Below are 111,208 nucleotides of genomic sequence, written 5' to 3'. Positions count from 1 at the left end.
GGGGTCTGTTCAGCAAAGCCTTGGTGAGTTCATCATGATGATCGACAATGCGCAGGTCTCCCCATGAGACCTTGGGCTGCGGCCGTGATCGCGGCGGGCCTCGGCTCTGCTGCACAGGCGCAGGGGGTGTGTTCGGGCGAGGTGGTGTTTCAATGCGCCACCAACGCGCCCGAGGCGGAGCGGGAGCAGATTACTGTTTGTCAGTCTGATGCGCGGTTTGAAATGGTGCGGCACCACTTGGCCTCCGGTGAGCTGCGCTATGACGTTCCTCTGACCGCCGATGGGGCGCTGACCCACTACACTTTTGGCTGGCTCGACGAGGAAACGCTCAAGGTCGAACTGGGCTTTTGGGACGAACCCTACGCCATGCCGCGCATTCTTCATATGGCGGTGCCGTGGAACGAAGAGGAAGACGAACAGCGGCTTGATCTTCCTGCCGAAGCCTGGTTGCAAACCGCTGATTGGCAGATGCCGATTGAACAGGAACTGTGCCTGCCGCAAACCGTCTACGCCGACCTCGCCACGATGGAGCTCGGGTTTGTGGATCGCGGGCATGTGGGCTTGTTTTTCTCGGGTGATGAAATCGTGCCGACCCCAGAGACAGTCGGTCGCGCACGCGTGCAGACCGATACAACGGTACCTGTCTACCAGTGGAGCAGCCCCAATGCCGCAACACCCGTGTGGTGGCAGCTATATAACGGTGACGAAGTTGAGGTGCTGGCCGTGCATGGCGCTTTTCGCGCGGTGGCGATCCCGATCGGCGTTAGCGAATGCGTAATCCGTCCTGAAGACATGGGGCATGCCTACAACGGCCCCTGTGCCACGGCCTGGGTGGATCAGCAGTATCTACAGATGATCCAGTAACGGATCGCCGAAGCTTTAATCTACGACACAGACATAACACATGGCAGTTTCAATTTTGAGCGCAGTGGGGGAAAGATGCGGAAAACTATGACAATTGCAGCTGTGCGGGCTGCGAGCCAAGCCGCTGCGTTTTGCGACGAAGGCATTCTGGAAACCGATGTGCTTTGTGTGACCGAAGAGGCAGAAGAAATTAAACTCTGCCGCACGGTCCACCCGATGACCGAGATGGAGATGTTGACCCTTAACGTAGATCCGGCGATCTCTAAGGGACCACACAGCGAGGTGGCACGGGATATTCCCTTTGCGATGACACTCGGGACAGGTGGCTACCCTTGGGACAGTTATAGTCTGACTTTCTTGGACGAGAGCGGACACGCCGTGCTCAACCTGCGCCGTGCCATTGATGCCGTGGATAACAGTCACGTTGAAATCTCGCTCGACCTATTCGGACGGGGGGCCGAACCGCAGCGCACTTTAACCTGTATGGTGCCCGCCCTGCGCGCTGAAATTGACGCTCTGCTGACGACACGCGGCATTGCGCCAAATGGCGCGCGCACCGGCCCTTCCGCAGACAGCCGCCCCTTCTACATCCCGCGGCAAAGACTGCCTGGAGATACGCCTTATGGCGGCTATGCTTGCCGCGAAGTCGGTCTGGTCGAAAGTAAGGAAGGCTCTGACGCGGGTCAAATTGCGCTTTACACCGCCGCCTTTGAGGACGCCGCGATCATGGGGTATCTCGGCCCCTACGACGCCATGGGAGCCTTCGAGTGCTGGAATGAAAACGGTTTCAGCGGCATCGTCTGGCCCGATAGGGACAAGCGCGGCGATGACCTTCCGTGGTCCATGCTCGATTTCGACGCACGTCTTGTCGCCTGCGGCCTGAACGAGGCTAACTGGCCACCGAATGTTGCCTATGACGGCAAGTGCTCCAGCGCATGGGTGACGTCCGGTTCGGTTGCAGGTTTTGGCGGCTGACGCAGCTTCAACTTTATGGTTCCACCTGCCGATCATGCACTTTGGCACCGCATTACGCACCTGCAGTGAATGTCGGCAAACCGCCCTTCCTACATGAGGGAGCGCCGACGCGAACGGCCCTAAACCGACCTCCCAAGATAGCCCGGATGCCGCCTTAGCAACTGCAAGCGGACATTGATCCGTGCCAATACTCTTCCAGAGGATGTGACGGGCTGACGTGCAGGTTAGCCAGCGAACGAGGGTGTCAAACTTGCATAATCTGACATCCATGTCGCGAACAGCTATCAAGTACCGATGCTGAAAAACGTGCCCCTGTCACGATCACATCAAAGTCCCAAGCGTGACCCATCTGGAAAGGCAGGTCCAAGCCGTTCTTCGTGCTGTCCACCACCAGAATGCTCTTCTTCCCACAGCCGGCAATGGCCTTGCGGGCGGACATTTCGTCGGCGTTGTAATCCAGTACCTCGCCCTCTTCGGAAAGGCCGCCGCAGCTGAACACCGCGTAATCAACCCGATACCGTGAGAAGAAATTGAGCGCTGACGTGCCGATCATATCCAAATCGCGCATTCTTACGGTTCCGCCTGCCAGTTCAACAGCAACGCCAGGGGCTTGTTGCAGGGCGCAGACAGCGTGAATGCTGTTGGACGCGACGAAAAGGTCTTTATGCGAAGCCAAGAACCGCGCGCAGGCTTCTACCGTTGTGCCGGTGCCCAAGGCCACCCGTGCGCCATCGGGAATAAGACCCTTTACCGCTAATGCGATGCGCTGCTTTTCCTGTCGCGCGATGCCTTCGCGGGGCAGATAGCCGATGTTCTCACTCTGCTGGCGCAGCCGGGCATAGCCGTTGCGGCGCTGGACAAGTCCCGCTTCGTCAAGATCGCGCAGGTCGGCTCGTATGGTTTGTACCGAAACCGAAAGCTCGGACGAAAGCTCGGCTGCCGACAGCGTTTCGCGCTTGGAGAGTAGGGCAATAATCTCGTCTCTTCTCTGGGTAATATCCCGTCGCACGGTCATTTCCTTCGAAAAATAATCATATTTTTCAAATAGGTTAGGAAATGAACTCAGGCCCCGCAATATAAATAAAAGTTTCAAATAACCGTTACAAAACTGTCAGAAAACTCAGGGATAAGGCTCTCGCGAACTGCTTTCGTTCGAAAGTAAAAACCCCAGGAGAGTTCCATGAAATCCTTCGTTACATCCACCGCTTTCGCGCTTTTGGCCAGCACGGCCATGGCCGATACGATCACCCTCTACACATCGCAGCCGAATGCGGATGCGCAGCGGACGGTGGACGCATTTATGGCTGCCAACCCTGGCACCGAAGTTGATTGGGTCCGCGACGGCACAACCAAACTGATGGCCCGCCTGCGCGCCGAGATCGAAGCGGGAAACCCGCAGCCCGATGTCCTACTTATCGCCGATACTGTGACGCTGGAGGGCATGGCGCAGGAGGGTCTGTTGACCGCCTATCAATCGCCCGAAGCCGGTGACTATGACGCGGCGCTGCATTCTGCCGAAGGCTATTACCACTCGACCAAATTGATCACCACCGGGATCGTTTACAACACAGGTGTCGAGACCGCGCCGACCTCGTGGACCGACCTCTCGGACGAAGCCATCAAAGGGCAAATCGCGATGCCCTCTCCGCTTTATTCCGGTGCCGCGCTGATCCACCTTGCCACGCTGACCGGCGATGAGACTTTGGGCTGGGAGTATTACGAAAACCTCGCCGCAAATGAGGCCCGCGCGCAGGGTGGCAACGGCGGCACGTTCAAAGCCGTGGCTTCGGGTGAGAAGCCTTATGGCATGGTCGTCGACTTCCTTGCGATCCGCAACAAGGCTGAAGGCTCCCCGGTTGATTTCGTCTTTCCCGAAGAGGGCGTCTCCTATGTGACCGAGCCGGTGGCGATCATGTCTTCTGCCAAGAACGTCGAAGGTGCCGAGAAATTCGTCGACTTCCTGCTCAGCACTGAAGGCCAAGAACTGGTTCTGGACATGGGTTATATCCCTGCCCGTAACGGCATGGGCGTACCCGAAGGGTTCCCCGCCCGCGAAGACATCAAACTGATGGCCTTCGATCCTGCCGAGGCCCTCGCAAATGCCGACACCAACAAGGCCAAATTCGCAGAGCTTTTCGGCGCTGAATGATGAGTGCCGCACAACAAACTGGAGGCAGCCGGACCGAGGCCCGGCTGCTCTCTGCCATTCTGATTGTCGCCATCTGTCTGACGCTTGCGCCGGTCCTGCGCCTTTTTGTCGAGGGTGTCACGGATCAAGGCAGCCCCAGTCTGACCCTTATGCGCGATGTACTGGCGCAACCCTCGACCCTAAGTGCGCTTAAGCATTCGCTGGTCACGGCGGGTTTTGGCACTTTGGTGTCGCTGGTGCTTGGCGCGGCCTTTGCCTTTCTGGTGGCGCTGACAGACCTGCGGGCCAAGGCGGCTTTGGTCTTTTGCCTGATGATCCCGATGATGATCCCGCCGCAGATCACTGCACTGTCATGGACCCAGATCATGGGGCCATCTTCGGTCTTGCTAAAGACATTGGGCATTGCCCCCCCGCTTGGCGCGCCCCAGCCACTTTACTCGCCCGAGGGCATCATCCTGTTGCTGGGCATCCAGCATATGTCGATCATCTTCCTGACCCTTCGCGCGGGCCTGCGATCCATCCCGCAAGATGTGGTAGAGGCCGCCCGGATCAGCGGTGCCAGAGGGCTGCGCACATGGTGGCAGGTCGTCATGCCCCTGACCTTGCCCAGTCTCGCGGCGGGCACGGCAATCACCTTTGTCACCGCGCTTGGCAATTTTGGCATTCCCGCGATGTTGGGCATTCCTGCAGGCTATGCGACGCTGCCGACGCTGGTCTATCAAAAGCTGGCTGGCATGGGCACGACCGTTCTGGCCGAGGTTTCAGTTCTGGCCATGCTGATCGGGGTGGTCGCCGTTGCGGGCATCTTGCTGCAGCGCCTATGCCAGTCTCGTCAGAGATTGCATCTTGTGGGCAGCACCTCCCGCCCGCTGGCCCTGCCCTTGGGCGCGGCCCGCCTACCGGTTGAGATACTTCTATGGGCCGTGGTCTTTGCCATCCTCGTCCTGCCGATGTTCGGCCTTTTGGCGACGTCACTCGTGCCTGCCTATGGCGTGACCCTGCGCTTTGATACTGTGACGCTTGCATCTTGGTACGAAGTCCTGTTCCGCCAACCTGTCACTTCGCGTGCCTTTGCCAACTCCTTTGGGCTGGCCGCAGGCGCCTCTGCGGTTTTGGCGGCAATCTGCCTGCCTCTTGCGTGGCTGATGGAGCGACGCAAAACGCGGCTCGCGCGGCTGTTCGACAGCCTGCTCGATCTGCCCTACGCCCTGCCGGGTGTTGTCCTATCGATCGCGATGATCCTGCTGCTGATCAAGCTGCCTTTCACCGAAGCCACGCTTTATGGCACCATTTGGATCATCTTTCTGGCCTATCTCGCGCGGTTCTTCGCGGTGATGTTCCGCCCGGTTCAGGCAAGCCTGAAACAGTTCGATCCTGCTATGGATGAGGCCGCGCAATCGGTCGGTGCCTCGCTCTACAGGCGGCTACGCGATGTGATCTTTCCGCTTTCGGCCCCAGCGGCAGCGGCGGGGGCGATTCTTGTGTTTCTCACCGCGTTTAACGAACTCACGGTTTCCGCGCTCTTGTGGTCCTCGGGCACCGAGACATTGGGCGTGGTGATTTTCAACCTCGATGACAGTGGCGAAACCGGCATGGCCAGCGCCTTGGCAATGACCATCGTCTTTGTGGTCATCGTCCTTATGGCGCTAATCCAGCTGTTTTCCCGCCGCTTCCCAAAAGGAGTTGTCCCATGGCAGACATAAACCTGTCTTCGGTCAGCAAGACATTCGCAGGCACCCCTGCCCTACAAGACATCACAACCCGGTTCGACGACGGCGAATTTATCGCACTTTTGGGGCCGTCGGGCTGTGGCAAGACCACCCTTCTGCGCATCTTGGCGGGGTTCGAGACGCCCAGCAGCGGTCAACTCCGCATTGGCAGCCGCGAAATGGCCAATGCTCAAACAGGGGTGAACCTGCCGCCCGAAGAGCGCAACATCGGGTTTGTGTTTCAATCCTACGCGCTTTGGCCGCATATGTCGGTGCGGCGGAATGTGTCCTACCCGCTTGAAATCCGCAGGTTCTCCAAGTCCGAGGTAGCAAAACACACCGATGCGGCCCTCGCCTCGACGGGGCTTGAGAATTACGCTGATCGCATGCCCTCTGACCTTTCGGGCGGACAACGGCAACGGGTGGCTTTGGCACGCTGCCTTGTCTCTGATCCCTGTGCCGTGCTGCTGGATGAGCCTTTGGCCAACCTTGATGTGGCGTTGCGGGCCACGATGCAGGGCGTCTTTACCGATTTTCACAAGCGCACCGGGGCCACAATGGTCTATGTCACTCATGACCAGGCCGAAGCCATGGCGATGGCCGATCGGATCGCCGTGATGGATCAGGGCCGCATTCAGCAGTTCGACACGCCGCAAACCCTCTATGAACGGCCTAGAAACCGCTTTGTTGCTGAATTCGTCGGGCGCGGCACCGTGGTGCCGGTGCAAGAGGTCACGCAGGCCGGAGAGGCCCGTCAGGCGCGGATACTGGGCGCCGAAGTTGCGGTTCAGTCCGCAAGGGCTGAGACGCGGGTCAGCCATGTCTGCTTGCGCCCCGAAAACCTGACCATCTCGGAGAGTGGCGATCTGCGGAGCAAGGTCGCGCGGGTCACCTATATGGGCGGAAAATACTTGCTGGAAACGGTGACCGACTGCGGTGCGCGCCTGTTTGCAGAAACCCGCGCCCGCTTTGACGTCGGCGCACAACTGGGCCTGACAATCACCACCCCTTGGGCCTTTTCAGAGGATTAAATGCAAAGCATACGACTACTTTCCGGCATCGGGGACAAAGGCCCCGCGTGCATGCAATTGACCGTGAATAACCGGATATGGCTGCTTGATTGCGGTTTCGGCCCCGAAGCCAACGCGCATTTCGATCCCGCGTGGCTTGAAGGGGCTGAGGCGGTGTTCATCACCCATGATCACATTGATCACATCGGTGGCGCGTCGCATGCGGTTGAAGCAGGTCTGCCCATCTATGCCACAGCGCAAACGGCCAAAGCCCTGCCGCCCGCGGCCAATGTGCATCTGCTGCCCGAACAGGGTCAGACGGCGATCAACGACGTGACCCTCACCACCGGGCGCAATGGCCATGCGATGGGCGGCGTCTGGTTCCACTTCGATCTGGGCGAAGGGCTGTTCTATTCTGGCGACTGGTCGGAGGAATCCGATTGGTTCACCTTTGATGTGCCACCCCCTGCGGCGACCGCGATTTTGGACTGCTCTTATCACCTTGATGATGTGCCACAGTCGGATCGGTTCGACGCGCTGAATGCCTTGCTCGACAGAGTTAACGGTCAGGTCCTTTTGCCCGTCCCCCCCTCTGGCCGCGCGGGCGAGATGGCGCTGCATCTTGTGCGGCGCTACGGCTGCGAAAGCGTGATGTTGGACCCTGAATGCCAAGATACGCTGCGCGCTGCACTCAGCAGCGGTGGTGTGAGTGCCGAGGCCCGCCTCATCGCCCCGCTGTTGGACCGCGGCCCGATGGAGCAGGCGCGGTTCTTGATCTGTGACACACCCAACGCCGACGGCGGTGCTGCTTGGGGCTATGTGCGGGCTTGGCATGAAAGCGGGCGTCTGGGGCGCGACGCGCATGTCGTGTTCACAGGCCATATGACGGCACATGCACGGGGCATCTGCAGCGTCCCGGGCGGATATTTTCAGCGTTGGAATGTCCACCCACCGCTGCGCGATCAGCGCAAGATGCTGGAACGCCTCGGTGCAAGACGCTTTGCGCCCGCGTTTTGCACCCAGCCCGAAGATTACCTCGTCGAAGGGCTCGACGCCGAGGTATTCTTTCACGATCGGGTGCGCCTATGACCGCCGCAGCTATGCCATCGCGCAGCTTTTGCCTGATCCGCCACGGCGAGACGACCGCCAATGCAGACGAGATCATCGCCGGGGTAACCGATGTGCTGCTGACCGAGCTGGGCCGCCATCAAGCCTGCTTGCTATCACAAAGAATATGGCCAGAACCGATTGCGATCTACGCCAGTCCGATGTCTCGGGCGCAGGATACGGCGCGGCTCGCCTTTCCGGGTCAGCGAATTGAGTTGCACGACGGGTTGCGTGAGCGAGACTGGGGCGTCTTCGAAGGGCGACCGCTGAGCGATCAGCCCCTCAGGGAAGCCACTCCGGACCGAGGCGAAAGCTGGCCCGATATGCTCAAGCGGGTACAGATCGCGATAAGGGAGATCTGCGCAGCATCTCCGACGGCCTTGCCGGTCCTTGTATGTCACTCCGGTGTCATCCGCGCCGCACGCGTGCTCTGGACAACGGGTGATGTTGGCCAACGTCCGCCCAATGCGACCCCCCTCCTATTCGAAATCGCCGAGAATAAACTACTGGAGCAAACCCTATGACCCAAACCGCAGCGACCCCATGTGTGGTTTTTGATGTCGATGGCACCCTTGCTGAGTTCGACGCAGAGCGTCTAGGCCATCTTGTGCATGGCGTGGAAAAACACTGGGGTAACTTCCACCTCGCAATGGCAGATGCCGCACTGATTGGCCCGGTCGCAAAGTTGATGCGACGGTTAAAAGAAAGCGGTGAAACCATTCTAATTTGCTCCGGACGGCCAAAGGGCTGGGCTGAACATACGATTGCATGGCTGCGCAAACACGATCTGCCTTTCGACGGGATATACCTGCGCGCCGAAGATCAGGATGAAGCCACCGACCCCGAAGTGAAACGACGCGCATTGAAAGAAATGCAGGCGGATGGCTTCAAGCCTTGGCTGGTGATCGATGATCGTAGCTCTGTGGTCGAGGCATGGCGCGCTGAAGGGTTGATATGTCTGCAATGCGCTCCGGGGAACTTTTAGAGTTAGGTCAAAAGATGCTACTCAATTGGCCTTTAACGGACTTCGAGTCGGTTCTTGCAATTTGGTCGACGCAGGAGCGAGACCGGCTGAATGACCTGTCGCTATGCTAATGCTCTTGCTTGACGCAACGAACGATTGCTGTCTGACCATCAGGTGCATTGGCGCTTTAAGGCCCAAACCGGCCCTTGCCGATGTAGTCAAGCGATGTGTTGCAGCTTCACCAGACCGGCCATTCGTCTATGGTGCAGCACTTTCTGATGGTCGGGGGCGGGCGTGATCGAACGAGCCCATCGGACATCCGCATAGCGTCGAGCTTGGCCGATCCCGACCCGCGCCGTAGACTGCCGCGCATGGGATATGTGACGTCGCTCTTTGCTCGCAAGATTGTCGCCGCGGCAGGCGATGGCATCAATGCCAGCGAGATGCTGTCCTCGGTCGGGATCGACCCGGAGAGCGCCTGGGACAGCGGGCAGATGATCCCGGCCGAACGCAACTACGACATGCTTGAGCGCATGACGAATACGGCGCGCTGGGGCTCGCCTTCAAGGCGGCGACAACGCTCGGCGCATCCTACGCGCGGATCGAGCGCTATGCCCGGCTCTGGACCAGCGTAGTCGAGTATGAACTGCGCGAGGCGAAGGGCGGTACGCTCTTCATCCTGAACCGGGCGGGCGACAGACGCCTCGGGATGCGGCTGTCGAACGAAGCAACGCTTGCGAGCGCCGTGTCGATCGCCCGGCAGGTCAGCCCGGAGCCGGTCTTGCCCGAGATAGTGCTGGTGCGACATGCCGCCCGCAATCCGTCGCCGCGCACGAGAATTGGTTCGGCTGCCCGGTCCGGTTCGGCGCGGATCTCGACGCGATCCTCTACGCAAACGAAACGCTGGATCGGTCGAACGTCCTCGGTGACGAGGGGATCTCTCGCTATCTCATTTCGCATCTCGATGTGAAGCTATCCCGGATTTCGAACGCGCCCGATCTGGTGAGCCGCTCGAAAGATGCCATCGCCCAGGCGCTGAGCGAGGGCACACCGAAAATGGCCGAGATCGCGCGCGGACTTGGCTTTTCCGCGCGCTCCTTCCAGCGCCGCCTCTCCGAGCACGGGATGAGCTACCACGCCATGACCGACGAGACGCGCCGCGATCTGGCCGAAGGGCTCCTACGGGACGAGCGCCATTCGCTGGCAGAAATCGCCTTTCTGACGGGCTTTTCCGAGCAGAGCGCCTTCACCCGCGCCTTCAAGCGCTGGATGGGGACAACGCCGGCGAGCTACCGCAAGGATCGCCTTTTACCCTGAGCTGCTCTTGGCGCTGCTGCTCTTCGGGCCGACGGCGCTGCCCCAGGCCCAGCCCGTATGACGAGAAGTGGAAGACAATATGGCCGATCAACCGACCCTGCGCCTGCTCTGCGGCCGGATCGCCTCAGGCAAGTCCACGCTGGCGACTGAGCTTGGTCACGGTCCCAGGACGGTGGTGATCCGCGAGGACGACTGGCTCCAAGCGCTCTACGGTGCGGACTTGACGTCGATGCGCAACTACATGCGCAGGGCCGGCCGGTTTCGTGGGGACGTTGGGCCGCATGTCGCGGACCTGCTGACAGCGGGTGTCTCAGTGGTCCTCGACTTCTAGGCGAACACCGTCGAGGCGCGAGGCTGGCTGCGCGGCCTCCTCATGGGGACGAATGCCGCGCATGTGCTTCACGTGCTCGATGTGCCGGAAGAGGTCTGCCTCGAGCGGCTCAGGGCGCGAAACAAGGAGGGCCTGCATCCCTTCGCTGTGACCGAGGATCAGTTCCGGCAGGTCTCGCGCCATTTCGTGCCACCAGCGCCGGAAGAGGGTTTCGTGATCAAGATCCATCCGGCCCCGGCCCGGTAAGCGTCCGGGGCCAGTGCCCCAAGGGTCAGGCGGCGACCCGCTTGCCGAGCGTTTCCTGGCGGACCCGCAGGAGCGCTACACTGACGGCCACGAACCAGGCGATGGCGCCAAGACCGAAGACGGCACCAATAATATCGCCAAGCGGCGGCAGAATGGTCAAGAGCCCTGCAGCACCGCTGAGGACGCCGATCCCGGCGGTGACGCGGCCGAGGGTGCCACCCTTCAGCGCCGCGAGACTGACCGCCAGAATCCAAGCGCCGCCGGCGATCTCGTTGCCGCCGCCAAGGCCCAATTCGACGGCGTGCAGGGTCTGCCACAGGGAGGCTGCAGCTCCGAGGTCGTCGGTCAGAGCACAGGTCTGTACGACGGCGACATTGGCGATCATCCCGGCGCCGAGGACGAGCGTGGCCCAGATCACGCCGAGTGTTCCGGTCAGGACAGCGGCGTCGGACCGCGCGACGGCGATCTGCTGGCGGAGTGCGACGACGAGCACCGCGAGCGCAAGCGCGTTCACGATGTAGATCACGGTATTCCAGGCGATCATCACGCCCGGGCGTTCCGCGATGAAGGCGACGACGGCGGCGGTGTCGACGTCGCCCGAGCCGAAGCCCAGAGGGGCGAGCACGGTGACAATCATGACGAAGCCGACAAGGTAGGTCGCGGCGCAGATTAGGGCGGCAAGACCGCCGGCTTTTCGGAGGGTCATGGACGGTGTCCTTTCGGGTGGTCTGCCGCATCGGCGAGGCGGGCGAAATGGTCGGAGAGGCGCCGCGTCCCGAAGCGGGGCGCGACCATGTCCATGCCGAGCGCGGTCAGGAAGAAGCGCGCGGGGCCGCTCATGCGGCGCGGCAGGATCGGCAGAACGGCACGCGCGGCGCGGCGCAGGATGTCCGGAAGATGGGTGATGCGCGGCTCGGTCCCCAGCGCGGCAAAGGCCGCAAGCGCAAGTCCGTTCTGCGTCATCACGTCGGGGCCGCCGATCTCGGCCCACCCCCGGCCGGCATCGGTTGCGTCTGCGATGGCTTCGGCCAAATCGGCGCCGTCGATGGGGTTGAGGCGCTGCGATCCATCGCCGAACAACCAGACACGGCCCTGCCCCGCCATCGCGAAGATCCCGCCCATGTCCGAGAAATACCCAACGCGGTCAGGCCGGCGTAGGCGAAGGCGAGGGTCTGGGTCATCGGCCCGCCCTCACCGCCACCGAAAGATGCGCGCCAGGCGGGAGCACCGCTCTTCAGGCGTCTGATCCATCGGCAGGCCGATATCGCCCCAGAGGTGCCGCGGCGGATAGGTGGACCGCCATGACGGCTGGCGCGGCCCGCCCGTCAGAAAGTGGTGCAGGCCGGTCATGCGCGTGTGAATGTCGTGCATCGCCCCCTCCCTCAATTGACAACCGCGTGGCCACGGCCGCGCAGACAGTTCAATACGATTGTTTCGCGCGCCTCACTCGCCTCGGACGCACCCATCGCGGCGCCGGCCAGTGCGCCGGCAACAGCCCCGCCGAGCGCATCGCCATCGTTGTCCGCTTCGCCCAGGGCTCCGCCGATCCCGGCGCCAATGGCGGCTGAGGCCATCGTCTCGTGATCGAGCTGCTTCTGGTTGCGTGCGAGACTCCGGCAGTCGGACAGGTCGCTCTGGAACTGCGCGTTCGGCGCGCCGTCGAGGAGCGGATCCACATTCGTGCCCATGTCGGCACAGGCGCCCAAAAGTCCTGTCAGGCAAAGCGGGGCAATCATCATCGGTTTCATATCTTGTTTCCTTCGACCGTGTGTTGTGTCGAGGGAGGGTCTACGCGTTCGTGACGGTCGGCGGCATGACCGCAGCGATCAACCGATTGACCGCTGGTATCAATCGGCAAGCCAGGCGGTCGGGCTTGTCCCGGTCCAGCGCTGAAAAGCTCGCACGAAGGCCGATGCCTCCGAGAAGCCCAGCAGGTAGGCCGCCTCGCCCACCGAGACTTTCCGCGCGCTGAGGTAATCCATCGCCATCCGGCGGCGCAGGTCGTCGTGGACCTGCGCGAAGGTGATCCCCTCGTCCTTCAGACGGCGGTAAAGGGTTTGTCGACTCATGCCCAGATCGCGCGCGATGTGGTCCATCGACAGCGTGCCTTCGTGCAAGTCGGCCAGCATCCGCGTCTCGACGGCCGCGCGCACGGTGTCCTGCGTCGCAAGCTCCTCCAGCAGCCCGTCGGCATGACGCGTGAAGACGCCAAAGACATACTCCTTGCCCCCGTCGAAGGCCTCGTTGAGCCAGACCGGATTGATACGCAGCGCATTGCGCGCGGCGCGGAAGGTCACCGGCACTCGGAACAGATCGGGGTAGCGGTTGGCATGGGGCGGCGGCGCGTATGTCACCTCCAGTGCCTGCTCGAAGGGGTGTTCGGGGGCCGAGCGGCGGAATTCGGAGATGAACCGCGCAAAGCTCGCCTCCGTCGCCATCCAGCTTCCATCGCAGGGGCGGTGATCGATCAGCCAGACCGCGCCGCCTTCGCGCGCGATTCCGAAGCGGTCCTGCCTACCGGGGATCGGAACATCCGCCATGAGCCGCGCGTAACGATTGAGCTGACCGAGGCTGTGCGGAAAGGAAGATGAGGCATGCACGATCTGCCCGACGATGGACATGGTCTCCAGCCGGGTTTCCAGCACGTGGCGCAGAAGCAGCGACGTATCACCCACAGCATCGATCCCCGCGGCAATGAGGGCCTGATAGGCGGAAACGGGAATGCGCGTGTCCTGATCGCCGAGCGCGTCTTCGGAGAGTTCTGCCGCCGCAAGCAGGCCCGCGCGCGGCGCACCCTCGGCCACGGCATAGTCGAGAAAGGCCGAGGCGAACCCGGCGGCCATGGTCTGATCCGACATGTGTCTGTCCTCCGGGGTCAAGATCCTGATGCGCCCGGTCATGCCGTTGCCGAACCGGCGGCTGCAGAATGTCCGAAGACATTATCTAAGGACAACCCTTATTCTGCGCCCCATGATTTCTCTGATCGTCATCGTCATTGGTCTCTTTGCCATCGGCTTCACATCGCTGATGTGGATCACGCGGGTGCCGCCGCAGGTTCCCGCCACGGTTTTAGACGACCCTGCGCTGCCCCCGGCTTCATGGTGAGGGCGTCCTGCTGCATGGCCGCTTCGCCGAAGCGGAAGGCGCACCGCTCGCCGTTGTGCTACATGACGGTCCGGGCGGCGACCATCGGTCTCTGCTGGCGCTGGAGGCGCTAAGCGACACCTACCGCGTCCTTTTCTACGACCAGCGCGGCGCGGGCCTGTCGGAGCGGGTGACAGAAGCGCGGCAGGGCATGGCGGATCACCTTGCCGATCTTGATGCGCTGATCACCGCGCAGGGCGACGGCCCCGTTCTGCTGATCGGCCATTCTTGGGGCGCGATGCTGGCCACGGCTTACCTCGGCCATCGCCCCGAGGTGGTCTCCCGCGCCGTCCTGATCGAGCCCGGTTTTCTTGACGCGGAGGGCCTGACCTCTTTCGAGGCCCGGCGCGCCGCGCTCTCGCGCAGCCCGCGTGTGGTCTGGGCCGGTCTTCTGGCAGGGTTCCGCGCGCGCGGCGTGACCGGGGATGCAGAAGCGGCGCGGGACAGCATCGTCGGAACAGTCGTTCATGCCTTCGCCAACCATCCGGCGAACCCCTACCACTGCCCGGGGCAGACCTACGACACCCCCGCATGGCGTTTCGGCAGCTGCGCCAGCGACGCCTTCTAGAGCGACCCGGCCGCAGCGCTCGGCGCCATCGCGCCTGGCCTCGCCTTCTCCGGTCCGATCCTGATCCTTGCCGGCGGTTGCAACGACTGGACCGGCGCGCCGCTTCAGGCCCGGCACATCGGACTTTTTCCGGACGCACGACTGGAGGTGATCGAAGGCGCGGGACATGACACGGTCTGGGACCAGCCCGAGGAGACAATCGTTGCGATCAGGTCTTTTCCCGCCCCTTCTCTTAGGGCGCTGGACCAGTGAGAGGAGGCTGCGCCATGTCACCTCAGACCTTTGCATTTCATGGTGTAGGTGACGACTGGTAAATTCCGGATCTGGACGACCGCTGCGAGGCTTTATTAGGCGCTACCAAGACCAAGCGTCTCGCTTTTGGAGCATGGTTGCGCGCGACACGACCGCCCCACTCCGGCTGTCCAAAGAGACCTTCGATGCGGCACCGCGCGTCACCGAAGAAGCCATCTATCTTCGCCGCAGCGCTTTCAAGTGAACGATCCCTTCGGCAATCGATTAAGCATCGTAGCTTCCCTGAAGCGGTCGTTCGGGACAGGATATTGGTTTGAAACAAATCAATCTGTCTTCGGCGCTGCCGCCGATCCGGCGAGCAGGCCGCCGTCGATATTGAGTTCGGCCCCGGTCATATAGGCCGCCTCATCCGAGGCCAGCATGACGGCGAGGGCGGCGACCTCTTCGGGATCGCCGAACCGGCGCAGCGGTGTGTCGGCCACAAAGGCTGCCATGCGCGCTTCTCGGTCCGGGCCGGTGCCCAGCATCGGCTCCCACATCGGTGTCAGGACGCCCCCGGGGTGGATCGAGTTGCAGCGGATGTTCAACCGTTGCTCGGCGCAATAGAGGGCAACCGACTTCGTGTGGTTGCGCACGGCGGCCTTGGACGACGCATAGGCCGCCGCGGCTGGGATTCCTACGAGTCCCGAGCGGGAGGAAATATTGATGATTGACCCCGCGCCCCGGGGGCGCATCGCCCGGATCGCGTAGCGGCATCCCAGGAAGGTCCCGTCGAGATTGACCGCATGCACCGCCCGCCAGTCTTCCAGGCTGGCAGTCTCGGGGTCGTGTGGGCTCAGGACCTCCTCGAAACCGGTTATGCCAGCGTTGTTTACCACCACGTCGCTCTGGGACCAGCTCTCGGCCAGCGCCTCCCAGTCCTGCTCGGATGCCACGTCGAGGCGCATCGCCTCTCCACCGATCTCGCGGGCGACATCCGCGGCGCTGCCTTCGTCCTTGTCGGTCACGACGACGGTCGCGCCCTCCCGGGCGAAGGCGCGCGCGATCGCGGCCCCGATGCCGCGCCCCGCGCCGGTGATGATGCAGGTCTTGTTGTTCAGGCGGGCCATGGTGTTCCTTTCAGTTCAGGTCGTAGTCAGCCTGCGGGACCGTCAACTGGCATAGTCCGCAGGCAGCTTATTGAGAGCAAACAAGCGAAGGATGAGTCTGGACCACTCCAACGGGAAATGCTCAGTCGGACAGGCACAGCTTGTTGCCGTCGAGGTCTCTCACATAGGCCGAGAACTTCGGGCCACGCTGGTTGGGCGCGCCTTCGCAGGTGCCGCCAAGCTCCAGCGCCCGGCTGTGCATCCTTTCGACATCTTCCTTGCCACCGACGCAGAAGCCCACCATCGTGCCATTCCCGTTGGTCGCCGGCTTTTCGTCAAAGGGTCTTGCAACGGCGAAGGCAAAATCCTCGCCAAGCCAATATGTCCTGCGGTCCGAGGGTGACATGCTCTGTAGGCTCATGCCTTCGAAAAGAGCGTCGTAGAAGGCCTTGGATGCGTGCATGTCGTTTGTTCCGACGACAAAGTAGTTCATTTTCACAATAGTCTCTCCGATAAAATTTGTGGTTCCGACGCTCGCTTTCCTGCGAGACTATCACACCACTACGACATTGCCGCGTTTACGACCGGTCTCGACATAGGCGTGCGCCTCGATCAGGTCGGCCAGCGGGTAGACCCGGTCCATGACCGGGGCGAGGCGCTCCTGGTCAATCTGGGCCAGGATCTCGGACAGCATGATCCGCAGGCGCTGAGGCTTCTCAAGGCCCGCGGCCGCGAACAACGCTCGTTTCCGCCCCACGAGGCGCGAAAGCAGGATTGCGGGTAAGCGCCCCAGCGTCAGCACCGGGCAGAGGTAATGCCCCGCCTCGGCAAGCGCAGGTTTGGCGGCCGAAAAGGACGCAACGCCTACCGTGTCGAAGATCAAGTTGTATCCGGCGCCGCGCTGCAAAGCCTCCTCGCCGTTGTAGTCTATCACGCAGGTGGCCCCGAGGGACGCGACACGGTCGGCGTTGCGAGCGCTACTAGTGGCCGTCACCTCTGCGCCCATGTTGGCCGCGATCTGCACCGCGGCGCTGCCCAAACTGCCGGCCCCACCGAGGATCAAGACGCGGTCGCCGCTTCGGACCTGACCGAGGTTGCACAGGTAGTGCCATGAGGTCAGCACACCGTCGCACGGAACCGCCGCATCCTCATGCGGCAGGCTGTCGGGCTTGGGCATCAGAACCCCGCCCTCGTCGAGGCAGATGTGGCTGGCATTTGCTCCGAAGCGCATCCCGGCCTCGCCGAAAACCATATCACCCGGTGCAAAGCGGCTGACCTTGTCACCGATCGCGATTACCTCGCCCGAGAGGCCAGTGCCGGACAGACCGTTCCGCGGACGCCGCAGACCAAGGAAAGGACGGGCAAACAGAGGCTCGCCCTTGCGCATCATGCCGTCGGCGCGGGTGACGGCAGAAGCGTGGATGCGGATCATCACCTCTGACGGGCCAGGTTCGGCCAGTGGAAGCGTGACGGGGGTGAGGACGTCGGGGCGGCCATAGCGCGAAATCTGCCAGGCAGAGCGGGTCGCGGTCATGGGGTCTCCTTGGTCCTGAGGTTTCCATCGGAATAAAGGTTTCAATTCGTTCCGTGCAGGGCCTATTATGACCCAACGTGGTTCAAAAACGTTCCGGATGACCCATGGACTGGAAATCCCTCCCCGCCTTCCTTGCCGTCGCGCGACACGGTTCGCTCAGGTCCGCGGCCGAGCAACTGGGCGGCACCCATGCAACCCTGCGCCGCCAAGTCGAGGCGCTTGAGGCACAGCTCGGCACGCAGCTCTTCCGGCGCGGCGCGGAAGGCCTGTCTCTGACGGCAGCCGGACGGCGGCTGCTGCCGCAGGCGCTCGAAGCCGAAGCGGCATTGCTCAAGGGGTTCAACGCGGTGCAGGGGCTCGACCGCGAGGCTGCGGGGCGCATCCGGCTGTCGGCCGATCCGATGACAGCGCATTACCTGCTGGCGCCGGTGCTGGCCGAATTTGCCGCGCTCTATCCTGAGATCGAAATCGAGCTGCGGCTTGCCTATACGCTCGACTCGATCGCTCGGAATGAGACTGACGTCTCGATCCGCCACGCCGCGGCGATCGAGGACGACGCGGTGGGGCGCAAGCTCTTTCCACTGTCGATCGGCGTGGTGGCGTCGCGGGACTACATCGACCGGGTGCTACCTGCGGCAGGCAGCAAAGGGCGCGGTCTAAGCTGGATCGGTTACGGGGACGTGCCCGAGCTTTCTACCATGATCGCAGAATCCGCCTTCCCGGAGGCGCGCGTCCGCCACTCTGTGCCCGACCCAGAAATGCATCTGCACTTGGTCCGCGCCAGCGCGGGGATGACCTTCCTTGCGACCTGGGTCACGGCGGTCTTCCCCGAGCTACAACGCGTTCCCGGCACCGAACTCGACCAGCGGCGTTCGACCTGGGTTCTCCTGCACAGCGATCTGCGCCGGGTGCGCCGGGTCCGGCTCTTCGTCGACTACCTTTGCAGCGCGCTCCAGGAACGACGCGCGGCATTTCTGGGATCTTGAACTGATCGACTTCCCGTTAAGACCGGGACACATGGTCAGACCGCTATCGAGACGAAACAGACCTTGATCCAGATCGTTCAACGCGGCTTACCTACAGTTGGAATAAACCTAAGGCATTCACCACCTCGCGTTTTGTCGCCTCGGTTCGCTCACGGGCCCGTTCCGTGCCCTCTTTGATTACCTCAAGAACGTATCCCCGGTCCTCGGAGAGTTGTGCCCTGCGCTCACGAATTGGGGCAATGAGGTCTTGGAGAATAGCTTCCAGACGCGCCTTGATCGTGCCATCGCCAAGTCCTCCACGCTGATACTGTGTCTTGAGTTCGGCAAGCTCGTGCTGGTCCTGATCGAAGGCATCGAGATAGGCAAAGACGACATTGCCTTCGATGCAGCCCGGGTCTTCGACACGCAGGTGGCTCGGATCGGTGAACATTGCCCGAACAGCGCTTCGGATCTGCTCTGGCGATGCGGACAGCGCAATGGCGTTTCCGCTGGATTTCGACATTTTCGCCTTACCGTCGATACCGGGCAACCGACCCGCTTTGGGGATGATTGCCCGAGCCTCGGGCAGCACGAGGCAACCTGCGACTGCATTAATGCGCCGCACAATTTCGTTCGTTTGCTCGATGAGCGGGGCCTGGTCTTTGCCGACCGGAACGACAGTTGCCTTGAAAGCCGTGATATCCGCAGCCTGTGCCGCTGGATAACAGAGAAACCCGGCGGGAATATCGCGCCCGAACCCACGCGCGCGGATTTCATCCTTGATCGTCGGGTTGCGTTCGAGCCGCGCGACCGTGACAAAGTTCAGGTAGAGCATCGACAGTTCGGCCAGCGCTGGAATTTGCGATTGCAGGCAGATGGCCGTGCGCCCGGGGTCAATGCCAACGGCCAGATAGTCAAGCGCGACCTCGATCACGTGACGACGCACTTTCTCTGGATCATGCGCGTTGTCTGTCAGGGCCTGGGAATCCGCCAGCAGAAGGAATTGTTCATGACAGTCCTGATAGCGCAGCCGGTTTGAAAGTGAGCCTGCATAGTGCCCGATGTGAAGCGGTCCCGTCGTCCGATCGCCTGTCAGGATGGTTGGTCTGTTCATTTTGCGTGTTCTCATGAATGGAGAGGCAGCGCGTCGGGAAGCTTGGAAAACAAAAGGCCGCCCGTGCGGCGGCCTCGGAATACGTTTGGTCATCCGGCCACCCTGTCAGGAGGCCAGCCACCAAGTCATTGCGATGGTCGTAGTGTTTTCCATATGACGGCAGATATCGTCGACACGATCATGCGTCAATCGAATGGTAGAAAGAGTTTGATCAAACGTTTCGCTGCAGAAGTAATGAAAGTCCGCTCAGTCCTGTCAGCCGGCGTTAACGCAGCGCGCAGAGAATGACGGATTTCTGCCCTCTATCCCCAAGTTCTCACATCCGCAGAGAAAACTGAGCGCCTGCAGCGAACGGCAGAAAGGTTCCACTCAACTATTCCAACCAGAGTATCGCCGATGCGTAGGTGAGCAAAACCGCACAGGCCGCGCCGGCGCAGAAAAATGTTGCGCGCATCGCGATTTCCCGGTCGAGTTCTTGCTCAAAGCCTCAAACGAGAAGCCACCCAGCCATTGTCCTCGACGGCATTGAGCCCCATCCGGTGCGGCGATCAATTTTGGAAACTAAGCTCAAACCTTTGAGCGCCCAACTGTGCTACTAGAGCGCTACAAACCTCGGAGATGGTCTGTAAGACACTGAAGCAAAACGATAAAAAGAACACCCTACCGATCCATCATGGGTGCCACGCTTAGGCGCGCGGCGCGGTAAACCTCGGCATGGGTGAGCTTTTGCTCGTGCATGCGGCGGGCTCCGTCTTTGGGTCACGGCCTTCTGCACGGCTTTGCAGGGGTGGCGCAAGCTGTTCTTATGCCGCAGCCGCCCCCGCGCGGGATGTCGCGAAGCGCGGCTGGCCGCGTCATACCGCCGTCGCCGTTTCCGCCAGAATGCCCAAACGCGTGAAAACCCGTTCAAGGTCGCGGTCACCGAAGGGTTTCTGCACCACGGCACAACGGCCCAGCGCTTCGGCGGCGGGCACTTCCGCTTGGCCGGTGGCAAAGATGATGGGCATATCGGGATGCGATGCCCGGACCCGGGTCGCCACCTCTTCGCCTGAGATATCTGGCAGGCCCACGTCGATCAGCAACACGTCGTACGCGCCAGCTTGCAGCCTGTCCAAGGTTTCCTGCCCCGAGGCGGTTTCCGTGACTTCGGTGCCAAGCCCGCTGAGGATATCCGCCAGATCGAGCCGGATCAGCGCGTCGTCTTCGCAAAGCAGCACATGACGGGGCCGGTCGGGCTGCTCTTGCACTGGCTTCTTGGTCGAGGCGACCGAGGCCGAAGACAGCGCATCGCGCACCTTGATCGCCAAAGCGTCTTTGGTGAAGGGTTTGGCAAGGAACTGCACCCCGGCGTCGACCCGGCCATCGCGTACGATCGCATCGCGCGAATAGCCCGAGATGAACAGGATCGGCAGATCGGGCCGCTCGGCCTGAAGGGTTTCAGCCATCTCGCGGCTGCTGAACTCGCCGGGCATGACCACATCCGATATCACAAGGTCGAAGTCCGGTGCTTGCCGCGCTGATTTGAGCGCCGCCGTGGGGTCTTCTGCGGTGCGCACGCTATAGCCCAAGTCTGTCAGCAAGGCGGCGGTGGCGTCGCGCACCTCGGCGTCGTCTTCGACCAGCAGCACGGTCTCACTCCCGCCCGCGATCTCGGAGGGGTCATGCCACTGCAAAGGCTCCGCCGCCGTCTCGGCCCGCGGCAGCAGCAACGCCACCGTCGTGCCCGCGCCGGGGCGGCTGGCGATGGTCACCCGCCCGCCCGATTGCCGCGCGAAGCCATAGACGGTGGACAGGCCCAGCCCGGTGCCCTTCCCCACGGGTTTGGTGGTAAAGAAAGGGTCAAAGACCTTGGCCAGCGTCTCGGCCGGGATGCCCGGCCCGTGGTCGATGATTTTGACCTCAACATAGTCGCCCGCCACCATGTCAGGCTCACCAAAAAGCTCGTCGGGGCCGACGTGCCGGTTTTCGACAGCGATCTTTAGCTTGCCGCGCCCCTCCATCGCGTCGCGCGAATTGATCACGAGGTTCAGCACCGCGTTCTGGGTGCTGGCGGCATCGGCATAGGCGGGCCAGAGGGCCTCGGGCGTGTCGATCTCGACCTCCATCCCCTCGCCCAAGGCGCTGCGCATAATGTCGTCGATATCCCGCAGCAGATCGCGCAGGTCGATCGAGCGGGGTTGCAACGGCTGGCGGCGGCTGAAGGCGAGCAATTGCGAAGAGAGCGAGGCACCGCGCTCCACCGCGCGCATCGCCGCATCGATCCGCACCCGCGCAGGCGAATCTGCGGCGATCTCGCGCGCGGCCATGGTCAGGCTGCCGGTCATCACCTGCAACAGATTGTTGAAGTCATGCGCGATGCCCCCGGCAAGATTGCCCACCGCCTCGACCCGTTGGCTCTGCGCCAATCGGTCATGCAGCTCTTCCAGCTCGCGGTTGCGTTTCTCGACACGCTCTTCCAACGTCGTGTTCAGATCGGCCAGTTGGCGGGAGAGTTCTTTCTGCTCGTGGATGTCGGAGTTCGTGCCGACCCATCGGATCAGCGCGCCATGCTCATCCTTAATCGGTGCGCCCCGAACCAGATGCCAGCAATAGGCCCCATCGGCCCGCCGCAGCCGGAATTCCGTTTGATAGACCGATCCAGTTTCCACCGCATGGGCCCAAGTCGTCAAGGCCTTCGCACGGTCGTCGGGGTGAATGATCGTCGGCCAAGCATCCCCCACCAGACTGCCCGGCTCGGCCCCGGAAAAGGAATAGACCTGATCGCTGATCCAGTCCAAATGTCCATCGGCGGTGGCGGTCCAGACATGAACCGGCATGGTATGCGCCATGGTGCGGAACCGTTTCTCGGCCTCGCGCAGCCGGATTTCCGCAAGCTTATGGGCGGTCACGTCATTGCCTTGGATCATGATGCCGATGGTCTCGCCCCGCACATTGTCGAGCGGTTGGAAAACGAAATCGACGACGACACGCTCCTCCGGGCCATCAGCGCTGCGTTGCAGCCACGCCTCGGCCCCATGCTGGCTTAAAGCCTTGCCGGTCCGATAGACTTCGTCCAGCATTTCGAAAAAGCCCTGTCCCGCGATTTCTGGCAAGGCTTCGCGGATTGGTTTGCCAATTAGCTCGCGTTGGCCGACCAATTGCATATAGGCGGCGTTGACCGTCCGGAAGACGTGGTTCGGCCCCATGAGGGTGACCATGAAGTTCGGCGCCTGTTCAAAGATCATCTTGAAAAGGCTGATGCCGGTATCAAGCTCTAGGTTCTGCTGCGTCACTTCATGTGCACGGCGCATCACGGCGGCATGGGCAGAGCCCGTTCGCTCTTCGCCGGGGGTCTCTGCGATATAGGCTTCGGTCACATCTTGGGTGTGTTGCAGAAGAAATTCCACCTCCCCTTCCGGGCCCAGGATCGGCGTATGGGTCGCACTCCAATAGCGGTCTTCGGTTTTGCCGTCGGCCGTGTCGATCGGATAGGGAATGACAGGCAGGTGATCCGTGGTGCCATCGCGGAACACCCGCTCGAAAGACGCCCGCAACATCCGCCCCGACTCGCTTTCGGGGTCGGAGGGGAACTCTTCGAACAGCACTTTCCCGATAAGCCGTTCCAATTGGCGGTCCGTGACCTGCAGATAGGCGTCATTGGCCCAGACCACCCGAAGCGCACTGTCCAACAACACGAAAGGCGACGGCGCAGCTTGGAGGATTCTTTCAAAGTCGTGGTTCATTTGGGGGGTCTTCTATCCAATGGAATGTGCTGGTCGACAGGCCGAAGGGCGCCGGAACACCCGCAGTTGACAAGGGGTGCCCGCCACGCTGGCGTGGATTTCGAAAGCTGGTCTACATGGTATCCTATCTCGGAACTGTCGGGTTTGGGCAATGGCGCCGCTGCGTTTTAAACGCGTTTCGTGCATAATTAGCGCGCACTCTGCCGAGTGCCAGAAATTCGCGCATATTTTGCATGCCCTTGCACTCCGCGCTGAGTTTGCGATGAATGGGGAGGCAGCGATGGGCCGCCCCGGCTGGCCGCGCAGCCGATCGACCATTGCCCTCTGCCTATTGAACCCCCGCCCTTTGCCAAAGCCATTCAGGACCCCCGCATGACATTCCGTTTCATCCACGCGTCCGACCTGCACATCGGACGCAAATTCGCGAATATTCCGCAAGCGCCCGATGGTAATATCCGGGGGCGTCTGATGGAAGCGCGGCATGGCGCCATTGCCAAACTGGCCCAGGCCGCGCGGGATCACGGGGCGGCGCATGTGCTCTTGGCGGGCGATACATTCGACACCGCGACGCCCTCGGCCAGCGTGCTGCGGCAGGCGCTCACCGCCATGGGCGAGGCGGCGGAGGTGACATGGTGGCTCCTGCCCGGCAACCACGACAACCTGCGCGATGCCGAACCCCTGTGGGAGGTCATCGCCCGCGATGCGCCGCCCAATCTGCGCGCCCTCACCGAAGCCGCCCCGATCGAAATGGCCGAGGGTGTCAGCCTCCTGCCCTGCCCCGTCGCCTTTCGCGCGGGCGCCAGTGACCCAAGCGCCCCGCTGGACCGCATGCACAGCCCCGAGGGCCATCTGCGCATCGGCCTTGCCCATGGCGGGGTCACCGATTTCACCGACAGCGGAGAGGCCATCGCGCCGGACCGGGACCAGCGCGCGCGGCTTGACTACCTCGCCCTTGGCGATTGGCACGGGCGGATGGCCATCTCTGACCGGGTGCACTACTGCGGCACGCCCGAGCAGGATCGGTTCAAACACGGGCGCCGTGGCGTCTGCCTTGCGGTCGAAATCGCAGGCCCCGGCGCGCGGCCCAAGGTCGAAGAGGTCGAGACCGGCAGTTTCCTGTGGTCTGAGGCCGAGGTCACGCTGCACCCCCGGCAAGATGTCGCGGCGGCCTTGCAGGCGCTCTTGCCCGAGGCAGGGCGCAGGGACCACCTCCTGCGCGTCAAGGCGGGGGGCTGGGCAAGCCTTCCCGACCGCGCGGCTCTTGCCCACGCGGCCCAAGCCTGCGCGCCCGATTTCGCCCATTTCGAATTGCTGACCGAGGGGCTGGGCACCCAGTATGAGGCCGCGGACCTTGATGAGATCGACCGCTGCGGCGCGCTGCGTATGGCGGCGGAAACCTTGGTGAGCGAGGCGCAGTCCGAGACCCTTCCTCAATCCGACCGAGACGTGGCCGCCGATGCGCTGGCCCGGCTTCACGCCTATGTGCAGGGGGCCAAAACATGAAAATCCGCGCCATCACCCTCAACAACGTCCGCCGTTTCACCGACCCCGCGCAGGTCACCGGGATCGGCGATGGGATCAATGTCCTGAGCGAGCCAAACGAGCACGGCAAATCCACCCTCTTCGACGCGATACAGGCGCTGTTTTTCAAACCCTTCGGTTCGCGCGACAAAGAGGTCTCGGCCCTGCGCCCCCATGCGGGCGGCGCGCCCGAGGTCACTATCGAGGTCGAGACCGAGGCGGGCCGTTTCGCCCTGCACAAACGCTGGTTTCAAAAGCCCCTCGCCACCGTGCACCGCGAAGGCAAGCTGATCGCGCAGGCGGATGAGGCCGAAGCATGGATCGCGCAGCTTTTGGGCGGCGATGCGGGTGGCCCCTCGGGGTTGATCTGGGTGCGGCAGGGGATGACCGCGCTGACCGGCGGCTCGACCAAGGAAGAGAAACTGGCGCTGGAGGCGCGGCGCGATCTGATGACCTCGGTCGGGGCCGAGGTAGAGGCGATGACCGGGGGGCGGCGCATGGACAAGGCGCTGGCGCAATGCCGCGAGGAGTTGGCCCAATATGCCACCAGCACCGGACGGCCACGCACCGGTGGGCCGTGGAAAGAGGCGCAGGATCAGGTGGAGACGCTGACGGCCACGCGCGATCAATTGGCCGCGACCGCACGCGCGTTGCAAGACGCTTTGGCCGAACGCCAGCGCGCGCGGCGCGCCTTGGCCGAGCTTGAAGCGCCCGAGGTGGTCGCCGAACGGCGCGAAAAACTGGAGGCCGCCCGCGCCGCCCATGCCGCCGCGACCCGCCATGCGGAAGAGATGGAAGCGTTGAGCCGGGCCGTGGAACTGGCCCGTCTCAACGCCGATAATGCCACATCGCGTCTCAACAACTACCGCGCCGGAGAGGCCGAGCAAAAGGCCGCCCGCCGCGCTGAGGCCGCAGCACGCGAAGCGGCGGAGGCGGCCCGCGCCGCCCTGTCAGACCGTCGCGCCACGTTGGAGGCCGCAGAGGCCGCCGCCGCCGAGGCCCGAACGGCGCTCAAAACCGCCGAGGATGACCACCGCCACGCCCTCCGCGCCCGTGCGGCCCGCGACGGCGCTGACCGACGCCAAGCGCTCGAAGCGCGTATCAAAGAGGCCGAAGACGCCCGCCGCCGGATGGAGAGCGCCAGAGCCGCCGCCAAATCCGGCCCGGACGCCGCGGCGCTGCAGCGGTTGGAAAGACTATCCGCCGAACTCTCTGCCAGCCGCGCCGCCCGCGACGCGGCAGCCCCGCAGGTGACAGTCCGCTACGCCCCCGGCCAATCAGGCGCCATCCACGGCGATGACGGCCCCTTGGCCGATGGCGCCCCCCTGCCCCTGCCGCGCCGCACCACCCTGCGGATCGACGGGATCGGCGATTTGGAGATCGAGCCGGGCGCGGACGGCGGCGAGGACGGCTCCGTCGACGCCGCCGCGGCCCGGTTGCAAACCGCCCTCGACGAGATCGGCGCGGCTGATCTGGCGCAGGCCCGCGCCGCCGGTGCTGCGCGTGTCGAGGCCGCCGCGCGGGAGGGAGAGGCGAAAGCTGTGCTGGCCAGCCTCGCCCCCGATGGGATCGACGCGCTGCACCAAGCCCTCGCCGCCATTCCTGCGCCGGAAGAGGTCTCGGGCGCGCCGGATCTCGCGCAGGCCGAAGACGCGCTGCAAACCGCGCAGACCGTACATGAGCGCTGCCGCATCGCGCGTGAGACTGCCGCCGAGGCGCTGGCCGATGCCAAGGCCGATGCGGCGGGCAAAGAGGCGCAGCTTGCCTCGCTAAGCGACCGGCTGCAGCGCGCCGAGGCGCAGCAGGCCAAGCTGGGCGATGTCACAGAAGAAGACCTCGCCGCCCAAACCGTCACCACCGCTGCCGCGCTGGAGGCCGCCCGCCTCGCCCATGCCGAAAAGGCCAAGCACGCGCCGGATGCGGCCAGCCTTCAAGCCGCGCTCACCCGCGCGGAATCGGTCGAGGCGCAGGCCCGAGAAGAGATCGCCCGCCTGCACCCCCTGCTCGCCCGGCTGAGCGAACGCATCACCCGCGCCTCGGGCGACGCGGTGGAGGAACGGCTGGCCGAGACCGAAGACCAATTGCAAGCCGCCGAAGCGGCCCTTGCCCGGATCGCCCATGAGGTCGCGGTGCTGACCCGGCTGCAAGAGGCCTTGCAGGAGGCAAGGAACGAGGCGCGAGAGCGCTATTTCACCCCCATCGTCAAGGAACTGAAACCGCTGCTGCAACTGCTTTGGCCCGATGCGGAACTGACATGGGGCGAGGAATCGCTCCTGCCCCATGCGTTGATCCGTGAGGGCCGGGAAGAGCCGATCGAGGTGCTTTCGGGCGGCACGCAGGAACAGGTGGCCCTGCTGGTGCGGCTAGCCTTCGCGCGGATGCTGGCCCGGGCGGGGCGTATCGCGCCGGTGATCTTGGACGACGCGCTGGTCTTTACCGATGACGACCGGATCGAGCGGATGTTCGACGCGCTGCACCGGCAGGCGGGGGATATGCAAATCATCGTCCTGACCTGCCGCCAACGCGCCTTTCGCGCCCTTGGCGGGCAGGCTTTGCGGCTGCAAGCGGTGGCCCCCTAGCCGCGAATGAACTTTTCCCCCCGTTCCGCGTTAGCCTTCTGACGTATGCGCAGGGCATCTGGGGGGAAGACATTGAACGATATCGCCGCGATCAGACGGCTGTTGGAGGTGCTCGTTCTGATCGCCCTCTTCGTGACTGCCTATTTCGCCAAGGATTTGCTGCTGCCCATCTTATTGGGCTTCCTTCTTGCGCTGACGCTTAGCCCGCTGATCCGCTCTTTTGAAAAGTTCGGCATTTCCCCTCCTTTAGGCGCCGTGCTGCTGATCGGCTGTGTCGGGCTGATCATCTTTGTGCTGGCCGGTCTGTCTGCGGGCACCGTGGCGACTTGGTCTGACGAAATTCCCACCATGGGCAACGAGATACGGCGCAAGCTGCAGGGCTGGGCACAGACGGTCGAGGATGTCCGCTCGGCCACCGAACAGGTTGAACAGATCGGCACCGAGAATGGCAGCGGGAGGCCCGAAGAGGTGGTGGTCAAACAGCCCGGCCTGCTGGACAACGCCATGAACACCGGCGCGCGGATCGGGGGCACCGTGGCTGTGGCCTTGGTCTTGGCGCTGTTCCTGCTGGCCTCGGGCGATCTGTTCTACCTCAAGCTCGTGCAGTCCTTTCAGACCTTCACCGGCAAGAAACGCGCCTTGAAAGCGGTCTATGACGTTGAGCGCCGCGTGTCGCGCTACCTGCTGACCATCACCATCATCAACGCAGGCCTGGGCATTTCGGTGGGGCTCTACCTTTTCGCGCTTGGGCTGCCCGTGCCCTACGTCTGGGGCTTGGCGGCGTTCTTGCTGAACTTCCTGCCCTATATCGGCGGGGTGATCGGCGCGGTGCTGGTGGGGGCCTATGCCATCGCGACCTTCGACAGTGTCGGCTATGCCATCCTCGCCCCGCTTGGCTACCAGATCCTCACCGGGATCGAGGGGCAATTCATCACCCCCTACCTCGTGGGGCGGCGGTTGGAATTGAACACCGTCGCGGTGTTCCTCACCGTGGTCTTCTGGGGCTGGCTTTGGGGGATTGCGGGCGCGCTGGTGGCGGTGCCCTTCCTCGTGGTTTTCAAGGTGATCTGCGAGAACGTGACCGCGCTCAACATGATCGGGCATTTTCTGGATAAATCCGCCCCCGATGTGGCGGCAACCGCGGCGGATGAACCCGCCGCGGAAAAGCCCGGTGGCTAGGGCCGCTTATCCCGCGAGGGACGGCAGCCAAAGCACGATCTGCGGGAAGGCGACCAAGAGGCCGATGGTGACCGCGTCGGCGATGAAGAAGGGCATCACGCCGCGGAACACGTCCTGCACGCTGAGGTCGGGGCGCACGCCCGCGACGACAAAGCAGTTCAGGCCGATGGGCGGGGTGATCAGACAGAACTCCGCCATCTTCACCACCAGAATGCCGAACCAGATCGCGCACATCGGACCCGACATGCCAAAGGCACTGTCGGCGGCCGAGACCATCTCGCCCCCATTGAGCGCCATGACCGCCGGATAGACAACGGGCAGCGTCAGCAGCAGCATCCCGATGGCGTCCATGAACATCCCCAGCACGGCATAGGCCAAGAGGATGCAGATCAGGATCAGCATCGGCGAGGTTTCGAGCGAGGAAATCCAATCGGCGAAAGCGCCCGGCAGATCGGCGAAGCCAAGGAAGCGCACATAGATCAGCACGCCCCAGATGATGGTAAAGATCATCACCGTCAGCTTCGCGGTCTCCAGCAGCGCGTCCTTCAACTCGGCCAGCCGGATGCCGCGGAAGACGGCCATGCAGAAGACGATAAAGGCGCCCACGGCCCCGCCCTCGGTCGGGGTGCCCCAAGCGTCGCCGAAGGGGTTGTAGACGAAGAAGATGATGATCACGACCACGGCGACAATCGGCATCGCAGCGGGGAGCGAGGCGAAACGCTCGCCCCATGTAAAGCCGCGCACCGGCGGGCCGACGCTTTTCCAGATCATCGCGATGCCGATGATCAACACCGCATAGACCACCGCCGAGAAGGCACCCGGGATAAAGCCCGCGAGCAGCAACTTGCCCACGTCCTGCTCAACGATGATCGCGTAGATCACGAGGATCGCCGAGGGCGGGATCAATGAGGCCAGCGTGCCCCCTGCCGCCACGACACCGGCTGCGAATTGCTTGTTATAGCCGATCTTGAGCATTTCGGGGATGGCGATACGGGCAAAGACCGCCGCGGTCGCGACCGACGCGCCTGACACTGCCGCGAAGCCCGCCGTGGCGAAAACGGTCGAGACCGCCAAACCGCCCGGCACCCAGGCGAACCAACGTTTCGCCGCCTCAAAGATCGCCTTGGTCAGGCCCGCGTAATAGGCCAAAAAGCCGATCAGAATGAAGGTCGGGATAAGCGAGAGTGTCTGGCTCGAAACCTTCGAGTGCGGCACTTGGCCTGCGGTCTTGATCGCCACGGTAAGCGCCCAGCCAAGCTGGTCCCACTCCATGCCCTTCTTGGCCCAGAAAATCCAGATCAGGCCGACAAGCCCCGCCATGGCCGCGGCAAAGGCCACCCGCATGCCAAGCACCACCATGACGAGCATACCGCCCGAGACCCAAAGGCCGATTTCAATAGGATCCATCAGTCACGTCCATCCAGTTGTTCGGCCTCGGCCATTGCTTGTTCCGCCGCCGATTGTACCAGCGGCACGGCCACGGGGCGTTCCAGCCCCAGCACCAAGGCCCGGCCATAGCCCCAAATTTGCAGGCAAAGCCGCAGAGAGATCACGACGAAAGCCACCGGCACCACGAGCTTGCTGGGCCAGATCGGCAGGCCGATGTCGATCGAACTGTCGCGGCTCCACATCGGGGCGTTCATGTCAAAGCTGCGGTCGAAATGCGCCCAAGCGCCCCATGTCAGCGCCAGCATCAGCAAAAGGATCAGCACGACCGACAGCAGTTCCGCCGCCCAAAGCGCGCGGCCCTTCAGCTGGCCGATCAGGATGTCCATGCGCACATGGCCGCCCATCCGTTGGGTATAGGCGATGCCCATGATGGCGATGAAAGGCATCGCCGCTTCGATCCAGTCGACATAGCCCGCCAGCGGCGTGGAAAAGAACTTGCGCCCCCCCACGGACCAGACGGCCAGTATCATCAGTGAGAAAACGGCAAGCCCCGAGATCAGGGCAAAGAAGGTTTCCAGCTTCAGCAGGCCCCGGTCGAGGCGGCTGAGGAGGCTGCTGTCCTCCAGCACGGCGGATGATCCGGCCATCGGCTCTCCTTTTCAGAAAGTCTGTTTGTTGCGTTTTGGAAGTCGAAAGGGCCGCGCGGTCAATCCGCACGGCCCTCACAGTCATGCCCGGCTGGGCTTAGTTCGAGGCACGCTCTTTTTCCAGCGTCTCCATCACGAGGTCATAGAGTTCCTGACCCGGGATGCCCTGCGCTTCCATGTTCTCGATCCATGCTTCGCGCGCGGGATCGGCCGCTTTCTCTTTGAACTCGGCGATGACTTCGGGAGAATACTCAACCTTCTCCACGCCTTTTTCTTCGAGAACGGAATCCCATTTCTCCAGGAGTTCCGCATAGTTGGCGAGGTAGTGATCCAGCGCCTCATCGACCGAGCTGTCGAGCGCTTCACGCTCTGCGTCGCTCAGCATCTCATAGGCGTCGATGTTCACCACGACAGGGCAGTTCACGGTGCCGGGGTTGAGGTTCGCGGTCCACCAGTCGGCTTTGTTGATGGTGCCAAAGGACAGATGCGCGTGCTGGGCGAAGGCCACGGTGTCAACGACACCCGATTCCATCGCGTTATAGGCTTCGGTCGCAGTCACGGATGTGGGCACGGCGCCGACAGCTTCAAAGGCTTTGCCCAGACCGCCGGTGGCGCGAACACGCATGCCGTCGAAATCTCCGAGCGTGGTGCGCGGATCGCCGGTGCCGACAAGGTTGTACTGCGGCATGGGCGAGGTCATCAGCATTTTCGCGTTCCACTGCGCCATCTCCTTGGCGACGGCGGGGTGGTCATAGACCGCTTTGGAAACCGCGACTTCCTCTTCAAGGTTGCTCACCCCCAGAAACGGCAGTTCCAGCACGGTGATCGCGCGGTTCTTGTCGGCGTGGTAGCCGGCGCAGAACTGGGCCATCTCGAAAGCACCGATGGAGATACCATCGAGGTTTTCGCGGTTCTTGGACAGGCCGCCGTAGCTGACATTGATGGTGAATTCACCGTCGGTCTTCTCAGAGACCAGTTCGGCAATCTTTTCCACATGTTCGGTGAAGGCGCGGCGCTTGCCCCAGACCGAGGCGTTCCATTCGGTCGCGGCAGCTTCGCTTACAAAAGCGACAGTCAGCGCACAGGCGGCGGCACCGCTCAGCAGATTTTTCATGATGGCTCTCTCCCATAGTTGCCGCCCTTGGGTGGGCGGATTGGCGCACAGGCTACCCCGCGGGGGCTGGCCTGCCAACCCCGTCATGCCGCGCAAATACGACAGCTGCAAGACAGTTGCGCCAAGTTTGACTGGCAAGGCTTTGAAAAACCGCGCCAATCACCGGGCAAGAGCGGAAAATTTACAGAAATCACCCCGATCGGGAAAAACCTTTACAGGCAAGCCCTTGTAATCCAGTTGCTTATTCCCTTCTTTTCACGGGCCGCTATGATCCGGCTGAGGAGGACGCCACGGCCACCGGGTTTGACCCGCGCCCCGTGGTGATGCGAACATCAAGGGAGGAACCACCATGTCCGACGCCACCGCCAAGACCTATCCGCCATCCGCCGACATGGCCGCCCGGGCCCATGTGGACGCGCAGACCTATGACAAGATGTACCAAGCCTCGGTCACCGACACCGACGGGTTCTGGCGCGAACAGGCGCAGCGGATCGACTGGATCAAACCCTTCACCCAAGTGCGCGACGTGAACTTCGACCTCGGGTCGGTCAGCATCAATTGGTTCGCGGATGGCGAATTGAACGTCAGCGCCAATTGCATCGACCGCCATCTTGAGACGCGCGGCGATCAGACCGCGATCATCTGGGAGCCGGACAGCCCCGAAGATGACGCCAAACACATCAGCTACCGTGAGCTGCACAGCGCCACCTGCCGCATGGCCAATGTGCTGCGCGATTTGGGCGTGGGCAAAGGCGACCGCGTGATCATCTATATGCCGATGATCCCCGAAGCGGCCTATGCCATGCTGGCCTGCGCGCGGATCGGGGCGATTCACTCGATCGTTTTCGCAGGCTTCTCGCCCGATGCTTTGGCCGCGCGTGTGAACGGCTGCGAGGCGAAGGTGGTGATCACCGCGGACGAGGCCCCGCGCGGCGGCAAGGCCACACCCCTCAAGGCCAATGCCGACAAGGCGTTGGCGCAATGCGATGCGTCCGTGCAATGCCTTGTGGTGCGCCGCACGGGCGGTGACGTGGCATGGGACGATGCGCGCGACCGTGATTACAACGCACTGATCAAGGATGCCGCCGAGACCTGCGACGCGGAGGCGATGGGCGCCGAAGACCCGCTCTTCATCCTCTACACCTCAGGCTCCACCGGTCAGCCCAAGGGCGTTGTCCATACCACCGGCGGCTATATCACCTATGCGGCGCTGACCCATGAGGTGACGTTCGATTACCACGACGGCGACATCTACTGGTGCACGGCGGATGTGGGCTGGGTCACCGGGCATAGCTATATCGTCTATGGCCCGCTGGCCAATGGCGCCACCACGCTGATGTTCGAAGGCGTGCCCACCTACCCCGATGCCAGCCGTTTCTGGCAGGTCTGCGAAAAGCACAAAGTTACGCAGTTCTACACCGCCCCCACCGCAATCCGCGCGCTGATGGGGCAAGGCAATGACTATGTGACCAAAAGCGATCTGTCGTCGCTGCGCATCCTTGGCACCGTGGGCGAGCCGATCAACCCCGAGGCGTGGAACTGGTATCACGAGGTCGTCGGCCAGAACCGCTGCCCCATTGTCGACACGTGGTGGCAGACCGAGACCGGCGGCCATCTGATGACCCCCCTGCCCGGCGCGCATGACATGAAACCGGGGGCCGCGATGAAACCCTTCTTCGGCGTCAAACCGGTGGTGCTGGACCCAACATCGGGTCAAGAGATCGACGGCAACCCCGCTGAGGGCGTGCTCTGCATCGCCGACAGCTGGCCGGGGCAGATGCGCACCGTCTGGGGCGATCACGAAAGGTTCGAAAAGACCTATTTCGCCGATTACCCGGGCTATTACTTCACCGGCGACGGCTGCAAACGCGATGCCGATGGCGATTATTGGATCACGGGCCGCGTCGACGACGTGATCAACGTCTCGGGCCACCGCATGGGCACGGCCGAGGTGGAAAGCGCCCTTGTCGCGCATGACAAAGTGGCCGAAGCCGCCGTGGTCGGCTACCCGCATGACGTCAAAGGCCAAGGCATCTATTGCTATGTCACCTTGATGAGCGGTGAGGAACCTTCCGAAGAGTTGCGGGCCGAGTTGCGCAATTGGGTCCGGCAAGAGATCGGCCCCATCGCCTCGCCCGATCTGATCCAATGGGCGCCGGGCCTGCCGAAAACACGTTCGGGCAAGATCATGCGCCGCATCCTGCGCAAGATCGCCGAGGATGATTACGGCGCGTTGGGCGACACCTCGACGCTGGCGGACCCCGGCGTGGTGGACGATCTGATCGGCAACCGCATGAACCGCTGACACGCTGCGCGGCGCGGGCGGCTACCTGCCCCCACGCCGCGTTGCATGAGAAAGAGAGACATGGACCAAACCGCCCCCCAAGTGCCGCCCCCCGCCTCCGCTGCGGAATGCGACGCCGCCCTGCCGGATATCCTCGCCGCGCCCAAGGATGGCGCCGTGATCGAAGAACTTTGCTTTCGCCCCGATTACGGGGAGCGGGATTTCCGTGATGAACTGGATCTGACCGTGGCCCAAGGCATCCTTGGCGAACGTTGGACCGAGAAACCTTGGCTAACCCTGCCTGACGGCAGCCCCGATCCGCGGATACAGGTCTCCATCCTGCCCAAACGCGTGATGGACCTCTGCTGGCGCGACCGGGCAAACACGCCGCACCCCGGCGATACGATGATCGTGGACATGGACCTTGGCCATGAGAACCTGCCCGTCGGCACGCGCCTTCAAGCCGGGTCTGCGGTGCTGGAGGTGAGCGATAAGTTCAACACCGGCTGCATCAAATGGCGCGATCGCTATGGCCAAGACAGCCTGCGGTGGATCAACCGAAAGGAAAACCGCCCGCATCGGCTGCGCGGCGTTCTGTGCAAAATCGTGAAGGACGGCACCGTTCGCCGTGGGGACCGGCTGACCAAGCTCTGACGCCTCTCACATAGAAATGGGCCGCCCCCAAGGGACGGCCCGGATCGTCAGTTCAAGCGTTTTCGCGCGGGTTTAGCCTTCGACGCGCTGCAGGTTGATCTCACCCACGCCCACGGCAAAGTTTACGCCGGTCTGGGTGTTCACGCTCAGCGGCTGAAGCGCCAATGTGTTCTCGGAACCACCCGTCATCAGGTTGGCCCCCGCGCCGACACCGACAGTCGCCTCAGCGGAAACGCCTTTGTAGCTGCCGTTCAGCCCGCCTTCGGAATATTCCTGCTCGGTCGGGGCCAGCACTAGCCATGACATCTGGCCGTTCTCGGTCTTGCCGATGTCGACGCCCCAGCGGTTGATCTCGCCCACATAGGTCTCATCTTCGAGACCTTCTTGAATGGGGTTGAAGGTGCAGGTCAGCTCACGGGTGGAGCCGAAAACGAAGCCGGTGCCCTCGCCCACATCGCAAGACAGGGAGCCGATCTCGACGTGGTCGACGGTCTCATTGTCATCGGCCATCGCGGTGGAGCCGAAGGCGGTGGCGCTCAGAAGGGCCGCACCGAGGGTGAGTTTGCTTGCATACATCATCTTTGTCACTTTCCGGCGCGACGAGACGCGCCTTTTCTGCTGTGAACGGCATTCGGGTGCCTTGGACAGACGGCGCAGACCTCCTGCGCCGCCCCTTTCAGACAGCCAGCATCGACACCAATTGGGGCCGATGATGCCTCTCATCGCTGGCCCAACGCCGGGCCTTGGCAGCGGTTCCTCGGCCCAACTGCGGGGGCAAAAATCCGCGCAAGAGGGACGATGTGCAACGCACCGGCACCGCTGGACAAATCAGCAGCTACATGGCACCGCTTGTCGCTATGAGTGATGATCTGATCCCCTTCTCGCCCGACAGCGGCGATGCCCCGGCGCTGCGCCGCGCCTTCGGGCGTTTCGGCACCGGTGTGACCGTGGTGACCGTGAAAACCGCACAAGGGCCCTTGGGGATGACCGCGAATTCTTTCGCTTCGGTCTCGCTCGATCCGCCCTTGGTGCTGTGGTCGCCTGCGATCTCGTCCAAGCGGCACGACAGTTTCACCTCGGCGGCGTCCTTTTGCATTCACGTTTTGGGCGCGGATCAAGAGGATTTGGCCCAGCGTTTCGCAAGCCAAGGCCATGATTTCTCTGGTTTCGATTGGACGGAGGACGCCGCCGGTGTGCCCACTTTCGCAGGCTGCCTCGCCCGGTTTCACTGCGCGACCTATGCCGTGCATCCGGCGGGCGACCATTCGCTGATCTTGGGCCATGTGCAACAGGTCGCTTTGCGCGAGGATGGGGCGGCGGGCTTGATGTTCGACCAAGGCCGTTACGGCCACTTCACCCCCCGCGACGACAGCTAAGAAAAAGGGCGCCCCGCGAGGCGCCCCTTTCAATTAATAGTCCCGCTCGAAGAAGATGCCGATACTGCTATCGCCGTCCGAGCCAAGTGTGCCCTTGGCCGTCAGGCTTTCGGTGATATCGAGGTTGAGCGACACCTCCCCCGTGCCATCCGAGGCCGCCGTCACATCGGTATAGATGTTGTCGGTCAGGTATTTCCCCAGCCTCAGCGCGGTCTCACCATCCTCCGTAGTGGTCACATCCAGATCGTCGAGACCAAAGCCCTCACGCAGGTTGCCGATCACCCCGTCGCCGCCGCGCCCTGCGAGGGTCGCCACTGCACTGGCCAATTGCAGCGCCTGAAAGGCCGAGATTTCCGAGATGTTGCGCCCAAAGAGGAGTTGCGACAGCACCTCGTCCTGCGGCGCGGCGGGGGTGGATTCGAAAGTGACCTCCGGCTCATTCGCCGGGCCGCTCACGATGACACGCACCTCCCCCGCTTCGGTATCGGTCGAAGTGACGAACCGGATATAGGGGATGAAATCGCCCTGAAACTGGATCGACCCTTCGTCGAGCAAGAAGCGTTTGCCCAAGATATCGAGCCGCCCGCGGATCAACTCGAACCGCCCGGCCGAGATGATGCGATTGGTGGTGCCGCTGAGGTTCAGCGCGCCGCCCAGTTCCGCATCCAGCCCGCGGCCCCGGACGTAAATCCGGTTTGGCGCGTTGAGTTGCAGGTCCAGCCCGAACCCGGGGCCGGAGGCATCCTCGGTAGGGTCATCCCCGGCATCCGCCCCCTCCAACCCGGCCTTGCGGCGGGTCGCCAGCACATCGGCGGGCGCGTTGACTTGGGTGATCTGTGGAATGTCGCCAATCGAGGTCAGACCCGTCGCGGGCACCTGAATATTCGTCTCGCCCGCGTTGATCACGCCGGTGATCTGCGCCCCCCCGCTCAACGGCCCGGCAAGCCGCAAATCACCGTTCAACGTGGTGCTATAAAGGCTCGGGTCTGCATAGACGAGGTTGCGCAGGGTGACGCTGATATCTGCAGGCAGCGCCGGTGTCAGGGTGATCGCCCCCGCCACGCGCAGCTCTCCGCCATCGACGGCCTGTCCGGTCACATTGAGCTGCGCCCGGTTGTTGCCAAGTTGGACATCCGCGTCGATCCCCCGCAACGCCACCCGCAGGTTCGGCGCGGTGAAGGTCGCGCCGCTGGTGGTGATGCGCCCGCTGACCGACGACAGCGCCGCCGGTCCGTTGATTTGCAAATCGAACCGCGCTTGCCCCTGCAAATTACGCGGGGCGAGGAAGGGACGCGACAGCCCAAGCGGCGCATTGCCCGCGATATCTAGGTTCAGCGTCCCGTCGGTATTCACCAGCCCTGCCACAGTCGCCTGCGTGCCTGCGGGGCCATTGGCACTGGTGTCGATGCGCCAGGCCTCCCCCTCGCGCCGGGCCGAGCCTGCGACGCTGAGCGGGCCGTTTACCTGTTCCACCAAGGCGCCGATGTCAGGCATGTTCAACTGGAAATCGACCGCCGCATTGGGGCCGGTGACCAAGCCTTCGACCGTCGCCTGCGCGCCGTAGGGGCCGCTGGCGCTGGCATCAAGGATCACGCCGTCATCGGTCTGCCGCGCCACGCCATTGGCGGCGAAAGAGCCGGAGACGCTGGGCACCAACGGGTTCACATTGGGCACCGAGACGTCGAAGCGCATCGAGACCTCACCGGTGACCAGCCCTTCAACCATAGCACTGCTGCCATAGGGACCGTCAGCGCTCACATCCACGGCGATCCCGTCTTCTGTTTGGCGGATGTCCCCCTTGGCCGAGAGTGGGCCGTTCACACCGGGGGCCAACGGGCTGACATCCGGCAAACTCAGGTCAAAACGCAGCGCCATGTCTGGCCCCGTCGCCAAACCTTCGACCGCGACGCGGCTGTCGTAGGGGCCGTTTGCAATGGTATCGACGACAAACCCCTGCTCGGTCTGCTCCAACGTACCGCTGGCCGCGACCCCGCCGTTGATCTGCGGCAGGAGGGGTTGGATATCGGGCAACGAAAGATCAAAGGCCACATCAACGCGCGGCGAGACCAGCCCTTTGACCGAGGCCTGTGCATTCAGTGGGCCGCTGGCATCGGTGTTAATCTCCCAGCCCTGCGGTGTCTGGCGCAGATCGCCCTTGGCCGTGACCGGGCCGGAGATATCCGCATCGGGTACGAAATCCTCGATCCGGGGGATATCGGCGGTGAAGTCGATTTGCGCGTCCTCGCCCGTGGCCAAGCCCGAGACGGTCAACGCTGCGTCATAGGGGCCGTCGGTGACCGCATCGACAACCCAGCCGCGCGGCTCTTGCACCGCTGTCGCCTTGACCGCGATGGGGCCTTCGTATTGCGGCAGCACCAGCCCGACATCAGCGAGTGTGAAGTCCAAGGCCGCGCGGCTGTCTTCGCTGCGCAGCTCAACATCGCCGGTCAGGTCCAGCGCATCGTTCTTTAACTCAAGATCGCGCAGGAAAGTCCCCGTTTCATTGCGTTTCGCCACCATGCTGAGGCTGGTCCGCCCCGCAAGAACCGCATCGGCTTGTTCGATCCCGATCTCAAGGTCATCGGTGCCCCCAGCAATCGCCAGATCGAACATGCCGCCCAAAGGCGTGACCGTGCCGTTCAGCGCCAGCGCCGTGGCACCCGCGATATCGCGACCCACCAGCGCGGAAAAGCGACTGATATCTTGGGCTTCCAGCGTCATCTTCAACTGGGTGAGCAGCCCCGTGTCGACCCCGTCGATCGCGGCTTCGCCGGTCAGGCCATAGTCTTCGCCCGATAGGGTCAGCCCGTTGATTTCAATCGGTTCACCTTCGACAAAGCGGATCTCGGCGCTGCCGGTGATCGCATCGCCGACGGCCTCGGCACTTGCCGGATCGGTCAGCGTCAGCCCCTCGGTGGTAAAGGTCACGTCGCCAAGGAATTGCCCCAGACTGCCAAGGTTCCCTTCGAGAATACCGTCGAGCGCCAGTTGGGTATGCGCGATTTGCAGCGCGCCCGTGTCCAGCCCGGTGATGTCGAAGGCACTGTCGAAACGGTCGCCATCGGCAGCATCGTAATTTACGCGCAGGGTCACAGCCTCGACCCGCGTGCCCTCACCCGAGATCGGCAGAAGGGTCGAGGTGCCATCGGGGTTTTCGATCCGGCCTGAGATGTCGATCAGCGTCGGCCATTTCTCTTGGTTCAACGTGACCTGCCCCTGCAGATCGACGGAGTTCGCGGCAAGGGCAAAGCTGCTGACCTCAACCGCACCGTTGCTTTCCAGCAGCGCATCCAGCGCCAGCCGCACGTCCTCGCCGAAGAAGTCGCGGTAGCGCGGGGCGAGCAGCGCAGTGATGTCGCCGCCGATATCGGCTTGAATGCGGCGGTCCGGTGTATCGCTGGCGCGACGCGGGGCCTGCGTGCCAAGGGTCACCTGCCCGGCCAAACGCTCTTGCCCATCGGTGGCGATGGTCACGTCGGTCGCAAAATCATCCAGCGGCCCTGCGCCTTCGACGGTCATCTGCACCGAAGGCTGCCCCGGCAGGTTCAGCAGTTTCGAGGCGATGCCTTCGGGGTCTTCGGTCAGGTTCAACAACAGGTCCAGCACGTTTTCGGTGCGGTCAAAATCGGCCTGAATGTCGAACTCGCCCCGTTTGCCATCGGTGCGGCGGGCCTGAAAATCGACGATGCCGACCGTATCGGTCAGCCGCGCATTGGCGCTTACCGAAAGCTGCGCCGCCTCGCCCAAGATCGGCTCGCCCAAGTTGATCTCGTCCACCGAGAAATCCGCAATTTCGATGGAGACAGGCAGATCGGGCAAGGAAAAGGGTTTGGCCTCGGCATCGGGCAGATCGACTTCATTGCTGACCGGCAGACGCTCGACATCGAGCCGTCCGGCGGTGAGTTGCTCGACCTCCAGCCGTCCGCGCAGCAGGGCCGAACGGTTCCAATCCAGCACCACGTCATCAAGCGTCAGCCAGATGCCATCGTCATCCGCTATCGTCATCCGATCAAAGGAGGCCTCCGAACTCAGCGCACCTGCGAATCCGTCGATGCTGACGGTGCGGCCCGCGCCGCTCAGCGCGTCTTGAATGGTCCGGGTGAGAAAGCCCTTGTCGTCATCCTGTGCCATCGCCGGTGTGAGGCAGGCCAGATAGAAAAGACTGGCGGTGAGGAACTGCAAAAACTGTCGCATTAAAATGCCTGTCCAATCCCGATATAGACTTGGAAATCTTCATCCACTTCCGGCCCCGATGTGGGCACGGCCACGTCCAGCCGGATCGGCCCGATGCCCGTGGCATAGCGCAGCCCCAGACCTGCGCCCGAGTGCCAAGTGCCTGATCCGTCGTAGAATTCTTCCGACCCGATATAGCCCGCATCGGCAAAGCCCACGACGCCGATCTTCTCGGTCAGGGCCACGCGCGCCTCTGCTGATAGCCCGACAAAGCTGCGCCCGCCCACGGTGTCGCCGCTCGGCAGCTCGACGCCGAGCGTTTGATAGGGCTGCCCGCGCACGCTGCCGCCCCCGCCGGAGTAAAAGAGGTAATCCGCCGGTGCCTCGGACAGGTCCGGCCCGGCGACCGAGCCAAGCTGCCCCCGGAAGGCCAGTGTCACGGGGCGTTCGGACCCGAAGCTGCGGTAGTAGCGCGCATCAAGATAGCTGCGTAGCCCGCTTTCAGACCCCGACAGGGCGACAAAGGGCGTGAAGCTGGCGTCGATGTAATAGCCATCGGTCGCGTCCAACTCATTGTCGCGGTAGTCGAACTCGGCCCCCAGCGGCAGGGTCAGAAGGGTGTATTGGTTGGTGCCGAAGGCATCCTCGGTCTCAGCCACACGCAGGCCGAGACCCGCGGAATAGGTGCGATTCTGGTTGGCAATCCGCTCGATCCCCGCCTCCAGATCCAACTGGCGGGAAAAGTAATTCACCTCGTCCAACTGTTCCAACGTGGCCAGCGCGTAGAAATCGGTGTCTTCGTTAAAGGTCGCCGGGCGTTCGAACCGGGCGGAGAGCGTATAGTCTTCGCCCCCCGAATTGCCGCCGATGCCTTCGATCTCAGCCGAGAGGCGCAGACGTTCGGCCCCGCCCAGCAGATTGCGGTGCAGCCAGAAAGTGCTCAGCGTCAGCCCTTCAAGCGAGGACAGTTCCGCACCAAAGCCAAAGCGCCGCTTGGGCGCTTCGGTCACCTGCGCGGTGATGGGCAGCGTGTCGTTAGGGCCAATGCGATCCGCTTCGATGAGCGCCACAGCGTCGAACGCGCCGGTGCGGCGCAGCCGTTCAGTGGCCAGCTCCAACTCTTCGGGCGAGAAGACCTCCCCCTGTGGCAGCCCTGCGATTTCGATCAGCCGCGCGGTGCGCACGTCTTCGTTGCCGGTCACACTCAGCGCGCCAAAGCGCAGCTTTGGCCCCGGGGCCAGCCGCAGGGCAGCGTCGATCTGGCGTTCGCGGTGTTTGGCCACAAGATCTTGATCTGCCAATGCCGCTTTCGCGTGGCCCACGTCACGCCAACCGCTGACCCCGGCCGAGACGGTTTCCTTCAGCACGCCAAGGCTCGCGGTCTCCCCCGCGGCAAATCCGTCCGGCAACTCGGTGCCCGGGGCTATGGGCGCGATGCGGGTCGCGCCAAAGCGGAACTTCGGCCCCGGGTCTACCGTGATCACGGCCCGGTCGATGCGGCGCGGCGGTTGCACAGGAGGAATCGCGGCGGCATCGACGCCATCCAAGGTGATCTTGAGCGTCGGCCCGAAATACCCGTTGTCGTAAAGCAGCGCCAAAAGCCGCCCGTAATCGGCCTGCGCCGCGGCGACCAATTCCTGCGGCGTGGCAGGCTCGGCATCCTCATCGGTCTGCTCGGCCAACAAGGACCCATCGCGCAGGGTGGCATAGAGGTCCGAATCCGCTGCGATGCCAGTGATGGCCAGTTCCGCAGCCTGTGCCGCAGCCCCCCCGCCAAGAAGTAGTCCAAGAGCGAGACAAAGCGCCGCCCCTTGAGTCTGCCCTTGTTGCGCCACGCGCTACCCTCCTTGCGTTCGTCAGCCCGGTTTTCGCGCCGGTTCTCCTTTGCCCGCCCAAACGGGCCTTATTCTTAGCAACCGTTAAACGGCATTGCCGCCTTGGCTGCAAACACTCTGCCGGGGGAATCGCGCGATGAGAACGGCCTACCCCGCCCCGCGCAGGTGCCACGCGCGGAATCGGCAAGATACCGCGCAGCAAGACTGTAGGCTGACCACGGCCCGAGACGAGGGTAAAAAGGATTTTTCTTTCAGGGGGTCCGACCATCGCTTTGCATTGCAAAGCATGGTGGTGCGGTCGGAGAGACTCGAACTCTCACGGGTGTTACCCCACAGCGACCTCAACGCTGCGCGTCTACCATTCCGCCACGACCGCACGCCATGGTTGGTGGGCGGGGTTTAGCCAAAGACCAAGGGCTTGTGAAGAGGCAATCTGCAAATTTTTTCAATGCGTTTCAGAAAGCGGGTTCAGCCCCCGATTTTCCGCAGCCGCACCCCCGATCACAATCCCCTTACCGCCCTACAATCTGACGGCTCAACCGTTGAAAGCGCGCGTTCGGCGGGCCATCTGTGACGCAAGCAAGAAGGAACACGCCATGCCCGCAGACACCGCCACCCCCACAGATACCCCCACCGTGCAGATCGACATCGTATCGGATGTGATGTGCCCTTGGTGTATCGTGGGCTACAAGCAACTTGAGCAAGCGCTCGGCGCGGTTGGCGTCGGCGCTTTCGTGCGTTGGCACCCCTTTGAGTTGAACCCGCAGATGCCAGCCGAAGGCCAGAACATGGCCGAACATCTGGCCGAGAAATACGGCTCCACCCCTGCCCAATCGGTCGAAAATCGCAAACGGCTAACGCAGATGGGCCAAGACTTGGGCTTTACCTTCAACTTTTCCGACGACACGCGGATGCAAAACACCTTTGCCGCGCATCAACTGCTGACATGGGCGCAGGCCCAAGGGCTGCAACACCCGCTGAAGATGGCCCTCTTCGACGCGCATTTCACCCAAGGGCGCAATGTGAACGACACTGATGTGCTCGCCGATGTTGCCGCTTCCGTCGGGTTGGACCGGGATGAGGCGCTTGAGGTGCTCCGCAGCGGCAGCTTTGCCGAACAGACCCGCGAAGCGCAGCAATTCTGGACTTCGCGCGGCATCTCCGGCGTGCCGTCGATGATCTTCGAGGGCAAATACCTGATCACCGGGGCGCAGGGGGCTGAAAACTACGCCCAAATCCTGCGCAAGGTCTTGGAGGAACGCGACGCCGCCGCCTGACACTGTGCCTCTGGCGGTGCGGCGCGGGTCTTGCTAAGGCATCCCCATGGTTGAATGGATCATCACTGACGGCTTGACCGACTACCGCAGCGCCGAGGCGTGGATGGAGGCGCGTGCCACCGCCATCGCCGCCGGTGAGGCCGAGGAATGCATCTGGCTGGTCGAGCACCCCCCGCTCTATACCGCCGGAACCTCGGCGCGGGCCGAAGACCTGACAGAGCCCGACCGCTTTCCCGTCTACCCCACCCGGCGCGGCGGGCAATATACCTACCACGGGCCAGGCCAGCGCGTGGCCTATGTGATGCTCAACGTCGCCGCCCGCGGGCGCGACGTGCGCTGTTTCGTGCGCCAGCTCGAAAACTGGGTCATCGCCACGTTGGATCAGTTCAACCTGCGCGGTGAAATCCGCCCCGGTCGCGTCGGCGTTTGGGTGCAACGGCCCGAGAAACCCGCCCAACCCGATGGCAGCCCCGCCGAAGACAAGATCGCCGCCATTGGAATCAGGCTGCGCAAATGGGTCAGCTTCCACGGCATCAGCATCAATGTGGAACCGGACCTGAGCCATTTTGGCGGCATCGTCCCCTGCGGCATCACGAACCACGGCGTGACCTCACTGGTCGATCTAGGCCTGCCCGTCACGATGGACGACGTCGATCTGGCCCTGCGCGCCACCTTTGATGAGGTCTTTGCCAGCGACCCCACAGGCAGCTGCGACATCACCCCCTAACAGCGGCAAAGCACGCCCCAAGCGGGCCAAAGGCCGCAATTTACGGCGATCGCCACAGCGCAAAAAATACCCACCCTGCGACCATCGCGCCCATTGCCCCCGCGAGACGGTCGCTCTAAAACGGGCGCGACACCGCATGTGCCGCCTATGGCGCCATGTGTCCAATTCATTTGCAGGAGGCACCGCATGGCAGACGCAGCCATTCACGGCCAAGATCATCACGACGACCGGGGGTTCTTTACCCGGTGGTTCATGTCCACCAACCACAAAGATATCGGTATTCTGTACCTTATCGTCTCGGCCTTGGTCGGTCTTATTTCGGTGGCATTCACCGTCTACATGCGCCTCGAGCTCATGGATCCGGGCGTTCAATACATGTGTATGGAAGGCGCGCGTTTCATCGCGGATAGCTCTGCCGCCTGTACGCCAAACGGCCACCTGTGGAACGTGCTGATCACCGGCCACGGCATACTGATGATGTTCTTCGTCGTGATTCCCGCGCTCTTCGGCGGTTTCGGCAACTACTTCATGCCGCTGCAAATCGGCGCGCCGGACATGGCCTTCCCGCGGATGAACAACCTCAGCTTCTGGCTCTATGTCGCGGGCACCACCCTTGCGGTCTGCTCGCTGCTGACACCCGGTGGCAACGGCCAGCTCGGCTCCGGGGTGGGCTGGGTGCTCTACCCGCCGCTTTCGGTGCGCGAAGCGGGCATGTCGATGGACTTCGCGATCTTCGCGGTGCACGTCTCCGGTGCCTCCTCGATCCTCGGCGCGATCAACATGATCACCACCTTCCTGAACATGCGTGCCCCCGGCATGACCCTGTTCAAAGTGCCGCTCTTCGCGTGGTCGATCTTCGTCACAAGCTGGCTGATCCTCCTGTCCCTGCCGGTTCTGGCGGGCGCGATCACCATGCTCTTGATGGACCGCAACTTCGGCTTCGCCTTCTTCGACCCCGCAGGCGGTGGTGACCCGATCCTCTACCAGCACATTCTGTGGTTCTTCGGCCACCCCGAAGTCTACATCATCATCCTGCCGGGCTTCGGCATCATCTCCCACGTCATCGCGACCTTCTCGCGCAAACCGGTCTTCGGCTACCTGCCGATGGTCTGGGCGATCATCGCGATCGGTGCTCTGGGCTTCGTCGTCTGGGCGCACCACATGTACACCGTGGGCATGACCCTGAACCAGCAGGCCTACTTCATGCTGGCCACCATGGTCATCGCGGTGCCAACGGGGGTGAAGGTCTTCAGCTGGATCGCCACCATGTGGGGTGGCTCGATCGAGTTCAAAACACCGATGCTCTGGGCCTTCGGCTTCCTGTTCCTCTTCACCGTCGGTGGCGTCACCGGCATCGTGCTGAGCCAGGCCGCCGTGGACCGCGCCTATCACGACACCTACTACGTCGTGGCGCACTTCCACTACGTGATGTCGCTCGGCGCCGTCTTCGCCATCTTCGCGGGCATCTACTTCTACCTGCCCAAGATGACGGGCCGCATGTACCCCGAATGGGCCGGCAAGCTGCACTTCTGGGCGATGTTCATCGGTGCAAACCTGACCTTCTTCCCGCAGCACTTCCTGGGCCGTCAGGGCATGCCGCGCCGCTACATCGACTACCCTGAGGCATTCGCCTACTGGAACCAGTGGTCCTCGATCGGCGCTTTCCTCAGCTTCGCCTCCTTCCTCTTCTTCTTCGGGGTGATGGCCTACACGCTGACCCGCGGCGCGCGCTCCACAGCAAACAACCCGTGGAACGAATTCGCAGATACGCTGGAATGGACCCTGCCCAGCCCCCCGCCCGAACACACGTTCGAGCAGCTTCCGAAACAGGAAGACTGGGACAAGCAGCACAGCCACTAAGCTGACCCAAACCACAAAGGCCCCGCTCTCCCGCGGGGCCTTTTCTTTTGCCCCCCACTCCTCTCACAGCCGCCCCTCCCCCCTCCAATTTCATCCTTTCTCAAATACCCTCGGGGGTCCGGGGGCAGAGCCCCCGCCTTACGCAAATTTTTCCACCAAAAACCACATTTCCCTCTTGAAGCCCCCCGCCCCAATAGGTATCTCGCCCTCACCAGACGGTAAGCGGGCGTAGCTCAGGGGTAGAGCATAACCTTGCCAAGGTTAGGGTCGGGCGTTCGAATCGCCTCGCCCGCTCCATCTGGACTTCACAGGGTCGCATCTTTGGATGCGGCCCTTTGTGTTTTTCGCCCCCAAAACCACCGCGAAAAAAATTGCCGCGCGACGCTTAGATCGTTTCATTTCCCCCTTGCAGCCCCCTGCGGGAATGGGTATTCCCCCCTCACCAACCGGATGCGGGCGTAGCTCAGGGGTAGAGCATAACCTTGCCAAGGTTAGGGTCGGGCGTTCGAATCGCCTCGCCCGCTCCAGGTTGATCCTACCACCCCGTAGGAAACGCAAAGCCGCCCTTCGGGGCGGCTTTTGTGTATCTAGCCCTACATAAAAAAACGCCCCATGACGAACACGGGGCGTAAGGTACGGAACGAGGGACAGTAGGTGGCCGGCAGGCGTTCCGGGCCTGCGGTCACCCATAAATTTAGGAAGCCTTAGCCGTTTTCAAAGGGGCCGGGCCCGGCCGCCCTGCCCCCTGCCCGGTTTTGAGCCTGTTCTTGCCGATTCTCAGCCGCCAAGCCGGCTGGCATAGAGCGCGATGGCCGCCGCGTTAGAGACGTTGAGCGAGCCGAATCCGCCCGCCGCATCGATCCGCACCAGCGCGTCTACGGTCTCGCGGGTCTTCTCTCGCAGCCCCGGCCCCTCGGCCCCCAGAACAAGCGCCACGGGGCGGTCACGGCGGCCCTCGACGGCCTCCTCGATGGTCTGCGTGGCCTCGCCATCAAGCCCCAACACCAGATAGCCCATTTCCTGCAGGGCGCGGATGGCATCGGCAAGGTTGCGGACCCTCAGATAGGGCTGGCGCTCCAGCGCACCGCTGGCGGTTTTGGCCAGCGCCCCGGTCTCGGGCGCGGAATGGTGTTTGGTGCCGATGACCGCCGAGGCGCCAAGCACTTCGGCAGAGCGTAGAATCGCGCCGACGTTATGCGGATCGGTCACTCGGTCGAGCAGCAAAAGCCGCGGCGCGGAATCACCGATGGCCACATCTTCCAATCGGCCCCAGTTCAGCGGCTTCACCTCCAAAACGGCACCTTGGTGGACCGAGTTTGGATCGAGCGGCGGGCGGAACTTGCGCGGGTCCACGACCTGCGGCGTGATTCCCGCCTCGGCGATGGCCTCTTCCAGCTTCGCCTGCGCGTTCGGCGTGACCATCAACTGCAATTTTTCACGCCGCGGGTTCATCAGCGCATCGCGCACCGCATGCAGGCCGAACAGCCAGACCGTCTGCGCCGCTTCGGCCTTCTTGTCCTGCTCTTTTTGCACGACCCATTTGGGTTTCTTCATCTCTTTATCCTTTCGTGCGATTTCCCCAAGATTTCTCAGGAATTCGCCTTGACGCTTCTTTGGCTCGCTTGTAATCACGCCCCCACGTCAGGTGCAATGCACCGGGACAAAGTGGGCGACAGGCCGCAAGGTGTGGCAGGGGACTGTAACTCCCTCGCGGAGACGCACGCCTGGTTCGATTCCAGGGTCGCCCACCACTTTCTCCCCCCTCGCGATAGTTCGTATGCGCAGTCAAGGCGCGCTCGTGGCGACCGATCAACGCCGCGCCCGATGGCTATCAAGGAAGCAACACATCGCCCCGCACAAAACCCTCAATCGCCATTCCCAAATCGTCGTAAACCACCTGAACCCGAACCCTCTCAACCGACCCGAGATCGAACGTCAGGTAAGGCTGCGGGTCCCCCTCCAGAATCGCATTCGGCGTGGGCGATGAATCGTGACAGGGCGGCATCGGCAGATTCTGCATCGGCGCGTCGTTCACCGCGATTGCCATGGCGGCCAGCCCGCAGCGCCAGCTCCACAGGTGGGTCACATAGAGAAAGTCTCGCCCATCATACTCCCGCACGGCGATCCAATTGCCGCGGGTGGCGTTCAGGATCGGACGCACCTCTGCGGCGGTGGTGAAACGGCCCGTGGGCGTCTGGTCTTCGGAGACCAAGCCGGGGGGCACGGCATCCATGTAGAATGCAGGCGGCGGGGCCGCGGGCGCCGGGGGCGCCGCCGGGCTGGCGGGGGCCGCAGGGCGTGCCGGAGCCTGCACCGTCATCGGCGCATCCGGTCGGCCTACCCCGTCCGAAGGCGCAGAGGGGCCGCCCAAGCTGATCGCGATCACGGCAAAGACAAAATCGAACATTCGAACCCCTTTCGCAGGCCGCTCAAATTGCTGGCTTTTGCCGACAGAGCCCTGCCCCTATACTGGCCGAAAACCAAAGGCCGCAGTTAAGTATGACACGCAATTCGCGTATCCCGCAAATTTTCAACGTCGTCATCGTGGGCCAAGAGGGGCGACTGGCCTATGAGGCGCTGCTTTTCGCCGCCTCCCTGCGCCATTCCTGCCTAGAGTTCCAAGGTCGTTTGCTGATCGCCGAGCCGCAGCCCGGCCCGCTTTGGGACAGTGACCCACGCATCACCGACAGCGCGCTGCGCGAGGCGCTGAGCGAGCTTGGGGCAGAGTTCGTCCCCTTTGACAATCAGTATTTCGGCAGCACCTACCCCAATGGCAATAAGATCGAGATGCTCAGCGCCCTGCCCGCGGGCGAACCCTTTGTTTTCTTTGACACCGATACGCTGATCACCGGCGATCTGGCGGCGGTGCCGTTTGATTTTGACCGCCCCTCAGCCTCTCTCAAACGCGAGGGCACATGGCCCAAGCCGCAGCTTTACGGGCCGGGCTATAGCGCATTGTGGAAGTCGCTTTACGACAAGTTCGGCCTCGACTTCGCCAGCAGCCTCGACCTGAGCCAACCGGATGAATATTGGCGGCGTTATCTTTATTTTAACGCAGGGTTCTTCTACTACCGCTGTCCGCAGGAATTCGGTGATCTCTTCCTGCGCTACGCGCTGGCGGTACGCGACGACCCTCCGGTCGAGCTTTGCGCGCAGAGCTTTGATCCTTGGCTCGACCAAATCGTGCTGCCGCTGGTGATCCACGCCCTTGGCGGCGGGAGGGAAACCCTGCCCGCTGGTCTGTTGGATGGCACGGTCTCCTGCCATTATCGCTTTCTGCCCCTGCTCTACGCGCGAGAGAGCGATCATGCCATCGAGGTGCTAGAGGCCATCACCGCCCCCAACCGAATGAAAAAGCTACTCAAGCAGCGCGATGCGATCAAGCGGATGGTCTATCAGGGCCGCGGGGCCAAGGTGCGCGCGCTTTTCGATCAAGACAACCTGCCGCGCCGCGAACAGGCCATCCGCAACCGGATCAAATCAAACGGTTTCTGGATGCGCTGAGCGCCGCCTGCCCCGTTGTCTGGACGGATCTTTGCGCCTAGGCTGCGCGAGAACCATTTTCTGAGAGGACAGACCAATGGCCGACAGCCCCACCCCACATTTCGACACGCTGCAAATTCACGCAGGCGCCACCCCTGACCCGGCCACCGGCGCGCGGCAGACGCCGATCTATCAGACCACGGCCTATGTCTTTCGCGATGCCGATCACGCGGCGGCTTTGTTCAACCTTGAGGAAGTCGGCTATATCTATTCGCGCCTGACCAACCCCACCAACGCGGTCCTGCAAGAGCGGATCGCCACGCTTGAAGGCGGTGTCGGCGCGGTCTGCTGCTCATCGGGCCACGCGGCGCAGATCATGGCGCTGTTCCCGCTGATGGGACCGGGCAAGAATATCGTCGCCTCCACCCGTCTTTATGGTGGCACGGTCACGCAGTTCAGCCATACGATCAAACGTTTCGGCTGGTCCTGCAAATTCGTTGACTTCGACGATCCGCAGGCCGTGGCCGATGCGATCGACGACGACACCCGCGCGGTCTTTGGCGAGGCCATCGCCAACCCCGGCGGCTATATCATGGATGTGCGCGCTATTGCGGATGTGGCAGATGCGGCGGGCATTCCGCTGATCATCGACAACACCAGCGCCACACCCTACCTCTGCCGCCCGATTGAGCATGGCGCGACGCTGGTGGTGCATTCCACCACCAAATACCTCACCGGGAACGGTACCGTCATGGGCGGCTGCGTGGTGGATTCGGGCAAGTTCGACTGGTCCGCGAATGACAAATTCCCCTCGCTCAGCCAGCCCGAGGAAGCCTATCACGGGATGAAGTTCCATGAGACCTTCGGCCCCATGGCCTTTACCTTCCACGGCATCGCCATCGGGCTGCGCGATCTGGGCATGACGATGAACCCGCAGGCGGCCCATTACACACTGATGGGGATCGAAACCCTGTCGCTGCGCATGGAGCGGCATGTGCAGAACGCGGTGAAGGTGGCCGAATGGCTCGAACAGGACGACCGGGTCGACTATGTCACCTACGCGGGACTGAAATCCTCGCCCTATCACGAGCGGATGCAAAAGGTTTGCCCCAAGGGCGCAGGCGGGCTTTTCACCTTTGCGGTCAAGGGCGGCTATGACGCCTGTGTGAAACTGGTCAACAGCCTTGAGATCTTTAGCCATGTGGCGAACTTGGGCGATACGCGCTCGCTGATCATTCACTCGGCCTCCACCACGCACCGACAGCTGACGGCAGAGCAGCAAGAAGCGGCAGGGGCCGGTCCGGGCGTCGTGCGCATCTCCATCGGGACCGAGGACGCCGACGATCTGATCGCCGATCTCGATCAGGCACTGACCAAGGCGACCAGCTAAACCACCTTCCCCCGCCGATCACCTCGGCGGGGGTTTTCCATCTGCGGCAGTTTACTGCCCCGGGGCAATCGCAAAGGTCATCGAGACCTGCGCCCGCACCTCGACCTCGCCTTCGGCCACGGCGCTGTCCATCGCCATCCCCATACGGGCGGATTCGAACATCTTGGGCTGCGCGTGGGAGTTTTCGGTCATGCGGATCAGCGTGCCGAGCTTCACCCCTGCCGCCTCGGCCAACTGCCGCGCGCGTTCGGTGGCATCCGCAACGGCGGCCTTGCGTGCCTCGGCCAGCGCATCTTTCGGGTCTTGAAGTCCGAAGTCCAACCCGTTGAAATCATTCGCTCCCTCGTCGATCACCGCATCCATCATCGCGCCCAAGCGGTCCAGATCCCGCACCTTGACCGTCACCGAGTTGCCCGCCTGATAGCCAGTGATGCGCGGCGGCTGGCCGTTTTCATTCCCGCGGCGGTCATGCACCGGGCGCAGGTAGAAACGGCTGGTCTGACGGTCCTTCGCCGCGACGCCCTGCGCATCAAGCTGGGTCAGGATCGCGCTTACGGCGGCATTCACCCCGTCCATCGCGGCCTTGGCGGTTTCGGCCTCTTCGGTCACGCCCAAAGTGATCGTCGCCATGTCGGGTGCGGCGGCGATGCTGCCTTGGCCGGAGACGATGATCCCCTCTTCCGGTCCCTGCTGAGCCGAGACCAATCCGGCCCCCGCCATCCACGCCAGCGCCACCCAATTCATCAGTCGCATGTTCGTTCCTTTCCGTGCATCAATGCGCCGCCATTTGCCCATCGCGGGCCGGTACTGACAAGCACCTGCGCGGTGCGCACCCTTCCCTTGGGCGAACTCCTGCTCTATCCTTCGCGATGACTGCGGCGCGTCTGTAAGTGCGCCCGACCCCATGCTAAAGTCGACCGCGATGAAGCCGAATTTTACCCTTTCCCTGTCGTTCGACGGCATTCGTTTGCTCCACCGCACATCGGGCGGATGGCAGCTTGTTGGTGAAGTGGCGCTCGACAGTGCCGATCTGGCGGCGGAACTGGCGGTCTTGCGCAAAACCGCCACGGCGTTGGAGCCGGGCGGGCTGCGCAGCCTGCTGTTGATCCCCGACGCGCAGATCAAATACCTCACCCTCGACACGCCGGATATGGACCCCGCCGCCCGCCGTGCCGCAGCGGCAGATGCGCTGGAGGGGGCCACGCCCTATCCGGTTTCCGATCTGGTGTTCGACGTGCATGCCGATGGCGGGCAGAGCCATGTGGCCGCCGTGGCCCGCGAGACTTTGGACGAAGCCGAGGCCTTCGCGGTGGAGCATCGTTTTCATCCGGTCAGCTTCGCCGCCGCCCCGGCCAATGAGAGTTTCCATGGCGCGCCGCATTTCGGCATGACGAAAGCCGCGTCGGACCTGCTGGAACCCGGCGAAACCGTGGAGCCTGAGACGGCTCCCATCGTGATTTCCGGCGTCATGAACGCGCCCGAAGGGCCGGTCGTGGACACGGATGAGACGACCCCCGTGGCCGAGCCTGAGCTTGCTCCGACGCCGGAGGAGACCCCGCCGCCGGTAGAGGAAGACCTGCCGGATTTGGGCTCGACCGAGGACGTTTCAGAAGCCTCCCCCGCGTTGGAGCCGACCCCCAAAGACACGCCACCGCCCTTGGACGAAGACCTGCCCACCTTGGACGCTGCGGCGGAAACGGAGGCGACGGAAGCCCCGGCAGAGGCCGAACTGGCCCCCACTCCAGAGGAAACCCCACCGCCGTTGGCAGAAGACCTGCCCGCGTTGGAGACCCCCGCGCCAAGCGAGGAACCGGAAGAGACGGAGGCGGACGCGCCGCCCGCCCCCACGGGCAGCGTTGCGGCATCCGCAGCCCCCCTTGCGGCGGCGGCCAGCACGCAGACCGCGCCGCAGCCCGAGCCTTCGCGCAAGGTTGATTTCTCGGCACCGCCCTCGCGCAGTGCCCCTGCCGCCGGTTTTGCGAGCCGCCGTGGCCGGTCAGACAACGCGCCCAGCCTTGGCGGCGCGCGCCGGGAAGCACCCCCGCCCCCGCCTGCCGCCAAAGCGGAACCGACGCCCGCGCCCGCCCCCAGCACAGCGTCCCTGCCCGTGGGCGCGCCATCGCCCGCCGCGGCCCCGCTTGCGCCGCAGATGCCCGTCGAACCGGCCACCGCCGCCGCCGCGACGGAGGCCGCCGCCCCCCAGCCCGACAGCAGTTCGCTGACGCCCGAGGCGACCACCTCGACCGGCACCTTCCTCAGTCGCCGCAAACCGAAAGCGTCGAAAGACCGCCGGACCGCCCCTGCCAGTCCCGCCGCGGCCACCCCGGCATCAGAGGCCGAGCGGATGACCGTTTTCGGCGCGCGCCGCCGGAACGAAGTCGGCGGCAAGCCGCGTTTCCTTGGCCTGATCCTGACGGCGGCGCTTTTGGTCTTCTTGGCCGGTGTCGCGGCTTGGGCCTCAATCTTCCTCGACGAGGGCAGCGCGCTTTCGCGGCTCTTTGGCGACCGCAGCCCGCGCAGCACAGCCGAAGCCTTGGCCCCTGCGGACCCCCCTGAAATCGAGAATGACATCGCCGTGCTGCCCCCCGAACCGGCAGAGCCTGACGCAATCGAAACCGCTGCTTTGGACGCCGGCCTGACCGACGAAGACGGTGCCGTGCTCGACGCGCTGCGCGACCCTGAGCCGCGCCCCCTGTCAGAGATGACCGAGGCCGAGATCGACGCCAAATATGCCACCACCGGCATCTGGGCCCGCGCCCCGGACGTGCCCCCGGCCCCGGCGGCAGCGATCGATATCGACGATCTCTACCTCACCAGCATCGACCCGATCAGCAGCACGACAGACGCCGTGGCCCTGCCGCCCGCCGATGGGTTCGGCACCGACATTGCCCCCGGCGCGGTCAGCTCTCCGGCGGCGGCGGGCACACGCTTTGCGCTGGACGCGCGCGGCTTGGTCAAGCCCACGACGCAGGGGGCGCTCAGCCCCGATGGCCATCTGGTCTACCTCGGACGCCCCGCCGTGCAGCCCCCCGCCACTCTGACCCGGCCAGACGCCGAACCGGCTGAGCCCGAGGTCGACAGCGCCTTGGCCGAGGCCCGCCCCCGCCCGCGCCCCGACGATTTGGCAGAGACGACCGAACGCGCCCAGCTTGGCGGGCTGACACGTTCCGAATTGGCCGATCTGCGCCCGCAACTGCGGCCCAAATCCGTTCAAGAAATCGCTCAGGAAGCGCTCGCCGCTGCCACGCCTGAGCCCGAGGTTGCCCCCATCGACACCAGCGGCGCGGTTGCCGCCGCCCTCGCCACGCCGCCCGCAATCCAGAACGCGACGAAACAGGCCACAACCCAGTCGCGCCGCCCCGATACCCGGCCCCGCAATTTCGACCGGATCGTGAAACGCGCCGCCCGCCGGGCTGCGCCTGCGCAGGTCGCGAGCGTGGCACCCAAGGCCGTGCAGCCCCGCTTTCCATCGAAAACCTCCGTGGCGAAACAGGCCACGGTGAAGAATGCGATCAACCTGCGCGACGTCAATCTGATCGGCGTTTATGGCAAACCCTCGAACCGCCGCGCTCTGGTTCGGCTCAGCAACGGGCGCTATCAAAAGGTTGAGGTCGGCGACCGGATCGACGGGGGCCGCGTCTCGGCCATTGGCGATAGCGAGTTGCGCTATGTGCGCCGGGGTCGGAATGTCGTGCTGAAGATGCCGAACTAGGTCTCACCACATAAAAAGAGACGCCGCAGCGCCCCTTTTTCCCTCCCCCGGATGTACTTCTGACTAGGTGGCCTCAAGCTCACCATTGTCGATCTGCTCTTGCTCGATCGATTCAAAGAGCGCTTTGAAGTTGCCCTCACCGAAACCGTCGTCACCCTTGCGTTCGATGAACTCAAAGAAGATCGGCCCGATCACGGTTTTCGAGAAAATCTGCAACAGGATGCGCGTCTCGCCCCCGTCGACCACGCCTTCGCCGTCGATCAGGATGCCGTGTTTCTGCATGCGGTCCAGCGGCTCGTCGTGGCCGGTCACCCGCTCTTTCGACATCTTGTAATAGGTCTCGGGCGGGCCGGGCATGAACTTCAGCCCATTGTCGGCAATCGCATCGGTGGCGTCATAGATGTTGCGCGCGCCGACGGCGATATGCTGGATGCCCTCGCCGTTGTATTTCTTGAGATAGGCCACGATCTGGCCGGTCTCGCCCCGGTCTTCGTTGATCGGGATGCGGATGCGCCCGCAGGGCGAGGTCAGCGCGCGGCTAGTAAGCCCCGTATATTTGCCCTCAATGTCGAAGAAGCGGATTTCGCGGAAGTTGAACAGGTCGCCGTAGAACTTGAACCAGACGTCCATATTGCCCTTGTGGACGTTGTGCGTCAGGTGGTCGAGGTAGTAGAACCCCACGCCTTCGGGCTTGGAGGTGGCGATCCAGTCGTATTCCCAGTTATAGGGCGAGGTGTCGTAATACTGGTCGACGAAGTAGATCAGCGAGCCGCCGATGCCCATGATCGCGGGCACGTCGAGCACCTTGCCATCGCCTTTATACTCCTCGGCGCCATTCGCTACCGCGTGCTCCAGCGCCTTTTGCGCATCCACCACGCGCCAGCCCATCGAGGGGGCGCAGGGACCGTGCTCTTCGACAAAGCGCGCGGCAAAGCTCTCGGGGTCATGGTTCAGGACATAGGTGATGTCACCCTGCTGCCAAAGCTCGATCTTCTTGGTCTTGTGATTGGCGACATGGGCATAGCCCATTTTGGTGAAGACATCGCGCAGCGCCTGCGGGTCGGGGCTGGCAAATTCGACAAACTCGAAACCATCGGTGCCGGCGGGGTTCTCTGCCGTGATCTGCGATTTCGGGGCGTCATGCGGGAAAGGGCCCATGTCAGTCTCCTCTGCTTTGGGATTTGCCCCAGTCTACGCCGCAACCGCCGCGCGAATTGCGCGTATCACAGCATTCAACTGGTCAATTTCGCGGAAGTGACGCATAGTACATCCAAACCATGCGGAGATTGCGCATCATGCTCGATGAGATCGACAGGCGGCTGCTAACGGCGCTGCAAAAGAACGCCCACCTCACGGCGCAGGAGTTGGGGCAAGAGCTGAACCTCTCCCCCAGCCAAGCCGGGCGCAGGCGTCAGCGGTTGGAGGCGGAGGGCTACATTCGCGGCTATCACGCGCGGCTTGATCCGGTGCGCATGGGGCTGAACGTGCAGGGCTTCGTGCAGGTCCATCTGGGCACCCACGGGCCGGAACATTCGGCGAGCTTTGCCCGGCTCATGGCCACCCGTCCCGAGATTGTGAGCGCTTGGACGATGACGGGGGATGCGGACTACCTCCTGAGGGTCTATTGTGACGATCTGCCGAGCCTGAACAGGCTCATTCACGACGTTCTTCTGCCCCATCAGGCCGTGAGCCGGGTGCATAGCCAGATTGTCATGGATCAATTGAAACAGGACGGGCCGCTGCCCACCTGACGCTGAAAGAGGACCGCAATGGAAGGTTTCCTGTTCCAAGCCTCCGTCTATCTGGCCGCCGCGGTGATTGCCGTGCCCATCGCCGCGCGATTGGGGCTGGGGTCGGTGCTGGGCTATCTGGCGGCGGGCATTCTGATCGGGCCGGTGCTGGGCCTTGTCGGGTCCGAGACGAAAGACGTGCAGCATTTCGCGGAATTCGGCGTTGTGATGATGCTCTTCCTGATCGGGCTGGAGTTGGAGCCGCGCGCGCTCTGGGACATGCGCCACCGTCTGCTGGGCATGGGGGGCTTGCAGGTGCTGCTGTCGACCGCGGCGCTCATGGCCATCGCCATGGCTTACGACCAGCCGTGGCGCGTGGCGCTGGCAATCGGGCTAACACTGGCGCTGTCTTCGACGGCCATCGTGTTGCAAACCCTCTCGGAAAAGGGGCTGATGCGAACCCAAGGGGGGCGCTCCGTCTTCTCTGTCCTGCTGACGCAGGATATCGCGGTGATCCCCATCCTCGCCTTCCTGCCGTTGCTCGCCACGGGAATTCCGGGCGGGCTTCTGCCCGATGGGTCAATCTCGCTCGACCCTGAGGCGGTGGAGAATGCCCATCACGGGGCCGAGGGCAGCCACGCGGGCGACGTCGCCCATGCCGCGCAGACCTTCGTGCAGAGCCTGCCGGGCTGGGGCGTTACGCTGGTCACGATCGGAGCGGTCGCCGCGATCATCCTCGTGGGCATCTACCTGACCCGTCCGGTGTTCCGCTACATCCACCTTGCCAAGCTGCGCGAGATGTATACTGCGCTCGCGCTGCTGATCGTGATGGGGATTTCCTCGCTGATGACCGTGGTCGGCCTGTCGCCCGCGCTCGGCGCTTTTCTGGCGGGCGTGGTGCTGGCCAGCAGTGAGTTCCGCCATGAGTTGGAGACCGACCTCGAGCCCTTCAAGGGGCTGCTTCTGGGGCTGTTTTTCATCACCGTGGGGGCGGGCATCAACTTTGTTTTGCTGTTCGAAAAACCGCTGATCCTGATCTGCATGGCGCTGTTGGTCATCATCGTCAAAGCGCTGATCCTGATGGTGCTGGGCCGACTCTTCCGCCTCAAAGGCCGCGACGGTTGGCTTTTCACGCTGGCGCTGGCGCAGGCCGGGGAATTTGGCTTTGTGCTGGTCAGCTTTTCCCTCGCCACCGGCGTCATGCCCGACCCGATTGGCGAGACGCTTTTGCTGGTCGTGGCCCTAACCATGCTGATCACGCCGCTGCTTTTCATCCTGCACGACCTGATCAGCCGACGCCTTGACGACGGCGGCCCCGTCATCGCCGATGAGATCGACAGCAGCGGCCCGGTGATCATCGCGGGCGTCGGGCGCTTTGGCCAGATGGTGAACCGGATGGTCCAAGCCAGCGGTTTTCAAACCGTCGTGCTGGACCACAACCCCGAGACCATTGCCGTCATGCGGCGCTTTGGCTTCAAGGGGTTTCTGGGCGATCCGACGCGGCCCGACATCCTGCGCAAAGCGGGGCTGCAAGACGCCAGCGTCTTGGTGGTGGCCCTTGATGACCCAAAATCGGCGGTCTCTCTGATCTCCTACGCGCGCAAAGAGAACCCGAACCTGCATATCGTCAGCCGCGCGCGCGACCGCGAGGAGGTCTACCGCCACTATCAGGCCGGGTCGAATGACATCGTGCGCGAAATGTTCGACAGCTCGCTGCGCGCCGGGCGCTATGTGTTGGAAAACATGGGGCTTTCAGATTTCGAGGCGAATGAGGCACAAAAGCTTTTCTACGCCCATGACCGGGTCTCGGTCCGCGAATTGGCGGCGCTTTGGCGGCCCGATGTGCCGCCCTCGCAGAACGCCGCCTATGTGGCCCGCGCGAAGGAGTTGCAAAAGGATTTGGAGACCGCCTTTCTCAACCTTGGCGAGGACAAGGGCAAGGAAAGCGCCTGAACCGGGCAGCCCCCCTTTTTTTTTGGGGGGGGCCGCCCGCACCGCCCTATGCGTCGCTGACGCCCGCTTCGGCAAAAGTGGCCATACCCGCGTGACAGGCAAGCGCGGTCTTGAGGATGCCAATCGCCAAGCCCGCGCCTGAGCCCTCCCCCAGACGCAGGTTCAACTCCAGCAGCGGCTCCTTGTCCAACGCGCCCAAGAGCCGCCGGTGACCGCTTTCCGCGCTGAGATGCCCCGCGACGCAGTGATCCAGCGCGCCGGGTGCCGTGCGCGCGAGGCTGAGCGCGGCGGCACAGCAGATGAAACCGTCGAGGATCACCGGGATGCGCAAGGCCCGCGCCCGCGCCAGTGCTCCGGCCATCGCGGCCAATTCCCGCCCCCCGAGGCGGCGCAGCTGCTCTAGCCCATCGCCCTTGTCCGCATGCAGGGCGACACCCTCGGCCACGACCTCGGTCTTCAGTGACAGGCCCGCGTCATCCACCCCGGTGCCGCGCCCGGTCCAGAACTCCGCCCCGCCGCCCAAAAGCGCCGTGGCAAGTGCCGCCGCCGAGGTGGTGTTGGCGATGCCCATCTCACCCACGACAAGCAGATCGGCCTCGGGATTCACCGCCTCCCAGCCCGCCCGGAGCGCCTCGACGAATTCGTCTTCCGCCATCGCGGGCGCGACCGTGAAATCCTCGGTGGGCCTGTCCAAGGACAGCGGCACCACGTCGAGGCTCGCGCCATTGACCCGCGCGATCTGATTGATCGCCGCCCCGCCGTGCTGAAAATTCGCCACCATCTGCGCGGTCACCTCTGCCGGGAAGGCCGAGACGCCCCGCGCGGCGACCCCGTGGTTGCCTGCAAACACGATGATCTGGGGCGCGGCGATCTCGGCCCGCGCCCCGCCGCGCCAGCCGCGATACCAGACCGCGAGGTCTTCCAACCGGCCAAGCGCGCCGGGGGGTTTGGTCAGCATGGCGTCATGGGCCCGCGCCTCTGCCATCGCCGCGTCGTCGCAGGCGGGCATCGCACGCAGCAGGCTGCGAAATTCGGTAAGACTGGCGAAAGACGTGTTCATATACGGCCCTTTGCGGATTGATATTCAATCGTTTCTAGCCTTAGCCTGTCGGCGCTGAAAGTGCCGAAGGGGCGAAATAATGGCCATTCCCGACATCACCGCCCTGAGGCAGGTCTTCCGGCTCCGCGACATCGCCGTGGCCTTTGCATTGCTGACCCGCCTGCCCCTGCCACATTTCCATTTCCCGACCGAGCCGCACCGCCCCCCGGCCCACAGCGCTTGGGCCTATCCGCTGGTCGGGATTGTGTTGGCGCTGATTGCCGGGACCGTTGGTGTGGCGCTGACGCGCCTAGGCGCGACGCCGCCGCTGGTGGCCGCCTTCGTGGTGCTGACGCTGGTGATGCTGAGCGGGGCGATGCATGAGGATGGCCTTGCCGATTGCGCCGATGGGTTCTGGGGCGGCTGGACCCGCGAAAAGCGCCTGAAAATCATGAAAGACAGCGTGATCGGCACCTATGGCGTCGTGGCGCTGGTGCTGTCGCTTTTGCTGCGTTGGTATCTCATCAGCGAATTGATCACGGATGAGGCGCTGATTTGGGCGCTGGTCGTCGCCTCCTGCGCATCGCGGGCGGCAATGGTCTGGGTGATGGACAGCCTGCCCACCGCCCGCCGCGACGGGCTGTCTGACCGTACGGGCCGCCCCGGTGAATTGGCGACGGCGGTGGCGGTGCTGATCGGCGTGGGGGTGATCGTGATGGCACCGGACTATTCGGCGTGGCGTTTAGCGCTGTTGGGGCTTCTGGCCGCGCTGGTGGTCCGTCAAATCGCCAAGCGCAAGATCGGCGGACAGACCGGAGATGTCTTAGGCGCCACCCAGCAGGTAACCGAAATTGCCCTGCTAACTGGCTGTCAGATGATGGCCTATGGCTGGCAGGCTATTCCATAAAAATAACCACGCCCCCGGAAGGGACGCGGCCTTTTCTTAAATTCTGCGGCCTTTAGGCGGCGACGCGGCTTTCCAGCACATCGCCGACCTGTTTCGCAGCGGCGAGTTCGTCGCCGCCCGATACAGCGGCCACTTCGCGGGTCAGGCGCTCAAGTGCTGCTTCGTAAAGCTGACGCTCGGAATAACTCTGCTCGCGCTGGTCGTCGGTGCGGTGCAGGTCGCGCACGACCTCGGCAATGGCAATCAGATCGCCGGAGTTGATCTTTTGCTCATACTCCTGCGCGCGGCGGGACCACATGGCGCGCTTGACCTTGGCCTTGCCCTTGAGCGTCTTCATCGCGTGGTTGATCACATCGGGTGTCGACAGGGCGCGCATGCCGATTTCGGTCGCCTTATGGGTCGGCACCCGCAGGGTCATCTTGTCTTTTTCAAAGGAAATTACGAAGAGCTCCAGCGCGATGCCGGCAACTTCCTGCTCCTCAATCGAGACGATCTGCCCGACGCCATGCGCAGGGTAGACGACGAATTCATTAGGGCGGAAATCAAGCTTTTTCGATTTGGTCATATAGATCGCTCCTTGGCGCGCGGGGGAAGCCCCGCCATTAACTCAGACACCTGAACAGCACGTAAAACGCATGCGAAGCGCAGCCTGAGCGGTCTGCGTTCGGGTGCGTTTGAGTTAGAAATGTGAGGTCAACCTTGGCAGCAGGGTCGAAACATTATCAGGCTCGTGTGTTACAGCTTGAAGACACTATAGCACAGAATCACGCCTTTCGGAAGCGCCCCCAAGCCAGCCTCGGCGGTTTCCCGGTCAATTCAGCGGCTTAACACGCAGAGTTGAGGTCACAGAGACGTCACAGGACGCGAATCGCCGTGCCTTAGCCGCCCTCGCCCGGTTTTTCCGAGAAGAGCTCCATCTTGCCCTCTTTGCCATCCATCTCTTCCGCTTCAGGCAGCGGGTCTTTCTTGGTGATGATGACGGGCCAAAGTTCGGAATACTTGCGGTTGAACTCCACCCATTTTTCCATGTCCGGTTCGGTGTCCGGGCGGATCGCATCAGCGGGGCACTCAGGCTCGCAAACGCCGCAATCGATGCATTCGTCAGGGTGGATCACCAGCATGTTCTCGCCTTCATAGAAGCAGTCCACCGGGCACACTTCGACGCAGTCGGTGTATTTGCAAGCGATGCAGGCGTCATTCACGATATAGGTCATGCGGAAACTCTGGCTGGATGTGTGAGAGACTAGCTAAACCGGGGCGAGGGATCATTCAAGGTGGCGCGCCTTAGAAAGATCAAGCTGCCTGCGGTCGCGCTTGGTCGGGCGGCCCTTTCCCTCAAAACCGGGATTTTCGGGCTGTCTGTCCTTTGATTTTGGCTGCGGCGGGGACAGATCGGTGTAAAGCGCCTGCGCCTCGGGGGCCGGGCCGCGGCGATGGCCGATCGCCTCGATGCGGATCACCCGCACATGATCGCCCTGCGTAAAGGTCAGAACATCGCCGGGGCCGACGTTACTGGCGCGTTTCTGGGTGGGGGTGCCGTTGATCCGAACGGCGCCGCCCGCCACCTGCGCGGCAGCGAGCGAACGGGTTTTGAAAAAGCGGGCGTGCCACAGCCATTTGTCCAGCCGCAGTTTCGCGCCCGCCTCCACTTACTTGTCGTCCTTCAGCCCCATCAACGCGGCGGCAAAGGGGTTGTCAGGGTCGATCTGCTTTTCCTTACGCGGAGGACGGGCAGAGAAGTTCTGCGACTTACCGCCCTTGTCCCCGCCGGGCTTGCGCCCTTTGCCTTTGGCAGGCTTGCCACGCGGCTTGCCTTGCCCTTGATTGCGGTCCCCGCCGCGACGGTTGCCACCGCCATTGCCGCGCGGGCTGCGGGCCCATGTGAAGATGTAATAGGTCTCCATCTCCGGCCCGGCGACATCGGCATCGGGCGCGGTGCCCTGCGGGATTTCTTCCGCTGGTACTTCGGGGATGTTGGTGTCGACCTCGGGGTCTTCCGATGCCACGTCCGCGATAGGTGCGATGCCGTCGTCGGGCATCTGCGCCACATCTGCGGGGCGGTCGTCGGGGTTGGACTCATCTGAAGGAGTCTCGATGATACCGCCCGCAGGTTCCTCGGCAGCGACATCCATGATCGGCTTGTCCGCCGCATCGTCACCGGGAAGATCGCTGTCGAGTTTCTCGGGCACTACGGTATCGGCGGAAGGGTCCATCGCGTCATGGCTGCCGTCTTTGGGCATCACCACATCAACGGGTTTCACCTTAGTCCGCTCATCCTTCTCGGCCTTATAGCCAAGGCCCTCCATCAGGTCGGCGAATTGCTCAAGCGTCATGCCGGTGATCGACAGCATGTCAGGCTTGGCCTCGAACCCACCGCGCGAATCTTCGGCCCGCAGCATATCGGCGAGACGTTCCAGCATGTCGATGCGGATCGCGCGTTTGCCGGCGTTGCGGTAGCCCGACATGGTGTCGGCCCCGGCGGGCGCTTCGGCTTCGACCGGAATGGTCACCAGACCGGGCGGGGGGGATTCTGGGAATTCGTTCAGCCCTTTGGCCAGCGACCAGAGCACCAGACGCAGACGTGTCGGCGCGGGTTTGAGCATCAGCGGCATGAAGATGGTGAACTGGCCAAAACGAATGCCATGTTTGCGCAGCGCACCGCGGGCGTCTTGATCCAGCGCCTTCACATCCTCGGCGACTTGGGCGCGGGGCAGAATGCCGAAATTCTCAACCAGTTGGAAAGCAAAGCCACGGGCCAGACCGGTCAACGTGTCATCCTTGCTCAGCCCCAGCAGCGGCTCGAACAGGGCCGCGACCTTGCGGTCGATGAAGTGCTGGAGGCGGCGTTTTACCTTCTCGGCCACTTCAGGCCCGGCGATATCGTCGACAAAGACTTCGACCTGCGGCTTCAGCGCATCGCTGCCAGCGGTCAGTTTGCCCACCGCAGCGCTGCCCCACATGAGGCCGCCCTGTTCGGTGAAATCAATCTCGGTGTCCGGGGCGTTGTAGAACCGGTCGGCGCGCAGATGGAACTGCGGAGCCAAGGCCTGCAATGCGGCGGTTTTCACCGTTTTGTCTTCAGCCGCACCCGCGCCCTTGTCCACCCGAAAGCGGAACCCGTCCAGCTTGCCTACAAATTCACCTTCGACGGTGACTTCACCGGTCTCGTTTACATCGGCCACCATGGCTTCCTTCTGTCCAAGCCGGCGCAGCAATACACTCGTGCGCCGATCTACAAATCTTTGAGTCAAACGCTCGTGCAGAGCGTCCGACAAGCGGTCTTCTACGACACGCGTCGTGTCGCGCCAATGGCTTTCGTCCTTTGTCCAGCCCTTGCGCTGCGCAACGTAGGTCCATGTGCGAATAAACGCGAGTCGTTTGGACAACGCATCAATGTCGCCATCGGTTCGATCAATTCTCTTGATTTGTCGGGCAAGCCAATCATCGGGGATATATCCGCGCTGGTGCAGATCGTTGAAAATGGTCTCCAAGAGCCCCGCATGTTCCGCATGGCTGATGCCACGGAAGTCGGGAATCCGGCAGACATCCCACAGGAGCCGCACCGAAGCACCATCCGTGGCCCGGGCAAAAACCTCATCCACCTGCGCCAGCGCCTTGAGCGCGCGCAGATCGTCGGATTCCCGCGCCCTGACCAGCCGCTCGTCTTCGGGCGGCATTTCCAAGGTCTTGATCAGGCGATCAATGCTGCCGAATTGCAAAGCGTGGTTGCGCCAGTTGATCTTGTTCTGCGGGGTAAAGTTGTGATCCATAATCGCGCGGGCAACGTGTTCGTCCAGCGCAGGCGCGTCCCCGGTGGTGCCAAAAGTCCCGGATTTGAACCCGCGCCCTGCCCGGCCTGCGATCTGTGCCAGTTCATTCGGGGCCAAGGGCCGCATCCGCCGCCCGTCAAACTTACTGAGCGCCGAGAAGGCCACGTGATCGACGTCAAGGTTCAACCCCATGCCGATGGCATCGGTGGCAACCAGATAGTCGACCTCTCCGTTCTGATACATCGCCACCTGCGCATTGCGCGTGCGCGGAGAGAGTGCGCCCATCACCACCGCCGCACCGCCCTTCTGGCGGCGGATCAGCTCGGCGATGGCATATACATTCTCAACAGAAAAGCCGACGATTGCGCTGCGGGGTTTCATCCGGCTTATCTTTTTCTGACCTGCATAGATCAATTCGCTCATCCGGTCGCGGCGCATGAAATCGACCCCCGGCACCAGCGCCGCGATGGTGCCGCGCATGGTGTCGGCCCCCATGAACAGCGTCTCATGCAGGCCCCGCGCGCGCAGCAGACGGTCGGTAAAGACATGGCCACGCTCGGGATCGGCGCAAAGCTGGATCTCGTCGATGGCCACGAAATCCGCACCCATCTCCTGCGGCATCGCCTCGACAGTGCACACCCAATACTGCGTGCGCGGCGGCACGATCCGCTCTTCGCCCGTGACCAGCGCCACCACCGAGGGGCCGCGCGCCTTGACGATCCGGTCATAGACCTCACGCGCCAAAAGCCGCAGCGGCAGGCCGATCACCCCGGTCCGATGGGCCAGCATCCGTTCGATTGCATAGGTCGTCTTGCCGGTATTTGTCGGGCCGAGAACGGCCACGACGCGCTTGTTGCCTGCCACCTGTCTATCCTTGAATTAAAGCTCGCGCCCGATGCCGTCCCGGCGCAGCCCTTCAAGGGCCGCGCGGGCGTCTTCGTGATGCGGGTTGAGGGCGAGCGTCTTGCGGTAAAGTGCGGCCGCGCTGCCCAAATCTCCGAACTCCTGTATCATCACGGCAAGGCCGAAGATCGCGTTGTAGTTGTCGGGGTTCAGCGCCAGCGTCCGCTCTAGATCATCCAGCGCGGGGCCATAGAGGTCGGCCCCGTAATAGGCCTGCGCCCGGGCATGGAACCCTTCGGCGAAACCGGGGGCGTGATCGGTCAGCGCGGTTAAATGCTCGATCGCCAGACGTGCATCGCCATCCGCCATGGCCTCCCGCCCCCGCGTCAGCAGCAAATCCATCGCAGCCGAACCGGAGCGTTGCCAATGCGCCTCGATCTCATGGGCGATTCTGGGGGCCTCCTCCGCTGGAGCCTCGCGCAGCTTTTGCATCAGCTCGGGCGGGGCCTTCTCGGCCACGGCCATGCCCGCAAGCAACACAAAGCTACCAACTGCCGCAACGGTATGTTTGAGGTTGACGGGTATGATGCGCATAACAAAACTGAATGTAACAGGCTGCCGCCGCAATTCCAGACGTAGCGGGGCCAAATGCCAAAAAAGGGCGAGCGATGAGCGATATTGTGAACGAAGCGGTAGTGGTGCTGAACGAAAAGCTGGCCGGCAGCGATTTTGACGGCACGGCCAAGTTCGACATCGAAGGTGAAGGCACCGTGATGATGGACGAAAACGGCGCGCGCGCGGCGGACGAAGAGGCCGACGTGACGCTGAGCGCGGATGCCGAAACCTTCCAGTCCATCCTCGAAGGCGACACCAACCCCACATCCGCATTCATGACCGGCAAGCTCAAGATCGACGGCGACATGGGCATGGCGATGAAGCTCGCCGCTGTTCTCGGCTGATGCATCTGGACCCGGCCCCGCTCTACACCGATATCGCCCCCGGCCCCGATGGGGGCCAAGCCCATTGGGCCGAGACATCGGATGGCAAGCGGATCAGGCTGGGTCATTGGCCCTGCGCAGGCGCGCGGGGCACGGTGCTGCTCTTCCCGGGGCGGACCGAATATATCGAAAAATACGGGCTTTGCGCCGCCGATTTTGCGCGGCGCAGCCTTGCCACCATGGCGATCGACTGGCGCGGTCAGGGACTGTCGGACCGGCTTTTACCGGACGCGCGCGTCGGCCATGTGGATGTTTTCAGCGACTATCAGAAAGACGTCGCCGCCATGCTGCGCGCCGCGCGCAGCCTGAACCTGCCGCGCCCCTATTTCCTGCTGGCCCACTCCATGGGGGGCTGCATCGGCCTGCGTGCTGTGATGGAAGGGCTGCCGGTGCAGGCCGTCGCTTTCACCGGCCCTATGTGGGGCATCTATGTCGTCCCGCATCTGCGCGTGCTGGCGTGGTCCTTGGCGCAGTTCATGCCCCGGGTCGGACAGGGCCACCGCCTGCCCCCTGGCACCAAGATCGAAGCCTATCCCGCCATCGCCCCTTTCGAAGGCAACCTGCTGACCACCGATCCGCAGATGTACGCGATGATGCGCGATCAACTGGCCGCCCACCCGGAGCTGAGCCTCGGCGGCCCCAGCTTCGTCTGGCTGCGCGAGGCGCTGGCCGAGACGAAACACCTCGCCGGACGCTCGGCGCCCAACATTCCCTGCGTCACCTACCTTGGCAGCAACGAGCGTATCGTCGCCACCGACCGCGTCCACAAGCGCATGGCGCAGTGGAAAGGCGGGCGGCTTGAGATCGTACCGGGCGGCGAGCATGAGGTGTTGTTGGAGAGGCCCGAGTTGCGCAAGCCAATCTTCGACGGGCTGGAAAAGCTCTATCTGGGCAATATCACCGGTTAACGCCGCGCCTTAACCCCGCGCCCGCGTCATTTTCCTGTGCAATCGGCCCGCGCCGCCTAGATTGCTTTGGATGACACGCGAACCCGTCCTCAGCTTCACCGAAAACGGCATCTACTGCGCCGCCGGTGACTTCTACATCGACCCCTGGCGCCCCGTCGCCCGGGCGCTGATCACCCATGGCCACGCCGACCACGCCCGCGACGGGATGGGCAGCTATCTGGCGACCCATGCTGCGCTCCCCGTAATGCGCCACCGGTTGGGCGAGATCGCCATTGAGGGCATCGCCTATGGCGAGACGCGCCAGATCGGCGGAGCCACGGTCTCCTTCCACCCCGCGGGCCATGTCCCCGGCAGCGCGCAGATCCGCATCGAGGTCGCGGGCGAGGTCTGGGTCGCTTCGGGCGATTACAAGGTGATCGACGATGGCATGTCCGAGGCTTTCGAGCCGGTCCGCTGCCACCATTTCATTACTGAGAGCACCTTTGGCCTGCCGGTCTTCCGTTGGGCGCCACAGGCCGAGGTAGCAGCCCAGATCAACGACTGGTGGGCGGGCTGCAAGGCGGCGGGCAAGACCGCTTTCCTCGGTGCCTATTCACTGGGCAAGGCACAGAGGCTTCTGTCGATGCTCGACCCCGAGATCGGGCCGATCCTGACCCACACGGCGGTGGAGAACACCAATGAGGTGCTGCGCGGCCAAGGCATTGCGCTAACCGAGACCACGCTGGTCACGCCCGAGCTTAACCCCAAGGAACATCCCGGCGCGCTGGTGCTGGCCCCGCCCTCCGCGCTCGGCAGCCAATGGGCGCGGCGGTTCGGCGCGCAGGAGAGCGCCTTCGCCTCGGGCTGGATGGCGCTGCGCGGGGTGCGCAGGCGGCGCGCGGGGGACCGAGGCTTTGTCATCTCGGACCATGCGGATTGGCATGGGCTGCTCTGGGCGATCCGGGAGACCGGGGCGGAAAACATATATGTTACGCATGGTTACACGGATACCTTCACGCGATACTTGAACGATCAGGGCTGGAACGCCGAAGTCGTGCCGACCCAATTCGAGGGCGACGGGGGCGACAGCGAATGAAGGATTTTGCCACCCTCTTCAACGCCGTCGACCAGACCACCAAGACCACGGTGAAAGTGGCCGCACTGGCCGAGTATTTCACCAGCGCCGCCGAAGATGACCGCCTCTGGACCGTCGCGCTTTTCTCAGGCCGCCGCCCGAAACGCGCCGTGACCACGACCCGCCTGCGCGAATGGGCTTCCGAGGCTTCCGGCGTGCCGCTGTGGCTCTTCGAGGACAGCTATGCCATCGTCGGCGATCTGGCCGAGACCATCGCGCTGGTCCTGCCACCGGTCGAAAGCGAGGACACCGGCACGCTCACCTCGTGGATCAACGCCCTGCGCGGGTTGAAGGATCTCGACGACACGGCGCGCAAGGAATTCGTGCTTTCGGCGTGGCAGCAACTCGGCGGCACCGAGCGGTTTCTCTTCAACAAGCTCATCACCGGCGGCTTTCGCATTGGCATCAGCCAGAAGCTGATGACCCGCGCCCTTTCGCGCGCCACCGGCCGACCCGAAGCGGAGATGGCGCACCGCCTGATGGGCAACTGGCACCCCGACGACGTCACATGGCACAGCCTGATCGAGGCCGAGGATGCCAGCGCCGACGCCTCGCGCCCCTATCCCTTCTACCTCGCCTATGCGCTGGACGACGGGCCAGAAGCCTTGGGCGACCCGACCGACTGGCGGGCGGAGTGGAAATGGGACGGCATTCGCGGCCAGTTGATCCTGCGCGACGGGGATTACTTCGTCTGGTCGCGCGGCGAAGAGTTGATGACCGACCGTTTCCCCGAACTCGCCCGTGCCGCCGACCACCTGCCCCCCGGCACGGTGCTGGATGGCGAATTGCTGGTCTGGCAGCCGGGGGCGGAGTTCCCGTCTTCCTTCAACGCTCTGCAAGCGCGGATCGGGCGCAAGACGGTCCCCAAGAAGCTGCTCAAGGACGCGCCGGTGGTGCTGCACGCCTATGACCTGCTGGAATGGCAGGGCGAGGACATCCGCCACCGCCCCTTTGCCGAACGCCGCGCGCTTTTGGAAGAAGCCGCCGCCGATCTTCCCGCCGACGCGCCCGTACGTCTTTCTCCACAGCACCAATTCACTGATTGGGCCGAATTGGCCACCCTGCGCGAAACGGCGCGCGAGGCGCAGGCCGAGGGGCTGATGCTGAAACGCGCGGACAGCCCCTATCTTTCGGGCCGCAAGAAGGGCGACTGGTGGAAATGGAAGCTCGACCCGCTGACCATCGACGCGGTGATGATCTACGCGCAATCGGGCTCGGGCCGCCGCGCGAACCTCTTTACCGATTTCACCTTCGCGGTCTGGAACGGCAACGATCTGGTGCCCTTCACCAAGGCCTACTCCGGCCTCACCGATGCCGAGTTCCGCCAGATCACCGCATGGGTGCGCAAGAACACGCAGCAGCGCTTCGGCCCCGTGCGGCAGGTTACGCCGCACCATGTTTTCGAGATCGCCTTCGAGGGCATCCAGCCCAGCCCGCGCCACAAATCCGGCGTCGCCCTGCGCTTTCCGCGGATGCTGCGCTGGCGCAAGGACAAGCCGCTGCAAGAGGCCAACACCCTCGACGATCTGAAAGAAATGCTGCGCATCTACGGATAGGTTGTTCCGGCCCGCTCGGAGGCATAGATGTGACGAAACGCAAATGAGGTACACCGATGTTTCAGCTTCCCTTCCCGCTTCACGATGCCGACGCCAGCGCCGGGGGCAAAGACCTTGGCGATCTGCCGGAATGGGATCTGAGCGATCTCTATACCAGTGAGGACGCGCCCGAATTGAAACGCGACCTCGACTGGCTGGAGGAAGCCTGCGCCAGCTTCGCCGCCGATTACGAAGGCAATCTGGTCGCGCTCGATGCCAAGGGTCTGCTCGACTGCGTGCTGCGCAACGAGAAAATCAATCAGGTCGCCGGGCGCATCATGTCCTTCGCCGGCCTGCGCTACTACCAGCAGACCACCGACGCGGGCCGGGCCAAGTTTATGTCCGACATGCAGGAGAAAATCACCGATTACACCACGCCGTTGGTCTTCTTCACGCTGGAGCTTAACAAGCTGCCCGACGATCACCTCGCCAAATTGCTGGACGAGAACCCCGATCTTGCGCGCTACAAGCCCGTCTTCAACCGCATCCGCGCGATGAAGCCCTACCAACTGTCGGACGAGATGGAGAAGTTCCTGCATGACCTCGGCGTCGTCGGCGACGCATGGGAGCGGATGTTCGACGAAACCATCGCCGGGCTGGAGTTCGATGTCGACGGTGAGACGCTGAACATCGAAGGCACGCTGAACCTGCTGACCGACCCCGACCGCGCCAAACGCGAGGCCGGTGCGCGGGAACTGGCCAATGTGCTGGGCCGCAACATCCGCACCTTTGCCCGCGTGCACAACACACAGGTGAAGGAGAAAGAGGTGATCGACCGCTGGCGCGGCATGGAGACGCCGCAGACGGGCCGTCACCTCAGCAATCACGTGGAGCCGGAGGTCGTCGAGGCCCTGCGCAACGCCGTGGTCGAAGCCTATCCGAAGCTGAGCCACCGCTATTATGAGCTCAAGCGCAAATGGCTGGGCCTTGATGTGATGCAGGTCTGGGACCGCAACGCGCCGCTGCCGATGGAAGACCCCAAGGTCGTCGACTGGGCGCAGGCCGAAGCGACCGTGATGGAGGCCTACAACGCCTTCGATCCGCGTATGGGCGAACTGGCCAAGCCGTTCTTCACCAAGGGCTGGATCGACGCGGGCGTGAAACCCGGCAAGGCGCCCGGGGCCTTCGCGCATCCCACCGTGACAGACGTGCACCCCTACGTGATGCTGAACTACCTCGGCAAACCGCGCGACGTGATGACACTGGCGCATGAGCTGGGCCACGGCGTGCACCAAGTGCTGGCCGCCGATCAGGGCGAAATGCTCTCCTCCACCCCGCTGACATTGGCCGAGACCGCCTCAGTCTTCGGCGAGATGCTGACCTTCCGCAAGATGCTCGACAAGGCGCAGACCCAGGCCGAGCGCAAGGTGCTGCTGGCGGGCAAGGTCGAGGATATGATCAACACGGTCGTGCGCCAGATCGCCTTTTATGACTTCGAGTGCAAACTGCACGAGGCGCGCCGCGGCGGGGAGCTGACACCCGACGACATCAACGCGCTGTGGATGAGCGTTCAGGCCGAAAGCCTCGGGCCGGCCTTCGAGTATATGGAGGGCTACGAGACCTTCTGGGCCTATATCCCGCATTTCGTGCATTCGCCCTTCTACGTCTATGCCTATGCCTTTGGCGACGGTCTGGTGAACGCGCTCTACGCCGTCTACGCGGAAGGTGAAAAGGGCTTTGAAGAGAAGTATTTCGACATGTTGAAAGCGGGCGGATCGAAGCACCACAAAGAACTGCTCGCCCCCTTTGGCCTTGATGCCAGCGACCCGGCTTTCTGGGACAAGGGCCTGTCGATGATCTCTGACATGATCGATGAATTGGAAGCGATGGAGGACTGATGTCCCGCGCCGAGCGCATGAAAGAAAGGTTCGCACCCTTCTTTGTCTGGATTCAACGGCGGGTGCCGCCCGGATTTAGATTTGCGCTCGGCCTGCTGCTCATCTGTGGCGGCATCCTCGGGTTCTTGCCGATCCTCGGCTTCTGGATGCTGCCGCTTGGCCTCATGGTGGCGGCGATGGATGTGCGGCTATTTCGGCGCTGGCGCTCCCTTCGCCGCAGACGGCGGGCAGAACGGCCTTGAGGTCACTTCAACTGGCTGTCTTTCGAGCCACGCCGATTAATTCCGCCGCGCATCTGCGCCTGCCCGTCTCGTTCCCGCACGCAGTCGATACAAAGCTTTACCCCCGGCAGCGCCATGCGCCGCGCCTCTGGAATCGGCTCTTCGCATTCCGCGCAATGGGTGCGGCTCTCGCCCACTGGCGCGCGGCGCGCTTTTAGCCGCGCCAATTCGTCGGAAATGGAGGCTTCGATCTGCTCGCTCACCGCGCCATCGCGTGTCCATCCACCTGCCATGTTGCGCCCTCCTCATGCGGTTCACTTCATAGATATGGGCCGCAGCGGCAGCATGTCACGGCCTCACCCGGGATATGTCCCCCGCCCCAAGGGCCATTAGATGGGGTCGCGCAAATAAAAAAACACCCCCAAAAGGGGGTGCAGTTGCTAGGCATTGGGCTGTGAGTCAAGCAGCACGCAGGGTCGTATCTCCTCCATTCAAGCGGTTTAGCAGGGTGGACAGGGCGACGGCGCTTTGAATGAGCCGTCGGCGAAGCTCTTGTCGCTGGCCGGCAGGGCGCAGCGGAACGTTGGTGCTCAGGTAGACCCATTGAGGCATGGCGGCGGGATGGCAAGTATAGGTCACTTCAACCATCGCCTCGACCCGGCCAAAGTCGCGGGCATAGTGTACACTGTGAAATCGGGCGTCACAGATGGTAAGTGTGACGGGGCATTCATCGGACGGGTGACCAACGGTGACGGGATCATAGCTGCGTTTGCGGCGGAGAATGTCACCTGCATTGAGGGACGTGATGGGGCCGGGTGTTTCTGGCGCGGTGGAGCGGCTTGGCATGTCTGATCCTCTTCCTAATCGTCTGGTCGCTTATCTTCCCTTTCTATGGGCCTTTGCGTTCCCTGAGGCGCCGCTTTTGCCCAACCTGTATACATGTTGTCGAGTTCAAATGTGGCGCAAATATGGCAACAACTTGCCGACAATGGGGCAATCGTATAATTCGCCAAACTTTTTTCACATTTCCTATGCGAAAGGGAGGTCTATCTCTCCTTTTCGGCCTCTAGCAGCCAGTTCTCCTGAAGCCGGTTTTCGATCGCTTCGGGGAAATGGCTGCGCACCAAGGCGATGGCTTCCGCGGCGGGCATTCCGGCCCCGATCAGCAACCACGCCGCGATCAGCCCACTGCGCCCCGCGCCGTATTGGCAGGAAAGGGCGACCGTCTCTCCCGCCTTCAGCGCCGCTTCTAAACGCGCCCGGTGTGCAGGCCATTCGGCTAGGAATCTATCGCAAGGGACGTTAAAATCTTCGATTGGGGCGAAGGAGAGTTTTAGGCCAAGAGACCGTGAAGTCTGTGAAATCAGGGGAAAAGCTCCGTCAGGAAGCTCGACCTCCTCGGTAAGAACCAGCAACTCACGCGCCCCAGCCGCGCGCAGGCCTTCCAAGGTTTCCCGCATCTGTTGAGGATCGAGGTAAGCGCTGCCATCCACATGGGTCAACAGCCCCGGAAAACCCGTCATCGCCACATGCCCGCCGCGGGGCGTGGGGATAACGGCGCGTATCGAGGTCGCTTCAGGATCGAAAAAAGGCACATCACGAGACATAAAAACATCCATAGAATTTGAGTGACAGCAGGAGCACCTGTATACATGTTAAATAGGTAAAATCGAACAGACGAAGGATGCCGGGCAATGTCTACCCAAGTCAAATCCAGCGCGGCGATTGCAGAGGCGCTTCGGACGGACATCTGCCTGAACCGCAATATCGCCGACGGCATGCTGCATGAGGTGGCCCTCGCCCAGCGTTTCGGCGTGTCCCGCACGCCCACCCGGCAAGCGTTGCAACGTTTGGCCTATGAACGCATGATCGCCGTGAAATCCGGCGTGGGGTCTGTTGTGACCCCTCTGGACGCGCCCATGCGCGCGAATGACATTCGCGCGGCTGTGGCGATTATCGAAGCCGCCGGCAAATGTGCACCGCCCTCCCCCGCCCCACCGGCGCACTTCATGCCACTCGCCGGGATGCTGGGCATGATGGACCTCGCCCCGCTGGACAATGCCGAGGCGTTTTTCGACATCCGCGCCCGGCTTTTTAACGCCCTATCGGAGATGATCGAGAACCCGATCCTCAGCGACGCCTTTCGCGCGGCCTATTGGCGGCTGATCAGATGGTCCCTGCGTGATTTCGACACCGCGCCAGAACCTCAGATCGTGCATCTGCGGGCGGTGCTGCAAGCCGCTGCCCGGGCGATGCAGTCGGGCACGATCGGCGCCTGTTTCGGAGAAGTCGCAAGGCTCGAAAGCCAGCTCATCGAATCCCGAAGCTAATAAAGAAAAGCCCCGCTTCAAAGAAGCGGGGCCCTCTGCATCATCTGGTTCAGCCGTTAGCTGGCCGCCAACATGCCCTTTTCCTTCGCCAAGTCGCGCATCCGCTTTTGCAGCTTCTCGAAGGCGCGCACTTCGATCTGGCGGATCCGCTCGCGGCTGACATCGTATTGCGCCGAGAGGTCTTCGAGCGTGACAGTCTCATCCGACAGGCGACGCTGGGTCAGAATGTCCTTCTCGCGCTCGTTCAGCACGTCCAAAGCCTCTGCCAGCATCTCACGCCGGGTTTCCAGCTCGTCACGCTCCGCATAGTCGCCCGCTTGGTCGGCGTCTTCATCCTCCAACCAATCTTGCCACTGCATCGTGCCTTCGCCTTCGGACCCGACAGTCGCGTTGAGCGAGGCATCCCCGCCCGACATCCGGCGGTTCATGGAGACGACCTCATCCTCGGTCACGCCGAGCTGAGTCGCGATCTCTTTCACGTTTTCAGGGCGCAGATCGCCCTCTTCCAGCGCGCCAATCTTGTTCTTGGCCTTACGCAGGTTGAAGAACAGCTTTTTCTGACCCGAGGTCGTGCCGAGCTTAACCAGTGACCACGACCGGAGGATGTATTCCTGAATGGAGGCGCGAATCCACCACATCGCATAGGTGGCAAGGCGGAAGCCCTTCTCAGGATCGAAACGTTTCACCGCCTGCATCAGGCCGACGTTCGCTTCCGAGATCACCTCGGACTGCGGCAATCCATAGCCGCGGTAGCCCATCGCGATCTTCGCCGCGAGGCGCAGGTGAGAGGTGACCATCTTATGCGCAGCTTCGGTGTCTTGCTCTTCGACCCAGCGTTTGGCCAACATGTATTCTTCCTCAGGCTCCAGCAGCGGGAACTTGCGGATCTCTTGCATATAGCGGTTCAGCCCACCTTCGGGCGTTGGTGCGGGCAGATTTGCATAATTTGCCATGTCTTGTCCCTTTCCCCAGTTTAATCGGGGCCTATGTTATTTCGCTTAACATGCAATATGGGCGGCCCCCTTCGTGCTTTCAAGACAGAAGCATTCACGCTTTTGTTCATGACTGCACAGTTTCTGTGAACAAAACGTAACCGATCCTTAGGCGGTTCCGCGGGGTGGCGGGGTCACGCCGATGGGGCGGTGGGGCCGTCGCGTAGCAGGTCCAGCAGGGCCGCCATATCGGGCGGCAGGGGTGCTTCGAAACGCAGGTTTTCACCGGTTACTGGATGTTCGAACCCCAGAACGGCGGCGTGCAGCGCTTGGCGGGGGAAGGCACGGATTGCTTCGGCGGTGGCCTCAGGCAAGGCCGTCTTGGCCAGCTTGCGCCGCCCGCCATAGGTGGCATCCCCCACCAGCCCATGGCCCGCGTGGGACATATGCACGCGGATTTGGTGCGTGCGACCCGTCTCAAGCCAGCATTCCAGCAGCGCCAGCACGGGCGGAGTGCCGAAACGCTCGACCGTGCGGGCCCGGGTCACCGCGTGCCGCCCGCCTTGAAACAGCACCGCCTGCCGCTGGCGGTCGGTCTTGTGCCGCGCCAGTTGGGTGGTCATCCGCAGGATATTCCCCGCCTCGAAAGACGCGCCTTTGACGCCCCGCAGGCGCGGGTCATTGGCATCCGGCACCCCATAGACGAGGGTCTGGTAATACCGCTCTACGGTATGTTTCTCGAATTGCGCCGCCAGCCCGTGATGCGCCGCATCAGATTTCGCGACGACCAGCAGCCCCGTAGTGTCCTTATCAATCCGGTGCACGATGCCGGGCCGCTTCATGCCGCCCACGCCGGATAGATCATCACCGCAATGTGCTAACAATGCGTTAACCAGCGTGCCAGATGGAGAGCCGGGCGCAGGATGCACCACCATGCCCGCAGGTTTGTCGATCACGATCAGATCGTCGTCCTCGAACACCACCGACAGCGGGATGTCTTCGGGCAGGATATGGCTTTCCGCCGCCTCTTCGACCGTGATCTGCACCGCCTGCCCTTCGGCCACCTTGGCGCGGGGGTCTTGGACCACGACACCGTCCAGCGTGACAGCGCCTTCGGTGATCAAACGGCCCAAACGGGTGCGCGACAGGTTCGCTTCCTCTGGCACATCGCGGGCCAGCGCTTTATCAAGACGGGCGGGCGGGCTATCGTTCAGAATGAAATCAATGCGGCGGTGAGACATGGACACGGACAACCCTGATGAGCCGGCGAACCTGCGGTTTCTGCGGCGGATGGTGACGGTCTTGACCGTCGTGATGATTGGCGGGGTTCTAGTGCTGATCTTCGTGCTTGTCACCCGCCTGAGCGATCAGGGCCCGACCATGCCGCGCAGCATCATCCTGCCCGATGGCAGCAGCGCCCAAGCGTTTACGCAAGGCCGCGGCTGGTATGCGGTGGTGACGGATGCGGATGAGATCCTGATCTTTGACCAGCTGACCGGCGCATTGCGCCAGACGGTCGTGATCGAGTGATCAGCCGCGGATCGTTTTGGCGAAGGTCGAATAGATCGGCTCGTTCGCGCAGATGATCTCACCATGTTGCAGGATGTTGCGCTCAGGCCGGATCGGCTCGACAAGGCCACCGGCCTCTTTAACGATCAACATGCCCGCGGCCACATCCCATGGCTTCAGACGACGCTCCCAGAAGCCATCGTAACGGCCCGAGGCGACATAGGCGAGATCGAGCGATGCCGCGCCCCAGCGGCGCACACCGGCGCAGACGGGCAGCAGGCGGCCCAAATCCTTGAGCGTTTCAGGCAGATCGGCACGGCCCCCGAAAGGCAGACCCGTGGCAAAGATCGACTCGATCATGCGGTGACGGCCCGAAACCCGCAGGCGCCCTTCGTTCATCCAAGCGCCGGTGCCCTTCTCGGCAAAGAACATCTCGTCCTTGGCGGGGTCAAAGACCACACCGGCGACGATCTCGCCCTTATGCTCCAACGCGATGGAGATGGCCCAATGCGGCAGACCGTGCAGAAAGTTGGTCGTGCCATCCAGCGGGTCGACGATCCAGCGACGGGTCGGGTCTTGGCCCTCTTCCTCGCCCCCCTCTTCGGCCAGCCAGCCATAGGTCGGGCGCGCGCCCATCAGGTCGTCTTTGATGATCTTCTCGGCGCCGATGTCGGCCTTGGTCACGAAATCGCCCGCGCCCTTGACCGAGACCTGAAGGTTCTCGACCTCGCGGAAATCCTTGACCAATGCACGCCCCGCTTTGCGTGCCGCCTTGATCATGATGTTGAGATTCGCACTGCCGATCATTGTTCGCGCCCTTTGATGGATAAGGCGGGACGTATAGGGCGCAAGAGCGCAATTGCCAAGGGGGCAGAAACCTGCACCGCTCATTGATTCTTGCGCGCCTCACGGGTTGCATTCAGAGCGCGAGGGAACACCTTGGACGCTGTAGCAACCAGCACGAAGGAAACCCCATGTCCGACCAGATGCAGAGAATCGTCCTCGCCTCCCGCCCCGATGGCGCACCGACGCCCGAGAACTTCCGCCTTGAAAGCGCGGATATCCCCCAGCCGGGCGACGGCGAAATTCTGGTCGAAGTGCATTACATGTCGCTCGACCCCTATATGCGGGGCCGGATGGACGATGCGAAGTCCTATGCCGAACCTGTGCCCATCGGCGGGCTGATGGAAGGCGGCAGCGTGGGCAAGGTGATCGCCTCGAATGACCCGAGCTTCGCCGAGGGCGATTTTGCCTTTGGCGCCTTCGGCTGGGCCACCCATGGCGTCGCCCCGGCGAAACAATGTCAGAAGGTCGATGCCGAAGGCGCGCCGATCACCGCCTCCCTCGGCGTGCTGGGCATGCCCGGCCTGACCGGCTGGTACGGTTTGAACGACATCGGCCAACCGAAAGAGGGCGAGACCCTCGTCGTGGCCGCAGCCACCGGCCCCGTCGGCTCGATCGTGGGGCAATTGGCCAAGGCCAAAGGGCTGCGCACTGTGGGCATCGCAGGCGGCGCCGAGAAATGCGAGATCGCCACCCGCGATTTCGGCTTTGACGTCTGCCTTGATCACCGCGCCTATGACGATGCCAAATCCCTGCGTGCCGCGCTGAAAGAGGCTGCGCCGGATGGCATTGATATCTATTACGAAAACGTCGGCGGCAAGGTGCTGGACGCGGTGCTGCCGCTGATGAACCCCCATGGCCGGATCCCGCTTTGCGGCATGATCGCGTGGTATAACGCAGGTGGGCTGGGTGCCGATGCCGAAGGCGCTGGCCTCACCGCGCCGCGGCTGTGGCGCACGATTTTGGTGAACTTCCTCACCGTGCGCGGCTTCATCATCTCGAACCACTGGGACCAGATGCCGAAGTTCCAGCGCGAAGTGGCGCCGATGGTCGCCGATGGCCGCGTAAAGGTGAAAGAGGACATCACCGAAGGGCTGGAGAATGCGCCACAGGCCTTCATCGACATGCTGAATGGCGGGAACACGGGCAAGGCCATCGTTAAGGTGAAGTAAACGTTGGAGTGCGTCGTTCCGCCTTGTGGAACGGCGCGTTCACCCACCCGCCCGGAGCCAAGCCGCAGGGCCGGGCCATCGCTTGCCCGTCCCCGGGTAGGCGATTTAGAAAGGCTTGGTGCAACTTCGCGTCCGTGCGTCATGGCTGAACCATAAAGCGGCATGAACCACGGTCAGATCGCCCACCCACGGGCAAGCGCTGGCCCTCGGCACCCCGCTCAGGCCCGCTGCAACTTCCGCGCCTCCTGCCCGGCCAGCTTCAACAACTCATCCATGAACGGCTTGCCCAGATCATCCCGCCGCACCGCTGCATAAAGCCGCCGTGTAATCCCCTCGGCCGTCAAAGGCCGCGTGACGTAATCGGAGGAATATTTCACCTCCCGCACCACCCAATCCGGCAGGACCGAGACCCCGCGGTTGGACGCCACCAGCAACAGGATCACCGCCGTCAGTTCCACCTGCCGGATCGTCGCAGGCTCGACCTTGGCGGGGATCAACAACTGGCTGAACACGTCCAGCCGGGTCCGTTCCACCGGATAGGTAATCAATGTCTCCCCGCGAAAATCAGCCGCCTCGACAAAGGACTTTTCCGCCAAAGGGTGGTTCTGCGAAGCCACGAAAACCGGATTGTAATCAAAGAGTTCGACAAATTCGACGCCCGGCAATTCCTCAGGGTCCGAGGAGACCACCAAATCAACCTCTTCCCGCAAAAGCGCAGGCAGCGCGTCGAAGGCGAGACCGGGGCGGATATCGACATCCACATCCGGCCAATGGCGGCGGAACTGCTCCAACACAGGGAAGAGCCACTCGAAACAGGCGTGACATTCGATCGCAATGTGCATCCGCCCCGTGCTGCCCGCCCGCAGGCCCGAAAACTCGTCCTGCAAGGCTTCGACCTGCGGCAAGACCTGCTGTGCGAGCTTCAACAGCCGCTGCCCGGCGGGCGATAACTTCAACGGTTTCGAACGCCGCACAAAGAGTTCGACCCCCGCCTGATCCTCTAACCCCTTTACTTGGTGACTTAAGGCCGACTGCGTGATATTCATCTGATCCGCCGCGCGGGCCAAGCCGCCCGCTTCGTGGATGGCCTTGATCGTGCGCAGGTGACGGAACTCAATGTGCATTTGAGGCATTACTCATGTTCAAGATGAATGTTATGAGTTTGTCTCACAAGCCTAGATATGAGACAAGACGTGAAACCGTCAAAAGGATCTCTCAATGACCACCCCTGCCGTTTCCTTCGAAGTCTTCCCGCCCCGCACCGTTGGCGCGGCGTTCAAACTGTGGGATGCGGCGCAGGCATTGGCCCCGCTGGCCCCGCGCTTCTTCTCCGTCACCTACGGCGCGGGTGGCACGACGCGCGATCTCACCCATGATTCGGCGCATGTGCTGCACCGCACCTCGGGCCTGCCTGTCGCAGGCCACCTGACCTGTGTCGGCGCCAGCCGGGCGGAAACGCTGGACGTGGCCGATAAATTCGCCGAAGCGGGCATCAAAGACATCGTAGCCCTGCGCGGTGACCCACAAGCGGGCACTGACAAGTTCGTGCCGCATCCCGAAGGCTTCGCCGACAGCTGCGAGCTAATCGAGGCGCTGGCGAAAACCGGCAAATTCACAATCCGCGTCGGCGCCTACCCCGATCCGCACCCCGAGGCGGCGGACCAGCAGGCGAATATCGACTGGCTCAAGCGCAAGTTCGACGCAGGCGCGGATGAGGCCCTGACCCAGTTCTTCTTTGAGGCGGAGACCTTCCTGCGTTTCCGCGATGCCTGTGTGAAAGCAGGCATCGACAAGCCGATCACGCCGGGCATCCTGCCGGTGGTGAACTGGACCTCGGCCCGCAAGTTCGCCATCAAATGCGGCACGCCGGTCCCGGAATGGGTCGACCAAGCCTATGAGGCCGCGATCCGCGATGACCGGCACGACCTGCTGGCCCAAGCCATGTGCACCGAACTGTGCAGCGAGTTGATCGATGAAGGCGTGGACGCGCTGCATTTCTACACGCTCAACCGCGCGGAACTCACCCGCGACGTCTGCCGCGCCATCGGTGTGACCCCGCAGGTCGATCTCTCGGACGTCGCGTAAGCGCCGCCCCTCTGGCAGGGGGGCTTGCCCCTGCCCCGCGCGAGCGTATCCTCCGGCGAAACTTACTTGCCGGAGAAGACCATGCCCCGCATCGCCCAAAGCCCTGCTGACCTTTTGTCCCAATCCGAAGCGCTCAAGCTTTCGGGGCTGGAGTTCATGCAGGCCATTCTCGATCGCACCAACCCCGGCCCGCCCATCGGCCAGACCATGGGCTATGCGCTGCATTCGGTCGAAGAGGGCCGCATCGTCTTTCGCGGCGCGCCGAGCTTTGCCATGACGAACCCGATGGGGACGGTGCACGGCGGTTGGTACGGCACGCTGCTCGATTCAGCGATGGCCTGCGCGGTGATGACAAAGGTGCCGCGCGGCTCGGTCTACACCACTCTGGAATACAAGATTAATATCCTGCGTGGTCTGCCCCTGGGCATGGAGATCGACTGTATCGGGGTGACCGATCATGTGGGCCGTTCGACCGGTGTCGCACATGGCGAGATTCGCGGCGTCGAGGATGGCAAGCTTTATGCCACAGGCTCCACCACCTGCATCGTGATGAAGCTGGGCTAAGTCCATTCACGAAGAACCCCGGCGCGGAAGGTTCCACGCCGGGGCCCAAGAATTCAACTTAAGCGTCAACCGCCCAAATTAATCCCAGAAGCCTTCGTCAACGCCGGGCAGCGCTTCGAGCTCTTCTTCGCTCAGACGCGTGACATAGGCGTAGGTTTGGTCATCGACGGCCACGAGGTTCACATCGGGTGTCGAGATCATGACGTGTTTGTCACCGATATCGAGGAAACCACCGACCTCGGCCACGATGCCGACCATCTGGCCGTTTTTGGACAGAACGATGTCTTCGATTTCACCGATCTCGTTCCAGTCGCCGCCGATTTCGTTATAGGCCGTGTTTGGGCTCCATTCGTCGCCGGCTTCGTTGAGGGTGTAGATCTCACCGCCGGTGATGTCGCGCGAGCGGATCAGATCGCCGCGCATTTCGTTCATCTGCATGCTGTCGACGTTCGAATAGTCGGTCATATGCGTTTCAGCGAAAGCGGCGGTGCCTGCGAGTGTCAGGGCAAGGGTGCTGGCTGTAAGCGTTTTCATGTCTCTCTCCTCTTCGTTATTTGCTATGGTCACAACGAAAGCTCGGACAGAACGTTCCAGAAAATCTAAAATTTACTATGGGTTAGGGTGCCAGCGCGCCGGCAGCGTTATGCGGCGCGCCGCAAAAAAGGCAGTTCGCCCCAAGGCGGAGGTAGAATGAAATTTGGGGGGATGGTACCACCTCCTGGTCTCGAACCAGGGACCTCTTGATCCACAATCAAGCGCTCTAACCAACTGAGCTAAGGCGGCACTGGGGCGGATTTAGCGCCCGTGGCGGAGGAATGCAAGACCTCAAAGTCAGAAGAAATGCCGGTTTGCGTCAGATTTTTCGCGCGCCCTGTGTCATCGGCACTCATGCGGGAAACGCAGGTGGATTACGCGGCGATTCCGCCCTCGGTCTCCAAGCTGCGCATCGCAGCAATCTCCCGATCCCCCCGAACGGCACCCCGCCCTCGTGCAAAATGGTGATGACGCGCCCGTCACCTAAGGCCAAAGCGCCCCCTGCCCTGCGCCGCAACCCGCCAAGATATCTTGCCTTTTCGCCCATGCCGCGCTAGCGATAAGCCCCACCAAACCGGAGGCTCCCATGGGCATCGACACCGAACGCGACATCGAAGCAAACCTGCAAATCGGCCCGACAGACAAGGGCATGGTCCGCCTTTTCGTCGAAGGCGGCGGCGTTGAAATTCCGATGGATTTCACCCCGGAAGAAGCCCGCGAAATCGCGGAAGAGATCATGGCCGCCGCAAACCGCGCAGGCAAAAAAGGGCGCTAAGCCGCCTAAACGCGGGTTCGCCCCGCCTTAGGGATATGGGCGAACGACCTCCCCCCCCTTTCAAGACCAGTTCGGCGCCATGTCAGGATCGCGTAGGCGATGCAGGCGCCGGGCGGCATGGGTCGCGAATTTCTGCACCATCACCTTGCGCCGGGCGGGCGCAAGCTTGGTCTCATCGCACATCCTCACAATCTCGGCCCCATAGGCGTCACCGATGATGAGGCCGCTTTCCTCGGGCAGCAGTTCTACGGGGAAATTACTGTCCACGGCCCAAAAGAACCGGTCGGCCCAATCCAAATAGCCCTCCCATTTTGCATCGCCCATGAAATCGGCGCGACTGGATTTGCATTCGACGATCCAAATCTCCCCCTTCGGGCCAAGCGCCATCACGTCGACCCGCAAACCGCGCGTCGGCACAAGCTCCTCCACCGAGGCGAACCCACGATCGGCCAGATGCCGCATCACCCCCCGCGCCAATAATTGGCCGGGTTGGAGTTGTCGTATGTCATTCTCCATCATGGCGACAAATATGAACATTTGATGAACATCCACAAGGGGCAGCACCGGAAAGTTTGGTAATTCCCCCGCGACCCCCTATCTTCACCCCAGCAAAGCGAGGGAGGCCCATGGCACAACGCGAACCGATGAGTGAGACGCAGGCGCGCGGGGTGCGTTACGCCCGTGAATTGGAGGGCCACCTGACATGGCTCGATACATTCTCCGGCACGGCGCTTGGCGTTTTGGCAGTGGCCTCGGGCATTTACACCTATCTTGGCGTCTCGTCGCTGCTGGATGACAATGGCGCCATGTCGGCCTTTGCCGCGATCGCCTATTCGGTGGCGGTCTCGGTAGGGATTTTTGTCTTCTGGTCCTATCTGCTGCGGCTCTTCCCCGCTGTGCGCACGACCCGTGCGCGGATGGGGCTTTTGGGGGCGATGGGGCTCGGCTCCGTCGCGATCATCGCGATGTCGAGCTGGCTGAACGCCGCCGCGCTCGCCGGATCGGCGGCGGTGGAACAGCATCTGGCCGAGACGGTGCAGGACTACCAAGGCGCGTTGGAGCGCACCCATGAGATTGCCCTGTCGGCCCAAGGGCTTGAGCGGGACGTGGCGCGGGTCAGACAGAGCTTCGAAGACCTCAGCGAGCAAGAGGCGGCTGGCAGCCTGTCGGGCCTTGCCGGGCGCGGCGCGGTGTTCCGGGTGCTGCGGCAGAAGTCGGCGGAACTGGGCGCGCTGGAGGCGCAGATCGCCACCCAGACCCCGCTGGTGAATGACGCCTTCGCCGAGGGGAACCAGATCCTCAGCCGCATGCGCGCCCTGACGGTGGAGCCCGGCCCGGTTCAAGCGCGCTCGGTCGAGTTTTCCGAACAGGCCGTGCGGCTTGCAGGTCTGATCACCCGGCTACGACAGCTGTCCGTGGCCCCGCTGGTGGAACGCGCAGCGCAGGATTTGGCGGCCTCCGTCGTGCTGCCTGAGCTTGACGGCAGCAACGAAGAGCAACGCGGCGCGCAAGGGGCGACGATCACTTCGGTTCTGGAGGTGCTGGCCCAACGTGCCGCAACATTGGAGCGCGCGGCGCAGGACGTGCAGACCATGCCGCCCGCTGCCGACACGACCTATACGCCGATCTCCAGCGCCGATGCGGTGATCCTTTATGCGCGCAATTTTGTGCCCTCTTGGGCCGGGGCCATCGCGATTGACCTGTTGCCCGCCGTTCTGGTGCTGATCCTCTCCATCACCCAAGGGGCGATCCGCTCGGGCCGTGAGGGGGCTGCGGTCGAAGACACGCTGACCCTTGCAGAACTGCGCGCCGCGCTTGCTGCCGTGCGTGATGTCGATGTGGCGATGCAAGAAAGCCCCGCCCACAAACGCCCCGCCGCCGAAGCGCCGCCCGCCCCTGATGCGCCCGAAGAACCGGCCCCCGGCCCCGTCACTTCGATCAAAAGCACATGAGCGAGGAGACCCCACCAGAAGCCGAGGCCCCCCACCGGAAGCCGATTGTCGGGCGGGTACTGATCGGCGTGCTGATCTTTCAACTTGGCCTTGCGGTGCTGCTGTTCTGGGGGGACCTAGGGGAAGGGCTGCGCCTGCCGGGCTTAGGCCCGCGCGCCCCGGAATTGACCGAGCCGATCCGCCCCGGCGACCAGACCCGCCGCTTCCGCCCCGAGCGCGCGCCAACCCCGGGCCAGCCGATGCCCGAGACCGCCCTGCCCGACCGGCTGGTGCTCACCCCCGTCTCGGGCGGGCGGGCGGCGCTGCTGGAAGGGGCCATCGAAGCTGGCGATGCAGAGCGGATCGTTAAGCAGTTAAGCGAACTGACCCCCACGCCCGAGGAAATCTACCTCAATTCCCCCGGCGGATCGGTCCGCGACGCTTTGGAACTGGGCCGCTTCCTGCGGCGCGAAGGGCTAGACACCGCACTGCGAGAGGGGGACATCTGCTATTCCGCCTGCCCCTATCTGCTGGCCGCCGGCGCGGCACGGACGGTGCCCGAGAGCGCCTCGGTCGGGGTGCATCAGCATTACTTCGGCGAAAGCACGATCCTGCCCGCCTTTGTCGCCGTGGAGGACATCCAGCGCGGCCAAGGCGAGGTGATGCGCTATCTGGATGACATGGGGGTAGACCCGCTGGTGATGCAGCACGCGCTGGTGACGCCACCCGATGAAATTTATGTGCTGCTGCCCGAAGAGTTGCGCCGCTACGGCTTCATTCCATCCAAGGATTGAGCGGGGCAGAGAAGTTTTGCAAATCCACCTCCGCCCCCTTGCCGCAGCCCCACTTGGCCCCTACATCGGGGGTCGACGGGTTCTGCCCTGTTCGTGAACGTTACATTCCAGTGGCCTTAAGCAAATCCGAGGGAGCTGGCTCTGTCCGAGCCCTGGTTCGGTTACCTGGCGCCCACCTGTACATACAGGTCCTCGGGAATATAAAACAGCAGCGGCAGGCGCGGTTCCCGTCACTTTCCCAAGACATTGATGTGGTAGATGGCCCCTCGGGGCCACTTTCCCGCGCGTTTAGAACGCTTCGGGGCGCGCCTCGCGGGCCATATGGTCAAGCACGGCGTTGACAAAGCTCGGCTCGCGCCCATCGGGGAAGAAGGCATGGGCCACGTCGACATATTCCTTGATCACCACGCGCGGCGGCGTGTCGTCATGGCGGAACTCGGCCCCGGCGGCGCGGAACAGTGCGCGCAGGGTCGGGTCGATCCGCGCAATGGCCCATTTGGCGACGATGGCGCGGTTCGCCATCTGGTCGATCGGCGCTTGATAGTTCACCGCATCTTCGAGCACGCGAGAGAAGTGATCGACATCCCCCTCCTGCATCTCGTCGCCCTCATAGACGGCACCGAAACGGTGGTCGATGAATTCGTGACGCACGACATCGACCGTCTGCGCGGAATGCTCCATCTGGAACAGCGCCTGCACGGCATAGAGCCGCGAGGCCGACTTCATCTTACGTTTCTGGTTGCCCGAAGGCCCGTTGCTGGTCATGCGATGTTTGATCCATCCTTATCGCCGGCCATCAAAGTGTCCTGCCCGAATGGCTTGAACCCGATGCCCTTGCTCTGGCGGCCCCATTTACGAGCGAGCGCGATAAGATGCAAGGCCGCAGCGGCCGCGCCCCCGCCTTTGTTTTGCCCCTCGGGGTCGGCGCGCACCTCGGCCTGCTGTTTATTCTCGACCGTCAGGATGCCATTGCCGATGCAAAGCCCTTGCAAGCCAAGCAGTTGCAAGGCACGGCTGCTGTCGTTGCAGACGGTCTCGTAATGGGTGGTCTCACCCCGGATGACGCAGCCAAGCGCGACATAGCCGTCGAAATTGCTGCCCCGGTCGGAAATGCCGATGGCGGTGGGAATCTCCAGCGCGCCGGGCATTTCGATCACCTCATAACTGGCGCCCGCAGCCTCCAACTCGGCCTTGGCGCCGGTCAGCAGGCCGTTTGCGATGTCCGAATAATAGGGCGAGACCACGATCAGCAGCTTCACCGGTTCATCAAAGCTGGGGCGCGGCAGGATGGTATGCTCTTCGGCGGATGCCATGGCGATTACTCCGTGGTGATGGGCCGGGTGCCCACAATTTCAAGCGCATAGGCATCAAGGCCCAGATAGCGCGTGTCGGGATTGTCGGTCAGCAGGACCAGTTCATGCAGCCCCATGGTCGAGAGGATTTGCGCGCCAAGCCCGGTGCGTTTGATCGTGCGCGGGCGGTCGTCATCCTCTGGGTCGAGCTTGAGGCGCGGGTAAGGATCGCGGAACAGCACCACGGCCCCTCGCCCCTCTTCGGCGATGATCTGCATGGCACGGGGCAGCTCATCCGCTGGGCTGGGGCCAAGGCCGAGGATATCTTCCAGCGCGTTGATCGCATGGGTGCGGATCAGCACCGGCTCGGGGGTCGAGATGTCGCCCTTGGTCAGCACCACATGGTCGGTGCCCGTGATCTGGTCGGAGAACACCCGCATCTGCCAGTCGCCGCCATAGGCCGAAGTTACGGTGCGGCTGTCGCGCTCCACCAACAGATTGTCGTGTTTGTGGCGATAGGTGATGAGATCGCTGATCGTGCCGATTTTCAGCCCGTGTTCGGCGGCGAATTCCACCAAATCGGGTAGACGGGCCATTTCGCCGTCGTCCTTCATGATCTCGCAGATCACGCCCGAAGGATGCAGCCCCGCGAGGCGCGAAATATCGACCGCGGCTTCGGTATGGCCCGCCCGCACCAGCACGCCACCATCGCGGGCGCGCAGGGGGAAGACATGGCCGGGGGTGGCGATATCCGCCGAACCGGATTGTTCCGAGATCGCCACGGCTACGGTCAGCGCACGGTCGGCGGCAGAGATGCCGGTGCTGACACCCTCCCGCGCCTCGATGCTCACGGTAAAGGCCGTCTCATGCCGCGAGGAATTGTTCACCGCCATCATCGGCAGGCCGAGGTGATCGACCCGCTCTGCCGTCATCGGCAGACAGATCAGCCCGCGCCCATGGGTCGCCATGAAGTTGATCGCTGCAGCATCGGCAAACTGCGCCGGGATCACCAGATCGCCTTCGTTCTCGCGGTCCTCATGGTCCACCAGAATGAACATACGGCCTTGGCGCGCCTCTTCGATGATCTCTTCGATGGGCGAGATCGCATCGCTCAGCCCTGTCTCGACCGGTCCGGGTTTGTCAAATTGCATCGGCTGCTTCCATCTATCTGTTGCCCGGCTCTTAGCCTGACCCGCGCCGCTTGGCCAGAGCGCGCCCCGAAGGGCGCGGCGTCACATCTCGTTCAGGCGTGCCACGTAACGGGCCAGCGTGTCGATTTCGAGGTTCACCAGATCGCCGACGCCTGCATCGCCCCAAGTCGTCACCTCCTTGGTATGCGGGATGAAGTTGATGCCGAAATCACAGCCATCGACATCATTCACCGTCAGCGAGGTGCCATTCAGCGCCACGGAACCTTTGGGCGCGATGAACCGCGCCAGATCCTCGGGCGCGCGCAGGGTCACGCGGGTGCTGTCGCCCTCGTCTTTCATCTCGATGATCTCGGCCACGCCATCGACATGGCCCGAGACGATATGTCCGCCCAGCTCATCGCCCACCTTCAAGGCGCGTTCAAGGTTCACGCGTTTGCCCTCGCGCCAGTGCTGGCCGAGGTTTGTCTTAGCCACGGTCTCGGCGCTGATCTGCACCTCATACCAATCCTCGCCCAGCCCCACGACGGTCAGGCATACGCCGTCGCTGGCGATGGAGGCGCCCATGTCGATGCCGCTGGTGTCATAGCCGGTCTGGATGCGCGCACGCAGGTCGCCTTCCTGCTCCAGCTTGGTCACGGTGCCAACGTCTGTGATAATACCGGTGAACATGGGGTAGGCTCCTTTGCTGGTTCCGCGCAGTGGTAAACCCGGTCACCGCCACAGGCAAGAGCGGGTGACGCCACATTGTCGCCCCTATTATATGGTGGTTAAGAGGGTAAAGCCCCACCGAAGGACCAGAATGACCGTGACCGCCGCCCCGACCAGAACCTTCTTGTTCCTGCAAGGACCGCATGGCCCTTTCTTTAACAGTCTGGGCAAGATGCTGCGCCGTGCGGGGGCCGAGGTCTGGCGTGTGGGCTTCAACGCGGGCGACCGGGCCTTTTGGTTTCACCCGTCGACCTACATCCCCTATCGCGGCAGGGTCGAGGATTGGCCGCGCGTCTTTACCAGCCTGCTGGACGACAAGCAGGTCACCGACATCGTGCTTTACGGCGACACCCGTCCCATCCACGCCGAAGCCGTAGCCGAGGCCAAGCGCCGTGGCATCACCGTGCATGTCTTTGAGGAAGGCTATATGCGGCCCTATTGGGTCACCTATGAGCGCGGCGGCTCGAACGGCAATTCGCGGCTGATGGAGATGACAATTCCCCAGATGCAGGCCGCCCTCGCACGCTCAGACATGGAAGCCCCCCTGCCGCCGGGCCATTGGGGCGACATGCGCCACCACATCTTTTACGGCGCACTTTACCATTGGTTCGTGATGTTCCGGAACGGCGATTACCGCAATTTCAAACCGCATCGCAGCCTGCCGGTCACCAAGGAATTCCGTCTCTACCTCAAGCGGCTCTTGCTGATGCCGGTGCTGGCCGCCGACCGCCTGCTGGCCACGCTGAAAATTCGGCTGGGCGGCTTTCCCTACCATCTGGCGCTGCTGCAGTTGGAGCATGATTCCTCTTTCCAGAAACATTCGCCCTTCAACACGATGGCCGATTTCCTTGAATTGGTGATCGACGGTTTCGCCAAGGGCGCGCCGCAGCACCACCACCTCGTCATCAAGGCGCATCCGCTGGAGGATGGCCGCGTGCCGGTGCGGCGCGATGTCATACGGCTGGCCCGCCTGCATGGCGTCTTAGACCGCGTGCATTTCGTGCGTGGCGGCAAGCTCGCGCAACTTTTGAACGACACCCGCAGCGCGGTCACGGTGAACTCCACCGCCGGGCAACAGGTGCTCTGGCGCGGCATCCCCCTCAAGGTCTTTGGCCACGCGGTCTATTCCCAGCCTGAGTTTGTCTCGGACCAGCCGCTGCCGGAATTCTTTGCCACTGCCAACCGCCCCGACAACCGCGCCTATAAGGATTACCGCCGCTATCTGCTTGAAACCTCTCAGGTTCCCGGCGGCTTCTATGCCGCACGCGGGCGGCGGCAATTGCTGCGCCAAGTGGTCGATATGATGCTCGCCGCCGAGGATCCCTATGACGCACTGGAACAGGGCACCGCGGCCCCTCGGCAACAGTTGCGGGTCGTCACCTGAGTTAACCCATTCCGCCCTGTAGATTTTTTCGCTAGGCTGCGCTAAGTTGCAAAGTAATACGTCAAGACAATTGGCGATTTCGAGGCAGATATTTCAGGTCGAGGAGACCGGGCAGTGAAATCCGTATCTTTCCGGTGGGCGCGCCCCATCGCAGCGCTGGCGGCGGTGGCCGTCGTCTCATCATGTGGTTTGCCGCAGGTCGGGCCGAACAAACGGCAAATCTACGCAGGCTCCGTTCAGCGCGAAGGCGATGCCTTTGTCGTCAGCGTGAATGACCGTGTGACCCGCGCCACCGCTGTGGCCCCGGCGCTTGGCTTTTCGGAAAGCTTCAAGAATGCGGGCCGGGTCGGTTCCGACACGATCCAGCCGGGCGACATCCTTGGCATCACGGTTTATGAGAACGTGGACGATCCGCTTCTCGGCGTCGAAGGCGCCCCAGCCACCATGCTGGAAGAGGTGCAGGTCGACGGCGCGGGCTTTATCTTCATCCCCTACGCGGGCCGCATCCGCGCTGCGGGCAACACGCCCGAAGCGATCCGCCGCATCATCACCAACAAGCTGGGCGAACAGACCCCAGACCCGCAGGTCGAAGTGCGCCGCGCCGCCGGTGACGGCTCGACCGTCTCGCTCATCGGTTCCATCGGGGCGCAGGGCGTCTACCCGATCGAACGGCCGACCCGCACGCTGGCCGCCATGCTGGCACGCGCGGGCGGTGTGACCATCATCCCCGAAATCGCGCAGGTCACCGTGATCCGCGGCGGGCAGCGCGGTAAGATTTGGTTCCAAGACCTCTATGACCACCCCGAACTCGACATCGCCCTGCGTCCGGGCGACCGGATTTTGGTCGAGGAAGATACCCGCTCTTTCACCGCGCTTGGCGCCACCGGCGGACAGGCCCGCGTGCCCTTTGAATCGCAAAACCTCTCGCTTTTGGAAGGCATCGCGCAGGTGGGCGGGCTCAGCCCCCTCTCGGCCGACCCCACCGGCGTCTTCGTGTTCCGCAATGAGCCTGAGGAAGTCGCCGAACAGGTGCTGGGCCGCAGCGATCTGACCGGCGCGCAGCGCATGGTCTATGTCACCGACCTGACCAAACCCAACGGCATGTTCATGGCCCGCGATTTCGTGATCCGTGACGGCGATACGATCTATGTGACCGAAGCGCCCTTCACCCAGTGGAGCAAGGTAATCTCGGCCATCACTGGCACGGCGGGTTCGGCGGATAGTATCACCTCGCTGACCGAATGAGCCACCCCGGTGGCATTCGAAGCTGACCCATACCAATACCCCGCCGCCGGTCCCGAAAGGAGCCGGCGGCTTTTCGTATATAACGGCGGCTTTCTGACGCAGCGCCGTCTGCGGCGCATCCTGCAACTCTCGGGCCATTCCCTGCGCCTCGGCCTGCCCGGGCCGGATGATGCGGTGGCGGTCTGGGGCAACTCCCCCACCGCGCATCGCGGACTGGCCGTGGCGGCCAAACGCGGCGTGCCGGTGATCCGGGTGGAGGACGCATGGCTGCGCTCGCTCCACCCCGGTCGCGCGGGCGAGCCGCCCTTGGGCCTGCTGATCGACAGCCGGGGGGCGCATTTCGACCCTGCCCAGCCCTCAGACCTCGAAGAGCTGCTCGCCCATCACCCGCTGGACGATACCGCCCTTCTGGACCGTGCCCGGGGCGGCATGGCGCAGATGGCCGAGGCGCATCTGACAAAATATGCGGGCTTTGACCCCGACATGCCCGCGCCGGAGCCGGGCTATGTGTTGGTGATCGACCAGACCCGCGGCGACGCCTCCGTCACCGCCTCGAACGCGGATCGCGCGCGGTTTCTGGAAATGCTCGTCTTCGCGCAAGAGGAACACCCCGGCGCGCGGGTCATCATCAAGAGCCACCCCGAGACGGCACAGGGCTACCGCGCCGGGCATTACGGCCCCGAGGATACCAACGAGCGGATCAGCCTGCTGACCGATCCCATCAGCCCTTGGGCGCTGTTCGAAGGGGCGGTGGGTGTCTACACCGTCTCATCGCAAATGGGGTTCGAGGCGATCTTTGCCGGCCACAGGCCGCGCGTCTTCGGCCAGCCCTTCTATGCCGGTTGGGGGCTGACGGATGATGAGTTCCCCGTCCAACGCCGCCAGCGCCGCCTCAGCCGCGCGCAACTCTTCGCCGCCGCGATGATCCTCTATCCGACGTGGTACGATCCCTATCGCGACCAGCTCGGCAGTTTCGAGACGGCCTTCACCGCCCTCGCCGCGCAGGCCCGCGCGTGGCGAGAGGATCATCGCGGCTGGGACGCATGGGGCATGCGCCTGTGGAAGCGCCGCCCGCTGCAACAGTTCTTCGGTACGGCCACGCCCATCCGCTTTCGCAAAGGCGCGGCAGAGGCCCCCGAACCGCCCCGCCGCGCCATGGTTTGGGCCAGCAAGGCTGACGTAGCGCCACAAGGCGCCATGCGGGTCGAGGACGGGTTTCTGCGCTCGCGCGGGCTGGGGGCCGAACTGGTCCCGCCCCTGTCGCTGGTCTGTGACGATCTGGGCATTTACTACGATCCCCAAGGGCCGAGCCGGTTGGAAAAATGGATCGAGAAACGCGCCGACCTGCGCCCCGATCAACTGGCCCGCGCCCGCGCGCTGATCGCGGCGCTCACCGGGGCGGGCCTCAGCAAATACAACCTCGGCGGTGCCGCGCCCGACCTACCGCCGGGGCGGCGCATCCTCGTCCCGGGACAGGTCGAAGACGACGCCTCCATCCTCACCGGCACGGGCGATGTGTGCAGCAACGCGGCCCTGCTGGCCGCCGCACGCGCCGCAAACCCGGATGCCGTGATCCTCTACAAACCCCACCCTGATGTCGAAGCGGGCCTGCGCAAAGGCCCAACCGAGGCGCGCGAGGCCGATCTGATCCTGCACCGGGCCGACCCGGTGGCGCTTCTGGGCCAAGTCGACGCGGTTTGGACCATGACCTCCCTCTTGGGGTTCGAAGCGCTCCTGCGCCGGGTGCCGGTGGTGACCTTGGGCGCGCCTTTCTACGCGGGCTGGGGGCTGACCGAAGACAGGGGCGATGTGCCCCCCCGCCGCCGCGCGACACCGACGCTCGAAGGGCTTGTTCATGCCGCGCTCATCGATTACCCGCGCTACCGCGACCCGGTCAGCGGCTTGCCCTGCCCTGTCGAAGTGGTGGTCGAACGGCTGGCCGCGGGCCGCCTGCCCCGCGCCGAGTTGGGCAACCGGATGCTATCGAAGCTCCAAGGGGTCTTTGCCAGCCAGAGCCACCTCTGGCGGCGATAGCGCTCAATCGGCTGCGTTGCGCCGCCAAATGTGCAGGAGGTCCGGCCCGATCTGCTGGCTGGATTGCAGCGCAAAGCGCGGGGCCTCGGCCAGCCGCGACAGGCCAAGCGCCCCGATGCCGGGCAGACCTTCGGCCCCGATCACCAGCCCGGCGGTGAACCCCACCAGCCGGTCGACCAAATCCGCCTCGATAAGCGAAGCGGCCAAGGCGCTTCCCCCCTCGCAGAAAATCCTTGTGAGGCCATGCGCCGCCAATTGCCGCATCACATCCTGCGGGTCCAACTGCGCCCCGCGTGCGGCACAGGGCAGCAGTGTCGCCCCCAGATCCGCCCAAGCTTTGACCAAAGCCGGATCGGCATCCGCACCGTGGCAGAGGATCAAAGGCACCTCAGCCGCCGTGCGCGCCAGTTGCCCCATCAACGGCAGGTCGAGCCTGCGAGAGACGACGACGCGCGCCGGTTGCTGGGCAAGCCCGAGACCGCGCACCGTCAGGCTCGGGTCGTCCTTGCGGGCGGTGCCCGCCCCGACCATCACCGCGTCGTGGCGGCTGCGCATGGCATGGGTCAGCCGCCGCGCGGGAGCGTCGGTGATCCATTGGCTTTCGCCCGTGCCGGTGGCGATGCGCCCGTCAAAGGAATTGGCCAGCTTCAGCGTCAGCATCGGGCGGCCCAGATCGGTGCGGCAGAAGAAACCGGCGTTATCCGCGCGGGCCGTGTCTTCGTGCAGACCGACCGAGACGTTGATCCCAGCGGCCTGCAACATCGCGATGCCGCGCCCGTTGACCCGGGCATCATCATCTTGGGTCGCAATCACCACCCGCGCCACGCCCGCGTCGATCAGCGCCTGCGCACAGGGCGGCGTTTTGCCGTGGTGGGAACAGGGTTCAAGAGTGACATAGACCGTCGCCCCCCGCGCCGCCGCACCCGCCTGCGCCAGCGCCTGCGGCTCGGCATGGGGGCGCCCGCCCGGCTGGGTCCAACCGCGCCCGACGATCCGCGTGCCTTGCACGATGACACAGCCCACCGCCGGGTTGGGCCAGACATTGCCCTGCCCGCGCCGCCCCAAGGACAGCGCCAGCGCCATATACCGCGCGTCGCTCACCCTCTCGCCGGTCACTCTTCCGGCAGGGCGTCGGGCCGCAGTTCCTGAACGAATTTGTCGAAATCGTCCGCGGCTTGGAAGTTCTTGTAAACAGAGGCGAAACGCACATAGGCCACAGTGTCGATCCGGGCCAGCGCCTCCATCACGATCTCACCGATATGTTTCGAGCTGATGTCGGTCTCGCCCATGCTTTCCAACCGGCGCACGATGCCCGAGATCATCTGATCGATACGTTCGGGATCAATGGGGCGTTTCTGCATGGAGATACGGATCGAGCGTTCCAGCTTGTCGCGGTCAAAATCCTCGCGCTTGCCGGAGGTTTTGATGACCACAAGGTCGCGCAACTGCACCCGTTCGTAGGTGGTGAAGCGGCCCCCGCAGGCCGGGCAGAACCGTCTGCGCCGGATCGAGACGTGATCCTCGGCCGGGCGGCTGTCTTTCACTTGGGTGTCGATATTTCCGCAAAACGGGCAGCGCATCGGCCGTCCCCCTCTTCATCCTGCCTCACTTGTGGGGCGCGCGGCCCTCTTGTCAAAACTTATAGGGGAGCCGCGAGGTTTTGGGTAGAGAAGATTTCCACAGCTATATCTTGCGTTCAAATATGTGTCATGGACCCAACGGCATGGCCCCGCGTTGGTCAACGAAAGCTATGAATGGAGCATGTTATGACCAAGACACTTTTCCTGACCGGCGCCTCGAGCGGGATCGGCGCCGCCACCGCCCGTGCCGCCGCGAAAGCGGGCTGGAACATCGGCCTCTTTGCCCGGAGCGAAGAGAAATTGGACGCCCTCGCCGATGAGATCGGCGATCAGGCGTTGGTGCTGGTGGGCGACGCCACCGATTACGACGCGCAGAAACAGGCAATCGACAAACTGGCCGACCACTTCGGACAGGTTGACGCTGCCTTCGCCAACGCCGGGCGCGGCACCAGTCCGGCGGGGACGGAGAATGGCGACCCGCAGGATTGGAAAGCGATGGTCGAGCTCAACATCATGGGCGCGCTCTATACCGCCCATGCCGCCATGCCGCATCTGCGCAAGACCACTGGGCAATATGTCGTGACTGGCTCTGCTGCCGGGCGGCGGCATATCCAAGGGTCGATCTACGGGGCGACCAAGTGGTTTATCCACGGCTACGCAGGTAACCTGGCGGATGAGATGGCCGAATGGGGTGGCCGCTGCATGGTGGTCTCGCCCGGCATGGTCGACACCGCCTTTTTCGACGAGGCCAAACCCGACAAGTTGCAGCCTGAGGATGTGGCAAACGCGGTCATGCATGCGCTCGAAGCGCCCGCGCGGGCGGCGGTGCGGGAAATTCACCTGATGCCGACAGGGTGACCCCTGCCCGGTCCGGCGTCAGTCGGGCCGGAAATGCGCCGCGATGCGCCGCTGATGCGGGGCGTCGCGATGCTCGAACAAGTAGATGCCTTGCCAAGTGCCCAGCATCATCCGCCCCCGCGCGACGGGGATGCTAAGGCTCACCGGCAGAACCGAGGCTTTGATATGCGCAGGCATATCATCCGGCCCTTCCATCAGATGCGTGAGATAGCGCATTTCTGGCGCATCGGCGGGCGGCACCAGCCGCGCGAAATAGGCCAAGAGATCGCGCTGCACGTCCGGGTCCGCGTTCTCTTGGATCAGCAGAGAGGCCGAGGTGTGCTGCACCAAGAGCGTCAGCAGCCCGTCCCCCTGCCCCGCAATCCAGCGGGCCACGTCCTCCGTGAACTCGTAGAGCGCCTGACCGCGGGTTTGAATGGTAAAGACTGTCTGCATCTCAGCAGGCCCCCCAGTGCTGCGCCTCTGCGTCCCAACATTGGCCAGCCGCCTCCTTCGCGTCGCTTATGGCAAAGAGGCCCAATTCCGTTGCCCCCCTGTCGCAAGAAAGCGAGGCGATCTCGCGCCCATTCTCGCGCACCGTTACCCCGCCATCGCTGATCTGATCGAGTTTGTCGAAAGAGCCATAGACCTCATAGGTAAAATCGCCATTCCGGAAGGTCGTACTCTCCCAAATGGCGCGACCTATGCCCGGCCAAGGCTGATGCGCCACCTCCGTAATCGGAGCGATCAGGGTCAGACCGGGCGCGTCAGGCGGGCCGAAGCGGTAGATCACCTCTTCCCCGTCGAGGCAGATTTCCAACTGCCTTGCCCCTTGGTCAATCGTACAGGTTAGAACCGTTGCGCTGCGTAAGTGGCAATGGGCGACCGCTTGGCTGGCGCCGAGGGTCAGAAGCAGGCTGGCGAGTAGAAAACGCATGAGATCAATCCGTCGTAACAATACCCGCAGAATAAGCCCGCCACCGCGTAAAAACAACGGCTTGCCCGGTTCAGAAATCCCGCAACTCAATTATGCGATCCAGACAGAACTGCCGGGCATGGTGGCTGGGCAAGTTCTCTCCCGCGCGGTTGATCGTGACGGAATAGGACTGCCCCCTGTCGCCGCTCACCCGCTCAAGGTTGGTGGTGTAAACGACGCCGGTACGGCCCACACCGCTGACCGACGGACCGCGGGGCGTTTTGATGAATAGCCGCTCCCCGCGCGAGAGGCCCAGAACGTCCTGCGCAAACTCCGCCGCGGCGCACCAGATGTGACGCGCGCCTGCGCCGTGGTCTTCAATCACCTCGAACTCCTGCGCGGTGAGGGGCACGACGATCAGCCGGTTCTCGGCCCGGTAGGCCTGTGCGGCGGCTTGCAGCGGCAGCATAAGGCAAAGAAGGGTAAGGACAGTTTTGCGCATCATGGGAACCTTCTTGGGATACCCCCTTGATGTAAGCGGCGCGGGCGGCAGGTCAAAGACCCGCCCCGCAAAAGAAAACGCGGCCACCGGGGCCGCGTTTTGGCTTATTGGTCCAGAAAGCTGCGCAGCTTGCGCGAGCGGCTCGGATGTTTGAGCTTGCGCAATGCCTTGGCTTCGATCTGGCGAATACGTTCGCGCGTGACTGAGAATTGCTGGCCGACCTCTTCGAGCGTGTGGTCGGTGTTCATGCCGATACCGAAACGCATCCGCAGCACGCGTTCCTCGCGCGGGGTGAGCGAGGACAGCACGCGCGTCGTGGTCTCCTTGAGGTTTTCCTGAATGGCACTGTCGAGCGGCAGCACGGCATTCTTGTCCTCGATGAAGTCACCCAGTTGGCTGTCTTCCTCGTCGCCGATGGGCGTCTCGAGGCTGATCGGTTCCTTGGCGATCTTCATCACCTTGCGGACCTTTTCGAGCGGCATTTGCAGCTTCTCGGCCAGTTCCTCGGGCGTCGGCTCGCGGCCAATCTCGTGGAGCATCTGGCGACCGGTGCGGACCAGTTTGTTGATCGTCTCGATCATATGCACCGGAATGCGGATGGTGCGTGCTTGGTCAGCAATCGAGCGGGTGATCGCCTGACGGATCCACCATGTCGCGTAGGTGGAGAACTTGTAGCCGCGGCGATACTCGAATTTATCGACGGCCTTCATCAGGCCGATGTTGCCTTCCTGAATAAGATCAAGGAATTGCAGGCCACGGTTGGTGTATTTCTTGGCAATGGAGATGACGAGGCGCAGGTTCGCTTCGACCATTTCTTTCTTGGCCTGACGGGCTTCTTTCTCACCCTTCTGGACCTGCTGCACGATGCGGCGGAATTCCGAGATATCCAGCCCGACATATTGGCCAACCTGCGCCATGTCGGCGCGCAGTTCTTCGACCTTTTCGGAAGAGCGTTCGATGAACATCTGCCAGCCACGACCGGACTTCTCGGCCATCCGCTCCATCCAGTTGGGATCAAGCTCATAGCCGCGATAATTGTCGACAAATTCCTTACGGTTGATGCGCGCCTGATCGGCGAGCTTCACCATGGCGCTGTCGATCTGCATGATACGGCGGTTAATGCCGTAAAGCTGGTCGATCAGCGCTTCAATACGGTTGTTGTGCAGGTGGAGGTCGTTCACCAAAAGCACGATTTCCGACCGCAGCTTCTGATAGGTCTCTTCCTGTTCCTTGGTGAAAGAGCCGTCTTCGTTCAGCGTGGCCGAGATGCGGCTGTCCTGCATCGCGCTGAGCTTTTCATAGTCATCCGCGATGATGTCGAGCGCTTCGAGAACCTGTGGCTTCAGCGCCGCCTCCATGGCCGCGAGGCTCATGTTGGCCTGTTCGTCTTCGTCGTCGTCGTCATCCGACGAGATCGGATTGCCGTCGGCGTCATATTCGGGCTTGGACTCTTCGGTCTTGCTCTCGGCCCCGGCGGCAGGGGCGACGACCGGAGAGGTCTCCTCCTCATCGCCCATCTGCGTGCCAAAGGTCGCTTCAAGGTCGATCACATCGCGCAGCAGAATGTCTTCAGACAGAAGTTCGTCACGCCAGATGGTGATGGCCTGGAAAGTCAGCGGGCTTTCGCAAAGGCCCGCAATCATGGTGTTGCGGCCAGCTTCGATCCGCTTGGCGATGGCAATCTCGCCCTCGCGGCTCAGCAGTTCGACACTGCCCATTTCGCGCAGGTACATGCGCACCGGGTCATCGGTGCGGTCGAGCTTCTCGGAGGTGCCCGAAGACAGCGCCACATCGCGGTTGGACTCAGTGGTCGCAACCTCGGTCGAGCCTTTGTTCTCTTCCTCTTCGGCTTCCTCGTCTTCGATGATGTTGATGCCCATTTCCGAGAGCATCGACATCACGTCTTCGATCTGTTCCGAGCTGACCTGATCGGGCGGCAGCACCGTGTTCAGCTGATCATAGGTGATATAGCCCTTCTCGCGGGCCTCACCGATCATCTTCTTCACGGCGGCTTGGCTCATGTCGAGCGAGTGGCCGGCCTCTGAATCGTTGCTCTTTGCGTCGTCATTCGTATCTTTGGCAGCCATCTCATGCTCCTTCAGCGCGTCAGCGCGAATCATCCGCAGACGATTCGGTTTTCCGAATCATGCGGGGTTATGGGTGATTCTTAAACCCGTTGCCCAGCATTTTCAAAAAGTCCTGCAAATGGGCCACGCCGATGCTCATCCGCGGCCCTTTGACTTGTCATATTTAATCGTTCCCAACAGCGCGTCCAATGCGCTGCGCTCATCGCGGTCCATCGTCATGCCGTTGTCGCCCACGTCGAATTCCCCGTTGCTTTCTTCCTGTGCGCTGCGGCGGGCAAGATCGGCAGCACGGGCCGCTTCGCTCAAACGCCAGGTGACCCCCTCATCCGCCGGGCCGCTGAGGTCTTCGACGGCTTCGGCGATCTCTTCGTTCAGCCCACGGGCAGCATCCAGTTTGGCCAGTTCCTCGGCCACGGTCAGGCGGGTCATGTCCACGTTGCCGGGATTGCGGATGCAGGGCGTGATGGCAACGTGGCGTTGCCCCTTCATATTTTCAAGTGTCTCCCAGCCGAGGGAATAGGAAATCTCCTCGCTCAGCCGCTCTTCGCCCGCATGGCCAAAGCGCAGCAGCAGGTCGCGCAGCCGCGCGTGATCGGGATCATCGCAGCGCATCGCCTCCAACCCGGTCTCGAAGGTCTCGACCAACTGCGGGCAATCGACGAGGGCCACGAGGATCACCGCCTCGCGCAGATGCATGCCCACCTGCTCATCGCTCATCGCCACGAGGGCCGAGGCTTTGGTGCTGGCCAGCGGGGCCAGCGGCGCGCCCCAAGCAGCGCCCTTGCCGCCTTTGCCCTTGCCCGGCGCTTTGCCCCCGACGGGGCGAAATTCGGGCCGTTTCTTTTGCGGACGGAACAGCTCCCACCGCAGATCCTTGATCTCTTGCCCATAGTGGCTGCGGATCGACGGGTCGCGGATCAGTTTGATCTTTTCGCGCAGGCTTTTGTCCAGCGCCGCTTTGCGTTCGGGGCTGTCGAAAACCTTGCCCTCAGTCTCACGCTGCCACAGCAGGCGCACCATGGGCAGGGCATTATCCAAGAGCTTTTGCAAGGCCCCGGCCCCCTGCGCGCGCAGCAGATCGTCGGGGTCCTGCCCCTCGGGCATGACCGCGAAACGCAGGCTCTGCCCGGCCTCTAGCAGCGGTAGGGCCAGATCGATCAGGCGCAGCGCCGCGCGTTGACCCGCCGCATCGCCATCCAGCGTGATGATCGGCTCGGGCGCGATCCGCCACAGCATCTGCAATTGGCTCTCGGTGATCGCGGTGCCCAAGGGGGCCACGGCCCCTTCGAACCCCGCCCCATGCAGGGCGATCACATCCATATAGCCTTCGGCCACGATCAGCGGCTGCCCCCGCCCTGCGGCGGCGCGGGCGTGTTTGACGTTGTAAAGGCTGCGACCCTTGTCAAAGAGTTCGGTCTCGGGCGAGTTGAGGTATTTCGCCTTATCCTCGGGGTCCATCGCGCGGCCACCAAAGGCAATCGCCCGCCCGCGCGCATCGCGGATTGGGAACATGATGCGCCCCCGGAACGTGTCATAGGGCTTGCCGCCCTTCGAGGAGGGTTTCGCCAGCCCCGCCCCGAGGATCAACTCATCCGCCACGCCCTTTGACTTGAGCGCATCCCAAAGCCCCTGCCAACTGTTCGGGGCGAAACCAATCTCCCAATGGGCCTGCGCCTGTTCCGACAACCCGCGCTTGGCCAGATAATCGCGCGCCGCCCCCGCCGCCCCGGTGCGCAGTTGCAGGCGGAACCATTGCACCGCTTGCTCCATTACCTCGGCCAATTGCGTGCGCTTGTCGGCCTTGGCCTGCGCGCGGGGATCTTGCTTGGGGATCGTCATGCCGACTTCGCGGGCGATGATCTCCACCGCTTCCATGAAGCTCACATTCTCGGTCTCGCGCACGAAAGAGATCGCATCCCCCTTCGCGTGGCAGCCAAAGCAGTAGTAGAACCCTTTCCGATCATCGACGTGAAAGCTGGCGGATTTTTCCTGATGGAAGGGGCACGGCGCCCACATGTCGCCCTTTCCCTGATTGGACTTTCGGTTGTCCCAAACAACCTTGCGCCCCACCACCTGAGACAGGCTGGCGCGGTCACGCAGTTCTTCCAAAAATCCGGGGGGTAGGCTCATGGCTTCATATACCGGCTGGGGCAGTTCAGAGTCCAGAGGAGGCAGAGCGGCAGGGGGCGGTAAAACGCCCCTTTTGCCGGGCAGCGCCCCCTGGCCGGCACGGCGTTGGTCAGCCTATTGGGCGAGGCACATTTCTTTCCACGCGGCGGCCAGATCGTTCTTTTTCACATCGCGCATCTTCATCTCGTAGACCCAAGGGGTCACCAGCGGGATCGCGGTGTTGAAGCTTTCGGGCCATGTCGCCTTGGCCTTTACGGCGGCGGGGACTTGGCGCTCTTTTACGCGGTCGAGGCGGGCCTGCTGCACGGCGGCGACCACGGCGGCCTGATGCATGCAGCTCGTCTCTTTCTTCGAGGCCGCCAGCGCCGGGCCCGAGACCGCCATGCTGATCGCGGCCAATGCGGCGAAAATCGTTTTGTTCATGTCTATGCTCCGTTGTTTGCCAAACGGGGATTCGGGCCCCTGCGGGACAACCTAGCGCCGCGATGCCACCGCTTCCATAGCGCGGCGCAACTCCTGCACCAAAGTGGCGGCCATCGACCGATAGACCATCAACAAAAAGCCGGTATCGGTGCGGGTGATCGCGGCGGGCATGTCGCGCAAGGGGCTGCGCAGGGTCTGACCGGGTTTGAACGCCGCCGCGCGCAGGTCCACCGGGGCCAGCCGCGCCAGCACATCTTCGGCCCCCGGCCCCTGCAACTCTGCCACCGCCCATCCGTCCGAGACATCGACAAGGGCTGCATGTTTCGCAAGCGCCTCATCCGGCGCGGGTCCGACAAGCAGCGCCTCTTCCCGGCCAAACCACAGGCATTGGACATCGCCCTTGGCGGTGCTCTGAAGCGGCTCCGGCAGGGCAACCCCATGGGCGGCCTCTAGCGCCTTGGTGAGGGCCGCCGGATCAAACACGCCCAGCACGGTCAACTGGCCCAGATCGCGGGCCGTCACCGTCATGTCACCGATGTGCAGCGGGAGCAGATCGCCGAACGGCGTTTGCGCTTTCAATTCAACCACGGGTGCGCCCTCCTTCCGGGTCCACAAAGACCGGGGCGCAGATCTCCACCTCCGCCTCGATTTCGCGCAGATGGTCGACCATGCGCATCACCTCTCCATGCCGTGCGCGGCCCCGGGTGACGAAGCCCAGCCCGACAAAAGTGCCAACATCCGGCGAAAAGCCGACCGAGGTTGTATGGCCTTGCGCATTCTCGCGGCTGGCCTCGGCCCCGGCCTCGAACAGAAACGCCCCGGCCGTGAGTTGTTTCACCGCGCCGACGGGCCGCAGCCCGACCAGTTGCGCGCGGTTTGGGTCGCGCAGGCCGGGGCGTTCGGACATGGTCTTGCCGATACAGTCCTTAGCATCCGACAGCATCCGCCCCATGCCGATATCCTCGGCCGTGGCGCGGCCGTCGATCTCTGCATGGGTGATATGGCCCTTTTCCAACCGCAGCACGTGGAGCGCCTCCATCCCATAGGCGCCGCCCTCCAACGCCTCGGCCCGCGCGACCAGCAGGTCGAACAGCGCCGCGCCATAGCGCGCGGGCACGGCGATCTCATAGGCATGTTCGCCCGAGAAGGAGATGCGGAACAGCCGCGCCGCGACCCCGCCGAGCCACACGTCACCACAGGCCATGAAGGGGAAGCTGTCATTGTCGATCGGCTGCTCCAGCAGCCCGTTCAGCAATTCACGAGACTTCGGCCCTGCCACGGCGAATTGCGCCCATTGTTCGGTGACCGAAGACAGATGCACCTGCCATTCGGGATGGAGGCATTGCGTGACGAATTCCAAATGGCGCATGACCTCACCGGCAGCGCCGGTGGTGGTGGTCATCAGGTAATGCGTCTCACCCAAACGCGCGCAGGTGCCATCGTCCATGACGAAACCATCCTCGCGCAGCATCAGCCCATAGCGCACCTTACCGACCTTCAAGGTGCTAAATTTGTTCGTGTAAACCAGATCGAGCAGCTTGGCCGCATCCGGCCCCTGAATGTCGATTTTGCCTAAGGTCGAGACATCGCAGATGCCCACCGTCCTGCGGACAAACCCGACCTCGCGATCACAGGACTGACGCCAATTGCGCTCCTGCCCGCGCGGGAAATAGCTGGGGCGATACCATAGCCCCGCCTCCACCATCGGGGCGTTCATGGCAAGGCTGGCCGCGTGGCTGGTGGTCAGCCGTTCGGGCGCAAAGCCCTTGCCCTGCCCGCCCGCGCCCATCGCTGCAATCGCAACCGGGGTATAGGGCGGGCGGAAGGTGGTCGTGCCCGTCTCGGCAATGCCGCGCCCGGTGGCATCGGCCAGCACCGCCAGCGCCGCCACGTTGGAGTTCTTGCCCTGATCGGGGGCCATGCCTTGGGTCGTGTAACGCTTCATATGCTCGACCGAGCGGAAGCTCTCGGCCGCCGCCTGCTGCACATCCTTTACGCAGACATCGTTCTGAAAATCCAGCCACGCCCGGCCCTTGCCCGGCACTGCCCAAAGCGGGGCAAGGCGGTAGGGCGCGTCATCGGCCTGCGGCAGATCGATGGGCTCTGGCTTGCGGCCCAAAGCCGCCAACGCGTCCCCTGCCGCCGCCACACCCGCCGCAAGGCAGCCGTGGGTCGAGAAGCTGCCGTTACAGGCTCCCGCCACATGCATTCCCGGCACCGCGCCGGGGGTGGGCAGAAAAGCGTGGATCTCGGGCGACCACGTCGGTCGCCCGTTCATATGGCAGGTGAGGTGCAGCGATGGGTTCCAACCGCCCGACATGGCCAGACAATCGGCCTGTATCTTATGCACGCCCCCGGCGGTGCGGATCGACACCGCCTCCAACTCCTTGCCGCCCGAAGTGTTGCAGACCACCGCCCCGCTCAGCACCGGGAAATCCGCGCCATCGCGGCTGACCCCCTCGCGGCTGTCGATCAGTGCGGCCACATGCACGCCTGCCGCGGCCAGATCGCGCGCCGTGCGGTGGGCGTCGTCGTTATTGCCAAAAACCGCGACCTGCTTGCCCGGGGCCACGCCCCAGCGGTTGAGATAGGCGCGCACCGCGCCTGCGGTCATGATGCCCGGGCGGTCGTTGTTGGCGAAGGCCACGGGGCGCTCCAACGCGCCTGCCGCGAGGATGGATTGCTTGGCTGCGATGCGCCAGAAACACTCAAGCGGCGCGCCCTCACCCCGCCGCGCGCGGTGTTGGTTGACCCGTTCGAGCGCGCCGAACATCCCGCCGTCATAGGCGCCGGTCACCGTCGTGCGGGGCATCAGCCGCACATTGTCCATCGCCGCGAGTTCCGCGACCACGCCCGCCGCCCATACATGGCCCGGCTCACCATCGACACGCTCGTTCTCGGCATTCAGCCGCCCGCCCATCAGCGCATCTTCGTCGGCGAGGATCACATCCGCCCCCGCCCGCGCCGCCACCAGCGCCGCCATCAGCCCCGCCGGGCCTGCACCGATCACCAAGAGATCGCAAAAGGCATAGGCTTTCTCATAGGCGTCCGCATTGGGCTGGCCGCTCAGCCGCCCGAGCCCTGCGGCACGGCGGATCACCGGCTCATAGACGCGCCGCCAAAAATTGCGCGGCCACATGAAGGTCTTGTAATAGAACCCCGCCCCCAGAAAGGGTGATGCCAGATCGTTCACCGCCATGAGGTCAAGATCGAGGCTCGGCCAAGCGTTTTGGCTGCGCACCTGCAAACCTTCGTAAATCTCTTGCATGGTGGCGCGGACATTGGGCTCTGACGCGGGGCCGACGCCGGTGGTCACCAGCGCGTTCGGCTCTTCGCTGCCTGCGCTCAGCACCCCGCGAGGGCGGTGATATTTGAACGACCGCCCCATCAGCCGCTGCCCGTTCGCCAGCATGGCCGAGGCGACCGTATCGCCCGCAAAGCCGTCGTAGCGCCGCCCGTCGAAGGTAAAGCTGACCGGCGTCTCCCGGTCAATCAATCCGCGCCCTGCAATCCTCATGCCATGGCCCTTTTCACATCCGATGCCAATTCCACGGCCCGTACCGCATGGGTCACCGTATCGCGGGTGACGACGAGCCACGCGCCGCAGCCGGTCTCATGCTGCCACAGTTCGCGGGTCTCTCCCGCCGGGTTGTCGCGCAGGTGCAGATAGGCGTCCCAGTCCTCATCCGAGGCATCGGGCGCGGGCCGGGCCAAGGCAATGGCATCTCCGCGATAATAGAACTCTCGCCGGTCCCGGCTGCCGCAGATGGGGCATTCGATCCGCATTTGCGCCCTCCCTCAATGCAAGTTGTGCTGAGACCCGGTGGCCTCTTCATCCATCAGACCTTCGCCCGAGCGGAACCGGTCGAGCCTGAAGCCCGCCGCCGTCTCATGGTGCTGGCCCGTCGCCATCAGATGCGCCAGCGCATAGCCCGAGGCGGGCACCGCCTTGAAGCCGCCGTAGCACCAGCCGCAATCGACGAACAAACCCTCGGTCTCGGTCTTGTCGATGATCGGGCTGCCATCGGGTGTCATGTCCATGATCCCACCCCAAGAGCGCAGCACGCGGGCCTTGCCGATCATCGGCATCAGGGTCATCCCCGCCTCCATCACATGTTCCATCATCGGCAGGTTGCCGCGCTGCGCGTAGGAGGCGTAAAAATCCAGATCACCGCCAAAGACCAAACCGCCCTTGTCGGACTGGCTGATATAGAAGTGCCCCATGCCAAAGCTGATCACATGGTCGATCACGGGCTTTAACCCTTCGGAGACAAAGGCTTGCAAAACATGGCTCTCAATCGGCAGGCGCATCCCGGCCATCGCCGCCACCTGCCCCGAACGCCCTGCCGTCACGATCGCCACCTTCTTGGCCCGGATCGCCCCGCGCGTGGTCTGCACGCCGCGCACGCGGCCGTTCTCGATGTCGATGCCGGTGACTTCGCATTGCTGGATCAGATCGACGCCGCGCTGGTCCGCGCCGCGCGCATAGCCCCACGCCACCGCATCATGGCGCGCGGTGCCGCCGCGTCGGTGCAGCAACCCGCCGTGGATCGGAAAGCGCCCGTTGTCATAGTCCAGATAGGGCAGCAGTTTGCGCAGGCCGTCGCGGTCGAGCAGTTCCGCATCGTCGCCTTGGTTGATCATCGCATTGCCGCGCCGGGCCGAGGCATCGCGCTGCGCGTCGGAATGAAACAGGGTGATCACGCCGCGCTGGCTGAACATCACGTTATAGTTCAACTCTTCCGACAGCCCCTCCCAGAGTTTGAGCGAATGGCTGTAGAACTCGGAATTGCCGGGCAGAAAGTAATTGCCGCGCACCACGGTCGTGTTGCGCCCGACGTTGCCCCCGCCAAGGTAGCCTTTTTCAAGCACCGCGATATTCGTCATGCCGTGGTTCTTGGCGAGGTAATAGGCCGTGCTCAGCCCATGCCCGCCACCGCCGATGATCACCGCGTCATATTCTGCCTGCGGCTCTGGATCGCGCCATTGCGCCGCCCAACCCCGATTGCCGGTCAAGCCTTCGCGCAACACCCGCAGTCCTGAAAATCGCATCATTCGCCTCCCCCGGTCTTGGCGCAGTCAAGCAACTTGGGGCGGAAGTATCAATGACCGAAAACGCCTCTCGCCCCCATCCCGGCCCCAGACGGCAAAAAGGGGCGCCGCGCGCCCCTTTTTCGATCACTCGCGAGAGGGTTACGCCCCTTCAAAGCCCCTTGGCGTGATAGCTCACCGCGACCTTTTCGATCGAGACGAGATAGGCCGCCGTGCGCAGATCATCGACATCGTCGCGGCTGTGCCAGACATGGGCCATCGCCTCATAGGCCGTGCGCATCGTGTCATCGAGACCGGAGCGGACCAGTTCCAACTCCCCCGCACCGCGCAGGTACTTCTCTTTGAAGTCGGGGCTCAGCGTCCAGCCGAGGTCCTTATCCGCGCTCAGACGCTCAAGCTCATCCACCACCAGTTGGTGGCGCGATTCCTCGGCACGGCGCTGCATACGGCCAAAGCGGATGTGGCTGAGGTTCTTGACCCACTCGAAGTAAGAGACCGTCACACCGCCTGCGTTGGCATACATATCAGGCACGATCACCGTGCCCTTCTTGCGCAGCACCTCATCCGCACCGGCGGTCACCGGACCGTTCGCGGCCTCGATGATCAGGGGCGCCTTGATACGCTCGGCATTAGTGAGGTTGATCACCCCCTCAAGCGCGGCGGGGATCAGGATATCGCAATCCGCTTCCAGAAACTTGGCGCCATCCTCTTCGAACTTCGCATTGGCATAGCCTTTGATGGTGCCGTGCTTTTCGATCCACTTATGCACCGCCTCGACGTTCAGCCCGTCTTCGCTGTGCAGTGCACCGTCGCGTTCGATGATCGCGGTGATCTTCGCGCCATCTTCTTCGCTGAGGAACTTGGCGGCGTGATAGCCCACGTTGCCGAGACCCTGAATAATGACCCGCTTGCCGTCGAGCTTGCCGGAAAGGCCCGCTTTCTTCAGCCCCTCGGGGTCGCGGAAGAAGGCTTGAAGCGCATATTGCACACCCCGGCCTGTCGCCTCGGTCCGGCCTTGGATGCCGCCCGCGTTGATCGGCTTGCCGGTGACACAGGCCACACCGTTGATGTCGGTGGTGTTCATGCGTTTGTACTGGTCCGCGATCCAAGCCATCTCACGCTCGCCGGTGCCCATGTCGGGGGCGGGCACGTTCTGCGCGGGGTGGATCATGTCGCGCTTGATCAGCTCATAGGCGAAACGCCGGGTGATCAGTTCAAGCTCATGTTCATCATATTCACGCGGATCAATGCACAGCCCGCCTTTGGAGCCGCCAAAGGGCGCCTCTACCAGTGCGCATTTATAGGTCATAAGCGCCGCCAGCGCCTCAACCTCGTTCTGGTTCACGGCCATGGAATAGCGGATGCCGCCTTTGACGGGCTCCATATGTTCGGAATGGACCGAGCGATAGCCGGTGAAGGTATGGATACGGCCCCGCAGGCGCACGCCGAAACGCACCGTATAGGTGGCGTTGCAAACGCGGATTTTCTCTTCGAGACCGGGCGGCAAATCCATCAGCGCGACCGCGCGATTGAACATCAGGTCCACACTGTCGCGGAAACCCGGCTCATTGGCTGGATTCATCGGTCTCTCCTCTTCTTGTCCGGTCGCGGCCCCTTTGTTTGCGGGCGCGACTCATCTGGCTGCCCTAGGGGCATGCAGTCGCACCGTAGGACGCCTCATAGCGGGGCGCGACCCAATTCCTCGCGATTTGCAAAACTTTATCAACCGTGGGTAGGAGCGGAATGGGCAACCCTCCCCGCTGGGTGGAAATCACCCGAAAAGGCCATAAAAACCGGCCCCAAGCGCCGCCTATTGCCCCAGATGCGCCAAACTCTGGACACTTTCCCGCAGCACAACAGAAACAAGGCAAATGCCGCCCATTCCCTTTGGTGCCCGCAGGACGCCACTGGAAAAGAGGTTCATGAAGATGCGCGATACATCTCACAGATCAGACAGCCCCCTGCGGCCCCTGCCCGCGTTTCTCCAGCGTTTCGCGCGCGAGGAAGACGGGTTGGTCACGCTGTTCGCCATCATGATGATCCTGTTGATGATCCTCATGGGCGGCATTGGCGTGGACCTGATGCGCCATGAGCGCGAACGCGCAAGGGTGCAGGCCGTGGCCGACCGCGCCGTGCTGGCGGCAGCCGATCTCGACCAGACGCTCAGCCCCGAGGCCGTGGCCCGCGATTATTTCGACAAGGCGGGGCTGGCCGAATATGTATCCAGCGTGACGGTCGACGAAGGGTTGAACTATCGCCGCGTCACCGTCGATGCCTCGCGCACGCTCAACACGATGTTCATGAGTAAATTCGGCCAAGACCGGCTGCATGTCCCTGCCAAATCCACGGCGGAGGAAAAGGTGAACAAGGTCGAGATTTCTATGGTGCTCGATATCTCCGGCTCCATGCGCGAGAACGGCAAAATGGCCAACCTCCATGACGCGAGCGATGCCTTCATCGACACCGTGCTGAAGCCTGAAAACGCGGACCTGATCTCAATCTCCGTCGTGCCCTATACCGCGCAGGTCAACGTCGGGAAGGACATCATGGATGAGTTGAACGTCACCCAGCTGCATTCCTTCTCCCATTGCGTTGATTTCGACGACAGCGAGTTTGACCTCACCGCCATCAGCCAGACCCGCAGCTATGAGCATATGCAACACTTCGAGGCGGGCTATAGCTGGAACGGTTATCACCGCGACAACACCGGCCGTTATGACAACATCTACAACCCCGGCTGCCCGAAGCAGGACTACGAAGAAATCGCGCCCTATTCGCAGAACGCCGCCGCGCTGAAAGCCCGGATTTCCAATTTCCAGCCCCGCGCAAACACCGCCATTCATCTCGGCATGAAATGGGGCGTGGCCCTGCTCGACCCGTCCTTCCGCGCGATCAATCAAGCCATCGGCGGCGATGCGGCTTTCCAAGGGCGCCCGGCGGACTACGGCGATATCGACACGCTGAAAACGGTGATCCTGATGACTGACGGGGTGAACGTGACCACCCGCCGGATCAACCGCCAAGTCTATGCCAACCGCGACCACTACCGCCATTGGAGCGATTACCCCTTCTACTGGTGGCTGAACCGCAATGTCCGTTCAAGCGAGCGTCACCGCTGGTACTGGACGAAATACAGCGCATCGCAGGCCGACGCCCTGCTCGACAACATCTGCGACGCGGCCAAGGCCAAGGGCATCGTAATCTGGTCGATCGGCTTTGAAGTGACCGACCATGGCGCATCGGTGATGAAGAACTGCGCCTCCTCCGACAGCCATTTCTTCCGCGTCGAAGGGGTGGAAATCGTCAGCGCATTCGAGGCCATCGCCCGCCAGATCAACCAGTTGAGGCTGACGCAATGATACAGCGCTGCATCAAGGCATGGCGCCGGTTTCGCGGCGATGAGGATGGCTCGGCCATGTTGATGGAATTCGCCATCCTGTCGCCGCTGCTCTTCGGCTGCCTGCTCATGTCCGTCGAAATGAGCTTTTACGCCATCCGCCACATGTTCCTTGACCGGGGGCTCGACATGACGGTGCGCTACATCCGGCTGAACACCAATACCCCGATGACGCATCAGACCATCAAGGACAAAATCTGCGAGGCCGCGATCTTTTTGGATGACTGCGAAGAGACCCTGCGCCTTGAGATGATCCGCGTGGACCCGCGCAATTTCGCCAGCTTCGACCAGTCGCCCGATTGCGTCGACACTTCCGAAGACCCCAGACCGGTGCGCGGCTGGACCCTTGGGGTCGAGCATCAGTTGATGCTGCTGCGCGCCTGCGCACGGTTTGAGCCCTTCTTTCCGACCACCGGCCTTGGCTATGCCCTTGAGAAAGACGGCGCGGGCCGTGTTTCCATGGTCTCAAGCGCGGCCTTCGTACAGGAGCCGAACTGATGCGCGTTTTCCGCAGTTTGCTGGCCCGGTTCAAAGGGCGCGAGGACGGCTCCATCGCCGTTGAGACGGTGATCATGTTGCCGCTGATGTTCTGGGCCTATCTGGCCATGTATTCGACCTTTGACACCTTCCGGATGTACAACCTCAACCAGACGGCGGCCTATACCGTGGGCGATGCCATCTCGCGCGAGACGCAGGCGATCGACGCGGACTATCTGCGCGGGATGCAACAGCTTTTCGAGTATCTCACCCGCGGCACCGGGCAAACGGCCCTTCGGGTCAGTTCGATCTGGTATGATCAGGCGAACGACCGCTACCACGCGGATTGGTCACAAGTGCGCGGAACGGTTCAGCCTTTGACCAGCGACGATGTGCGCGATTGGCATGACAAGCTGCCCGTTATGCCCAATAACGAACGCGTCACGTTGGTTGAGACTTGGCGTGACTTCGAGCCGCTGTTCAAAACCGGGTTGGAGCGGCGCGACATTCACAACTTCGTCTTCACCCGCCCGCGCTATGCGCCACGCACGGTCTGGTCGGACGGTTAAGCGGCCTCACGCTCGGCAAGTTTGGCGCGGATGATCTCGGCGATGAGCTTGGTTTCATTGGCCGGGGTCATACCGCCCACACCGATCCGGCGGCCAAGGCTCCACCACAGGCCCAAACGCCAGCCCCGCGCCACGCGGCGGTTGGTCTTGAGCAGGAAACCGTTCGAGGGTTTGACCGCGAAAGCGCCCTGATCGATGCGCGCGATCTCGTCCATGCGGACGATCACCCGGCCATCGGCATCGCGCAGCGCCTCTTCGGTCAGTTCCACCGCGCTGGCGGTGGCGCGGCGCATCACCTCGGCAATCGCGATAAAACCAAGCCCCACCAGCACAAGAACGCTCTGCCAGACCGGATCGGGCGAGCGGGTCAGCGCGGAATAGATCAGCAGCAGCCCCAGCCCCGCCAGTGACAACAGCCCCACCGCCCGCCGCGCGGGTGACGCCTTGGCCGTGGCCAGCACGGTTTCCGCGCCGCTGTGCATCGTCTGGGTGGTATCGGTCATTGGCCGGGCTTTCTCAGGGGCGAAGGGGCCGCTCATCGCCGCCGCCTGCTGGGTTCATTCGCCCTCGGCCTAGCCCGCCATCCCGCAAAGGGCAATACCGCGCGCCCGGTCGGCGACCGGGCTGATCAACGCTCGGGCTTGTTCTCGCGCTTGGCTTTTTTGCGGGGCGGCCCCGCCTCCAACCGCTCTTGCAGCTTGTCGGCATAGTCCTTGCGGGCAGCAGTATCCATCGCGCTGACCTCGGCCAACCATGCCTCATGGGCGACCTGCTGAACAC

The 111,208-nt window shown here is 63.2% G+C and carries 106 protein-coding genes, 5 tRNA genes, 1 other RNA gene and 1 pseudogene (2 of these 113 only partly in view); 56 read left to right on the top strand and 57 right to left on the bottom strand.

Going from position 1 to position 111,208, the window contains the following annotated elements; all coding sequences use genetic code 11:
* The 3 genes from ACGYK4_RS04360 to ACGYK4_RS04350 form a co-directional block, all read left to right on the top strand.
* Positions 1–67, top strand: the 3' end of a protein-coding gene (locus tag ACGYK4_RS04360; RefSeq protein WP_394455277.1) for a hypothetical protein. It extends 407 nt beyond the left edge of the window; only the last 67 of its 474 coding nucleotides appear in the window; its start codon lies off the left edge, out of view; the stop codon is at positions 65–67.
* Positions 64–864, top strand: coding sequence for a hypothetical protein (locus ACGYK4_RS04355; protein WP_394455276.1), 801 nt, complete (start codon positions 64–66; stop codon positions 862–864). Before ACGYK4_RS04360 ends, ACGYK4_RS04355 begins: the two co-directional genes overlap by 4 nt.
* A gap of 87 nt (positions 865–951) precedes the next feature.
* A complete protein-coding gene (locus ACGYK4_RS04350) occupies positions 952–1,839 on the top strand; it encodes a hypothetical protein (protein WP_394455274.1) in 888 nt (295 codons plus the stop codon).
* A 244-nt stretch (positions 1,840–2,083) separates the two neighbouring features.
* Here the strand turns inward: ACGYK4_RS04350 and ACGYK4_RS04345 are convergent, their stop codons facing one another.
* Entirely contained in the window at positions 2,084–2,854 is a 771-nt protein-coding gene (locus tag ACGYK4_RS04345; protein WP_394455767.1) for a DeoR/GlpR family DNA-binding transcription regulator, read from the bottom strand.
* 165 nt (positions 2,855–3,019) lie between these two features.
* On the opposite strand from ACGYK4_RS04345, the gene ACGYK4_RS04340 reads away from it, so the two are divergent.
* The 10 genes and pseudogenes from ACGYK4_RS04340 to ACGYK4_RS04295 all read left to right on the top strand — a co-directional run bounded on the left by ACGYK4_RS04340 (position 3,020) and on the right by ACGYK4_RS04295 (position 10,672).
* Positions 3,020–3,988 (top strand): ABC transporter substrate-binding protein, encoded by a 969-nt coding sequence (locus ACGYK4_RS04340; RefSeq protein WP_209218632.1) that lies wholly within the window; start codon positions 3,020–3,022, stop codon positions 3,986–3,988.
* The gene (locus ACGYK4_RS04335) at positions 3,988–5,691 is read left to right on the top strand and encodes an ABC transporter permease (RefSeq protein ID WP_394455272.1); all 1,704 of its coding nucleotides are present in this window, start codon (positions 3,988–3,990) and stop codon (positions 5,689–5,691) included. The genes ACGYK4_RS04340 and ACGYK4_RS04335 overlap by 1 nt, the downstream gene beginning before the upstream one ends.
* Entirely contained in the window at positions 5,679–6,728 is a 1,050-nt protein-coding gene (locus ACGYK4_RS04330) for an ABC transporter ATP-binding protein (protein WP_394455270.1), read from the top strand. The genes ACGYK4_RS04335 and ACGYK4_RS04330 overlap by 13 nt, the downstream gene beginning before the upstream one ends.
* Positions 6,729–6,779: 51 nt before the next feature.
* The gene (locus ACGYK4_RS04325; RefSeq protein ID WP_394455269.1) at positions 6,780–7,796 is read left to right on the top strand and encodes an MBL fold metallo-hydrolase; all 1,017 of its coding nucleotides are present in this window, start codon (positions 6,780–6,782) and stop codon (positions 7,794–7,796) included.
* On the top strand, positions 7,793–8,338 hold the full coding sequence (locus tag ACGYK4_RS04320) for a histidine phosphatase family protein (RefSeq protein ID WP_394455267.1): 546 nt from the start codon (positions 7,793–7,795) through the stop codon (positions 8,336–8,338). Before ACGYK4_RS04325 ends, ACGYK4_RS04320 begins: the two co-directional genes overlap by 4 nt.
* A complete protein-coding gene (locus ACGYK4_RS04315; protein WP_394455266.1) occupies positions 8,335–8,799 on the top strand; it encodes an HAD family acid phosphatase in 465 nt (154 codons plus the stop codon). The genes ACGYK4_RS04320 and ACGYK4_RS04315 overlap by 4 nt, the downstream gene beginning before the upstream one ends.
* Positions 8,800–9,149: 350 nt before the next feature.
* Complete coding sequence (locus ACGYK4_RS04310; RefSeq protein WP_394432873.1) at positions 9,150–9,413, top strand: hypothetical protein; 264 nt, start codon at positions 9,150–9,152, stop codon at positions 9,411–9,413.
* The gene (locus ACGYK4_RS04305; RefSeq protein ID WP_394455765.1) at positions 9,329–9,748 is read left to right on the top strand and encodes an AraC family transcriptional regulator ligand-binding domain-containing protein; all 420 of its coding nucleotides are present in this window, start codon (positions 9,329–9,331) and stop codon (positions 9,746–9,748) included. Before ACGYK4_RS04310 ends, ACGYK4_RS04305 begins: the two co-directional genes overlap by 85 nt.
* Complete coding sequence (locus tag ACGYK4_RS04300; protein ID WP_394455265.1) at positions 9,745–10,095, top strand: helix-turn-helix domain-containing protein; 351 nt, start codon at positions 9,745–9,747, stop codon at positions 10,093–10,095. Before ACGYK4_RS04305 ends, ACGYK4_RS04300 begins: the two co-directional genes overlap by 4 nt.
* 79 nt (positions 10,096–10,174) lie before the next feature.
* Positions 10,175–10,672 (top strand): annotated as a pseudogene (locus tag ACGYK4_RS04295) (AAA family ATPase).
* Positions 10,673–10,697: 25 nt separating this feature from the next.
* Here ACGYK4_RS04295 and ACGYK4_RS04290 read toward each other — a convergent pair.
* From ACGYK4_RS04290 to ACGYK4_RS04270, 5 genes are all read right to left on the bottom strand, one after another.
* Positions 10,698–11,378, bottom strand: coding sequence for a hypothetical protein (locus ACGYK4_RS04290; protein ID WP_394432871.1), 681 nt, complete (start codon positions 11,376–11,378; stop codon positions 10,698–10,700).
* Positions 11,375–11,794: a hypothetical protein gene (locus ACGYK4_RS04285; RefSeq protein ID WP_394432869.1), complete on the bottom strand. Its 420-nt coding sequence runs from the start codon at positions 11,792–11,794 to the stop codon at positions 11,375–11,377. The genes ACGYK4_RS04290 and ACGYK4_RS04285 overlap by 4 nt, the downstream gene beginning before the upstream one ends.
* Positions 11,795–11,863: 69 nt before the next feature.
* A complete protein-coding gene (locus ACGYK4_RS04280; protein ID WP_394455263.1) occupies positions 11,864–12,043 on the bottom strand; it encodes a hypothetical protein in 180 nt (59 codons plus the stop codon).
* An 11-nt stretch (positions 12,044–12,054) separates the two neighbouring features.
* On the bottom strand, positions 12,055–12,420 hold the full coding sequence (locus ACGYK4_RS04275) for a glycine zipper family protein (protein ID WP_394455261.1): 366 nt from the start codon (positions 12,418–12,420) through the stop codon (positions 12,055–12,057).
* A 99-nt stretch (positions 12,421–12,519) separates the two neighbouring features.
* The gene (locus tag ACGYK4_RS04270) at positions 12,520–13,530 is read right to left on the bottom strand and encodes an AraC family transcriptional regulator ligand-binding domain-containing protein (RefSeq protein WP_394455260.1); all 1,011 of its coding nucleotides are present in this window, start codon (positions 13,528–13,530) and stop codon (positions 12,520–12,522) included.
* 28 nt (positions 13,531–13,558) lie between these two features.
* Between ACGYK4_RS04270 and ACGYK4_RS04265 the strand changes: the two genes are divergently transcribed.
* Positions 13,559–13,777, top strand: coding sequence for a hypothetical protein (locus tag ACGYK4_RS04265; protein ID WP_394455258.1), 219 nt, complete (start codon positions 13,559–13,561; stop codon positions 13,775–13,777).
* 55 nt (positions 13,778–13,832) lie between these two features.
* On the top strand, positions 13,833–14,384 hold the full coding sequence (locus tag ACGYK4_RS04260; RefSeq protein ID WP_394455257.1) for an alpha/beta fold hydrolase: 552 nt from the start codon (positions 13,833–13,835) through the stop codon (positions 14,382–14,384).
* Positions 14,385–14,959: 575 nt separating this feature from the next.
* Here the strand turns inward: ACGYK4_RS04260 and ACGYK4_RS04255 are convergent.
* The 3 genes from ACGYK4_RS04255 to ACGYK4_RS04245 all read right to left on the bottom strand — a co-directional run bounded on the left by ACGYK4_RS04255 (position 14,960) and on the right by ACGYK4_RS04245 (position 17,258).
* A complete protein-coding gene (locus ACGYK4_RS04255) occupies positions 14,960–15,745 on the bottom strand; it encodes an SDR family NAD(P)-dependent oxidoreductase (protein WP_394455255.1) in 786 nt (261 codons plus the stop codon).
* A gap of 121 nt (positions 15,746–15,866) precedes the next feature.
* The gene (locus ACGYK4_RS04250; RefSeq protein ID WP_394455764.1) at positions 15,867–16,217 is read right to left on the bottom strand and encodes a VOC family protein; all 351 of its coding nucleotides are present in this window, start codon (positions 16,215–16,217) and stop codon (positions 15,867–15,869) included.
* A 60-nt stretch (positions 16,218–16,277) separates the two neighbouring features.
* Entirely contained in the window at positions 16,278–17,258 is a 981-nt protein-coding gene (locus ACGYK4_RS04245; RefSeq protein WP_394455253.1) for an NAD(P)-dependent alcohol dehydrogenase, read from the bottom strand.
* A gap of 104 nt (positions 17,259–17,362) precedes the next feature.
* Here ACGYK4_RS04245 and ACGYK4_RS04240 point away from each other — a divergent pair, with 104 nt between their 5' ends.
* Positions 17,363–18,244 (top strand): LysR family transcriptional regulator, encoded by an 882-nt coding sequence (locus ACGYK4_RS04240; RefSeq protein WP_394455250.1) that lies wholly within the window; start codon positions 17,363–17,365, stop codon positions 18,242–18,244.
* A 91-nt stretch (positions 18,245–18,335) separates the two neighbouring features.
* On the opposite strand, the gene trpS is transcribed toward ACGYK4_RS04240, so the two are convergent.
* Together trpS and ACGYK4_RS04230 are read right to left on the bottom strand one after the other, a co-directional pair.
* On the bottom strand, positions 18,336–19,337 hold the full coding sequence (trpS, locus tag ACGYK4_RS04235) for a tryptophan--tRNA ligase (RefSeq protein WP_394455762.1): 1,002 nt from the start codon (positions 19,335–19,337) through the stop codon (positions 18,336–18,338).
* Positions 19,338–20,191: 854 nt separating this feature from the next.
* Positions 20,192–23,059 (bottom strand): response regulator, encoded by a 2,868-nt coding sequence (locus tag ACGYK4_RS04230; protein ID WP_394455249.1) that lies wholly within the window; start codon positions 23,057–23,059, stop codon positions 20,192–20,194.
* A 372-nt stretch (positions 23,060–23,431) separates the two neighbouring features.
* Here ACGYK4_RS04230 and ACGYK4_RS04225 point away from each other — a divergent pair, with 372 nt between their 5' ends.
* From ACGYK4_RS04225 to ACGYK4_RS04215, 3 genes are all read left to right on the top strand, one after another.
* Positions 23,432–24,562 (top strand): exonuclease SbcCD subunit D, encoded by a 1,131-nt coding sequence (locus tag ACGYK4_RS04225; protein ID WP_394455247.1) that lies wholly within the window; start codon positions 23,432–23,434, stop codon positions 24,560–24,562.
* On the top strand, positions 24,559–27,159 hold the full coding sequence (locus ACGYK4_RS04220) for a chromosome segregation protein SMC (RefSeq protein WP_394455246.1): 2,601 nt from the start codon (positions 24,559–24,561) through the stop codon (positions 27,157–27,159). Before ACGYK4_RS04225 ends, ACGYK4_RS04220 begins: the two co-directional genes overlap by 4 nt.
* Positions 27,160–27,231: 72 nt before the next feature.
* The gene (locus ACGYK4_RS04215; RefSeq protein WP_394455244.1) at positions 27,232–28,338 is read left to right on the top strand and encodes an AI-2E family transporter; all 1,107 of its coding nucleotides are present in this window, start codon (positions 27,232–27,234) and stop codon (positions 28,336–28,338) included.
* Positions 28,339–28,344: 6 nt separating this feature from the next.
* Here ACGYK4_RS04215 and ACGYK4_RS04210 read toward each other — a convergent pair whose 3' ends face one another.
* The 3 genes from ACGYK4_RS04210 to ACGYK4_RS04200 form a co-directional block, all read right to left on the bottom strand.
* A complete protein-coding gene (locus ACGYK4_RS04210; protein WP_394455242.1) occupies positions 28,345–29,745 on the bottom strand; it encodes a TRAP transporter large permease in 1,401 nt (466 codons plus the stop codon).
* On the bottom strand, positions 29,745–30,374 hold the full coding sequence (locus ACGYK4_RS04205) for a TRAP transporter small permease subunit (RefSeq protein ID WP_394444404.1): 630 nt from the start codon (positions 30,372–30,374) through the stop codon (positions 29,745–29,747). The genes ACGYK4_RS04210 and ACGYK4_RS04205 overlap by 1 nt, the downstream gene beginning before the upstream one ends.
* A 97-nt stretch (positions 30,375–30,471) precedes the next feature.
* The gene (locus tag ACGYK4_RS04200; RefSeq protein WP_394455241.1) at positions 30,472–31,488 is read right to left on the bottom strand and encodes a C4-dicarboxylate TRAP transporter substrate-binding protein; all 1,017 of its coding nucleotides are present in this window, start codon (positions 31,486–31,488) and stop codon (positions 30,472–30,474) included.
* Positions 31,489–31,837: 349 nt separating this feature from the next.
* Between ACGYK4_RS04200 and acs the strand changes: the two genes are divergently transcribed.
* Positions 31,838–33,793, top strand: a complete 1,956-nt coding sequence (acs, locus tag ACGYK4_RS04195) for an acetate--CoA ligase (protein ID WP_394455240.1) — start codon at positions 31,838–31,840, stop codon at positions 33,791–33,793.
* Positions 33,794–33,853: 60 nt separating this feature from the next.
* Positions 33,854–34,426, top strand: coding sequence for an MOSC domain-containing protein (locus tag ACGYK4_RS04190; protein ID WP_394434225.1), 573 nt, complete (start codon positions 33,854–33,856; stop codon positions 34,424–34,426).
* Between the two features lie 72 nt (positions 34,427–34,498).
* On the opposite strand, the gene ACGYK4_RS04185 is transcribed toward ACGYK4_RS04190, so the two are convergent.
* Complete coding sequence (locus tag ACGYK4_RS04185) at positions 34,499–35,005, bottom strand: DUF992 domain-containing protein (protein ID WP_209218611.1); 507 nt, start codon at positions 35,003–35,005, stop codon at positions 34,499–34,501.
* Positions 35,006–35,283: 278 nt separating this feature from the next.
* On the opposite strand from ACGYK4_RS04185, the gene ACGYK4_RS04180 reads away from it, so the two are divergent.
* Positions 35,284–35,802 (top strand): flavin reductase family protein, encoded by a 519-nt coding sequence (locus ACGYK4_RS04180; RefSeq protein ID WP_067260558.1) that lies wholly within the window; start codon positions 35,284–35,286, stop codon positions 35,800–35,802.
* A 33-nt stretch (positions 35,803–35,835) separates the two neighbouring features.
* Here the strand turns inward: ACGYK4_RS04180 and ACGYK4_RS04175 are convergent, their stop codons facing one another.
* The 3 genes from ACGYK4_RS04175 to ACGYK4_RS04165 form a co-directional block, all read right to left on the bottom strand.
* Positions 35,836–39,996, bottom strand: a complete 4,161-nt coding sequence (locus ACGYK4_RS04175) for a translocation/assembly module TamB domain-containing protein (protein ID WP_394455239.1) — start codon at positions 39,994–39,996, stop codon at positions 35,836–35,838.
* Positions 39,996–41,810 carry an autotransporter assembly complex family protein gene (locus tag ACGYK4_RS04170; RefSeq protein ID WP_394455238.1) on the bottom strand — a complete coding sequence of 605 codons (1,815 nt, stop codon included), beginning with the start codon at positions 41,808–41,810 and terminating at the stop codon, positions 39,996–39,998. Before ACGYK4_RS04170 ends, ACGYK4_RS04175 begins: the two co-directional genes overlap by 1 nt.
* A 290-nt stretch (positions 41,811–42,100) precedes the next feature.
* Positions 42,101–42,186: transfer RNA gene (locus ACGYK4_RS04165), tRNA-Leu, on the bottom strand.
* Positions 42,187–42,406: 220 nt separating this feature from the next.
* Between ACGYK4_RS04165 and ACGYK4_RS04160 the strand changes: the two genes are divergently transcribed.
* The 5 genes from ACGYK4_RS04160 to ACGYK4_RS04140 all read left to right on the top strand — a co-directional run bounded on the left by ACGYK4_RS04160 (position 42,407) and on the right by ACGYK4_RS04140 (position 46,201).
* The gene (locus ACGYK4_RS04160; protein WP_394455237.1) at positions 42,407–43,087 is read left to right on the top strand and encodes a DsbA family oxidoreductase; all 681 of its coding nucleotides are present in this window, start codon (positions 42,407–42,409) and stop codon (positions 43,085–43,087) included.
* Between the two features lie 46 nt (positions 43,088–43,133).
* The gene (gene lipB / locus ACGYK4_RS04155) at positions 43,134–43,814 is read left to right on the top strand and encodes a lipoyl(octanoyl) transferase LipB (RefSeq protein WP_394449994.1); all 681 of its coding nucleotides are present in this window, start codon (positions 43,134–43,136) and stop codon (positions 43,812–43,814) included.
* A gap of 186 nt (positions 43,815–44,000) precedes the next feature.
* Complete coding sequence (gene ctaD / locus ACGYK4_RS04150; protein ID WP_067261244.1) at positions 44,001–45,674, top strand: cytochrome c oxidase subunit I; 1,674 nt, start codon at positions 44,001–44,003, stop codon at positions 45,672–45,674.
* A 222-nt stretch (positions 45,675–45,896) separates the two neighbouring features.
* Positions 45,897–45,971 (top strand) — tRNA-Gly (locus tag ACGYK4_RS04145).
* Between the two features lie 155 nt (positions 45,972–46,126).
* Positions 46,127–46,201, top strand: a tRNA-Gly gene (locus ACGYK4_RS04140).
* Positions 46,202–46,451: 250 nt separating this feature from the next.
* On the opposite strand, the gene rlmB is transcribed toward ACGYK4_RS04140, so the two are convergent.
* Complete coding sequence (gene rlmB / locus ACGYK4_RS04135; protein ID WP_394434213.1) at positions 46,452–47,228, bottom strand: 23S rRNA (guanosine(2251)-2'-O)-methyltransferase RlmB; 777 nt, start codon at positions 47,226–47,228, stop codon at positions 46,452–46,454.
* Between the two features lie 113 nt (positions 47,229–47,341).
* Here rlmB and ACGYK4_RS04130 point away from each other — a divergent pair.
* A tRNA-Tyr gene (locus ACGYK4_RS04130) sits at positions 47,342–47,425 on the top strand.
* Positions 47,426–47,505: 80 nt separating this feature from the next.
* Here the strand turns inward: ACGYK4_RS04130 and ACGYK4_RS04125 are convergent.
* Positions 47,506–48,081 carry a hypothetical protein gene (locus tag ACGYK4_RS04125; protein ID WP_394455235.1) on the bottom strand — a complete coding sequence of 192 codons (576 nt, stop codon included), beginning with the start codon at positions 48,079–48,081 and terminating at the stop codon, positions 47,506–47,508.
* Positions 48,082–48,173: 92 nt separating this feature from the next.
* Between ACGYK4_RS04125 and ACGYK4_RS04120 the strand changes: the two genes are divergently transcribed.
* Entirely contained in the window at positions 48,174–49,178 is a 1,005-nt protein-coding gene (locus tag ACGYK4_RS04120; RefSeq protein WP_394455233.1) for a hypothetical protein, read from the top strand.
* 76 nt (positions 49,179–49,254) lie between these two features.
* Entirely contained in the window at positions 49,255–50,547 is a 1,293-nt protein-coding gene (locus tag ACGYK4_RS04115) for an O-acetylhomoserine aminocarboxypropyltransferase/cysteine synthase family protein (protein ID WP_394455232.1), read from the top strand.
* 51 nt (positions 50,548–50,598) lie between these two features.
* Here the strand turns inward: ACGYK4_RS04115 and ACGYK4_RS04110 are convergent, their stop codons facing one another.
* Entirely contained in the window at positions 50,599–51,300 is a 702-nt protein-coding gene (locus tag ACGYK4_RS04110; RefSeq protein ID WP_394455230.1) for an SIMPL domain-containing protein, read from the bottom strand.
* Between the two features lie 151 nt (positions 51,301–51,451).
* Between ACGYK4_RS04110 and ACGYK4_RS04105 the strand changes: the two genes are divergently transcribed.
* Entirely contained in the window at positions 51,452–54,259 is a 2,808-nt protein-coding gene (locus ACGYK4_RS04105; protein ID WP_394455228.1) for a hypothetical protein, read from the top strand.
* Positions 54,260–54,322: 63 nt separating this feature from the next.
* On the opposite strand, the gene hppD is transcribed toward ACGYK4_RS04105, so the two are convergent.
* Complete coding sequence (hppD, locus tag ACGYK4_RS04100) at positions 54,323–55,417, bottom strand: 4-hydroxyphenylpyruvate dioxygenase (protein WP_394455226.1); 1,095 nt, start codon at positions 55,415–55,417, stop codon at positions 54,323–54,325.
* A 137-nt stretch (positions 55,418–55,554) separates the two neighbouring features.
* Here hppD and ACGYK4_RS04095 point away from each other — a divergent pair, with 137 nt between their 5' ends.
* Both ACGYK4_RS04095 and ACGYK4_RS04090 read left to right on the top strand, forming a co-directional pair.
* Positions 55,555–56,010 carry an Lrp/AsnC family transcriptional regulator gene (locus tag ACGYK4_RS04095; protein WP_271689612.1) on the top strand — a complete coding sequence of 152 codons (456 nt, stop codon included), beginning with the start codon at positions 55,555–55,557 and terminating at the stop codon, positions 56,008–56,010.
* 18 nt (positions 56,011–56,028) lie between these two features.
* Positions 56,029–57,942: a monovalent cation:proton antiporter-2 (CPA2) family protein gene (locus tag ACGYK4_RS04090; RefSeq protein WP_394455224.1), complete on the top strand. Its 1,914-nt coding sequence runs from the start codon at positions 56,029–56,031 to the stop codon at positions 57,940–57,942.
* 46 nt (positions 57,943–57,988) lie between these two features.
* Here the strand turns inward: ACGYK4_RS04090 and cobT are convergent, their stop codons facing one another.
* A complete protein-coding gene (cobT, locus tag ACGYK4_RS04085; RefSeq protein WP_394434197.1) occupies positions 57,989–59,002 on the bottom strand; it encodes a nicotinate-nucleotide--dimethylbenzimidazole phosphoribosyltransferase in 1,014 nt (337 codons plus the stop codon).
* Between the two features lie 79 nt (positions 59,003–59,081).
* On the opposite strand from cobT, the gene cobS reads away from it, so the two are divergent.
* Positions 59,082–59,888: an adenosylcobinamide-GDP ribazoletransferase gene (gene cobS / locus ACGYK4_RS04080; protein WP_394455222.1), complete on the top strand. Its 807-nt coding sequence runs from the start codon at positions 59,082–59,084 to the stop codon at positions 59,886–59,888.
* Positions 59,889–59,940: 52 nt separating this feature from the next.
* On the opposite strand, the gene ACGYK4_RS04075 is transcribed toward cobS, so the two are convergent.
* From ACGYK4_RS04075 to ACGYK4_RS04055, 5 genes are all read right to left on the bottom strand, one after another.
* Positions 59,941–60,453, bottom strand: coding sequence for a CarD family transcriptional regulator (locus ACGYK4_RS04075; protein ID WP_007120274.1), 513 nt, complete (start codon positions 60,451–60,453; stop codon positions 59,941–59,943).
* Between the two features lie 313 nt (positions 60,454–60,766).
* Complete coding sequence (fdxA, locus tag ACGYK4_RS04070) at positions 60,767–61,102, bottom strand: ferredoxin FdxA (RefSeq protein WP_067262482.1); 336 nt, start codon at positions 61,100–61,102, stop codon at positions 60,767–60,769.
* Between the two features lie 51 nt (positions 61,103–61,153).
* Positions 61,154–61,537 carry an RNA-binding S4 domain-containing protein gene (locus tag ACGYK4_RS04065; RefSeq protein ID WP_394455220.1) on the bottom strand — a complete coding sequence of 128 codons (384 nt, stop codon included), beginning with the start codon at positions 61,535–61,537 and terminating at the stop codon, positions 61,154–61,156.
* Positions 61,538–64,522 carry a helicase-related protein gene (locus tag ACGYK4_RS04060; protein WP_394455218.1) on the bottom strand — a complete coding sequence of 995 codons (2,985 nt, stop codon included), beginning with the start codon at positions 64,520–64,522 and terminating at the stop codon, positions 61,538–61,540.
* A 15-nt stretch (positions 64,523–64,537) separates the two neighbouring features.
* Positions 64,538–65,095 (bottom strand): hypothetical protein, encoded by a 558-nt coding sequence (locus ACGYK4_RS04055; protein ID WP_394455217.1) that lies wholly within the window; start codon positions 65,093–65,095, stop codon positions 64,538–64,540.
* Positions 65,096–65,169: 74 nt separating this feature from the next.
* On the opposite strand from ACGYK4_RS04055, the gene ACGYK4_RS04050 reads away from it, so the two are divergent.
* From ACGYK4_RS04050 to ACGYK4_RS04025, 6 genes are all read left to right on the top strand, one after another.
* Positions 65,170–65,460, top strand: a complete 291-nt coding sequence (locus tag ACGYK4_RS04050; RefSeq protein WP_067262473.1) for an SCP2 sterol-binding domain-containing protein — start codon at positions 65,170–65,172, stop codon at positions 65,458–65,460.
* Complete coding sequence (locus ACGYK4_RS04045) at positions 65,460–66,407, top strand: alpha/beta fold hydrolase (RefSeq protein WP_394455215.1); 948 nt, start codon at positions 65,460–65,462, stop codon at positions 66,405–66,407. The genes ACGYK4_RS04050 and ACGYK4_RS04045 overlap by 1 nt, the downstream gene beginning before the upstream one ends.
* Before the next feature lie 70 nt (positions 66,408–66,477).
* Positions 66,478–67,482 (top strand): ligase-associated DNA damage response exonuclease, encoded by a 1,005-nt coding sequence (locus ACGYK4_RS04040; protein ID WP_394434184.1) that lies wholly within the window; start codon positions 66,478–66,480, stop codon positions 67,480–67,482.
* Positions 67,479–69,077: an ATP-dependent DNA ligase gene (locus tag ACGYK4_RS04035; protein WP_394455213.1), complete on the top strand. Its 1,599-nt coding sequence runs from the start codon at positions 67,479–67,481 to the stop codon at positions 69,075–69,077. The genes ACGYK4_RS04040 and ACGYK4_RS04035 overlap by 4 nt, the downstream gene beginning before the upstream one ends.
* Positions 69,078–69,133: 56 nt before the next feature.
* On the top strand, positions 69,134–70,954 hold the full coding sequence (locus ACGYK4_RS04030; protein ID WP_394433444.1) for a M3 family oligoendopeptidase: 1,821 nt from the start codon (positions 69,134–69,136) through the stop codon (positions 70,952–70,954).
* The gene (locus ACGYK4_RS04025; RefSeq protein ID WP_067262457.1) at positions 70,954–71,196 is read left to right on the top strand and encodes a hypothetical protein; all 243 of its coding nucleotides are present in this window, start codon (positions 70,954–70,956) and stop codon (positions 71,194–71,196) included. Before ACGYK4_RS04030 ends, ACGYK4_RS04025 begins: the two co-directional genes overlap by 1 nt.
* A gap of 2 nt (positions 71,197–71,198) precedes the next feature.
* On the opposite strand, the gene ACGYK4_RS04020 is transcribed toward ACGYK4_RS04025, so the two are convergent.
* The 3 genes from ACGYK4_RS04020 to ACGYK4_RS04010 form a co-directional block, all read right to left on the bottom strand.
* Positions 71,199–71,468, bottom strand: coding sequence for a DksA/TraR family C4-type zinc finger protein (locus tag ACGYK4_RS04020; protein ID WP_067262455.1), 270 nt, complete (start codon positions 71,466–71,468; stop codon positions 71,199–71,201).
* A 166-nt stretch (positions 71,469–71,634) separates the two neighbouring features.
* The gene (locus tag ACGYK4_RS04015; protein WP_394455212.1) at positions 71,635–72,021 is read right to left on the bottom strand and encodes a hypothetical protein; all 387 of its coding nucleotides are present in this window, start codon (positions 72,019–72,021) and stop codon (positions 71,635–71,637) included.
* A 200-nt stretch (positions 72,022–72,221) separates the two neighbouring features.
* Positions 72,222–72,782, bottom strand: a complete 561-nt coding sequence (locus tag ACGYK4_RS04010) for a hypothetical protein (RefSeq protein WP_394455210.1) — start codon at positions 72,780–72,782, stop codon at positions 72,222–72,224.
* A gap of 87 nt (positions 72,783–72,869) precedes the next feature.
* Between ACGYK4_RS04010 and ACGYK4_RS04005 the strand changes: the two genes are divergently transcribed.
* On the top strand, positions 72,870–73,505 hold the full coding sequence (locus ACGYK4_RS04005) for a GntR family transcriptional regulator (RefSeq protein WP_394455208.1): 636 nt from the start codon (positions 72,870–72,872) through the stop codon (positions 73,503–73,505).
* Between the two features lie 56 nt (positions 73,506–73,561).
* Here the strand turns inward: ACGYK4_RS04005 and rpoH are convergent, their stop codons facing one another.
* Together rpoH and ACGYK4_RS03995 are read right to left on the bottom strand one after the other, a co-directional pair.
* Positions 73,562–74,458 (bottom strand): RNA polymerase sigma factor RpoH, encoded by an 897-nt coding sequence (rpoH, locus tag ACGYK4_RS04000; RefSeq protein WP_067262445.1) that lies wholly within the window; start codon positions 74,456–74,458, stop codon positions 73,562–73,564.
* Positions 74,459–74,631: 173 nt separating this feature from the next.
* Positions 74,632–75,678, bottom strand: coding sequence for an RluA family pseudouridine synthase (locus tag ACGYK4_RS03995; protein WP_394413068.1), 1,047 nt, complete (start codon positions 75,676–75,678; stop codon positions 74,632–74,634).
* Here ACGYK4_RS03995 and ACGYK4_RS03990 point away from each other — a divergent pair.
* Positions 75,677–75,967 carry a DUF6476 family protein gene (locus ACGYK4_RS03990; RefSeq protein ID WP_394455206.1) on the top strand — a complete coding sequence of 97 codons (291 nt, stop codon included), beginning with the start codon at positions 75,677–75,679 and terminating at the stop codon, positions 75,965–75,967. The two genes, ACGYK4_RS03995 and ACGYK4_RS03990, sit on opposite strands and share 2 nt — an antisense overlap.
* Here the strand turns inward: ACGYK4_RS03990 and ACGYK4_RS03985 are convergent, their stop codons facing one another.
* Entirely contained in the window at positions 75,968–76,753 is a 786-nt protein-coding gene (locus ACGYK4_RS03985; protein ID WP_067264836.1) for an inositol monophosphatase family protein, read from the bottom strand.
* Between the two features lie 167 nt (positions 76,754–76,920).
* Here ACGYK4_RS03985 and ACGYK4_RS03980 point away from each other — a divergent pair, with 167 nt between their 5' ends.
* Complete coding sequence (locus ACGYK4_RS03980; protein ID WP_394455204.1) at positions 76,921–77,961, top strand: NADP-dependent oxidoreductase; 1,041 nt, start codon at positions 76,921–76,923, stop codon at positions 77,959–77,961.
* A gap of 218 nt (positions 77,962–78,179) precedes the next feature.
* Here ACGYK4_RS03980 and ACGYK4_RS03975 read toward each other — a convergent pair whose 3' ends face one another.
* A complete protein-coding gene (locus ACGYK4_RS03975) occupies positions 78,180–79,085 on the bottom strand; it encodes a LysR family transcriptional regulator (RefSeq protein ID WP_394455202.1) in 906 nt (301 codons plus the stop codon).
* Between the two features lie 94 nt (positions 79,086–79,179).
* Between ACGYK4_RS03975 and ACGYK4_RS03970 the strand changes: the two genes are divergently transcribed.
* Together ACGYK4_RS03970 and ACGYK4_RS03965 are read left to right on the top strand one after the other, a co-directional pair.
* Entirely contained in the window at positions 79,180–80,046 is an 867-nt protein-coding gene (locus tag ACGYK4_RS03970) for a methylenetetrahydrofolate reductase (RefSeq protein ID WP_394455201.1), read from the top strand.
* A gap of 81 nt (positions 80,047–80,127) precedes the next feature.
* A complete protein-coding gene (locus ACGYK4_RS03965; RefSeq protein ID WP_394455199.1) occupies positions 80,128–80,610 on the top strand; it encodes a PaaI family thioesterase in 483 nt (160 codons plus the stop codon).
* 78 nt (positions 80,611–80,688) lie between these two features.
* On the opposite strand, the gene ACGYK4_RS03960 is transcribed toward ACGYK4_RS03965, so the two are convergent.
* Both ACGYK4_RS03960 and ACGYK4_RS03955 read right to left on the bottom strand, forming a co-directional pair.
* Complete coding sequence (locus tag ACGYK4_RS03960; RefSeq protein ID WP_394455197.1) at positions 80,689–81,144, bottom strand: PRC-barrel domain-containing protein; 456 nt, start codon at positions 81,142–81,144, stop codon at positions 80,689–80,691.
* A gap of 172 nt (positions 81,145–81,316) precedes the next feature.
* Positions 81,317–81,393: transfer RNA gene (locus ACGYK4_RS03955), tRNA-His, on the bottom strand.
* Between the two features lie 337 nt (positions 81,394–81,730).
* On the opposite strand from ACGYK4_RS03955, the gene ACGYK4_RS03950 reads away from it, so the two are divergent.
* The gene (locus ACGYK4_RS03950) at positions 81,731–81,919 is read left to right on the top strand and encodes a DUF6324 family protein (protein ID WP_209219317.1); all 189 of its coding nucleotides are present in this window, start codon (positions 81,731–81,733) and stop codon (positions 81,917–81,919) included.
* 60 nt (positions 81,920–81,979) lie between these two features.
* Here the strand turns inward: ACGYK4_RS03950 and ACGYK4_RS03945 are convergent, their stop codons facing one another.
* On the bottom strand, positions 81,980–82,456 hold the full coding sequence (locus ACGYK4_RS03945) for an MmcB family DNA repair protein (RefSeq protein WP_394433432.1): 477 nt from the start codon (positions 82,454–82,456) through the stop codon (positions 81,980–81,982).
* Positions 82,457–82,545: 89 nt separating this feature from the next.
* Here ACGYK4_RS03945 and ACGYK4_RS03940 point away from each other — a divergent pair, with 89 nt between their 5' ends.
* The 3 genes from ACGYK4_RS03940 (at position 82,546) to ssrS (ending at position 84,875) form a co-directional block, all read left to right on the top strand.
* Positions 82,546–83,871: a hypothetical protein gene (locus ACGYK4_RS03940; RefSeq protein ID WP_394455196.1), complete on the top strand. Its 1,326-nt coding sequence runs from the start codon at positions 82,546–82,548 to the stop codon at positions 83,869–83,871.
* Positions 83,868–84,644 carry a hypothetical protein gene (locus ACGYK4_RS03935; protein ID WP_394455195.1) on the top strand — a complete coding sequence of 259 codons (777 nt, stop codon included), beginning with the start codon at positions 83,868–83,870 and terminating at the stop codon, positions 84,642–84,644. Before ACGYK4_RS03940 ends, ACGYK4_RS03935 begins: the two co-directional genes overlap by 4 nt.
* A 76-nt stretch (positions 84,645–84,720) precedes the next feature.
* Positions 84,721–84,875: non-coding RNA, 6S RNA (gene ssrS / locus ACGYK4_RS03930), on the top strand.
* A gap of 57 nt (positions 84,876–84,932) precedes the next feature.
* Here the strand turns inward: ssrS and nusB are convergent.
* From nusB to ACGYK4_RS03910, 4 genes are all read right to left on the bottom strand, one after another.
* Positions 84,933–85,409, bottom strand: coding sequence for a transcription antitermination factor NusB (gene nusB / locus ACGYK4_RS03925; protein WP_067264814.1), 477 nt, complete (start codon positions 85,407–85,409; stop codon positions 84,933–84,935).
* Positions 85,406–85,957, bottom strand: coding sequence for a 6,7-dimethyl-8-ribityllumazine synthase (locus ACGYK4_RS03920; protein ID WP_394455193.1), 552 nt, complete (start codon positions 85,955–85,957; stop codon positions 85,406–85,408). The genes nusB and ACGYK4_RS03920 overlap by 4 nt, the downstream gene beginning before the upstream one ends.
* A gap of 5 nt (positions 85,958–85,962) precedes the next feature.
* Positions 85,963–87,087: a 3,4-dihydroxy-2-butanone-4-phosphate synthase gene (ribB, locus tag ACGYK4_RS03915; RefSeq protein WP_394455191.1), complete on the bottom strand. Its 1,125-nt coding sequence runs from the start codon at positions 87,085–87,087 to the stop codon at positions 85,963–85,965.
* A gap of 81 nt (positions 87,088–87,168) precedes the next feature.
* The gene (locus ACGYK4_RS03910) at positions 87,169–87,756 is read right to left on the bottom strand and encodes a riboflavin synthase (protein WP_209219322.1); all 588 of its coding nucleotides are present in this window, start codon (positions 87,754–87,756) and stop codon (positions 87,169–87,171) included.
* Between the two features lie 130 nt (positions 87,757–87,886).
* Between ACGYK4_RS03910 and ACGYK4_RS03905 the strand changes: the two genes are divergently transcribed.
* The 3 genes from ACGYK4_RS03905 to ACGYK4_RS03895 all read left to right on the top strand — a co-directional run bounded on the left by ACGYK4_RS03905 (position 87,887) and on the right by ACGYK4_RS03895 (position 92,458).
* A complete protein-coding gene (locus ACGYK4_RS03905) occupies positions 87,887–89,179 on the top strand; it encodes a capsule biosynthesis protein (RefSeq protein WP_394455189.1) in 1,293 nt (430 codons plus the stop codon).
* Between the two features lie 114 nt (positions 89,180–89,293).
* Positions 89,294–90,424, top strand: a complete 1,131-nt coding sequence (locus ACGYK4_RS03900; protein WP_197470901.1) for a polysaccharide biosynthesis/export family protein — start codon at positions 89,294–89,296, stop codon at positions 90,422–90,424.
* A 9-nt stretch (positions 90,425–90,433) separates the two neighbouring features.
* Positions 90,434–92,458, top strand: coding sequence for a capsular polysaccharide biosynthesis protein (locus ACGYK4_RS03895; RefSeq protein ID WP_394433424.1), 2,025 nt, complete (start codon positions 90,434–90,436; stop codon positions 92,456–92,458).
* A gap of 3 nt (positions 92,459–92,461) precedes the next feature.
* On the opposite strand, the gene ribD is transcribed toward ACGYK4_RS03895, so the two are convergent.
* Both ribD and nrdR read right to left on the bottom strand, forming a co-directional pair.
* Positions 92,462–93,541 carry a bifunctional diaminohydroxyphosphoribosylaminopyrimidine deaminase/5-amino-6-(5-phosphoribosylamino)uracil reductase RibD gene (gene ribD / locus ACGYK4_RS03890; RefSeq protein ID WP_394455760.1) on the bottom strand — a complete coding sequence of 360 codons (1,080 nt, stop codon included), beginning with the start codon at positions 93,539–93,541 and terminating at the stop codon, positions 92,462–92,464.
* Between the two features lie 29 nt (positions 93,542–93,570).
* On the bottom strand, positions 93,571–94,038 hold the full coding sequence (gene nrdR, locus ACGYK4_RS03885) for a transcriptional regulator NrdR (RefSeq protein WP_067264800.1): 468 nt from the start codon (positions 94,036–94,038) through the stop codon (positions 93,571–93,573).
* 186 nt (positions 94,039–94,224) lie between these two features.
* Between nrdR and ACGYK4_RS03880 the strand changes: the two genes are divergently transcribed.
* Positions 94,225–94,896, top strand: coding sequence for an SDR family oxidoreductase (locus ACGYK4_RS03880; RefSeq protein ID WP_394455188.1), 672 nt, complete (start codon positions 94,225–94,227; stop codon positions 94,894–94,896).
* An 18-nt stretch (positions 94,897–94,914) separates the two neighbouring features.
* Here the strand turns inward: ACGYK4_RS03880 and ACGYK4_RS03875 are convergent, their stop codons facing one another.
* The 11 genes from ACGYK4_RS03875 to ACGYK4_RS03825 all read right to left on the bottom strand — a co-directional run bounded on the left by ACGYK4_RS03875 (position 94,915) and on the right by ACGYK4_RS03825 (position 107,567).
* The gene (locus tag ACGYK4_RS03875) at positions 94,915–95,331 is read right to left on the bottom strand and encodes a secondary thiamine-phosphate synthase enzyme YjbQ (protein WP_394455186.1); all 417 of its coding nucleotides are present in this window, start codon (positions 95,329–95,331) and stop codon (positions 94,915–94,917) included.
* A gap of 1 nt (position 95,332) precedes the next feature.
* Entirely contained in the window at positions 95,333–95,812 is a 480-nt protein-coding gene (locus tag ACGYK4_RS03870; RefSeq protein ID WP_168612399.1) for a hypothetical protein, read from the bottom strand.
* A 70-nt stretch (positions 95,813–95,882) separates the two neighbouring features.
* Positions 95,883–96,296 carry a hypothetical protein gene (locus tag ACGYK4_RS03865; protein WP_394455185.1) on the bottom strand — a complete coding sequence of 138 codons (414 nt, stop codon included), beginning with the start codon at positions 96,294–96,296 and terminating at the stop codon, positions 95,883–95,885.
* A 101-nt stretch (positions 96,297–96,397) separates the two neighbouring features.
* Complete coding sequence (gene rpoD, locus ACGYK4_RS03860) at positions 96,398–98,380, bottom strand: RNA polymerase sigma factor RpoD (protein WP_394412909.1); 1,983 nt, start codon at positions 98,378–98,380, stop codon at positions 96,398–96,400.
* Positions 98,381–98,515: 135 nt separating this feature from the next.
* Positions 98,516–100,510: a DNA primase gene (dnaG, locus tag ACGYK4_RS03855; RefSeq protein WP_394455183.1), complete on the bottom strand. Its 1,995-nt coding sequence runs from the start codon at positions 100,508–100,510 to the stop codon at positions 98,516–98,518.
* Positions 100,511–100,624: 114 nt separating this feature from the next.
* Positions 100,625–100,933, bottom strand: coding sequence for a hypothetical protein (locus ACGYK4_RS03850; RefSeq protein WP_209219329.1), 309 nt, complete (start codon positions 100,931–100,933; stop codon positions 100,625–100,627).
* A gap of 51 nt (positions 100,934–100,984) precedes the next feature.
* Complete coding sequence (locus ACGYK4_RS03845) at positions 100,985–101,521, bottom strand: sarcosine oxidase subunit gamma (protein WP_394455181.1); 537 nt, start codon at positions 101,519–101,521, stop codon at positions 100,985–100,987.
* Positions 101,514–104,450 (bottom strand): sarcosine oxidase subunit alpha family protein, encoded by a 2,937-nt coding sequence (locus ACGYK4_RS03840; RefSeq protein WP_394455179.1) that lies wholly within the window; start codon positions 104,448–104,450, stop codon positions 101,514–101,516. Before ACGYK4_RS03840 ends, ACGYK4_RS03845 begins: the two co-directional genes overlap by 8 nt.
* Positions 104,447–104,719, bottom strand: coding sequence for a sarcosine oxidase subunit delta (locus tag ACGYK4_RS03835; RefSeq protein ID WP_394455177.1), 273 nt, complete (start codon positions 104,717–104,719; stop codon positions 104,447–104,449). Before ACGYK4_RS03835 ends, ACGYK4_RS03840 begins: the two co-directional genes overlap by 4 nt.
* 12 nt (positions 104,720–104,731) lie before the next feature.
* Positions 104,732–105,985 (bottom strand): sarcosine oxidase subunit beta family protein, encoded by a 1,254-nt coding sequence (locus tag ACGYK4_RS03830; RefSeq protein WP_394455175.1) that lies wholly within the window; start codon positions 105,983–105,985, stop codon positions 104,732–104,734.
* Between the two features lie 151 nt (positions 105,986–106,136).
* Positions 106,137–107,567 (bottom strand): Glu/Leu/Phe/Val dehydrogenase, encoded by a 1,431-nt coding sequence (locus ACGYK4_RS03825; RefSeq protein ID WP_394455173.1) that lies wholly within the window; start codon positions 107,565–107,567, stop codon positions 106,137–106,139.
* 346 nt (positions 107,568–107,913) lie between these two features.
* Here ACGYK4_RS03825 and ACGYK4_RS03820 point away from each other — a divergent pair, with 346 nt between their 5' ends.
* From ACGYK4_RS03820 to ACGYK4_RS03810, 3 genes are read left to right on the top strand one after another with little or no spacing between them, the layout of a single operon-like run.
* A complete protein-coding gene (locus ACGYK4_RS03820) occupies positions 107,914–109,344 on the top strand; it encodes a pilus assembly protein TadG-related protein (RefSeq protein ID WP_394455171.1) in 1,431 nt (476 codons plus the stop codon).
* Complete coding sequence (locus tag ACGYK4_RS03815) at positions 109,341–109,880, top strand: TadE/TadG family type IV pilus assembly protein (protein ID WP_168612391.1); 540 nt, start codon at positions 109,341–109,343, stop codon at positions 109,878–109,880. The genes ACGYK4_RS03820 and ACGYK4_RS03815 overlap by 4 nt, the downstream gene beginning before the upstream one ends.
* The gene (locus tag ACGYK4_RS03810) at positions 109,880–110,428 is read left to right on the top strand and encodes a TadE/TadG family type IV pilus assembly protein (RefSeq protein WP_394455169.1); all 549 of its coding nucleotides are present in this window, start codon (positions 109,880–109,882) and stop codon (positions 110,426–110,428) included. The genes ACGYK4_RS03815 and ACGYK4_RS03810 overlap by 1 nt, the downstream gene beginning before the upstream one ends.
* Here the strand turns inward: ACGYK4_RS03810 and ACGYK4_RS03805 are convergent.
* A complete protein-coding gene (locus ACGYK4_RS03805; protein WP_394455168.1) occupies positions 110,425–110,931 on the bottom strand; it encodes a hypothetical protein in 507 nt (168 codons plus the stop codon). The two genes, ACGYK4_RS03810 and ACGYK4_RS03805, sit on opposite strands and share 4 nt — an antisense overlap.
* A 125-nt stretch (positions 110,932–111,056) precedes the next feature.
* Positions 111,057–111,208 carry the 3' portion of a periplasmic heavy metal sensor gene (locus ACGYK4_RS03800; protein WP_394455166.1) on the bottom strand. It continues 367 nt past the right edge of the window, so 152 of the gene's 519 nt are visible here — the last part of the coding sequence; the start codon falls outside the window, past its right edge; its stop codon occupies positions 111,057–111,059.

The sequence above is a fragment of the Sulfitobacter sp. 1A13368 genome (assembly GCF_043557275.1).
GTDB lineage: Bacteria > Pseudomonadota > Alphaproteobacteria > Rhodobacterales > Rhodobacteraceae > Sulfitobacter > Sulfitobacter faviae.
Note: the sequence above shows the minus strand (reverse complement) of the source record. Positions and strands in the feature narration are given on the sequence as shown.

Coding starts and splice junctions, on each gene's coding strand:
- ACGYK4_RS04355 (WP_394455276.1), top strand. CDS start 64: ATGAGACCTTGGGCTGCGGCCGTGATCGCGGCGGGCCTCGGCTCTGCT.
- ACGYK4_RS04350 (WP_394455274.1), top strand. CDS start 952: ATGACAATTGCAGCTGTGCGGGCTGCGAGCCAAGCCGCTGCGTTTTGC.
- ACGYK4_RS04345 (WP_394455767.1), bottom strand. CDS start 2,854: ATGACCGTGCGACGGGATATTACCCAGAGAAGAGACGAGATTATTGCC.
- ACGYK4_RS04340 (WP_209218632.1), top strand. CDS start 3,020: ATGAAATCCTTCGTTACATCCACCGCTTTCGCGCTTTTGGCCAGCACG.
- ACGYK4_RS04335 (WP_394455272.1), top strand. CDS start 3,988: ATGAGTGCCGCACAACAAACTGGAGGCAGCCGGACCGAGGCCCGGCTG.
- ACGYK4_RS04330 (WP_394455270.1), top strand. CDS start 5,679: ATGGCAGACATAAACCTGTCTTCGGTCAGCAAGACATTCGCAGGCACC.
- ACGYK4_RS04325 (WP_394455269.1), top strand. CDS start 6,780: ATGCAATTGACCGTGAATAACCGGATATGGCTGCTTGATTGCGGTTTC.
- ACGYK4_RS04320 (WP_394455267.1), top strand. CDS start 7,793: ATGACCGCCGCAGCTATGCCATCGCGCAGCTTTTGCCTGATCCGCCAC.
- ACGYK4_RS04315 (WP_394455266.1), top strand. CDS start 8,335: ATGACCCAAACCGCAGCGACCCCATGTGTGGTTTTTGATGTCGATGGC.
- ACGYK4_RS04310 (WP_394432873.1), top strand. CDS start 9,150: ATGGGATATGTGACGTCGCTCTTTGCTCGCAAGATTGTCGCCGCGGCA.
- ACGYK4_RS04290 (WP_394432871.1), bottom strand. CDS start 11,378: ATGACCCTCCGAAAAGCCGGCGGTCTTGCCGCCCTAATCTGCGCCGCG.
- ACGYK4_RS04285 (WP_394432869.1), bottom strand. CDS start 11,794: ATGGGCGGGATCTTCGCGATGGCGGGGCAGGGCCGTGTCTGGTTGTTC.
- ACGYK4_RS04280 (WP_394455263.1), bottom strand. CDS start 12,043: ATGCACGACATTCACACGCGCATGACCGGCCTGCACCACTTTCTGACG.
- ACGYK4_RS04275 (WP_394455261.1), bottom strand. CDS start 12,420: ATGAAACCGATGATGATTGCCCCGCTTTGCCTGACAGGACTTTTGGGC.
- ACGYK4_RS04270 (WP_394455260.1), bottom strand. CDS start 13,530: ATGTCGGATCAGACCATGGCCGCCGGGTTCGCCTCGGCCTTTCTCGAC.
- ACGYK4_RS04265 (WP_394455258.1), top strand. CDS start 13,559: ATGCGCCCGGTCATGCCGTTGCCGAACCGGCGGCTGCAGAATGTCCGA.
- ACGYK4_RS04255 (WP_394455255.1), bottom strand. CDS start 15,745: ATGGCCCGCCTGAACAACAAGACCTGCATCATCACCGGCGCGGGGCGC.
- ACGYK4_RS04250 (WP_394455764.1), bottom strand. CDS start 16,217: ATGAACTACTTTGTCGTCGGAACAAACGACATGCACGCATCCAAGGCC.
- ACGYK4_RS04245 (WP_394455253.1), bottom strand. CDS start 17,258: ATGACCGCGACCCGCTCTGCCTGGCAGATTTCGCGCTATGGCCGCCCC.
- ACGYK4_RS04240 (WP_394455250.1), top strand. CDS start 17,363: ATGGACTGGAAATCCCTCCCCGCCTTCCTTGCCGTCGCGCGACACGGT.
- trpS (WP_394455762.1), bottom strand. CDS start 19,337: ATGAACAGACCAACCATCCTGACAGGCGATCGGACGACGGGACCGCTT.
- ACGYK4_RS04230 (WP_394455249.1), bottom strand. CDS start 23,059: ATGAACCACGACTTTGAAAGAATCCTCCAAGCTGCGCCGTCGCCTTTC.
- ACGYK4_RS04225 (WP_394455247.1), top strand. CDS start 23,432: ATGACATTCCGTTTCATCCACGCGTCCGACCTGCACATCGGACGCAAA.
- ACGYK4_RS04220 (WP_394455246.1), top strand. CDS start 24,559: ATGAAAATCCGCGCCATCACCCTCAACAACGTCCGCCGTTTCACCGAC.
- ACGYK4_RS04210 (WP_394455242.1), bottom strand. CDS start 29,745: ATGGATCCTATTGAAATCGGCCTTTGGGTCTCGGGCGGTATGCTCGTC.
- ACGYK4_RS04205 (WP_394444404.1), bottom strand. CDS start 30,374: ATGGCCGGATCATCCGCCGTGCTGGAGGACAGCAGCCTCCTCAGCCGC.
- ACGYK4_RS04200 (WP_394455241.1), bottom strand. CDS start 31,488: ATGAAAAATCTGCTGAGCGGTGCCGCCGCCTGTGCGCTGACTGTCGCT.
- acs (WP_394455240.1), top strand. CDS start 31,838: ATGTCCGACGCCACCGCCAAGACCTATCCGCCATCCGCCGACATGGCC.
- ACGYK4_RS04190 (WP_394434225.1), top strand. CDS start 33,854: ATGGACCAAACCGCCCCCCAAGTGCCGCCCCCCGCCTCCGCTGCGGAA.
- ACGYK4_RS04185 (WP_209218611.1), bottom strand. CDS start 35,005: ATGATGTATGCAAGCAAACTCACCCTCGGTGCGGCCCTTCTGAGCGCC.
- ACGYK4_RS04180 (WP_067260558.1), top strand. CDS start 35,284: ATGAGTGATGATCTGATCCCCTTCTCGCCCGACAGCGGCGATGCCCCG.
- ACGYK4_RS04175 (WP_394455239.1), bottom strand. CDS start 39,996: ATGCGACAGTTTTTGCAGTTCCTCACCGCCAGTCTTTTCTATCTGGCC.
- ACGYK4_RS04160 (WP_394455237.1), top strand. CDS start 42,407: ATGCCCGCAGACACCGCCACCCCCACAGATACCCCCACCGTGCAGATC.
- lipB (WP_394449994.1), top strand. CDS start 43,134: ATGGTTGAATGGATCATCACTGACGGCTTGACCGACTACCGCAGCGCC.
- ctaD (WP_067261244.1), top strand. CDS start 44,001: ATGGCAGACGCAGCCATTCACGGCCAAGATCATCACGACGACCGGGGG.
- rlmB (WP_394434213.1), bottom strand. CDS start 47,228: ATGAAGAAACCCAAATGGGTCGTGCAAAAAGAGCAGGACAAGAAGGCC.
- ACGYK4_RS04125 (WP_394455235.1), bottom strand. CDS start 48,081: ATGTTCGATTTTGTCTTTGCCGTGATCGCGATCAGCTTGGGCGGCCCC.
- ACGYK4_RS04120 (WP_394455233.1), top strand. CDS start 48,174: ATGACACGCAATTCGCGTATCCCGCAAATTTTCAACGTCGTCATCGTG.
- ACGYK4_RS04115 (WP_394455232.1), top strand. CDS start 49,255: ATGGCCGACAGCCCCACCCCACATTTCGACACGCTGCAAATTCACGCA.
- ACGYK4_RS04110 (WP_394455230.1), bottom strand. CDS start 51,300: ATGCGACTGATGAATTGGGTGGCGCTGGCGTGGATGGCGGGGGCCGGA.
- ACGYK4_RS04105 (WP_394455228.1), top strand. CDS start 51,452: ATGCTAAAGTCGACCGCGATGAAGCCGAATTTTACCCTTTCCCTGTCG.
- hppD (WP_394455226.1), bottom strand. CDS start 55,417: ATGGGCCCTTTCCCGCATGACGCCCCGAAATCGCAGATCACGGCAGAG.
- ACGYK4_RS04095 (WP_271689612.1), top strand. CDS start 55,555: ATGCTCGATGAGATCGACAGGCGGCTGCTAACGGCGCTGCAAAAGAAC.
- ACGYK4_RS04090 (WP_394455224.1), top strand. CDS start 56,029: ATGGAAGGTTTCCTGTTCCAAGCCTCCGTCTATCTGGCCGCCGCGGTG.
- cobT (WP_394434197.1), bottom strand. CDS start 59,002: ATGAACACGTCTTTCGCCAGTCTTACCGAATTTCGCAGCCTGCTGCGT.
- cobS (WP_394455222.1), top strand. CDS start 59,082: ATGGCCATTCCCGACATCACCGCCCTGAGGCAGGTCTTCCGGCTCCGC.
- ACGYK4_RS04075 (WP_007120274.1), bottom strand. CDS start 60,453: ATGACCAAATCGAAAAAGCTTGATTTCCGCCCTAATGAATTCGTCGTC.
- fdxA (WP_067262482.1), bottom strand. CDS start 61,102: ATGACCTATATCGTGAATGACGCCTGCATCGCTTGCAAATACACCGAC.
- ACGYK4_RS04055 (WP_394455217.1), bottom strand. CDS start 65,095: ATGCGCATCATACCCGTCAACCTCAAACATACCGTTGCGGCAGTTGGT.
- ACGYK4_RS04050 (WP_067262473.1), top strand. CDS start 65,170: ATGAGCGATATTGTGAACGAAGCGGTAGTGGTGCTGAACGAAAAGCTG.
- ACGYK4_RS04045 (WP_394455215.1), top strand. CDS start 65,460: ATGCATCTGGACCCGGCCCCGCTCTACACCGATATCGCCCCCGGCCCC.
- ACGYK4_RS04040 (WP_394434184.1), top strand. CDS start 66,478: ATGACACGCGAACCCGTCCTCAGCTTCACCGAAAACGGCATCTACTGC.
- ACGYK4_RS04035 (WP_394455213.1), top strand. CDS start 67,479: ATGAAGGATTTTGCCACCCTCTTCAACGCCGTCGACCAGACCACCAAG.
- ACGYK4_RS04030 (WP_394433444.1), top strand. CDS start 69,134: ATGTTTCAGCTTCCCTTCCCGCTTCACGATGCCGACGCCAGCGCCGGG.
- ACGYK4_RS04025 (WP_067262457.1), top strand. CDS start 70,954: ATGTCCCGCGCCGAGCGCATGAAAGAAAGGTTCGCACCCTTCTTTGTC.
- ACGYK4_RS04020 (WP_067262455.1), bottom strand. CDS start 71,468: ATGGCAGGTGGATGGACACGCGATGGCGCGGTGAGCGAGCAGATCGAA.
- ACGYK4_RS04015 (WP_394455212.1), bottom strand. CDS start 72,021: ATGCCAAGCCGCTCCACCGCGCCAGAAACACCCGGCCCCATCACGTCC.
- ACGYK4_RS04010 (WP_394455210.1), bottom strand. CDS start 72,782: ATGTCTCGTGATGTGCCTTTTTTCGATCCTGAAGCGACCTCGATACGC.
- ACGYK4_RS04005 (WP_394455208.1), top strand. CDS start 72,870: ATGTCTACCCAAGTCAAATCCAGCGCGGCGATTGCAGAGGCGCTTCGG.
- rpoH (WP_067262445.1), bottom strand. CDS start 74,458: ATGGCAAATTATGCAAATCTGCCCGCACCAACGCCCGAAGGTGGGCTG.
- ACGYK4_RS03990 (WP_394455206.1), top strand. CDS start 75,677: ATGGACACGGACAACCCTGATGAGCCGGCGAACCTGCGGTTTCTGCGG.
- ACGYK4_RS03995 (WP_394413068.1), bottom strand. CDS start 75,678: ATGTCTCACCGCCGCATTGATTTCATTCTGAACGATAGCCCGCCCGCC.
- ACGYK4_RS03985 (WP_067264836.1), bottom strand. CDS start 76,753: ATGATCGGCAGTGCGAATCTCAACATCATGATCAAGGCGGCACGCAAA.
- ACGYK4_RS03980 (WP_394455204.1), top strand. CDS start 76,921: ATGTCCGACCAGATGCAGAGAATCGTCCTCGCCTCCCGCCCCGATGGC.
- ACGYK4_RS03975 (WP_394455202.1), bottom strand. CDS start 79,085: ATGCACATTGAGTTCCGTCACCTGCGCACGATCAAGGCCATCCACGAA.
- ACGYK4_RS03970 (WP_394455201.1), top strand. CDS start 79,180: ATGACCACCCCTGCCGTTTCCTTCGAAGTCTTCCCGCCCCGCACCGTT.
- ACGYK4_RS03965 (WP_394455199.1), top strand. CDS start 80,128: ATGCCCCGCATCGCCCAAAGCCCTGCTGACCTTTTGTCCCAATCCGAA.
- ACGYK4_RS03960 (WP_394455197.1), bottom strand. CDS start 81,144: ATGAAAACGCTTACAGCCAGCACCCTTGCCCTGACACTCGCAGGCACC.
- ACGYK4_RS03950 (WP_209219317.1), top strand. CDS start 81,731: ATGGGCATCGACACCGAACGCGACATCGAAGCAAACCTGCAAATCGGC.
- ACGYK4_RS03945 (WP_394433432.1), bottom strand. CDS start 82,456: ATGTTCATATTTGTCGCCATGATGGAGAATGACATACGACAACTCCAA.
- ACGYK4_RS03940 (WP_394455196.1), top strand. CDS start 82,546: ATGGCACAACGCGAACCGATGAGTGAGACGCAGGCGCGCGGGGTGCGT.
- ACGYK4_RS03935 (WP_394455195.1), top strand. CDS start 83,868: ATGAGCGAGGAGACCCCACCAGAAGCCGAGGCCCCCCACCGGAAGCCG.
- nusB (WP_067264814.1), bottom strand. CDS start 85,409: ATGACCAGCAACGGGCCTTCGGGCAACCAGAAACGTAAGATGAAGTCG.
- ACGYK4_RS03920 (WP_394455193.1), bottom strand. CDS start 85,957: ATGGCATCCGCCGAAGAGCATACCATCCTGCCGCGCCCCAGCTTTGAT.
- ribB (WP_394455191.1), bottom strand. CDS start 87,087: ATGCAATTTGACAAACCCGGACCGGTCGAGACAGGGCTGAGCGATGCG.
- ACGYK4_RS03910 (WP_209219322.1), bottom strand. CDS start 87,756: ATGTTCACCGGTATTATCACAGACGTTGGCACCGTGACCAAGCTGGAG.
- ACGYK4_RS03905 (WP_394455189.1), top strand. CDS start 87,887: ATGACCGTGACCGCCGCCCCGACCAGAACCTTCTTGTTCCTGCAAGGA.
- ribD (WP_394455760.1), bottom strand. CDS start 93,541: ATGGCGCTGGCGCTGTCCTTGGGGCGGCGCGGGCAGGGCAATGTCTGG.
- nrdR (WP_067264800.1), bottom strand. CDS start 94,038: ATGCGCTGCCCGTTTTGCGGAAATATCGACACCCAAGTGAAAGACAGC.
- ACGYK4_RS03880 (WP_394455188.1), top strand. CDS start 94,225: ATGACCAAGACACTTTTCCTGACCGGCGCCTCGAGCGGGATCGGCGCC.
- ACGYK4_RS03875 (WP_394455186.1), bottom strand. CDS start 95,331: ATGCAGACAGTCTTTACCATTCAAACCCGCGGTCAGGCGCTCTACGAG.
- ACGYK4_RS03870 (WP_168612399.1), bottom strand. CDS start 95,812: ATGCGTTTTCTACTCGCCAGCCTGCTTCTGACCCTCGGCGCCAGCCAA.
- ACGYK4_RS03865 (WP_394455185.1), bottom strand. CDS start 96,296: ATGATGCGCAAAACTGTCCTTACCCTTCTTTGCCTTATGCTGCCGCTG.
- rpoD (WP_394412909.1), bottom strand. CDS start 98,380: ATGGCTGCCAAAGATACGAATGACGACGCAAAGAGCAACGATTCAGAG.
- dnaG (WP_394455183.1), bottom strand. CDS start 100,510: ATGAGCCTACCCCCCGGATTTTTGGAAGAACTGCGTGACCGCGCCAGC.
- ACGYK4_RS03850 (WP_209219329.1), bottom strand. CDS start 100,933: ATGAACAAAACGATTTTCGCCGCATTGGCCGCGATCAGCATGGCGGTC.
- ACGYK4_RS03840 (WP_394455179.1), bottom strand. CDS start 104,450: ATGAGGATTGCAGGGCGCGGATTGATTGACCGGGAGACGCCGGTCAGC.
- ACGYK4_RS03835 (WP_394455177.1), bottom strand. CDS start 104,719: ATGCGGATCGAATGCCCCATCTGCGGCAGCCGGGACCGGCGAGAGTTC.
- ACGYK4_RS03830 (WP_394455175.1), bottom strand. CDS start 105,985: ATGCGATTTTCAGGACTGCGGGTGTTGCGCGAAGGCTTGACCGGCAAT.
- ACGYK4_RS03825 (WP_394455173.1), bottom strand. CDS start 107,567: ATGAATCCAGCCAATGAGCCGGGTTTCCGCGACAGTGTGGACCTGATG.
- ACGYK4_RS03820 (WP_394455171.1), top strand. CDS start 107,914: ATGCGCGATACATCTCACAGATCAGACAGCCCCCTGCGGCCCCTGCCC.
- ACGYK4_RS03815 (WP_168612391.1), top strand. CDS start 109,341: ATGATACAGCGCTGCATCAAGGCATGGCGCCGGTTTCGCGGCGATGAG.
- ACGYK4_RS03810 (WP_394455169.1), top strand. CDS start 109,880: ATGCGCGTTTTCCGCAGTTTGCTGGCCCGGTTCAAAGGGCGCGAGGAC.
- ACGYK4_RS03805 (WP_394455168.1), bottom strand. CDS start 110,931: ATGACCGATACCACCCAGACGATGCACAGCGGCGCGGAAACCGTGCTG.